We start from the raw sequence: 112,863 nt of genomic DNA on the forward strand, positions 1-112,863 counted from the left end.
CCTTGTGTGGGGGGTGGGGGAGTGAATGCAGTGGATCTGCACACACGCTGTGCATGCGCACGCGCCGGGGACTTCGCCAGGACAAGTGCGCTATGGCTTGCGCCACTCTCCGCGAAGCGCAGCGAGCCGTTGGTGGCCGAGCGCAGCGATGGCCCGACCCACTCCCCTCTGTGAGCGCCGAGGAGCGGAGCGGAACCGGCCCGCACGCCTGCCGAAGGACAGGCGTGCTTCGTGAACTGACTCGCCGCAGCTGTTTGAGCGCAGCGCCCGAAGGGCGCGTAGCGAGTTCTGCGGCGGGGCCGGTTGCGCGAGCACCGCAGGTTGCCCGTAGCGAAGCGGAGGGACGCGCACAGTGGGGTCGCCTTTCTTTGGTTACTTTCTTTGGCGAGACAAAGAAAGTAACTCGCCCGCCGGGGCGAATTCCCGGCTCCTGCATAAAACAACGAGCAAGGCAAAAACAAAGGCCCAGTGCCCTCCCCCAGAGGAAGAGGAAGAGGGAGAGAAAACAAGACAGCGCTCACGCCTTGACCTCCTCCAACGCCCCCGCATTCTTCCCCCCACGCCGCCGCTCGAACACCTGCTTGCAGAACCCGGCGATCCCCTGCGGGAACAACAGCACCAGCAGCAGGATGATCCCCCCCAGCATCGCCCGCCAATAGTCGGTATTGCGCGCCACCGTGTCGTGCAGCCAGGTGAAGGTGACCGCGCCGACCACCGGCCCCGCCAGCGTCTGGATGCCGCCCAGCAGCACCATCACCAGCCCGTCCACCGACTTGCCCACGCTCAGCGACTCGGGCGAGATGCTGCCCTTGGAAAACGCAAACAGCGCGCCCGCCAGTCCGGCAGCAAGGCCGGCAATGACGAAGGCCGCCCATTGCATGCGCTTGACGTCGATGCCGATCGCATCGGCCCGCAGCCCCGAGTCGCGCCCTGCCCGCAACGCGTAGCCGAAGGGCGAGAACAGCACGCGCCGCAGCCACAGGATCGCCAGTGCCACCAGCACCAGCGTGAGCCAGTAGTACACCCGCTTGTCCGACAGCCATGCCGCCGGCCAGACGCCGGTCAGCCCGTTGCTGCCCCCGGTGAAGCTGTCCCACTGGTAGGTGATCGCCCAGGTGATCTGCGCGAAGGCGAGCGTCAGCATGGCGAGGTACACCCCCGACAGCCGCACCGCGAACCAGCCGTACACAAAGGCGCCGAGCGCCGCCACCAAAGGCGCGAGCACGAGTGCCAGCTCCATCGGCACGCCGCTGGCGCGCACCAGCAGCGCCGCGCCGTAAGCCCCGAGGCCGAAGTACGCCGCATGCCCGAAGGAGTGCATGCCGGCCGGGCCCATGATGAAGTGCAGGCTGGTCGCGAACAGCGCAGCGATCATCAGGTCGATCATCAGCACCGTGGTGTACGGCGAATCCGCGGTGAAGATCGGCACGGCGGCCAGCACCAGGCCGAAGACAGCCGCCGCCACCAGATAAGCGCGGCTCGGGCGGCGCAGCGGCTCCTCCTGCATGCCCACGTAGCGGCTCGGCGCCTGCGGCCGGCCGAACAGGCCCCACGGGCGCCACACCAGCACCACCGCCATCACCAGGAAATCCACCACCAATGTCAGCTTGGAGAAGGAGATGCTGAGGCCGAAGACATCGACCACCCCGAGCCAGATGCAGATGGCCTTGATCTCGGCGATCAGCAGCGCGGCGGCGTAGGCACCGGGGATGGAGCCCATGCCGCCCACCACCACCACCACGAAGGCGGCGCCGATGGTGTTGAGGTCCATCTCCAGCGTGGCCGGCTCGCGCGGAAGCTGCAGCGCGCCGCCCAGGCCGGCGAGCATGGCGCCCAGCGCGAACACGGCGGTGAAGAGCCAGGCCTGGTTCACGCCCAGGGCGCTGACCATCTCGCGGTCCTGCGTGGCGGCGCGCACCAGGGTGCCGAAGCGGGTGCGCGTGAGCAGCACCCACACCAGGCCCAGCACCACCGGGCCGACCACGATCAGGAACAGGTCATAGGAAGGAAACTGCCGCCCGAGGATGGTGACCGAGCCCGACAGCCCCGGCGCGCGCGGTCCGAGCAGTTCGTCCGGGCCCCACAGCCACAGCACGGCGTCCTTGATCACCAGCACCAGCGCGAAGGTGGCCAGGAGCTGGAACAGCTCCGGCGCCTTGTAGATGCGGCGCAGCAGCACCACCTCGATCAAGGCGCCCAGCACGCCCACCGCGAGCGCCGACATCACCAGCGCCGGCCAGAAGCCCAGGCCGGTGCCCAGCTTCTCGACCAGCGTGTAGGCCACGTAGATGCCCACCATGAAAAAGGAGCCATGCGCGAAATTCACGATCCGCGTGACGCCGAAGATCAGCGACAGTCCCGCCGCCACCAGGAACAGCGAGGATGCACTCGCCAGTCCATTGAGCAGCTGGACGATGAAACCTGAAAAACTCATGACTCGTCCGCCTCTGGCTCAGTCGTTGGCGCGCGACTTCTTCAGCTCTTCAATCGGCGGCTGGTACTTGGCATCGGCCCCGTCGAGGTAGACGTAGTTCACCATCACGCCCTTGCCGCCCTCGTTCTTGGTGCGGCCGACGAAGGCGCCCATGGTGGACTGGTGGTCCTCCGGACGGTAGGTGATCTTGCCGAAGGGCGTGTCCACCTGCAGGCCCTTGAAGGCCGCGACCAGCTTGTCGGTCTCGGTGCTCTTGGCCTTGGCGATGCCGGCGGCGGCCGACTTGATCATGCTGTAGCCCACCACCGAGCCCAGGCGCGGGTAGTCCTTGAACTTGGCCTGGTAGGCCTGTTCGAACTTCTTGTGCTCGGGCGTGGTGATGCCGTACCAGGGATAGCCGGTGACGATCCAGCCGTTGGGCGCCTCGTCCTTGAGCGGGTCCATGTACTCGGGCTCGCCGGTCAGCACGCTGACCACCTCGCGGTCCTTGAACAGGCCGCGCGTGTTGCCCTCGCGCACGAACTTCGACAGGTCGGCGCCGAACAGCACGTTGAAGATGGCGTCGGGCTTGGCATCGGCCAGCGCCTGCACCACGCTGCCGGCATCGACCTTGCCCAGCGGCGTCGCCTGCTCGGCCACGAACTCGACGTCGGGCTGCGCCGCCTTCAGCAGGTTCTTGAAGGCTGCCACCGCGGACTGCCCGTACTCGTAGTTGGGGTAGACCAGCGCCCAGCGCTTCTTCTTGAGCTTGGCCGCCTCCGGCACCAGCATCGCGGCCTGCATGTAGGTGCCGGGACGCAGGCGGAAGGTGTACTGGTTGCCGCCCTGCCAGGTGATCTTGTCGGTCAGCGGTTCGCCGGCCAGGAAGAAGAATTTCTTTTGCTTGGCGAAGTCGGTGACGGCCAGGCCCGTGTTCGACAGGAAGGTGCCGGCGAGGAGGTCCACCTTTTCGCGCGAGACCAGTTCCTCGGCCACGCGCACCGCGTCGCCGGGGTTGGCGTTGTCGTCACGCGTGATCAGCTCGATCTTCCTGCCGTTGACGCCGCCGGCGGCGTTGATCTCGTCGACGGCCAGTTCCATGCCCTTCTTGTAGGGCTCGAGGAAGGCCGGCTGCGCCTTGTAGCTGTTGATCTCGCCGATCTTGATGACGCCCTGGGCGTTCGCCGCCGGGATCAGTGCAAGGGTAAGGGCGGCGATCGAGACCGCGCTGAACGCAAAACGCATGCTCATGAAGAACTCCTCGTTGGAATGTGAATGGGGGGGGCTGCAACAACGTCTGTGTCGGGAGGCGCCTTCAGCGCAAGCCGTCTTCGCCCTTGATCTCGGAGACCTGCAGGCCGCCGATGCGCGCCAGGGGGCGGCCGCTGTCGGTCACGGCCACGGCGACCACGATCTCGTTGGCCCGCGGCGCATCGGACACGCGTGCCTCGACCGCGTCGAAATGGCTGCGCACGAAGGCGGCGTCCTTGTGGCCCAGCGGCACGTCGATGGCGGTGCCGAGCGTGCCGCGCTTCTTGGCGGAGGGCACCAGCGCGGCGCCCTTTTCCACCGCCACGCGCAGCGGCGCGCCGAGCTTCGGGTGCAGGATCGCGGCGGCATGCTCCAGCTCGCCGGCCTCGCCCACGATCGCGGCCTTGCCGTAGCTCTGGGCCTGGCCGGGCTCGATGCCCAGGGCCTTCACGGCCTTCTGGCCCAGCAGCGCGCCCAGCTCTTCGCCGATGGCGATCAGCTCGTCGAGCGACTCGCTGTACTTGCCTGCATAAGGGTTGTCGATCACCGCGATGGCGACGGCGCGGCGGGTGGGCGGATCGATGGTCTTGCCCATTTCCTTGCGGGTTTCGTCGATCTGCACGACGAGCTTTCTGATATTGGCTGGCATCTCTATCTCCTGTTTCTGTTCATGCCGCGGCAAGCGCAGCGAAGCCTGTTCGGGAACACCGCGGAACCGCCCTTGCCGGGCCGCCGGTGTTGCCCCCTCGAGGGGGGAGGCGGCTACACGAAGTGAGCACGCAACGGGGGTGGGTCATCTCAAGCCGTCCCACTTGGCGATGTTTTCCGCGCGCAGGCCGCCAACCCGATCGTGCACGCGATAGCCCGTGCTCATCGCGAGGATGAAGACGATCTCGTCGGCCGCGGGCGAGCCCGGCACGCGCACCTCGATGGCGTCGAACTGGCCGCGCACGTAGCTGGCGTTGATGTTGGTCAGCGGCACGTCGAGCGTCGCGCCGGGAGGCCCGACCTTCTTGGTGGAGGGCACGATCGACAGCGCGTTGCCCGGCTGCCCCGTCTTCTTCTCGTCGATGGTGCCGGCGGTGTAGGCGGCGCGGTCGCCCTTCCAGCCGAGCAGCTCGCGCATCGCGTAGCCGCCGGGCACGTGCCACAGCGCGCCGTGCTCCAGCTCGCCGGCGGCACCGACGATGGCGCCCTTGCCGTAGGTGGCGATGCGCTCCAGCGGCACGTCCATCGCGGCATGGAGGCGGTGCGCCAGGTCCACGCCCACGGGGTCGAGCAGGCTCATCATCGGGAGGATGTCGGGCTCGTAGCGGCCCGCGAAGGGATTGGTCAGCACCGCGGCGATGGCGCCACGCACCAGCGGCGTCGCGGCACGCGGCCCGAACTCGTGGTGGATGGTCTCGACCTGGGTGAAGACACGGCGTATATCGATCATTGAACGGTCCTGCTTTTCGTTAAGCAAATACTGAACCAACTGCAGCAGCCTGCGGCTGCATCGGGAGGGCAGAAACGCCGGAAGAGGCCGAGCTTAATGGCTCCACGAGCCGCCATTGCCCCTGGCAAACCAGCATGGCGCCGGCGATAGCCCCCGCGCGCCGCAGGGTCTCGGCGCGGGCCACGCCCGCCGCCAGTGCGCGCTGCACCTGCGCGGGCGCCAGCGCCTCCACGTCGACCGTGACCGGAATGTCGCCGAGGTCGCTGTCGTCCTTGCATTCGTTCGCCGGGCGGCGATGGATGCCGGGGTCCTGAACGTCCACCGCATTGGCGATCACCGTGGCGGCAGCGTCCGCCTCGGCCGCGGTGGCGGCGAGCACGGTGACGCTGTCGGCGATGCCCAGCGAGAAGCTGCGCCCGCGCCAGCCGCTGGTGGCGACGCCGCGCACCGGCATCTCCGCGCGCAGCTCGAACTGGCCATCGGTGGTGAGCGGGCCGCGCTCGCGCAGGTCGAAGCGCGCGAGATCGGCGAACAGGCCCACGCGCGCCGATTGGCCGGGGGCGAGGTGCAGCGCGATGTCTCCGCCGTTGTTGATCCAGGCACGCTCGATGCCGCTGCGCTGGTAGCAGGCGATCAGCTCCTGCGCGACCGCGCCGGCCACCGCCGCCATCGGCGTGATGAAAGAGGCGCGAAAGGGCGCGCAGGCCTGCCACATGCGGCGCGCGATGGGGCTGCGCAGCGGGCACGCGTCGCGCACCGGCTGGCGCAGCAGCGGCAGCTCGGCCACCAGTTCGTCGAGCACGGTAGCGAAGCGCCGCCAGGCATGCTCGTGCGCCACGGCGACTTCGACCGCGTCGCCGTGCGCCTCGGCCACGATGTCGATCGGGCCGTGGTTGAAATGCCAGCGGCCTCCTTCGAGGGCGCTGCGTTGGGCGGTCATCGCGCAATCTCCACCAGTGCCGGATGCGGCCGCCGCCGGGCCGCCCCAAGGCGAGCCGCGCCACCCCCCTGGGGGGGTGGAGTTACACGAGCGAAGCTCGTGAAAAGCCGGGGGGCTGTCATTTCACCCGAGCATCGGCGGCTGGCCCAGGGGCCAGGGATTGGCCGCGTCCATGCGCAGCCACTGGCGCGCCAGCGGCGCACCGTCGTTCTGCCACGCGCCGCGCGCCAGCGCCTGCTCGAGCGAGAACACATGCTCCATGTGGCCACCCAGCGCCTGGTAGTCGTCGCGCCGCATGCTGAACTCGATGGGCGCGACGATGGCGGGCGTGGGCACGGTGCCGAAGCTGTTGTCGGGCATGCGCAGCACGTCGGCCATCACCGTGATGCCGCCGCCGGGCCACACATAGGCCGGCGCACCGCCGCAGGTCACGTTGACCAGCGCGCGCTTGATGGCGCGGGTCAGCAGCACCGGGTTTTCCGTCACGCCGGCGCGCAGGGAGCCGCCGGCGCCGCCGAGAAAGAGCACGCTGCACAGCGAGGGCTCGCAGTTCTCGCCGATGCGGTCGACGATGCGGCGCACCGCGGCGGGCATCTCCTGCTCCACGGGGCGCAACTGTTCGTCGAGCACGTACCACTGCGCATGCTCGCCGGTGGTGGAGGTCATCAGCAGGCGCAGGCCGGGACGCGCCACGCCCTCCTCCCAGCCCTCGATGATGGACAGCGGATCGTCGATGTCCGTGCCGCCCCAGCCATTGCCGGGGTTGGCCACCTGGAAGTAGCGGCCCGGCGTGGACTTGCGCCCGCGCATCTGGATGCCCGAGGGCGGCATGTCGAGGCAGCGGCCGGCCTGGTGCTCGGTGAGCACGCCGGTGATGTGGTCGTCCACCACCACCACCTCGTCGGCCTGGCCGAAGAGCTGGCGCGCGAAGATGCCGACGGCGGCGGAACCGCAGCCCACGCGCATGCGCTGCTCTTCCACGCCGTTGACGATGGGCGCGCGGCCGGCCTGGATGACCATGCTGGCGCCGCCGTCGATCACGCACTCCACCGCCTTCTTGTTGCCCAGCAGCTGCATCAGCTCGGCGGTGAGCCGGCCTTCCTTCTTGCTGCCGCCGGTCAGATGGTGCACGCCACCCAGCGAGAGCATCTGCGATCCGTACTCGGCCGTGGTCACATGGCCGACCACCTCGCCCTTGTAGCGCACGTTGGCCTGCTCGGCCCCCAGGTAGCGGTCGGTGTCGATCTTCACCTTGAAGCTGCAGTAGCTGAAGATGCCCTCGGTGACGACGGTGACCATGTCCACGCCCTGCGCCTTCGACGCCACGATGAAGGGCGCCGGCTTGTAGTCGGGATAGGTGGTGGACGAGCCCACGCCGGTCACGAACACCTCGTTGGCATGCAGGAGATCGCCGTTCCAGTCGGGCTCGGCGCCTTCGGGTGCCGGCTCGGCCGCGGGGCGGGCGAAGGGCACCAGGGCCGGCGCCTCGCTGGCGAGTTCGCGGCGCAGCAGCAGCACCGGGTCCACACGCACCAGCACGCCCTCGCGGTTGGCGTAGCGGTCGCAGGCGCCGGTGCGCCCCTCGGAGATCTGGCACAGCACCGGACAGGCATTGCACTCGACCTTGGCGGTGCTCATGCGCTCGTTGCGCAGCGGCGAGCGGCCCGACAGGTCGGGTGGCAGCGGTACGTCCAGGCTGGGCATGCCGTCGGTCTTGGTGTGTTCTGTCATCGCGGGCTTCTCTCGAATTCGTGGGGGCTGGGTCCCTGGGCCTGTGCATCCAATGTGCCGGAACCCGCTTGTGCCGGATTCGGCGATTGTGTAGCATTCCCTACAATTTCATGTGGCAAACACTACATGAAATGCAATGTAGCAAACAGACCGGAGGCTGGCAATGGTGTTTCTCAGTAGCTGTCCGACAGCGTTCCAGGTCTCGCCGACAATCGGGGGGTTGCGGCAGACTGATGACCGTTGGGCTCCGCGCACCGGCGCAGCCCGTGCGCCCTTTCGTCTCTAACCATCCCTGATTCCCATGAGTGCATTCAACGAAGAACGCGTGCTGAGCGTCCACCACTGGACGGACCGGCTGTTCACCTTCACCACCACCCGCGACCCGGCGCTGCGCTTCTCGAACGGCCACTTCACGATGATCGGCCTGAAGGTGAACAACAAGCCGCTGCTGCGCGCCTACAGCATCGTCAGCCCCAACTACGAGGAGCACCTGGAGTTCCTCAGCATCAAGGTGGAGGAAGGCCCCCTCACCTCGCGGCTGCAGCACATCCAGGTGGGCGACTCGATCATCGTGGGCCGCAAGCCGACCGGCACCCTGCTGATCGACTACACGCTGCCGGGCAAGCGCCTGTACCTCTTCGGCACCGGCACGGGGCTCGCACCGTTCATGAGCATCATCCGCGACCCCGAGACCTACGAGAAGTACGAGAAGGTCATCCTGGTGCATGGCGTGCGCCAGGTCGATGAGCTGGCCTACCACGACCTCGTGACGGACCACCTGCCCAAGCACGAGATCCTGGGCGAGATGATCGAGAAGCAGTTGCTCTACTACCCGACGGTGACGCGTGAGGAGTTCCGCAACATGGGCCGCATCACGGACCTGATCGAGACCAACAAGCTCACCGACGACCTGGGCCTGCCGCCCCTCAATCCGGCGGAAGACCGCGTCATGCTGTGCGGCAGCCCGGGCCTGCTGGTCGACCTGAAGCACATCCTCGAAGGGCGCGGTTTCAAGGAAGGCAACACCACGACCCCCGGCGACTACGTCGTCGAACGCGCCTTCGCCGAGAAATGACAGCCCCCCGGCTTTTCACGAGCTTCGCTCGGCCCGGCGGCGGCCGCATCTGACCATGGCCGGACGCAGGGTGCTACCGAAGCCGGCCACCCGCCGCACCGGCGTGCGCGAGGCCGCCGCGCAGGCCACGCGCGACAGCATCCTGCGCGCGGCCACCAAGGTGTTCGCCAAGTACGGCTACGACGGCGGCAGCGTCGAGAAGATCTCGCGCGCGGCCCGTTCGTACGACCGGATGATCTACTACTACTTCGGCAGCAAGGAAGGCCTGTTCATCGCGGTGCTGGAAGGCATCTACCGCCGCATGGACGATGCCGAGGCGGCGCTGCACCTCGATGCGAGCCGGCCGGTCGAGGCGCTGGCGGCGGTGATCCGCTTCGTGCTGGGCTACTACCGCAAGAACCCCGAGTTCGTCACCCTGCTCAACACCGAGAACCTGCACAAGGGCCGGCACATCGCGAAGTCGCTGCGGGCACGCGAATACTCGTCGAAGGCCATCGCCATCATCCAGGAGTTGCTGGAAAGCGGCGTGCGGCAGGGCCTGTTCCGTGCGGAGGTGTCGGCGCGCGACCTCTACCTGCTGATCGCCTCCACCGGCTACTTCTACACCTCCAACCGCCACACGCTGACCGCCTTCCTCGGCGAGCCGCTGGAGACGCCCGAGGCGGTCACGCACTGGGAGGACTTCGTGATCGAGACCGTGCTGCGCACGGTCGAGGCGCGCGGCCCGGACGAAGACACAAGCACAGCAACCACCCACGAGGAACAGCAACCATGGCAGAAGCAGCCACCACCGCCAAGTCGGGCAAAGTCGTCATCCGGAACATAGGCCTGCTGCTTTCGGGCGACATCGACCAACCCATGCTCGACGCCGACACCATCGTCGTGAACGACGGCCTGATCGTCGCCGTCGGCAAGGAAAAGGACTGCGACACCGAGGGCGCGAAGACGGTCATCGACGCGAAGAAGACCTGCGTCGCCCCCGGCCTGATCGACAGCCACGTGCACCCGGTGGCCGGCGACTGGACGCCACGCCAGAGCCAGCTCAACTGGATCGAATCGAGCCTCAACGGCGGCGTCACCACGATGATCTCCGCGGGCGAGGTGCACTACCCCGGCCGTCCGAAGGACATCGTCGGCCTGAAGGCGCTGGCGATCACGGCCCAGCGTGCCTTCGACAACTTCCGCCCCGGCGGCGTGAAGGTGCTGGCCGGCGCACCCGTGATCGAGAAGGGCATGGTCGAGAGCGACTTCCAGGAACTGGCCGAGGCCGGCGTGGGCCTGCTGGGCGAAGTGGGCCTGGGCACGGTGAAAGCGGGCTACGAGGCCAAGGAGATGGTGGCCTGGGCGCGCAAGTACGGCATCCAGAGCACCATCCACACCGGCGGCCCCTCGGTGCCGGGCTCGGGCTACATCGACAAGGACACGGTGCTCGAAGCCGATGCCGACGTCATCGGCCACATCAACGGCGGCCACACCTCGCTGTCGGAGGCGCACGTGTGCGAGCTGTGCGAGAAGTCCGCCCGCGCCATCGAGATCGTGCACAACGGCAACGAGCGCACCGCGATCGCGGCGGCCAAGGCGGCGCTGGACCTCAAGTGCCCCCACCGCGTGATCCTCGGCACCGACGGGCCGGCCGGCTCGGGCGTGCAGCCGCTGGGCATCCTGCGGATGGTCTCGCTGCTGTCGGCGCTGGCGAACATTCCGGCTGAACTGGTGTTCTGCTTCGCCACCGGCAACACGGCGCGCATCCGCAAGCTCAACTGCGGCCTGATCGAGCCGGGCCGCGCGGCCGACTTCGTGTTCATGGACCGGGCGCAGCACACCGCCGGCAAGACGCTGCTCGAAAGCGTTCAGATGGGCGACATCCCGGGTGTGGGCATGGTGATGATCGACGGCATCGTGCGCTGCGGCCGCAGCCGGAACACGCCGCCGGCGACCGAGATCCCGGTGGTGGTGTCGGGCACGCACTGAAGTGCCCAGAGGGCAGCGCGGGGGCAACGCGCTGCTCGATCCCATGAAACGGGCGCGTTGGGTCCTGGGCCGCTGACTCATCTGCGCTCGGGCAATCATCTGATCCCCGCTGCGCTCCTCCCTGCAACTTGATCGCTGCAAAACGGCTTCTTGCACTTCGTCCCAGCGAGTGCGTATTTCCGTCAGCGTGCCTGAGGGCAAAGATCTGGTACCGCCGCGATCAGCGGGCCCGCGCAGAAGGCGTTGCCCGTTGCCCGAGAGCAGGTCGGTGTCGCGGGACATAACGGCGCAGACGCCGTCGGCGCTGCCCGCATCGGCACGCGCGCAGTCTGGATCTCGATGATGGGGAACCCCGGCTTCAGAGCAGCAGGTGCTTCGGCAGCGACGCGATGAGCGCCGCCGGGCCGGGCATCCCCTGCCCCGGGCTGAGGTGCGCCACCATGAGCTCCCACGCTCGCGCAGCATCGCGCGCTCGCAGGGCCTGCAGTATCTGGTCGTGCTGCTCCCAAGACTTGCGGATGAGGCCGATGGCCGCGAACGCGTGGCGTCGGTAGGCGCCGGTGCGCGCGCGCGTCAGCAGGATCTCGTCGCGCAGGTAGCAGTTAGCGCAGGCGCGGTACAGCACCTCGTGGAAGGCGCGGTTGTGCGCCTGCCAGGCCTCCACGTCCTCGGCGTCCACCGCGGGCTCGGCGGCGCGGTGCGCCTCCTCCAGCGCCTGCAGGTCACGTGTCGTCATGCGTTCGCAGGCGAGGCGCGCGCAGATGCCTTCGAGTTCTGCCAGCACCTCCCACATGGCGAGCAGCTGCGGAACGTCCATCCGCGCCACCACCATGCCGCCGCGCGACAGGCTTTGCAGCAGCTGCTGCGCCTGCAGTTGCAGCAGTGCCTCGCGCACCGGCGTGCGTGACACGCCATAGCGTTCCATCAGCGCGCCTTCGTCGATCCCATCACCGGGCAGCAGCTCTCCCTTGCGGATTGCTTCCTCGATGGACAAACGAATCTGATCTGCAATCTTCATGGAGATAAGGGTAAACGCTCATGCAATGTATTCGCACGTCACCTATAAATATATTTATGAGAGTCGTGCAAATGCAGAAAGACACCATGATTGTATATACAGATGCTGCGGCACCACAACCGCAAGCCGTAGCCGACTGGCCAGTGCTGGCAGTCCTGCTGGCGACCGCGCAAGGCGTTCGGCTGGGCGAGCAGGAAGGGCAGGGCATGGGGCGTACCCTTGCCGGGCTGGCCAGGCGAGGGGGCTGGGCGCCGCTGCACGCCGCGGGAGCGGTCCGTGGCTGACCACATCGCCACCGCGATCCGCACCGTGCGGGCGGAACGGGATTCCGGCCGTGTGCAGCACTGGATCGCCCAGCAGCAGGCCCGGCTCGCGGCCGAGGGTCCCGTGCGGCGTTGCCTGGTGCGCCGCTTCGCGGCCGAGTCGGCTCACCGCCCCGGGCTGCTGCAGGGCGTCGCGCTGGCGCACAAGGATGTTTTCGACCTGCCCGGCCACGCGCCCGGCGCCGGGCGCACGCCTCGCGAAAGCAAGGCCCCGCGCGCCTTCGCCGCGCCCCTCGCGCGCCTGTACGCCGCCGGCGCCCTGAACCTGGGCAGCCTGACACTGGCCGAACTCTGCTGCGGCGCCACCGGCGAAAACCGCGCCTTCGGCCGCGCGCTGAACCCGGTCGATCCGCAGGCAGTCGTCGGAGGATCGTCCAGCGGGTCGGCGGTGGCGGTCGCGGCTGGGCTCTGTACCGCCTCGCTCGGGACGGACACGGCCGGCTCCGTGCGGATCCCGGCGGCGACCTGCGGGGTGGTCGGGCTGAAGCCGACACATGGCGCGGTCGACAGCCGCGGCGTGTTCGGCCTGGCGCCCTCCCTCGACACCGTCGGCGTGCTGGCGCGCAGCGCCTCCGATGCCGCGCACGTGTGGACCGTCCTGGCCGCGCCCGGCGACGAGCCCGTGCCCGCGCACCGCTCCGACGCGATTGAGTTCGCCCTGGAGGCACCGCAACCCTGGCGCCTGGCCCTCGCCCTCGACGGCGAAGACGTGGACGAGAACGTCGGCAGCGTGCTGCAGGTCGCCGCTCGGGAGCTGTCGGTCCATTGGCGCATTTCGACGCGCACCGTCGCCGATCGCGCGCGGCTGAATGCCTTCGCCCAAGTCGTGCTGCACGTGGAGGCCGCGACCGGGCACCTGCACGAGATGCAGGAGGGCGTCGACGGGCTCCCCGACGCGGCTCGCGCCGTGCTGCTGCCGGGGCTCGCGGTGCCCGCCACCTGGTATGCCGGCGCGCTCGGCGCCCGGGGCGCGGCGCACGAGGCCTTCCTGCGCGGGCCGCTGCGGGAAGCGGACGTTCTTGTCACGCCGGCGTCGGACCGGCCCGTCCCTGACTGGGACGAGGTCACTCCCGGCTCTGCGCGCCACGACCCGCGGCAGTTGCTCGCGCTGAACGCGCACTTCGCGTACGTCAACTACCTCGGCCTGCCCGCCGTCGTGTTCCCCGTCGGCAGCGACCGGCGTGGCCGCCCGGTGTCGATCCAGGCCATCGCCCGGGCTGGCTCCGAACCCGCGCTGCTCGCCTTCGCCCACCAGGCGATGCGCGCACTGGGCACGCGGGCGCCCGCCGTCACCGAAGAGGATTTCCCATGAGCAAGATCTCCGCCTCCCAAGCCCTTTCGCACCTGCGCGTCATTGACCTGTCGCGTGTGCGCGCCGGTCCCACCTGCGTCCGCATCCTGGCCGACTTCGGCGCCGACGTGATCCGGGTCGAGCCGCCCCAGGGCGTGGACCCCAACGAGGCGATGTTCGCCGCCGACCGCGACAGCGGCGACTTCCAGAACCTGAACCGCAACAAGCGCTCGATGACTCTCAACCTGAAGCGCGAAGGTGCGCTGGAGGTGTTCCAGAAGCTCCTGCGCACCGCCGACATCGTGGTCGAGAACTGGCGCCCGGAGGTGAAGGCCCGCCTGGGGGTGGACTACGACAGCCTGCGCAAGGTCAACCCGCGCGTCATCCTCGCCAGCATCTCGGGGTTCGGCCAGGACGGCCCCTACGCCGGCCGACCCGGCTTCGACCAGATCATCCAGGGCATGGGCGGGCTGATGTCCGTCACGGGCCTGCCGGGCCACGGACCGGTGCGCGCCGGCCTCGCCATCGCCGACAGCAGCACAGGCATCTACGCGGCGGCCGGCATCCTCATCGCGCTGCTCGAGCGCGAGCGCTCGGGCCAGGGCCAGTGGGTGCAGGCCTCGCTGCTGCACACGCAGATTGCCATGATGGACTTCCAGGCCGCGCGTTTCCTCAATGACGGAGACGTCCCGGTGCAGGTCGGCAATGACCACCCGACCAGCAGCCCCATGGGCCTCTTCGAGGCAAGCGACGGCGCGTTCAACCTCGGCGCCTCCGGCGAAGGCAACTGGCGACGCCTGTGCCTGGCCCTAGGCGCTCCCGAGCTGCTGGACAACCCCGGGTTCCGCACCGAGAAGCTGCGCGTGCAGCACCGCGCACGCCTCAATCGCGAACTCGCCGCGATCTTCGCCGGCGCCACCGTTGCGCACTGGGTCGAGCGCCTGAACCGGGCCGGCGTGCCGGCCGGGCCCGTGTATTCGGTTCCGGAGGTCTTCGAGGATCCGCAAGTGCGGCACCTGGGCGTCGCCCAGGCCGTGCGCACCGCGGCAGGGCGCACGATGCGGTTGATCTCGCAGCCGATCACCCTGACGCGCACCCCCGCCGCGATCGCCAGCGCGGCCCCGGTCTGGGGCGAGCACACGCGCGAACTCCTGCGCGAGCTGGAATTCGACGATGGCGCCATCGAGCGCCTGCGCGCCGCGGGGGCCATATGAGCGGACGCATCGTCGCGGAGGTCCGCGGCCCCGTCGGCAGGCTGACCGTCGCCAATCCCGACCGCTACAACGCCATGAGCTTGCCGATGTGGCGGATGTTGCGGGAGGCGGTCCTGCATCTCGAACACGACCCGGAGGTCCGCGTCCTGGTGCTCACCGGCGAAGGCGATCGCGCCTTCGTGTCCGGCGCCGACATCAGCGGCTTTGCCACCGACCGTGACGGCGCAGCCGCGTCGGAAGCCTACGACGAGGCCGTGCGGGCGGCACAGTCCGCCCTCGTCGCCTGCGTCAAGCCCACCGTGGCCCGTATCGCCGGGGTCTGCATGGGCGGCGGGATCGGCCTGGCGCTGTCGTGTGACCTGCGCTACGCGCGCAGCACGGCCCGGTTCCGGATGCCCGCCGCCCGGCTGGGCCTGGGCTACTCCTACACCGGCATGGAGCAGCTGGTGCAGGCAGTGGGTGCGGCCTGCGCGCTGGACCTGTTCCTCACGGCGCGGGCCTTCGACGGCGCGGAGGCCCAGCGTGTCGGCGTGGTGCACGAGTGCTTCGCCGACGACGCCTTCGACCGCGGGGTCGCCGAACGCATCGGCGCTCTGGCGGCCAACGCGCCGCTGACGCTGCGCGCCGCCAAGGCGGCAATCCGCGACATCGTTCAGCCTGCGGGCCCGGCTCGGCGGGCCGAGGTCGAGGCCTGGGTGCGGGCCTGCTTCGACAGCGCCGACTACCGGGAAGGCCAGCTTGCGTTCCGGGAGAAACGCAATCCAAAGTTCGCAGGTTGCTGATCGAGAACGACACCATGAGCCATCCCCGTGTCCCCTACCGCTTTTCCGACGAACGCCCGCCGCTGCAGAGCGTCGGCGGTGCGCGGATCCTCGTGCACGTCGTGGTGAACGTCGAGCACTGGCCTTTCGACCAGGCCATGCCCCGCACCCTGCTCACGCCGCCGCACGGGCGCGCGAGCGTGCCGGACGTGCCGAATTTCAGCTGGGTCGACTACGGCATGCGCTGCGGCCTGCCGCGCATGCTGCGGGCCCTGCAAGAGCGCGCCCTGCCCGCATCCGCGAGCTGCAACGCCAGCGTGATCGACGCATATCCGCGCGCCGCCGAGGCGATGCTCGCCGCCGGCTGGGAGTTCATCGGCCACGGCGTGCACCAGAAAAGCCTGCAGGACGCCGCACCCGAGGCCGAAGTGATCGGTGCCGCGCTGGACAGGCTGCGCGCATTCACAGGCCAACCGCCCAGGGGGTGGCTGTCGCCCGGCCTGCGCGAGACGGAAAGGACGCCGGAGGTGCTGCGCGAAGCCGGCGTGGAATATGTCTGCGACTGGTGCATGGACGATCTCCCCGACTGGCTGCGCACCTCGTCCGGCCCGCTGCTGGCCGTACCCTACAACCTGGAGCTGAACGACTCGGTCATCTACGCCGTCGAGAAACACTCGTCGCCGGAGATGCTGATGCGGCTCAGCCGCACGCTGGCGCTGTTCGAGCGCGAAGTGCGGGGAACGGGGCTGCCCAGGGTGCTGGCGCTCGGCCTGCATCCGCACATCATGGGCGTGCCGCACCGGTTCGCTGATTTCGAAGCGATGCTGGACCGGCTGATGGCCTCGCCGGAGGTGGCGTTCCTGCAGGGTAGCGGCATCGCGCAGTGGTACGGCGCGCAGGTGCCTGCCCCGACCGACGAGGCCGCGCCATGAACGCCGCCGACCGCCTCGTCGCCCACGTGCAGGACCATGGGTACGACGACCTGCCGGACGACGTCCGCGAGGCCGCGAAGACCTTCATCCTCGACGCGGTGGGCGTCGGCATCGCCGGCTCGCGCCATCCCCGGATGGCGCAAGTGCACGCGGCCCTCGTCGCGCTGGGCGCGGGCGCGGGCAGGGCCGGCCCGGGCACGGCCACGGTTTGGGGGTCCGGCGAGACGGCGCCCTGGGAATCGGCGGTCCTGCTGAACGCCTACCAGGTGTTCAACCAGGAATTCGACTGCATCCACGATCGCGCGGTGATCCACGCGATGGCCTGCCTGCTGCCCGCGTGCATGGGCTATGCGCAGGCGCATGGCGGCGTCTCCGGGCGGCAGTTGATCGCCGCCGTCACCCTGGGGCTCGACGTGGCGATCCACGTCGGGCTGGCGCAGCGCGCGCCGATGGCTTTTTTCCGGCCCGCCATGTGCGGCGCCCTGGGCGCCACGGCGGCAGTCGCCAAGCTGTCTGGGCTGGACGGCACGCGGATGCTGGATGCCCTGGGACTCGCCTACAGCCATCTCTCCGGAACCATGCAGGCGCACGTGGAGGGCTCGGCAGCGGTGGGCATGCAGGTGGGCTTCAACGCGCGCGCCGCCGTCACCGCCTGCGCCCTGGCGGCTTGCGACTTTCCCGGGCCGCACGACTTCCTGCAGGGCCGCTTCGGCTATTTCGCCCTGTTCGACTTCGGCCAGGCCGATTGGGCCGCCGCGGAGGCGGACGTCGGGCGCGTGTTCCAGATCGCCCGCATGAGCCACAAGCCGTATCCGACCGGGCGCGCGACGCACGGCGGGATCGAGGGCGCCTTGCGGCTGGCGCGCGAGCACGGATTCGTCGCTGCGGACGTGGAGCGCGTCACGGTGCATGCTTCGGCGCTCGTCAAGCGCCTGGTGGGGCGGCCGGCGAGGCCGGACATGGACGCCGGCTACGCGCGGCTCTGCATGGCCTATGCGGTGGCGACCGCCCTGCAGACGGGCTCCGTGAGCCTGCAGGACTTCCAACCGGCGGCGCTGCGCGACCCGGCCCGACTCGCCCTCGCAGCGCGCGTCGCCGTCGTGGACAACGGCAACCCCGATCCGAACGCCATCGGCGGGCCGCAGGCGGTGGAGGTCCTGCTCAGGAGCGGGCTGCGCCACACGCTGCGGCTCGAGGAATTGCTCGGGCACCCATCGCGCCCCCTGCCCCCCTCCGAGCAGGACCGGAAGTTCGACCGCTGCTGCGCGTTCGCCGCGCGGCCGCTCTCCGCCGCGCAGGCCCATGGCCTGCGCACACGGCTGCGCCGCTTGGAGGACTGCGAGGACGTCGCCTCGCTGCCGCTCCAGTTCCACGGCGAGACCCCTTGAACCACTTTGCAGGCCCGGCCTGCGCACGAAGGAGACATCCATGAAGACCCGCATCCTCGCCGCCCTGCTGGGCGCCGCGTTCTGCCTGCATGCCGCGGCGCAGGAGCTGCCTCGCACCACCCTGAAGGTGGTGGGCAGCGTCAGCACGCTGCCGCCCTACAAGGACCACGAGCTTCCGTTCTGGACGCGCAAGGTGCCGGAACTCTCGGGCGGCCGCGTGACCGCGGAGATCCGCGGCTTCAACGAGATGGGCATGAAGGGCCCGGAGCTGCTGCGACTCATGTCCAGCGGCGTGGTCGAATTCGGCACGGCGCCGCTGGCGTACTTCGCCGGTGACAACCCGATCAACGAAGCCATCGACCTGGCGGGCCTGGCGCCCGACGTGAAGAAGGCGCGCGAGGTCACCGACCTGTTCTCGCCCGTCTACGAAAAGTTGTACGGCGAGGGCTCGCGGGTGAAGCTCCTCGGCATCTCCACTTATCCCGCGCAAGTATTCTTCTGCAATGCGCCGGTACGCGGCCTCGCCGACATCCGCGGCAAGAAGGTGCGCACCAGCAGCCGCACCCAGGCCGAGTTCGTCGAGGCCCTGGGCGGCTCCAGCGTGACCCTCGCGTTCGCGGAGGTCGTGCCGGCGCTGCAGAACAAGGTGGTGGATTGCGCCATCTCGGGCTCGATGTCCGGCTACTCGGCCAAGTGGTACGAGGTCAGCACGCACCTGTTCACCCTGCCGGTGAACTGGAACCAGCAGATGCATGCGGTGGGCCAGAAGAGCTGGGAGAAGCTGGACCCACAGGTCCGCGCCTTCCTGCAGAAGAACATCACAGTGATGGTCAACGAGATCTGGGCGGCGGCGGAACAGCAGACCCGCGAGGGGATCGACTGCAACACGGGCGCGGCCAGCTGCCCGCATCCGGTGAAGGGGCGGATGGTGCTGGTCACGCCCAGCGAGGCGGACCGCGCCCTGCTGCGCAAGGTGATGACCGAAGCCGTGCTGCCCAAGTGGGCCGCGCGCTGCTCGGCCGACTGCGTGCAGAGCTTCAATGCGACTATCGGGCGCAACCTCGGGCTGGTCGCCGCGAAGTAAGGCACGGCCGTGAACATCCCTACTCCCCTCCTGGAGCCCCTGCCGGCCGAGGCGCGGCACGGCACCTCCTTGCTGGATGCCGCGCTGGCGTGGGCCGGCAGGCTCTCGCGCATCGCTGTGTGGGCGGCGGGCGCGCTGACGCTCGCGAGCGTTCTGCTCATCACCGTCGACGTGCTGCTGCGCAAGATCGCCGGCCGCGGCATCGGCGGCAGCGACGAGCTGGCGGGCTACGTGTTCGCCATCAGCACATCGTGGGCGTTCGCGTTCGCAACGCTGCAACGCGCGCACGTGCGCGTGGACGTCCTGTACCACCGGCTGCCCACCCGGGTGGCCGCCGCCGTCGACTGGCTGTGCCTGGTGGCATTCGCCATCTTCTTCGCCTACCTGGCCCGCTTCGGCTTCGATGTGGTGCGGCAGTCCTTCGCGCAGGACTCTCGCTCCAACAGCGCGCTGGGCATGCACCTGTGGATTCCGCAGCTCCTGTGGTTCCTCGGCATCGCCTGGATGTGCATCGTCACGGGGCTACTGCTTCTGCGCGCGGGCAGTGCCCTCGTGCACGGCGACGTGGCGAGCGTGCAGCGGTGGGCCGGCGTGCGGTCCGCGAAGGAAGAAGCAGTCGAGGAAGCCTCGGCCGGAGAACGGATCGTGCAAGGAGAACGGAAATGATCCCAGTCGCACTCGCATTGCTGCTGGTCCTGGTCGGCCTCAGCATCCCCGTGGGGGTCGCCCTCGGGCTTCTTGGGCTCGGGCTCGACGGCATGTACTCCATGCTGCCCCTGTATGGCGCCATCGGCGAGCTCACGTGGAGTTCCAGCACCGAGTTCCTCCTCGTCGCGGTCCCCCTGTTCGTGCTGCTCGGGGAGGTGCTGCTGCGCGCCGGCTTCGCCGAAGGCATGTACCGCGCCATGGCGCTCTGGCTGTCCTGGCTGCCGGGCGGGCTCATGCACGCGAACATCGGCGCGTGCACGCTGTTCGCCGCCACGTCCGGGTCCAGCGTCGCGACGTCGGCGACGGTCGGCACCGTCTCGATCCCGCAGATCGCCAAGTACCGCTACAACGAGCCTCTCTTCCTGGGGAGCATCGCAGCGGGCGGCACGCTGGGCATCCTGATCCCCCCCTCCATCAACCTCGTGATCTACGGGGTGCTCACCAACACGTCGGTGCCCAAGCTGTACCTGGCCGGCATCCTGCCCGGACTGGTGCTGGCGGCGCTGTTCATGCTGACCATCGCGCTGGCGTGCACGCTGCGCCCCGCTTGGGGCGGGGAGCCGGTGCGCGCGAGCTGGGGCGAGCGCTGGGCGAGCCTGCTCGACCTGGTGCCGCCCATGGGCGTCTTCCTGCTGGTGGTCGGTTCGATCTACGCCGGCGTGGCCACGCCCACCGAGGCCGCCGCGCTGGGGGTCGCTGGCGCCGTAGGCCTGGCATGGCAGCGCGGTCGGCTGCGGCTGGAGATGCTGCGCGAGGCAGTGGAAGGGACGATGAAGGCGACGGCAATGATCATGCTGATCGTGGCGGGATCGACCTTCCTGAACTTCGTGCTGGCCTCCACGGGACTGACGCAGGCGATCACCGACTTCATCCGGGGGCTGGGCCTGCCGCCCGCATGGATGCTGCTGGCCGTGGTCCTGTTCTACCTCGTGCTCGGCTGCTTCATGGAGACGCTGTCGATGATGATCACCACGATCCCGATCGTGGCGCCCGTGATGGTGGCGCTGGGATTTGACCCGATCTGGTTCGGCATCATCGTGATCCTGCTGGTCGAACTCGCGCTGATCACCCCGCCGGTCGGTCTGAACCTGTTCGTGGTGCAGAGCGTGCGCAAGGGCGGGACCATGGGCGCGGTGATCGTCGGCGTCCTGCCCTTTGTGCTCACGATGCTGGCGATGATCGGCGTTCTGGCTGCCTTCCCGCAACTCGCGCTCTGGCTGCCCGCCGTGTTCGCCACGAGCGGCGGCTGACCTTTCCCGAGCCTCCCCGCGGCAGCGAAGCCGCCCCCTGCTGACGCGGCCACCCTCGCTGCGGCCATACTCGCCGGATGGACAGACACCAGGCCATCCAGTGCTTCTGCCGCGTCGTGGAGACCGGCAGCTTCGCCGCCGCATCACGCGACCTGGATTGTTCGCGCGCGCTCGTCACCAAGGCAGTGCAGTCGCTGGAGGCATGGACTTCGAGCCAACTCCTGCAGCGCACGACGCGTTCCATGCAACTGACCGCTGCCGGCGAGCAGTTCTATGCGTACTGCAAGCGGGTCCTGGTCGACACCGAGGACACGCTCAACACCATCCGCGATGCGGGGCGCGCGCCGGCCGGGCGCATGGTGGTTGCGACGCCCGTTTCGCTCACGCTCGGCTGGCTCGGCTCGCACCTGCTGGACTTCGCCGCGGCGCATCCGCAGGTGCAGCTCGAGGTGCGTTTGGACGACCGGCCGGTCGACCTCGTGCGGGACGGTGTCGACGTGGCCCTGCGCGGCAAGGGCAAGCTGGAGGACTCCAGCCTGGTGGCCACGCCCATCGGGGACATCGAGCGTTCCGTGGTCGCCGCCGCGGAGTACTGGCGCCGCCGCGGCAAGGCCCGCCATCCACGGGAGCTCCGCCCGGCCGAATGCCTGCCGTATCTCCTGGGCAGCGACGGGTCGCAGTGGCAGTTCTTCGGGCCAGACGGCGAGCACTTCGTGCACGCCGCGAGCCGGCTGCGCACCGACAACAGCCTGTTCCTGCTGGAGGCGCTGCGACGCGGCGAGGGAGTGGGCCTGGTGCCGCGCGTCCTGCTGGCGCGAGCTCCGGAACTCGAACCAGCGCTCGAGGAATACCGCACCGAGCCGCGCACGCTCTACGCGCTGTACTCAAGCCGTCGTTACCAGCCGGCGCGCGTCACTGCGCTCGTGCGGTTCCTGAAGGCGCGCCTAACCGAATCCGCGACCCTGCCCGTCCGCGCCGCCTGACGCCAGCGGCTGCATCTGTTCCGCGCGCGCATCGCGATGCATCGGCGCCACACTGTTCACGCCGCGTGAATGGTCCTGGCGTGCGCGGCGCTTAGGCAAGGCCGCGGCGCGGACCTACCTTCGAAGGACTGACTCCTTCGAGCCCTCCAATGAAACCTGATCCCATCGACGGCCACCCACCTGGTCGCTCGCCGCACGGCACGCAAAGGTCCTCCGTGCCGCACCCGCTGCCCGGCGCTGGCGTTCGCTGGATGCTGCTGTTGGCCGCCGGGCTCGCCTTGGGCGCCGCGCTGCCCCTGGGCAAGCTTGCCGCCGCCGACGGCGTAGGGCCGGTGGCGTTCGTGCTCTTGTCCGTCGTGGCCTCGGGACTCTTGCTGGCGCTACTCGGATGGTGCCGCCACGGGCTGCCTGCGCGTCCGTGGCGCCTGGCCCTTTTCGGGACGGTGAGCGGGCTGCTGGGCCTGGCCGCGCCCAACACGCTGGCCGCCTGGCTTTCCTCCGAGGCCGGGGCAAGCTTCGCGGCACTCGCCTACACGCTGCCGCCGCTGCTCACGCTAGCCGGCGGCATGGCCGCCGGCCTCGAGCCTCCGCGCTGGTCGCGCGTGGCGTCCGTCGGCCTGGGCTTGGCAGGCGCCCTGTGGCTCGCGTGGGCCCACATGGAGGCAGGCGCCGTGTCGCTCGGGGCGATCCTGGCCCTCATGGGCATCCCCGCCGCGATCGCGGCCGGCAACCTGTATCGGGCGTGCTTCCTGCCTTCCGGCGTACCTGCGGAGTGGCTGGGCGCCGCGATGGCACTTGGTGCGTCCGTACTGCTGCTGCCCGTGTGGTCCTGGAGCCCGCCGTCCATGGCCGGCCTGGATGCGGGCGGCCTGCCCTGGGTCGGCCTGCAGGTGCTTGCTGCCGCAGCCGGCGCCATCGCCTTCTTCGAGCTGCAGCGTCGCGCGAGCGCGGTGGTCATGAGCTTCCTCGGCTACGTCGTCGCACTCGCAGGGGTGGTGTTCGGGGCCCTGCTGCTGGACGAGTCCCTGCCCTGGCAGCTCGCGCCGGCGACCGCTCTGATCGTCGCGGGTTTCTGGCTGGTGCAGCGCAAGCCATGAGCAGGCGCATCGTGCGCAATACCAACTTCGCCAGGTTCTGGTGGCGCTGGATCTCGGTGGAGTACGACATCGGCATGCCGGGCTGGCACGCCTTGATGCGCTCGATGGCACGTGGTGGCAACGGGGGCGGCGCAACGGGCGCGCGGCTCACTGGCGCGGGGCACCCTCAGTCCCCGCCAACGACGTGCCGCTGCCTGAGTGAAGCGATGTCCGCCTCGCTGTAACCGACGTCTTGCAGCAGCTCGCTGCCGTGCTCGCCCAGCAGCGGCGGCTGCTGGCGGATGCCCAGCCGCTCGCCACCCAGGGTGAAGGGCATCAGCGGCACCTTCGATTCGCTTCCATCGTTCATGCGCACCGGCGCCAGGCCGCCCGTGGCGTTGAGGTGCGGATCGTCGAACAGCTCGTGCGGCTTGGCGATGGGCGCGAAGGGCAGCTCGTTCTTCTCGAACACCGCGGCCAGCTCGGCCGCGCTGAAGCCAGCCAGGTGCGAGCGCAGCATCGGCATCATCCAGTCACGCGCCCGCACGCGGTCGTTGTTGGTCGCCAGGCGCGGATCGGCCAGCATCTCCGCCAGGCCGAAGGCCTTGCAGAAGATGGCCCACTGCTTGTCGCTGACCGCGGCCAGGAAGATCTGCTCGCCGTCCTTGACGGTGAAGACGTCGTACACGCCCCAGGCCGAAATGCGGCTGGGCATGGGGTCGGCGGGTTTGCCGGTGGCCGCGAACTGCATCATGTGCTGCGCGACCAGGAAGATGTTGTTCTCGAACAGCGCCGACTGCACCTCGCAGCCCTCGCCGGTCTGCTCGCGCTGGCGCAGCGCGGCCATCGCGCCGATGGCGCCGAACATGCCGCCCATGATGTCGTTGACGCTGGTGCCGGCGCGCAGCGGGTCGCCGACGCGGCCGGTCATGTAGGCCAGCCCGCCCATCATCTGCACCACCTCGTCGAGCGCGGTGCGGTGGTCGTAGGGGCCGGGCAGGAAGCCCTTGTGGCTCACGTAGATGAGGCGCGGGTCGAGCTTCTTCAGGCTCTCGTAGTCCAGGCCCAGCTTCTTCATGGTGCCGGGCTTGAAGTTCTCGCTGACGATGTCGGCGGTGGCGATCAGGCGCAGCGCGGCCTGCACGCCCTCGGGCTTCTTGAGGTCGAGCGCGATGCTCTTCTTGTTGCGGTTGAAGGTGGGGAAGAAACCCGCGCCCGAGCCCAGCAGGCGGCGCGTGGCATCGCCCTCGATGGGCTCGACCTTGATGACCTCGGCGCCGAGGTCGCCCAGGAGCAGCCCGCAGGTGGGGCCCATCACCATGTGGGTGAATTCGACGACGCGGATGCCGGCATACGGCAACGGGGCGGGATGGCGCTCAGGCATGTGTGTTTCCTCGGATGAAGCCCTTGGGCAGGCCGGCCTCGGGCGTCATGCCGTAGACCGGTTCGCCCGGCAGTCCCGCCATCAGCGGGGCGCGGGCGGCAATGAGTTTGTCGATGTCGATGCCGGTGGCCACGCCCATGGCCTCGAACATGAAGACCAGGTCTTCGGTTACCACGTTGCCGGAGGCGCCCGGCGCGTAGGGGCAGCCGCCCAGCCCGCCGAGCGAGGCGTCGAAGGTGCGAACGCCTTCTTCGTACGCCGCCAGGCAGTTGGCCAGGCCGAGGCCGCGCGTGTTGTGCATGTGGGCGGCGCCGGCGCGCTCACCCAGCTCGGCGCGCAGGCGGCGGAACAGGCGGCGGACCTGGGCCGGGTTGGCGTAGCCGACCGTGTCGGACAGGCCCGATTCGTCGGCGCCCGCTTCGACGCACTGCACGGCCAGGCGGATCACTTCGTCCTCCGGAACCTCGCCTTGCAGCGTGCAGCCGAAGGCGGTGGAGATGCCGGCCTCCAGCATCACATGCGGCGCGCGTTCGCGGCGCAGTGCGGCGATGGACCGCACCTCCTCGACCATCTGCTCGCGGGTCTTGCGCACGTTGGCCAGCGAATGGGCGACGCTGGCCGACACGGGCATGGTGAGCTTGTGCACCCCGGCGGCCAGCGCGGCCTCGGCACCCTTGCGGTTGGGCACCAGCGCCATCACCGTGAGCCCGGGCAGCGTGGCGGCGTGGCGCACCACCTCGGCGGCATCGGCCATCTGCGGCAGCAGGCGGGCCGGCACGAAGGAGGCCACCTCGATCTCGCGCAAGCCGGCGGCGTGCAGCGCGTCGATCCAGCGCAGTTTGTCCGCGGTGGGCATGGTGGCATGGACGGATTGCAGGCCGTCGCGGGGGCCGACTTCGCTGATCAGGACATCGGGAGGAGGAGACATGGATTTCGCCGTGCGAACGATCATCTTGACCGTTCTAACTTACAGAACTATATTCTTTTGAACAGAATTACACGCCAGCCCGTACCCCGCTGTCAAGCCGCGACGCCATGCCCCGCAAAGCCCAGACCGAATCGGTCGCCGACCTCCACGCCGCGCCCGGCGGCGCTGCCGCGGTCGACCGTGCCCTCAGCCTGCTGTCGTGCTTCCAGCCCGGCGACGAGGCCTTGAGCCTGGCGCAGTTCGCCGAGCGCACCCAGCTCTACAAGAGCACGGCCCTGCGCCTGCTCGCCTCGCTGGCGCATGCGCAGTTGCTGCGCCGGCTGGAAGACGGCCGCTATGCCCTGGGCCCGGAGATCGCGCGCCTGCATGGCCTCTACGCCGCCGCCTTCTCGCTGGACGCAGTCGTGCCGCCGGTGCTGCGCGAACTGGTCGCGGCCACGGGCGAGAGCGCGGCCTACCACGTGCGCCAGGAACAGGGCGGCACCTGGGCGCGCCTGTGCCTCTACCGTGTGGATTCACCCCACGTGGTGCGCGACCACGTGCGCCCCGGCGACCTGCTGCCCAGGGACCGCGGCGCCGGCGCGCGCATCCTGATCGCCTTCGGGCCGGAGGCCGAACGCCCGCGCGGCGCGAAGGAGCGCCGGCTCTACGACGCCATCCGCGCGCAGGGCTATTGCGCCATGGTCGGCGACCGCTCGGCCGAGCTGGGCGGGATCTCGGCGCCGGTGTTCCATGCCGATGGCCGGCTGGCCGCGGCGCTCACGCTGACCATGCCGGCGCACCGCTATGACGAGCGGCACGTCGAGCCGGTGCTGGCGTGTGCGAAGCAGCTCACGGGACTCGTATAGGCGCGCGCACCGGGATCATTCGGCGGCATCCGTCGTAGGTCAGCCCCAGCGTCTCGAGCAGCGGCTTGTAGGCCCGATAGGGAGGCACCCGAGAAATCCACGTTGATTCGTCGCTCGGCGAAAGTGCGGCGTTCACGCGACGTGCGCGCGCCTTCGCCTCGCGCAGCCCTGCCCGCTCAGCGTGCCGGCGCGTGGTCGCGCAGCGCCGCCAGCACGGCCGCGTTCTGCTCCGGCAGCCCGACGGTGATGCGCAGCCACTGCGGCAGGCCGTAGTTGTCGAGCAGCGCGACCTCGATGCCGGCCGCCAGCAGGCGCGCATGCACGGTGCGGCCCTCGCCGACCTGGACCATCAGGAAGTTGCCCGCCGAGGGGATGGACGCCAGCCGCAGTTCGTGCAGACCGTTCTCGAGCTGCGCGCGGCCGACGTGATTGAGCTGGTAGCTGCGCGCGAGAAAGGCATCGTCGCCCAGCGCCGCGACCGCGGCCGCCTGGGCTGGCGTGCTGACGTTGAAGCGCGGCCGCCTGGCGTTGAGCCGCGCCGCCAGCGCCGGCTGCGCGACGCCGTAGCCGATGCGCATCCCGGCGAGCCCGTAGGCCTTGGAGAAAGTGCGCGCCACGATCAGGTGGGGGAAGCGCCGCACCCACGCGATGCTGTCGTAGCGCTGGGCCGGCGCGAGGTATTCGGTGTAGGCCTCGTCCAGCAGCACGGTCACCCCGGCCGGCAGCGATTCGAGAAAGTCGAGCAGCGCCGCGGCCTCGAGGAAGGTGCCGGTGGGGTTGTTCGGATTGGCGATGAAGACCAGGCGCGTGTCCTCGCCGACCGCCGCCCGCATGGCCGCGAGGTCATGGCCGAAATCGCGCGCGGGCACCACGGTGCTGCGCGCATGCGCATGCGCCGCCGCCTGGCCGTAGACCACGAAGCCGTACCGCGAATACACGACCCCTTCCCCCGGCTGCACGCAGACCTGCGCCGCGAGTTCCAGAATCTCGCTGGAGCCGCAGCCCAGGGTGAGCCAGTCCATCGGCACGTCGAGACGGGCCGAGAGCGCATGTTTGAGCGCGGTACCGTTGCTGTCGGGGTAGTGGCCGGCGCCCTGCAAGGCGGCCGCCGCGGCGCGGCGGGCGGATTCGGGCATGCCGAGCGGGTTCTCGTTGGAAGCCAGAAGGATCATCGGGGCGCCCCTATTGATTCAAGGGATCGAATCTAGGGCGCAGGGGCGGGCCGCTCATCAGGGCCTACCCTTTGCCGGCTTTCCAGCATTTCTAAGACGACCGGGGGTCCCATCTGCGCCGATTACCTTCATTCTGGTCATTGATAAAACGCTCTTTTGGGATCTTACAGACCAAGGGAGTATCGAATACAGTCCTCGGCTGTATTCGTCCGTCTTGAGTTCAAGGAGCAGAAAACATGACCGCCCGCACGACCGTCCACGGCCTCCAGGTCGCCACCGACCTTCATCGCTTCATCGAAGAACAGGTGCTGCCGGCCACCGGCGTCGCCAGCGACACTTTCTGGAAGGGCTTCGACGCGATCGTCGCCGACCTGGCACCGAAGAACGTCGCGCTGCTCGCCGAGCGCGACCGCCTGCAGGCCGAGCTGGACCGCTGGCACCAGGCCCATCCGGGCCCGATCACCGACATGCCGGCTTATCGCGCCTTCCTCGAAAAGATCGGCTACCTGCTGCCCCAGCCCAAGGGCGTGAAAGCCACCACCGCGAACGTCGATGCCGAGCTGGCGCTGCAGGCCGGCCCGCAACTGGTGGTGCCGATCCTCAATGCCCGCTACGCGCTGAACGCAGCCAACGCGCGCTGGGGCTCGCTCTACGACGCGCTCTACGGCACCGACGCCATCCCCGAGACCGGCGGTGCCGAGAAGGGCCCCGGCTACAACCCGGTGCGCGGCGCCAAGGTCATCGCGTTCGCGCGCGAGGTGCTGGACCAGTCCGCGCCGCTGGCCAACGGGTCGCACAAGAACGCGACCGGCTACGCGGTGAAGGACGGCCAGTTGATGGTCGCCCTGCAGAGCAGCAGCACACCGCTGGCCGATCCTTCGCAGTTCATCGGCTACCAGGGGGATGCCTCGGCGCCGAGCGCGGTGCTGCTCAAGCACAACGGCATCCACCTCGACATCCGCATCGACCGCAGCACGCCCATCGGCAAGGGCGACCCGGCCGGCATCAGCGACGTGGTGCTGGAAGCGGCCCTGTCCACCATCCTCGACCTCGAGGACTCGGTGGCGGTGGTCGATGCACAGGACAAGGTGCTCGCGTATTCGAACTGGCTGGGCATCCTGCAGGGCACGCTGACCGAGGAAGTGGCCAAGGGCGGCAAGACCTTCACCCGCGGCCTGAACCCCGACCGCGAATACACCGGCGCCGACGGCCAGCCCGTCAAGCTGCATGGCCGCTCCCTGATGTTCGTGCGCAACGTGGGCCACCTGATGACCAACCCGGCCATCCTCTACGGCGACGGCAAGGAAATCCCCGAGGGGATCATGGACGCGGTGATCACCACCACCATCGCGACCATCGACCTGAAGCGCAAGGGCAACTCGCGCACCGGCAGCGTCTACATCGTCAAGCCCAAGATGCACGGCCCGGCCGAAGTGGCCTTCGCCAGCGAGCTGTTCGGCCGCGTCGAGCAGATGCTGGGCCTGCCCGCCGACACGGTGAAGCTGGGCATCATGGACGAGGAGCGCCGCACCAGCGTCAACCTGCAGGCCTGCATCGCCGAGGCGGCAGGGCGCGTGGCCTTCATCAACACCGGCTTCCTGGACCGCACCGGCGACGAGATGCACACCGCCATGCGCGCCGGCCCGATGCTGCGCAAGGGCGACATGAAGACCACGCCCTGGATCACGGCCTACGAGAAGAACAACGTGATGGTGGGCCTGTCCTGCGGCCTGCGCGGCAAGGCGCAGATCGGCAAGGGCATGTGGGCCATGCCCGACCTGATGGCCGCGATGCTGGAGCAGAAGATCGGCCACCCCAAGGCCGGCGCCAACACGGCCTGGGTGCCCTCGCCCACCGCGGCCACGCTGCATGCGCTGCACTACCACCGCGTGAACGTGGCCGAGGTGCAGAAGGAGCTGGAGAAGATCGATGCGGATGCCGAGCGCGACAACATCCTGAACGACCTGCTGAAGGTGCCGGTGGCGCCTGAAGCGAAGTGGAGCGCCGCCGAGCGGCAGCAGGAGCTGGACAACAACGTGCAGGGCATCCTCGGCTACGTGGTGCGCTGGATCGACCAGGGCGTGGGCTGCTCCAAGGTGCCCGACATCCACAACGTCGGCCTCATGGAAGACCGCGCGACGCTGCGCATCTCCAGCCAGCACATCGCCAACTGGCTGCTGCACGGCGTGGTGACGAAGGAAGAGGTGGACGCCACCTTCCAGCGCATGGCGGCCGTGGTGGACCAGCAGAACGCGGGCGATCCGCTGTACAGGAACATGGCCGGCAACTTCGCGAGCTCCGCTGCGTACAAGGCTGCGCAGGACCTCGTGTTCAAGGGCGTGGAGCAGCCCAGCGGCTACACCGAGCCCCTGCTGCACGCGTGGCGCCTGAAGGTGAAGGCCGGCCAGGCCTGATCCGAGGTTGCGCATGCCCGCCACCAAGGAAGAGATCGCGGCGTTCATCGCCAGGGAGTTTCCGCAGACGAAGGTGGCCGTGCTCGAAGCCGGCGACCGCGGCGCGACCGTGGCGCACGAGATCGGCGCTGCCGAACTGCGGCCGGGCAACACGGTCTCGGGCCCGGTGCTCATGGCCACGGCCGACGTGGCGCTCTATGTCGCCATCCTCGGCGAGATCGGCATCGTCCCGCTGACGGTGACCACGAGTTTGAACATCAACTTCCTGCGCAAGCCGGCGGCCAGCGCGCGCATCCTCGGCGTGTGCAAGCTCATCAAGCTGGGCCGCACGCTGGCAGTTGGCGAAGTCAGCCTCTATTCGGAGGGGAGCAGCGACATCGTGGCCCATGCCGTGGGGACCTACGCCATTCCTGCGCGCGGCGCATAGGCCGCGCGTGCCTGCTCATTCGCCCGTGCTGGCGGCCGCCTGACGCCGCGGCCCTTTCAGCGCGCGGCGGACCTCGGCGGGATCCATCCCGTACATCTCGGCGAACTCATCGACGCCGCGGCCGCTGGCCTCGAAGGCACGCCGCAGCGCTTCACGCCTGGCGTTGCGCTCCCCGAGCTCGGCGAAGGCTTCGTCAAGCGCCGCGTTCGCGGCCTCGTCTCGTCCGCCGACGGCCATCACGTAGTCCTCGCGCGACAGGCCGGAGGCCTCGATGGCGCGGATGAGTTGCGCGCGCAGCTGCGGGCGCAGATCTTCGCTGCTGCGGCCCTGGCGCCGGCGGAAGACTTCGAGGATGGCGTGATGCACATGTCCCGGCGCGACCGGCTCGACTGGGTTGCCGTCCAGGTCATGGCGCGGCTTGCCGGAGGCGACCGCTTCGAGGTAGCGGGTGGAGCGCGCATGCAGGCCCATCGCGATCTTCAGGTCCTCGGGCTTGAACACGTCGGGATGCCGGGCCAGCAGGTCCTCGTAGACGCCGAGCTTCAGCGGCAGGAAGCGCGCGCCGAACAGTTGCGGATAAAGCTCGAACAGGCGTTCCAGCACGGGATGGGGTTTGCGGGGCCGCGGCTGTTGCTGCTTCTGCGGCGCGTCGGCAAGCGGCTGCGTCCCCTGCGGGTTTGCCTGCGGCTGGCCTGCATTCCGGGGCTTGCGGCGTCGACGCGAGGCCTTGCCGGGGGCGGCAGCAGGCTGCGGGATGGAAGACGGGGTGTCGGTGTCTGCAGGGTTCGGAGTCATGAGAATTCAGGTGCGCCAAGCCGGCGCCTCGCGCCAGGACCAAGCCCCGAACTGTAATGCGGCGCGGTGCGGCCGCGCCGCCATGCCCTTCCGAAGTCACGCTGCTCGTCCTACACCCATGCGCGCGGACCACCGACCACGACCCCGGGCCATGGGTCTACGTTGGGAAACGCTGAGGCCACAGCCAACGTCACATCCACCCCTCAAGGAGAACACCATGACATCCATCTCGATCTCGAACGTACTGAAGACATCCGCGGCCGCCCTGGCCCTCGCCGGCGCAGCCGGCTTCGCGATCGCGCAGGGCAACCCGCCGACCACCAGCTCACCCAACCCCGCGACCGGCGCGGGCCAGCAAAGCCAGAACAACACGCCGATGGGCACGACCGGCACCACGCCGCAGAACCAGAGTGCCGGCACGATGAGCTCGAGCCCGGCGCCCCGCGACAACATGTCGGGCAGCGGCACGATGTCGTCGTCGACCGACACCACGAGACCGGCGACCTCTTCCGCGGACACGACCCGCATGGCCCGCGCGGACCGCAACTGAGTCCGTCTGCCATGAGCCTGAGCCGCACGGCCGTGCCATCGGCGATCGCCGCGCGCTGCGCGGTGGATCGCGCCCGGCGACTGTCTGCGTCCGCGTCGGGCGTGGCGCTGCTCGCCCTGGGGGCAGCGCTCGCCCTGCCCGCGCCCGCGCGCGCGCAGGGCGATGTGGGCACCCTGGTGCAATGGGTGCGCGCGACCGGCGACAACGGCGGCGCGGCCTTCGCGGTGGTCGACAAGAAAGGCGCACGCGTCCACGTGTTCGACGCTTCGGGCAAAGAGCGCGGCTCCTCGCCGATCCTGCTGGGGCTGGCGCGCGGCGACGACTCGGTGCCGGGCATCGGCGAACGGCCGATGGCGCAGATCCGCCCCGAAGAGCGCACCACGCCCGCCGGCCGCTTCGCGAGCGAGCCGGGCCGCAACCTGCAGGGCGAGGACATCGTCTGGGTCGACTACGACGCCGCGGTGTCGATGCACCGCGTGCGCGCCACCAATCCTGCGGAGCGACGGCTGGAGCGGCTGGCAACCCCCACCATCGCCGACAACCGCATTTCCTACGGCTGCATCAACGTGCCGGCCGCTTTCTACGACATGCATGTGAAGCCGCTGCTCGGCACGCGGCGCGGGGTCGTCTACGTGCTGCCCGAGACACGCTCGCTGGCGGCAATGTTCGGCACCCGGGTCGCGGGGGCCGCGACGGCCGCCACGCCGGCGCGCTGAGGCCGTCTCAACCGCGCCGCGCCACCTCGGTCTCCGCGCGCAGCCAGCGGACGAAGTCCTGCGCATCGGCGTTGTAAGCCGCACGACGCGAGGTCTCGATGAAGTAGGCGCGCCGCGAGGACGCCCCCATCCCGAACGGCGCCACCAAGCTGCCGCCTTGCACCAGGTCGCGCAGCAGCGGCATCCGCCCGATCACCACGCCCTGTCCGGCCACCGCGGCGGCCACGGCCTCGGTGTAGTGGGTGAAGCGCACGGTGTTCTTCGTGCGCACGTCCGCCAGCCCCATGAGCTCCAGCCACGGCTCCCATTCGACGGTAGGCGGGTCTCCGGGGTGCATCATCTCGATGGTCAGCAGCGTCTGCTGCGCCAGGTCGTCCGGCGTGCGCAGCAGCTTCGCGACCTGCGGGGCGCACAGCGGCATCACCGACTCCTCGAACAGCGCCGGACCGGTGCCGCGCTCGATCGGCACGAAACGCACCGCCACGTCGAGCCGGTCCTGCTCCAGGTCCAGCACCTCCAGCTTGGCCGACACCCGCACGTCGACCTGCGGATGGTCGGCGGTGAAGCGCGCCAGTCGCGGAATCAGCCAGAACGACGCAAAGCCGGGGGTGCAGGTGATGGCGACCTGGCGCAGCGTCGGCATGGCACGCAGGCGCGCGGTGGCGTCGCGCAGACGCTCCAGGCTCTCGACCACGGCGCGCTGCAGCACGCCGCCGGCCTCGGTGAGCGCCAGGGCACGGTGGCGGCGCTCGAAGAGCAGCAAACCGAGGCTGGCCTCGAGCTGCTGGATCTGGCGGCTGACGGCCGACTGGGTCAGGAACAGCTCCTGCGCCGCCTGCGTGAAGCTGAGCGTGCGCGCCGCGGCTTCGAAGCTGCGCATCAGCTCCAGCGGCGGAAGCCCGGTCACGGGCGGCCGCGAAGAGGGTTTCGCATTCTCTGCACGCATGCAACGAGTTCCTATTGAACGTGTGACGCGGGGGGACCGGCTCACTATATTCATTCCAACACCGAATGCAACGGAGCCTTCTATGCCTGCCACTTCCACGACTTCCGACACCTTGCACCTGACGCTGGCCAAGCGCGGCATCTTCGCTGTCCCCGACGGCGAGGGTGTGGGCGTCGAATGCCGCAGCGGCAGCGTGTGGATCACGCTGGACCATGACCGCCGCGACATCGTGCTGTCGCCCGGGGAGCGCTTCGTGGGCGACCGGCACCGGCGCATGCTGGTGTCGGCGCTGGAGCCGGCTTTCATCACCGTGTCGGGCTCACGCCCGGCCACGCCGCCGGCACGCCGGCGCGCGGCGTCGCCTTGGCGACTGGCGGTCCGCGGGATGTCCCCGGCTTGACCTTCCGGGGCCGGCGTCGAACCATCGACGCGTGGCCCGGACCCTGCAGCGCAGCGCGCCGTCACGCCCGTGACGGCGTTTTCGCGTCGCGACGCCATCGGCCACGATCTTCCCCAGCAGACAAGGACGACACATGGCAGAGGCATACATCGTGGCCGCGACGCGCACGGCCGGTGGCCGCCGCGGCGGGCGGCTTTCGGGCTGGCACCCGGCGGACCTGGCGGCGCAAGTCATCGACGCGCTGGTCGCGAGAAGCGGCATCGACCCGGCCGCGGTGGAGGACGTGATCCTCGGCTGCGTGAGCCAGGTCGGCGAGCAGGCCAGCAATATCGCGCGCAACGCGGTGCTGGCCTCCACGCTGCCCGAATCGGTGCCGGGCACCTCGGTCGACCGCCAGTGCGGCTCCTCTCAGCAGGCGCTGCATTTCGCGGCCCAGGCCGTCATGTCGGGCAGCATGGACACGGTGATCGCCGGCGGCGTCGAGAGCATGACGCGCGTGCCCATGTTCACGCCCAACGCGCTGCCGGCCAAGGCCGGCCTGGGCACCTACATGAGCCCGGCGATGCAGCGCCGCTATCCGGGCGTGGAATTCAGCCAGTTCACCGGCGCGGAGATGATCGCCAAGAACCACGGCATCGAGAAGGAGGCGCTGGACCGATACGCCTTCGAGACCCACCGGCGCGCGATCGCCGCCACCCGCGAGGGCGCCTTTGCGGCCGAGGTCCTGCCGGTCGAGGTGCGCCTGGCCGACGGCAGCGGCGCGGGCGGGATGCACGGCGTGGACGAGGGCATCCGCTTCGACGTCACGCTCGAAGGCATCCAGGGCGTGAAGCTGATCGCCGAAGGCGGCCGCTGCACCGCCGCCACCGCCAGCCAGATCTGCGACGGCGCCAGTGGCGTGCTGGTGGTCAACGAGCGCGGGCTGAAGGCGCTGGGTGCGAAGCCGCTGGCTCGCATCCACCACATGAGCGTGATGGGGCACGACCCGGTGGTGATGCTGGAGGCGCCGATCCCCGCCACCGAGCGGGCCTTGCGCAAGGCCGGCATGGCCATCGGGGACATCGACCTCTACGAGGTCAACGAGGCCTTCGCGCCGGTGCCGCTGGCCTGGCTGCAGCGCCTGGGCGCCGACCCGGCGCGGCTGAACGTGAACGGCGGCGCGATCGCGCTGGGCCATCCGCTGGGTGCCTCGGGCACCAGGCTGATGACCACGCTGATCCACGCGCTGCACCAGCGCGGCAAGCGCTACGGCCTGCAGACCATGTGCGAAGGTGGCGGCATGGCCAACGTGACCATCGTGGAGCGCCTCTGATGTCCGCCGTGGTGTGGGAACTGGAGGAAGGCGTGGCGACGCTGACGCTCAACCTGCCGGCCAAGCTCAACCCGATCGCGCTCGACCTGCAACTGGCCCTGCGCGAATGCTTCGCCCGCGTGCGCGAGGACCGCGCCGTGCGCGCCCTGGTGCTGACCGGCGCCGGCCGTGCCTTCTGCGTGGGCGCGGACCTGAGCGCGATGCGCCCGCCTGCCGAGGGACAAACGCTGGGCGACCAGACCGCGCAGTGGATGCAGTCGACCAGCAATCCGCTGATCGAGGAAATGCGCACGCTGCCGGTGCCGGTGGTGTGCGCCATCAATGGCCCCGCCGCCGGTGCCGGCGTGGGGCTCGCGCTGGCGGGCGACGTGACGGTCGCCGCGAAGAGCGCCTACTTCTACCTGTCCTTCCTGCCCCGGCTGGGCATCGTGCCGGACCTGGGCTGCACCTGGATCATCCCGCGCCTGGTCGGCCCGGCGCGCGCCATGGGCATGAGCCTGCTCGACGAGCGCATTTCCGCCGAGCGCGCGGCTCAATGGGGGCTGATCTGGGCCTGCATGGCGGACGACATGCTGCTGCCCGAAGCCCGGCAGATCGCGCAGCGGCTGGCCCGGCTGCCTGCGCATGCGGTGGTCGAAGCGCGCCGCGCCTTCGAAGCCTCGGCGCGCCACACGCTGCCGGAGCAGTTGCACTACGAGAGCGAGCGCCAGCGCGAGTTGATCGACCGGCCCGAATTCGCCGAGGGCGTGGCCGCCTTCCTCCAAAAGCGCGCACCGAACTTCCCCGAAAGACCGGCATGATCGACCGCACCCTCTTCGGCCCCGACCACGAGGCCTTCCGCGACAGCTTCCGCCGCTTCATGGACAAGGAGATCGCGCCCTTCCACGAGAATTGGGAAGCGCAGGGCTACGTCGACCGCGCGCTGTGGAACAAGGCCGGCGAGAACGGCTTCCTGTGCATGTCGCTGCCCGAGGAATACGGCGGAGCCGGCGCCGACCTGCTCTATTCCGTGATCCAGTTCGAAGAGCTGTGGGCCCGCGGCTTCACCGGCGTGGGCTTCGGCCTGCACAGCGAGATCGTGGCGCCCTACATCCTGCGCTACGGCACCGATGCCCAGAAGCGCAAGTACCTTCCCAGGCTCGCGAGCGGCGACATGGTGGGCGCCATCGCGATGAGCGAGCCCGGTGCCGGCAGCGACCTGCAGGCGGTGCGCACCGCGGCGCTGCCGCAGCCGGGCGGCGGCTGGCACCTGTCCGGCAGCAAGACCTTCATCACCAACGGCTGGCACGCGGACCTGGTGATCGTGGTGGCCAAGACCGACCCCGAGGGCGGTGCCAAGGGCACCAGCCTGTTCCTGGTGGAGCGCGGCATGCCCGGCTTCGAAAAAGGCCAGCGGCTGAAGAAGCTGGGGCTGAAGGCGCAGGACACCTCGGAGCTTTTCTTCAACGACGTGCACCTGCCGCCCGACGCGCTGCTGGGCGAGCAGAACCGGGGCTTCGTCTGCCTCATGGAGCAGTTGCCCTGGGAGCGGCTGCAGATCGCCATCAGCGCGGTGGCCGCCTCGCAGGCGGCCATCGACCACACGATCGCCTACGTCAAGGACCGCAAGGTCTTCGGCCAGGCCGTGGGCGCCTTTCAGAACACGCGCTACACCCTGGCCGAGCTGCAGACCGAGGTGCAGATCGCGCAGGTCTTCGTCGACAAGTGCATCGAGCTCCTGCAGCAGGACAAGCTGGACACCGCCACCGCCAGCATGGCCAAGTACTGGACCACCGACCTGCAGTGCAAGGTGATGGACGAGTGCGTGCAGTTGCACGGCGGCTACGGCTTCATGTGGGAGTACCCGGTGACGCGAGCCTACGCCGATGCGCGGGTGCAGCGCATCTATGGCGGTACGAACGAGATCATGAAGGAGGTGATCACGCGGGCGATGGGCTTGCCGGGGCGGTGAGCCGGGACTGAGCCTGCGTCACGTCCAGTTCGCAGCCAGCAGCGGCGCCAGGCTGTCCCGGTAGCTGGGAGGCAGCGTGCTCTGGCCCGGGGGCGGGACATCGAAGACGGCCATGGCTTCCACGAGCTGCTGGACCCCCCGCTCTACCAGGATCCTGCCGTCGCTGAGTTGGACCTGTTCGATGCGGGAGCCACTGTTCGAGTACCAGTTGTTGACGGTGACCCGGTCGGTGGTCCCGATGATGCTGATCTCCAGATGGTTGCCGGTTTGGCGGAACCAGAGCTGATCCATCGAGATCTCCGGGGCGAACTGCAGGACATCGGTGTTGCCGCTGGTCGTGTCGTCTTCGATCACCGTGTCCTGTCCCGAGCCGCGCCCGAAGCGATAGATGTCGTTGCCGGCGCCTCCGGCCAGCAGGTCCGCACCCTCGCCACCGATCAAGACGTCGTTGCCGAGCCCGCCGCTGAGCACATTGGCCGCGCTGTTGCCCGTCAGGGTGTCGTTGCAGTTGCTGCCGAAGAGGTACTCGATGTTGCGCAGCGTGTCCGTGCCTGAGCCGCCGGTGGCTTGTGCGCCGGCGGAAGCCAGGCTGACCGTTACCGCCGAGCCGGCATACACGTAGGAAACCCAGTCGTTGCCACCCAGGCCATCGAGCACGTTGTCGCCGGCGCCGGCGTAGAGGACGTTGCTCAGTGCATTGCCGGTGCCGTCGATGGCCCCGGCCGAATTGAGGAGAAGATTCTCGACATTGGCAGCCAGCGTGTGGGTGACGCTGGCACGCACGATATCCGAGCCTTCGCCAGCCAGCTCCAGCACGAGCACATCGTCGCCCGCGCCACCATTCAGCGCATCCTGGCCCGAGCCGCCCAGCAGCTTGTCGTTTCCGTCGTTCCCCGACAGGGTGTCGTTGCCGCCGAGGCCGGCGATCACATCGTCCCCTGTCGTGCCTTGCAGCAAGTCATCGCCTTCCGTGGCCGCACCGGCGACACCGCCTTGACCTGCGAGTTGCCAGGACTGCAAGGCCCCCTGCGAATCGAAGAACCGGCATTGCGCGGCAGACAGCAGGCTCGCCTGCTGGTTGCGCAACAGCACGGCCTGGCCTTCGCCGAGGTCCAGCCGCGTGTCGGTTCCCACCTGTGTGCGGGCGAGGCCGGCAAAGTCCAAGCCGCCGAAACCGATCAGGGCGATGGTCTCCGCCGCAGACCCGGCCGTGCCCGCCCCCAGGTCGACGATCGTGTCCTGCGCGCCAGCATCCTTGGCGATCACGAACAGATCGCTGCCCGCACCGCCCGTCAGCACATCGTTGCCCCTGCCGCCATCCAGCGTGTCGTTGCCTTCGCCGCCCAGCAGGGTGTCCGCGCCGCGTCCGCCGAGCAGCACGTTATTCAGTGCGTTGCCTGTCAGGGTATCGCTGCCATCGCCGCCGAAGGCGTTCTCGAACTCGCCGCTCAAGGTGAGCGCCTTGCCTGCGAGCGTGCTCGTGCTGCCGCTGTTCAGGTTGAGGATGCTGTTGCCGGTCACTGCGCTGGCATTCAGCGTGTCTCTTCCGCCGTTGCTGTCCGCCAGGGTGCCGCGCGTGCTGCCGGCGAAGGCCGCGAACTCGTTGGTATAGACGTAGACATCGTTCGAATCGGTGGCGCTGCCGTACAGGTCCAGCCGCACGTTCTTCAGTGTCCCCGTATGGCCTGTCACCGCGTCGATCACCTGCAGCGTCCAGTTGCCAGCGCTTTGCTCGCCCCGCAAGCGGGTGCTGTTGAAGCTGAAGCTCAAGGTCCCCGACGATGCATCGCCGAGGTCGCTCGCGCCGCTGCCAGGTGCCTTGCCAGGGCGGTTGACCAGCACGCTCTCGGTGCCGCCCGGCGAGACGAGTTTGACGATGAGGTCGCCCCATCGCTGGTGGTCCAGTTCCAGCGTGACCTGCGCGCTCTCCACTTCCACCCCGGCGGCCATTGCGAACGTGCGCGTCACCATCCCTGAGCCATCGGGAATGGAGACGTTGAGGACCCCACTCGAGGCTCTGGCAACGTACTCGTTGCCGGCGGTGTTCTGCTCCGTCCAGCTTTCGGCAAGGCGCGCGGCCGCGCGGGCATCCACCTTCCCGAAGCCATAGTCGTGGCTGACATGCATGCCGCCACCGTTCCAGTGGCTGCCGGCATTCGTGGCCCAATCCGCCCCGTTGAGCTTCTCGACGTTCGTGAGCGTGTCGGCACCGTCGGCGCCGCTGCGGGTGTCGACGACGCGGAACCGGGCGCTGCCGTCGGCATCGGCGATCCGGGTGATGCGGTAGTCGGCGTAGGAGCCGGCGTATTCGGCAACGTCGATGCCGTCGCCGCCGTCGAGGCTGTCGTCGCCGCGCCCGCCGGTGAGCACGTCCTTGCCGCTGCCGCCTTGGAGCGTGTCGTCTTCGAGGCCGCCGTCGAGCACGTCGTCTCCCAGGCCACCGATCAGTCGGTCCTTGCCGCGGTGGCCGCGGATCAGGTCGTTGCCGGCGCCGCCGTCGATCACGTCGTTGCCGTCCTCGCCGCTCAGGGCATCGTTGGCCGCGCCGCCGATGATCAGGTCGTCGCCTGCGCCGCCGCGCACGAAGACGCTGGAGCGTCCGCCGCCCACGAAGGTGTCGGCCCCGTCGCCGCCGACGGCGATCTCGACTTGGCTTTCGGCCATGTCCAGCATGACGCCTGCGCTGCCGACGACTTGCACCACGTCCAGGCCCTCGCCGCCGTCGATGAAGGTGTCGGCGGCATCGACCAGCAGCACGTCGTCGCCGGCACCGCCCGAGAGGCGGTCGGCGCCCGTGCTGCCGGCCAGCCAGTTGGCCTGCGCATCGCCGATGATCGTGTCGTGGCCGGCGCCGCCGGTGACGTGGCGCACCGACAGGGCCGCGGCGCTGAGCGTTTCGTGGACGGTCGCGACCGTGTTCTGCGAGACGAAGGACGTGAGGCCTGCCGTGCCTTCGGTGGACACGGTAAGGCCCGAGCCCGTCTGCGCAAGGCTCGCGCCTGCCGGGTTGGCGAGGAAGTTGGCGGCGATGGCTTCCTTGGTGATGCCCGCCTGCACGAAGCTGCCGCGCGCCAGCACCTCGTTGCCGTCGCGCACTTCGCCGCTCTGTGCGGTGGTTGCCAGGCTGATGCCGGTGATGCTCAGGTCCGCGAAGGTCTTGAGTTCGCCTGCGTCGGTCTTGCCGTCGTGGTTGGCATCGACCCACACGCGCAGGCTGCTCCAGGCCGCGTCGGCGCTGTTGAAGACGTTGTCCGCATGGGGCCTGGTGCCTGCGACGCCGTTGCTGCCGGCCATGCCCTTGTAGTACTCGGAGAGGGTCTCGGCGACGTTGTCGATGCGGCCGTTGCCGTTCAGGTCGTGCACCACGATGCCGTCCTGGGCCGACACCCAGCCAGTCTGCTCCAGGCTGCCGCCGTCGTTGTCGGCGTCGAAGAGGACGGGGGCGCTGCCGTAGCTGGTGAGTTGGACGCCATCGCCGTCGAGGTCCAGCACCAAGGGATCGGCCGGGAAGAGGCTGTAGTTGGCCGACCTGCAGTCGCGTGTCCTGCGCCATCGTGAAGCCGTTAAAGGCGCGAAGGTCGTCGTCGGTGATGGTGTTGCCTCGGGCGTTCTGGTCGGCGCGGATGCTGGAGAGGGTGCCGCCGGAGCCGAGGATGGCGGTGTGGTCGTTGCTGTAGGCGAAGGGCAATGCGCCGCTCAGGATCGCGGGCTGGCTCAAGATGGCGCCCACGCTGGAAGCCTGCTTGGCGCGGGCATCGTTGGCGTCGAGGATGCCGTTGCCGCCGAGCTGGATGCGGAACAGGCGCTCGGCGTCGAGTTGCTGCGCAACGGACGCAGGGGCTTCGGCCCAGTTCGCACCTCCGACATAACTGGCATCGCCGAGGGGCCTGACCCATTTGTCCGTGGCGCCATCGTAGAAGTAGCCTCGGACGAAGTTGGGATCGGTGACCGTGTCAGAGCCGATGCGGCTGTATTCGAGATAGATGTTTGTGACGCGAAGGCCCCAGGCGAGACTGCTGCCAACACCAGTCAGCGCGCTGCTCGCGTGGCCCGCGAAGCTGCCTTTGGTCATGTCATCCCACGTCGCCTGCGCCGCGGCGATGTTGCCGGCTTGCAGGTCGGCGCGAAGGGGCTCCCAGGCGGTCCAGTAGTCGATGCCGAGGGCGGCGTTGAAATTGCCATCGGCGTCCCTGGTGTTGGATGATGCGCTCAGGTGCGTCTGATAGATCTTGTCAACTGGAATTTGCAGTGCTTTTGCGGGATCTGGGGGTAGGCCATTCTTTCCATCGAGGTACTCGCGCCTGGCGTCCAAATCCGCTCTGACCAACTCCACCCCCAAGGTGTTCCAGTCCGCGGGGGTCATCGTGATTCCCTTTTCTGCCGCCACCGCTGCGGCATACCGATTGGCAATAGTTCCGTCGAAGGTGTTGTTCTGAACGACTTGCGCCGCCAACACGGCGTAGGCGTTGTGATGCCCAGTTTCCCGCAAAGTTACTGCGTCGAGGTAGTTCCGGTAGGCCAGTCGTTGCTCACGATCGATGTAGCTTTGAAGAATGGCGATATCTGCTTGATTCAGTCCTGACATGATTGAAAGATCTCTCCCTGATCTGTTGAGTGGGTGAATGAATGACTATGGCTCAGCGCGGAGGCTTAACCATTTGCGCAGCGGATGCCGCGCTAAGAGCAGCGTCCAACAGGGCCCGCGTGCGTTCTTCCATCTGCTGCCAGTGCGGCAACAGGCTGAGGTGGTAGGACAAGCGAACCCTGGCATTGAGATGCTCGTGGTAGAAGTAGTGATTGCAGTGCGGATTGATGTTCATATGCCATCCACCCCTCTTCTTGTATTCGTCGGACTGGTAGTAGACCTCCCGCTCTTCCAGGGACATGGCCAGCTCTTTGTCGACGCTGTTCGTCTTGAGGTATAGCCAGGAAGCGCACTTCATGTAGCGTGCACCACCGTGCACATCGATCGGAACATATAGGTCGTCTTGACGCTCCATCCCGCACTGCTGCATCTCGCCCTCGAACTCACATGGCTTCGCAAAGCGCGCGCGCGCGTAGTCAACTCCCCAGTGCTGCAAGCCGTACTTGTCGGGATATCTCTTGCGCGCGGTCAACCGCTCGATGTGGTCCTTGACGGCCTCATCGACGGTGCCCTCCCACCATGGCAGTGACCCAACAGACTTGACCGACATCACATTGAATCGGACCAATGCGGGTCGTTGACCGTTCCGAATGAACTCACGGATGTTCTCAGTCGATCGCGGCTGCATCTCCGGCCCGAGGGCGTTCAGAAAGAGCTCCTGATCTCGAAGCTCACCACTGGACATCACCTGGATCTCACCGATGTATCCCATCGGGATATGAAACGCCTTCCCCCCCAACGTGGTCTCATAGATCGCATCAGGCGGAGCAAGATACAAGCTCTGCAGCGCCTTCCTGTGGCATTCGGCCGGAGTGATCGTGCAGAGATAGTCCTTGAGACTGAACTGCTCCGCGCTACCCGGCCGCTTGTCCTCGTCGGCCTTGCCGCACCCACACAGCCAGGCCGCAGTGACAGCGAGCGCGAAGGGCCCCAGAAGGCGTCGGGAACGTCCAAGAAGCCCTGTCATGGGCGTGACCTCCAGACTCCCTCTTCGGTCAAACGATCCCAGTCGACGTCCTCCAAGTCGATCGGCTCGCCGTCGGGCATGAAGAAGAACCGGCCACTCTGCATCAGGCTGACGATGCCGCTCATCGACGCTTCCGCGGCACACCGCCACAATTTGAATTCCTCACGCTTGAGCAGCAGATCATTCCTGATCATTTCCAACTCCAGCAGGGACGTACCGTCCGGGGTGGGGTCGGCCGGCACATCCGCCGCCAATGCCGATTCAGGCGGTCGGCCCTCAACCTGGCGGCAGAGAAGCCGCAATACCAAGACAGCCCACGAGTTATGCCGTCCTGTCTCGCGCACGCTTGCTGCATCGAGCTGACGCCAGTAGCCCAAAGCATCGCCACGGTCGACATGGCCTTGCAGAACGGCGATATCGATTGGATTCAGTCCTGAAACGATCGAAGACTCCCCTGGTTCGTCGTGTTTGCTTTTTCTTGAACAGCGTCGGCCGGCGAACCATCGACCGCATCCAGCGCAACCCGCAACGCTAGCGACCGACCGTCCGCAGATCAATGGGAAGAACTTCCCGATCTGCGCACCCTCGCCGTCAATCCCCACCCATGCGCAGATAGATCGCGACCGCTTCCGCACGGTTGCGCGCGCCCAGCTTGGCGTACAGGCAGGTCAGCTGGTTGGCGACGGTCTTCTCGCTGCGGTACGAAGCCGAGGCGATCTGCAGGTTCGTGAGGCCCGCCGCGAGCCAGCGCATCAGCGCAACGTCCTTCGGGCTGAGCAGCGCCAAGGCTGCCGAGCGGGGGGGCGCGGCGGTCCCGCACGGCTCGTCGACGGTGTCGAGCGCGGCCGCGTCCTTGCGCGTCATCTCATGCATCACCGCTCCCTCAGGCTTTCCTGCCCAGCGCGCTGGATGGGGCTCAGCAGGTACTCGATGATCCGCCGCCTGCCCGTCTTGATCTCCGCGGTCACGTTCATCCCCGGGCTCAGCTTCACCGGCCTGCCGTCGACATCGATGTGGCTGCGCGCCAGCACCAGCGTCACCGGAAAGATCGCGCCGCGCTTCTCGTCGCTGACCGCATCGGCCGTGACGGTGCGCACGACAGCATCCACGGTGCCATAGCGCGTGAACGGGAAGGTCTCGAACTTGATCTCGGCTTGCTGCCCGGCCTCGACAAACCCGATGTCCTTGTTTTCCAGCGTCACCTCGGCCGTGACGCTCGCACCCTCGGGCACGATCACCATGAGGGGCTGCGCCTCGGTGACCACGCCGCCTTCGGTATGCACGGCGAGTTGCTGCACGGTGCCGGCCACCGGCGCCCTGAGGGTGGCCTGGCGCTCGCGCTGGCTGGCCTTGGCCAGCTCCTGCGTGACCTGCTGACGCTTGAGTTCGGCCGCGGCCTCGCGCGCGCTCAGGTTGTGCCGGGTCTCGGCCACGTAGGCGCTGCGGGCGTTCTCGCTTTCCCTCAGGGTGGCCCGGGCCTCCACCAGGCGGGCGCGCTGCGTGGCAAGGTCACGCTCCAGTTCGATGCGCTCGCGCATGCGGTCCTGGTTGGCATGGCCGGACATGAAGCCCTGTTCGGCGAGCTTCTTGAAGTCGGCTTCTCGCTGGCTGGCGATGGGCAGCGTGGCCTCCAGCTTGGCGACCATCTCACGCACGGTGGCGATCTCCGCCTGCCGGCGCTCGATCTCGGCGGTGGACTTGGCCAGCCTGGCGCTGAAGTCGTTCCATTCGTCCACGAGCTGTGCATTTGCGGCGCTCGCGTCGCGCTCGCTCCAGTTCGCGGGAATGCTCCGGCCCAGGTGAGGTATCCGCGCCGAATCCTGGAGTGCCTGCAGCAGCACGCGGGCGCGCAGCACTTCGGACTGTGCCGCCTTGAGCTGCTCGTCGGCGCTGGTCCTGTCTGCATGCGCACGGGTCGGGTCCAGTTCGACGAGGGCTTGGCCGGCCTGCACGCGGTCACCGTCCTTGACCAGCACGCGCTCGACCACGCTCGCTTCGAGCGGCTGGATGAGCTTGGTGCGCTCACTCACGATGATGCGGCCCGGGGCCACGGCAACGATGTCGATCTCGCCCGCGATGGACCAGGCCAGCGCAATCAGGAAGAGCACCATGAGCGCCAAGGCGAAGCGCCTCGGGGCCGGATGCACAGGCGTGTCCTGCAGGCTCAGTGCGGCAGGAAGGAAGGCCGTTTCATCGGCCAGGCGCCGCGGGCCGGCGAGTTCGTGGCGATGCGCCCAGGCGGCCCCGAAGATGGCGCGGTAGCGGGCAAGCAATTCGAAGGCGGGATGTCTCATGCCTCTGCGCCCTCGGTCGGATGTCCTCCTGCCTGCATCGCCCACAGCCGCGCGTAGATGCCCTGGGGCGTGCCGAGCAACGCTTCGTGCGTGCCGCTTTCCACGATGCAGCCCCGGTCCATCACGACGATGCGATGCGCCTGGCGCACCGCGGAGAGCCGGTGGGCAATGATGAAGACGGTGCGCCCCTTGCAGATCTGCGCCATGTTGCGCTGAACGATGGCCTCGCTCTCGTAGTCGAGCGCGCTGGTGGCCTCGTCGAAGATCAGGATGCGCGGCTGCGTGAACAGGGCCCGGGCGATGGCGATGCGCTGCCGCTGCCCGCCCGACAGGCTCGCCCCCTGTTCGCCCACCACCGTGTCGTAGCCCTCGGGCAGTTCGCTGATGAATTCGTGCGCGCCGGCCAATCGTGCCACCTGCAGGACGGCGTCGATCGGCGCAGCCGGATCGGCGATGGCGATGTTCTCGCGCACGCTCCGGTTGAACAGCACGTTCTCCTGCAGCACCACGCCGACCTGCCGCCGGAGTTGGGCTGCATCGATGAGCCCGATATCGACGCCGTCGATCAGCAGGCGCCCCTGCTCGGGCGTATAGAGACGCTGGATGAGCTTCGTCAACGTGCTCTTGCCGGAGCCGGAGCGCCCGACGATGCCCACGACCTCGCCGGGGCGCACTTCGAGGCTGACACCCTGGAGCGCGAGCGGCGCCTCGCGGCGATAGCGGAAGCTCAGTTGTTCCAGAGTCACCCGGCCCTGGAGGGCAGGCAGCGGAGCGGCCGTGCTGGACGGCACTTCGGTGCGGGTGTGGAGGATGTCGCCCAGCCGCGCCATGGAGGTGCCGGTCTGCTGGAAGTCGCTCCAGAGCTGTGCCATGCGCATGATGGGCTGCGCCACGCGCTGGGCAAACATGTTGAAGGCGACGAACTGACCCACGGTCAGTTCGTTGTTCATGACCAGGCGGGCGCCCCACCAGAGGGTGGCTGCGCCGACGAGCTTGCTGATCAGGTGGACGCCTTCATGCGCCCAGATCGCGAGGTTCTGGACACGGAAGCTGGCGCAGACGTAGGCGGCGGACTGGTGGTCCCAGCGGCGTCCGAAGGCGGGTTCGAGCGCGCCGGCCTTCACGGTCTGGATGGCGCCCACGGTCTCTACCAGCATCGCCTGGTTCTCCGCGCCGCGGGCGAACTTCTCGTCCAGGCGCCGGCGCAGGAGGGGCACGACGGCGAGGCTCAAGCCGAAGTACAGCGGCAAGCCGACCAGCACGATGAGGGTCAGCGTCACGCTGTAGAACAGCATCACCGCAATGAAGACGAGGGAGAACAGCACGTCGAGCAGCACGGTGAGCGCGTTGCCGGTGAGAAAGCTGCGGATGTTTTCGAGTTCGCGCACGCGTGCAATCGAGTCGCCGACGCGCCGGGCCTGAAAGTAGGCCAGGGGCAGATGCAGCAGGTGGCGGAACAATCGTGCGCCGAGTTCGACGTCGATCCGGCTGGTGGTGTGGCCGAAGATGTAGCTTCTGAGGCCGGTGAGCACGCTCTCGAAGACGACGACGACCAGCAAGCCGCAGACGAGCACATCGAGCGTCGTGAGGCCGCGGTGCACGAGCACCTTGTCCATCACGACCTGGAAGAACAGCGGGCTCACGAGCGCGAAGAGCTGGAGCGCGAAGGAGATGGCCAGCACTTCACCCAGGAGGCGCCGGTACTTGACGAGGCTGGGGATGAACCATGAGAAGTCGAACCTCGCCAGCTCGCCGGCGAGGCTCGAAGGACTGGTGACGAGGATCAGTTCGCCGGTCCACTGCGATGCGAAGACGTCGAGCGGCTCGATGACGGTGCACGATGGCGCAGCGGACGGGTCATGCAGCAGCACACGCTGCGCGTCGCAGCGCGCGAGGACCACACAGCGCGCCTCGCCGCCGTCTTCGCTGCGCAGCAGCGCAAGTGCGGGCAGCGGGGTCAAGCTCAGGCGATCGAGGCTGGTGCGTGAGTGCTTGGCCTTCAGGCCGATCTGCCTGGCCGCCTGCAGGATGACGGTGGCATCGACCACGTCGCCCGAGTTCAGGCCCAGTTGATGCGCCAGCCTCACGGGATCAGCCGCCGTCTGATGCACTTGTGCCAGCATGCAGAGGGCCGCCAATGATGGATGGGCTGCGGATACGGGTGCGGCGGCCGGCGTTGCCCGCTCAGTCGCGCCGCCGATCGACGCAGCGGCGATGCGTTCTTCTGTCATTGATTTCTCCCTGTCTTTTGGCGGCCGGAGAATATCCGAAAAAAAATGGCCGGAACGCGCAGAATGACCCGTTCTCAAAGTCGGTAGCACTTGTGCTTTACACAACCGCTGAGGGCGCATTTCAGGAGTTGATGCAATGTCAGTGAATGCCTTCTATGCCCAGTCCGGCGGCGTCACCTCGGTGATCAACGCCTCGGCCGCCGGCGTCATCGAGACGGCGCGCCGCCACGCCGATCGCATCGGCACCGTCTTTGCCGGGCGCAACGGCATCCTCGGCGCGTTGGCCGAGGACCTGATCGATACCGGCCTCGAATCGGCCGAGGCCATCGCCGCACTGCGCACCACGCCCGCGGGCGCCTTCGGCTCCTGCCGCTACAAGCTCAAGTCGCTGGAGAAGAACCGCCGCGAATACGAGCGGCTGATCGCGGTCTTCCAGGCGCACGGCATCGGCTACTTCTTCTACAACGGCGGCGGCGACTCCGCCGACACCTGCTTCAAGGTGAGCCAGCTCTCGCAGTCGATGGGCTATGCGCTGCAGGCCATTCACGTGCCCAAGACCATCGACAACGACCTGCCGCTGACGGATTGCTGCCCGGGCTTCGGCTCGGTGGCGAAGTACGTCGCGGTCTCGACGCTCGAAGCCTCGCTCGACGTTCGCTCGATGGCGGCGACGTCGACCAAGGTCTTCGTGCTGGAGGTGATGGGCCGCCACGCCGGCTGGATCGCCGCGGCCGGCGGGCTGGCGGCAGACCATGGCATTCCGGTGGTGATCCTCTTCCCCGAGATTCCCTTCGACCCGCCGGCCTTCCTCGCGCGCGTGGATGCGCTGGTCAAGCACCACGGCTATTGCACGGTGGTGGTGTCCGAGGGCGCGCACCATCCCGACGGCACCTTCCTGGCCGAACAGGGCACGAAGGATGCCTTCGGGCACGCGCAGCTGGGCGGCGCGGCGCCGGTGGTGGCGCAGATGGTGAAGGAGGCGCTGGGCTACAAGTTCCACTGGGCAGTGGCCGACTACCTGCAGCGCTCGGCGCGCCACATCGCGTCGGCGACCGATGCACGGCAGGCCTACGAACTCGGCCAGCGCGCGGTGGAACTTGCGCTGGAAGGCAGGAACGCGGTGATGCCGACCATCGAGCGCACCTCGGATTCGCCTTATGCCTACCGCATCGGCAGCGCGCCGCTGGACCAGGTGGCGAACGCCGAGAAGTTCATGCCGCGCGACCACATCTCGGCCGACGGCTACGGCATCAGCGACAAGGGGCGGGCCTACCTGTTGCCACTGATCCAGGGTGAAGACTACCCTGCTTATCGCGACGGGCTGCCGGTCTATGTGACCTTGCAGAACCATCCGGTGGCGAAAAAGCTTCCGCCTTTCGAGATCTCGAAGTGAGCGCCGCGGGGCCACGGCCTGACGCCACCCGTTGCCCGCTGTGCGGCGAAGCCAACCGCTGCGCCATCGAACTCGAACGGGAGAGCGGGCAGGCGCAGGGGCCGTGCTGGTGCATGCAGACACCGATTCCGCCCGACGTCCTGGCCCGCGTGCCGGCATACGCGCGCGGCCTCGCATGCATCTGCGCACGCTGCGCTTCCGGCCTTGCTCCCTCTCCCTCTGGGAGCGCGCCGGGGTGAGGGCACGGGGCCCCTTGCCTCGACGAAGCGCTTGAATCAATCGCCCGGTGCCCTCACCCCAACCCTCTCCCAGAGGGCAAGGGCTCAAATCAGCCTGCGCCCGGCTTCTCTTCCGCCGCGCCCACATCTGTCGGGTTCTCTGCCGCAGGGCTCCCTGCCGGAACGCTCTCTGCTGAAGGGCTCTCTGCTGTCAGGCTCTCGCCGCCTTTGCGCTGCTGCGCGATCACCTCGTGAATGAACTGGAGCTTGCGCACCGCCTCGCGCGGCAGCACGAAGGGATAGAAGTCGGGCTGGCCCATGCTGCGCGAGAGCTCGTTGAGCACGTTCGTCAGGCGCACCCAGCCATTGAGGAAATCGAGGAACTCGGCGGCCTCGGGATGCTCCGGCTGCCAGAGGTCCGTCAGCTCGAACAGGTCGCTCGTCAGTTCGACGTTCTGCGCGTCCACGCCGAAGCTCTTGGCCGTGTCGGCCGTGTCCGCCATGTGCAGGTAGTGGGCCCAGGTTTCCGCCCAGTCCTCCCAAGGGTGCGCGCTGGCGTAGCTGGTCACGTGGTGAAGGGCCCAGTCCGGCGGGGGACCGTTGTTGTAATGGCTCTGCAGCGCGGCCGCGTAGTCTGCGCGCTCGTCGCCGAACAGCTCGCGAAAACCCTCGAGCCATGGCGTGGGGTGCACCAGCAAGTCCCAGTAGTAGTGGCCGATCTCGTGGCGGAAGTGACCGAGCAAGGTCCGGTAGGGCTCCCGCATCTCGGCACGGATGCGCTCGCGCACCGCATCCTCTGCTTCCTCGGCGTTGAGTGTGATCACGCCGGTGTCGTGGCCGGTCATGACGTGCGGCCCGCCGGGCACATTGCCGAGGAAGTCGAAGGCCAGGCCGTGCCCCGGATCGGTCAGGCGCGTCACCACCGGCAGCTTCAGCGCCAGCAACTGCGAGATCAGGCGGCGCTTGGCCAGTTCCAGCTTGAGCCAGAGTTCACCGTTGCCCTCGATGGACAGGTCGGGAATGGTGCGCGTGACGCTGCAGGCCAGGCACATGCCGGGCACCAGGCCGTCGGTGTTGAAGGAGGCATCGTCACCTTCGCGCGGCGCGGGCACCATCCAGTTGCAGGCGGCCGGCGTCATCAGGTTCGCGCAGCAGCGATAGGCCCGCCCGCCGGCGTCACCGAAGACGGTGTAGGTGTCGGGCTCGGCACCTTCATGCGTGGCCGGCGCCAGCGGCACCACGCCGAGCTGCTCGACCACGTAGCCCAGCGGCGTCTGGCAGGCCAGGCAGCGGTTGTTGCGCAGGAACACGGGGCGGCCGCACTGACACTGGTACGCGCGCGTGACAGTGGGCGCCTTCATCTCGGCGGCGAGCGAGGGCGCGGCAACAGACTCGCCGGCAGGCGCACGATTTTCGACGGGTGCAGTTTCCATGATGTTCTTCTCGCGGTCTCGGAAGCAGCGGGCCATTGTGCGCGTGCCCTCCCGCGCGGGCCGGCGCTCAAACCCCGATATCCTTGTAGGACAGCCGACCCGGCTGCCACCGATGACCGATCCCTCCTCCCCGCTCCCCACCCTGGCCCAACGCTACGGAAGCCGCTACCGATGGCTGCTGCTCTTCTCCGTCATGGTGGGGGTGATGGCGTCCATCATGTCCTCCACCATCGTCAACGTGGCGATCCCGGACATGAGCCACCACTTCACGCTGGGACAGGAACGGGCTCAATGGGTCAGCTCGGGCTTCATGGTGGCGATGACGGTCTCGATGCTCGCCACGCCCTGGCTGCTGGCGCGCTACGGCTACCGCAGCACCTATGTCGGCACCATGGTGCTGCTGCTGGCCGGGGGCGTCACGGGCGGGCTCGCGAACGACTTCTCGCTGGTGCTGGCCGCGCGCGTGGCGGAAGGGCTGGCGGCCGGGGTGGTGCAGCCGATCCCGGCCATCATCATCCTGCGTGCCTTCCAGCCCCATGAGCAGGGCCGCGCCAGCGGCATCTTCGGCATGGGCGTGGTGCTGGCGCCGGCGATCGGGCCCAGCATCGGCGGCGTGCTGGTGGACCTGTTCGGGTGGCGCTCGATCTTCTTCATGGTGGTGCCCTTCTGCCTGGCCTCGATCTGGCTGGCCTGCCGTTTCGTGCCGACCACCGCGCCGGGCGGCGCGACCGCGACGCGCGGCGCGGCGCTGGACTGGGGCGGCCTGGCGCTGGGCACCGTCGGCACGCTGTGCCTGCTGAACGGACTGGTGGAACTGCGCGGCGATGCCCCCCTGCGGGCCGCCGCGCTGCTGGCCGGTGCGGGCCTGGCCTTCGGCGCCTTCGTGGCCTGGCAGCGCCGGATGGCGGCGGCGGGCGGCGTGCCGCTGATGAACCTGGCGTTGTTCCGCCACCGCCAGTTCGCCATGGGCAGCGTGGTCGCCTTCATCTACGGCACGGCGCTGTTCGGCTCGACCTACCTGCTGCCGGTCTACATGCAGGTGGGGCTGCACATGTCGGCCTCGAACGTGGGCACCATCCTGCTGCCGGCCGGCATCGTTCTGGCCGTGGCCATCGCGATCGTCGGTCGGCTGGCGGACCGGCAGCCGACCTGGCTGCTGGTGAGCACCGGGCTGGCGCTGCTGGCCCTCTCGTTCGCGCTGATGCTGGTGCTGCGGCTGGACAGCACGATCTGGCTCCTGGTCGCCTTCGCCGTGATCGGCCGCATCGGGCTGGGCTTCATCCTTCCCTCGCTCAACCTGGGCGCGATGCGGCCGCTGGAAAAGCCGCTGATCCCGCAAGGCGCGAGCACGATCAACTTCCTGCGCATGCTGGGCGGCGCGGCCGGCGTGAGCCTGTGTGCCGTCGTGCTCGAATGGCGCCTCGCTGCCCACGGCGACTCCCTGGCGAATCCGCTCACCAGCCCGGCGCGGCTGGCGGCTTTCGACGAGGTGTTCGCGTGGCTGGCGGCACTGTGCGCGCTGGCCTTGTGTGCGGCCTGGCAACTTCGAGAAAAGTAGCTCTCCCCCAGGCTCCCCCACTTCGTGTGGTCCGCCAACCCCCTCTCCGGGGGCAACACCAGCGGCCCGGCGAAGCCGGTTCCGCGGTGTTCCTGGCATGAGCCCGAAGCGGCGTGGAACGGGTGGCGCATTGCAGTTTAATAAGCGCATGTGCCAGCTCCTCGGGATGAACTGCAACACGCCGACGGACGTGACGTTCAGCTTCACGGGCTTCGCGCAGCGCGGCGGCCGCACCGACCACCATGCGGACGGCTGGGGCATCGCCTTCTTCGAGGACCGCGGATTGCGGCATTTCGTGGACCACCAGCCGGCCTGCGAGTCGCCGGTGGCCGAGCTGATCCGGCGCTACCCGATCAAGAGCCGCAACGTCATCGCGCACATCCGCAAGGCCACGCAAGGCGCGGTGAACCTGCAGAACTGCCATCCCTTCGTGCGCGAGCTGTGGGGCCGCTACTGGGTGTTCGCCCACAACGGCGACCTGAAGGACTTCCGCCCGCGGCTGCACGGCAACTTCCACCCGGTGGGCCACACCGACAGCGAACATGCCTTCTGCTGGATCATGCAGGAGATGGCGAAGTCGCACGCCGGCGTGCCCACGGTCGAGGAGCTGACGCTCACGCTTCGTGAACTGGCGCCGCGCATCTCGCGCAACGGCACCTTCAACTTCATGCTCTCGAACGGGCAGGCGCTGTGGTCCCACGCCTCCACGAACCTCTGGTACATCGAGCGCCGCCACCCCTTCCTGACGGCCGAGCTCGCGGACGAGGACCTGACGATCGACTTCGCGCAGCACACCACGCCCGACGACCGCGTGGCGGTGGTCGTCACCGCGCCTCTGACCACCAACGAGACCTGGACGCCTTTCGCGTCCGGCGAGCTGGCGGTGTTCGTCGACGGCCGGCGGCACGGCTGAAGCGCTGCGCACTCGACCTGCGGCAGCGCCATCGGATCGGCCGCAAGCTCAGCGCAGTTCCGCCTCCAGCGCATCGATGAACATGGCCGGCACGTCGAAGCCGGTCTGCTCGGTGATCTCCTGGAAGCAGGTGGGACTGGTCACGTTGATCTCGGTCAGCGCGTTGCCGATCACGTCGAGCCCGATCAGCAGCAGGCCGCGCGCACTGAGCACCGGGCCGATCGCCTCGGCGATGCGGCGGTCCTGGTCGGTCAGCGGCTGGGCCACGCCCTTGCCGCCAGCGGCCAGGTTGCCGCGCACCTCGCTGCCCTGCGGAATGCGCGCCAGGCTGAAGGGCACGGGCTGGCCGGCGATCACCAGGATGCGCTTGTCGCCCTTGGTGATCTCGGGCACGAAGCGCTGCACCATGATGGTCTCTTCGCCGTGCCGGTTGAGCGTCTCGACGATGGAGCCGAGGTTCAATCCGTCGGACCGCACGCGGAAGATGCCCATGCCGCCCATGCCGTCCAGCGGCTTGAGGATGATGTCCTGGTGCTCCGCATGGAAGGCGCGCACCGCTGCAGGATCGCGGGTGACCAGCGTCGGCGTGGTGTATTCGGCGAACTCCATGATCGCCAGCTTCTCGGGATGGTCGCGCAGGGCGCGCGGGCGGTTGATCACGCGCGCGCCCTCGCGCTCGGCCTGCTCGAGCAGGTGGGTGGCGTAGATGTACTCGGCGTCGAAGGGCGGGTCCTTGCGCATGAGCACCGCGTCGAAAGCGTGCAGGGGCCGTTCGATCACGGCTTCTTCGCGAAACCAGTCCGGCTCGCCGGTCAGCGTGATCTCGCGCACCTTCGCGACGACCGGGCGGCCGCGCTGCCAAGTGAGGTCCTGCGGCACGCAGGCCGAGAGCTTGTGCCCGCGGCGCTGGGCCTCGCGCATCATCGAGAAGGTGGTGTCCTTGTAGATCTTGAACTGCTCGAGGGGGTCGGCAACGAAAAGGAAGTGCATCAGGGTGTCTCTCCGGTGGTCGGTGAGGAGCGGGCCGCCGCGTCCGCCGCGGCCCGGGCGTCTTGCCGAATCTTGCAGGCAGGTGCGATGACCTTGCCGGCGAAGGGTTTGCGCCGCCCCGCCTGCTGGATCGCGAGTGCGACCGCCCCGGCCACCACGCCCCAGAAGGCGGAGCCGATGCCGGCGATGCTGAGGCCCGAGAGCGTGACGAGAAAGGTGATCAGCGACGCCTCTCGATGCGCTTCGTCCCGCACCGCCGCGGCCAGGCCGCTGCCGATGGTGCCCAGCAGCGCCAGCCCGGCGATGGCGGCGACCAGCTCCTTCGGAAAGGCGGTGAGCAGCCCCGTGACCGCGGCGCCGAAGATGCCGACCACCACGTAGATCGCGCCGCAGCTCACTGCCGCGGTGTAGCGCCGCGCCGGGTCCTCGTGCGCCTCGCGGCCCATGCAGATGGCGGCGGTGATCGCGCTCAGGTTGAGGGCAAAGGCGCCGAAGGGGGCCAGCACCAGGGTGGACAGCCCGCTGAGGGTGATCAGCTTCGAGACCGGCAGGTCGTAGCCGGCCGCGCGGATCGCCGCCACGCCGGGCAGGTTCTGCGAGGCCATGGTGACGACGAAGAGCGGCAGCGCCAGGCTGACCACCGCCTGCCAGCTGAAGACCGGCATGGTGAAGACGGGCGTGGCCACGCTGAGCTGCACGCCGCCCCACGCCAGCTCGCCGCGCACGGCCGCGAAGACGATGGCCGCCAGCAGCGTCAGCGGCACCGCGTAGCGCGGCAACAGGCGGCGCGTGACGAGGTAGCACAGCAGCATCAGCAGCACCAGGGGCAGCGCGGTGCGCGCCGCGAGGAAGGCCTCCAGCCCAAAGCGCGCCAGCACGCCCGCCAGCAGGGCCGAGGCCAGCGCCATCGGGATGCGGTTCATCACGCGCTCGAACCAGCCGGTGGCCCCGGCCAGCGTGATGAGCACGGCGCAGACCACGAAGGCGCCCACCGCCTCCCCCATGCCATATCCAGCCCCGGCCACCGCCAGCACCGCCGCGCCGGGCGTGCTCCAGGCGATCATCACCGGCTGGCGCCACCACAGCGAAGGCAGCGCCGAGGCCAGCCCCATGCCGATGCCCAGCGCCCACATCCAGGAACTGATGAGCTCCGGCGTGGCCCCGAAGGACTGCGCCGCCTGGAACACGATGGCCACGGAACTGGTGAATCCCACCAGCACGGCCACGAAGCCGGCGGTGAAGGACGAGAGACTCAGGTCCTTGAAAAACGTCATCCCGGAATTGTGCCGCCGAGCGCCGAGTCAGGGCCCGCGAAGCCAGGACCGTTCGGGAGCACCCGTGGAACCGGCTTTGCTGGGCCACCGGGTGCGCCCCCGGTGAGGGGGTTGGCGGACCACACGAAGTGGGGAAGCCTGGGGGAGAGCAACATGCTCCGTGGAACCGGCTTTGCCGGGCCACCGGGTGCGCCCCCGGTGAGGGGGTTGGCGGACCACACGAAGTGGGGAAGCCTGGGGGAGAGCTAAATCTCTATCTTGGAGCCCAACTCCACCACCGCGTTGTTCGGCAGGCCCAGAAAGCCCGCCGCCCCGCTCGCGCTGTGGTGCATCTGCGCGAAGAGCTTCTCGCGCCACGGCGCCATGCCGCTGCCGAGGGTGGGAATCACCACGTCGCGCGACAGGAAGTAGCTGGTGGTCATGGGTTCGAGCTGGCAGCCGCGCAGGCGCGCATGCTCGAGGGCGCGCGGCAGGTCCACGTCGTTCTTGAAGCCGTAGTGCACGATGACCTGCCAGCAGTGGCGGCCCAGCGGCTCCATCTCGATGCGCTTGTCCATGGGGATCCAGGGCACCTCGTGGTTGCGCACGGTGACGAACAGGTTCTGCTCATGCATCACCTTGTTGTGCTTCAGGTTGTGCAAGAGCGCATTGGGCACCACGCCCGGCTCGGCCGTCATGAAGACCGCCGTGCCTTCCACCCGCGCGGGCGGGTTGACGAAGACGGAGTCGAGAAAAGCGCGCAGGTCGATGGCCTCGGCCAGCTGCATCTGGCCCATCAGCCGCCGGCCTTCCTTCCAGGTCAGCATCAGCATGAAGATGGATCCGCCGATGAGCAGCGGGAACCAGCCGCCTTCGAAGAGCTTGAGCAGGTTGGAGGCGAAGAACAGGAAGTCCACCACGAAGAACCAGCCGGTGGCGGCGAGGCAGAGCCACAGCGGGTACTTCCAGGCGTAGCGGATCACGAAGAAGGTCAGCACCGTGGTGATCATCATGTCGGTGGTGACGGCGATGCCGTAGGCCGCCGCCAGGTTGCTGGACGAGCGGAACATGACCACGGCCAGCACGATCGCGGCGAACAGACCCCAGTTGACGAAGGGTATGTAGATCTGGCCGGCTGTTCGCACGCTGGTGTGCTCGATGTTCAGGCGCGGCAGGTAACCCAGTTGGATCACCTGGCGCGTGACGCTGAAGGCGCCGGTGATCAGCGCCTGCGACGCGATGACCGTGGCCGCGGTGGCCAGCAGCACCAGCGGGATCAGGGCCCACTCGGGCGCCATCATGAAGAAGGGGTTCTTCACGGCCGCCGGGTTCTCCAGCAGCAGCGCGCCCTGGCCGAAGTAGTTGAGCACCAGCGCGGGCATCACGATCGAGAACCAGGCGATGCGGATCGGGCGCTTGCCGAAATGGCCGAGGTCGGCATAGAGGGCCTCGGCACCGGTCACGCACAGCACGGTGGCGCCCAGGATGATGAAGCTGGTGCCCGGGTTGTCCCACATGAAGCGCAGCGCGTAGTACGGGCTGATGGCCTTGAGGATCTCGGGGTGGGTGAGGATCTGGGTGACGCCGAGCAGCGCGATGGCGATGAACCAGGCCAGCGTGATCGGCCCGAAGAAGCGGCCGATACCCGCGGTGCCGTGCTTCTGCAGCGCGAACAGGCAGAACAGCACCACCAGGGTGATCGGAATCACGTAGTGCCGGAAGTGCGGCGACACCACCTCCAGGCCCTCGACCGCCGACAGCACCGAGATGGCCGGCGTGATGACGCCGTCGCCGTAGAAGAGCGAGGTGCCGAAGATGCCGACCACCAGCAGCACGTGGCGCAGCCGCGGACGGTCGACCACCGCCTGCGAGGCCAGCGCCAGCATCGCGACCAGGCCGCCCTCGCCCTCGTTGTCGGCGCGCAGCACCAGCACCACGTACTTCAGCGAGACGATGACCGTCAGCGTCCAGAAGAACATCGACAGAATGCCGTAGACGTTCTCGACGGTGAACTGCACGTGGCCTTGGCCGAAGACCTCCTTCACCGCATACAGCACGCTCGTGCCGATGTCGCCGTAGACGACGCCGATGGCTGCGAGGATCAGCGCGGCGGAGGAGGATTTGGTCGGGGACACGAAGAGGGTGCACAAGGGCGTCCGGCGTGGGATGCACGCGCGGGCGCCGTGGGGCCTCGTCCGGCCGCCGCGCCGCCCTCCGCCCTCGGGATTTGCGTTGGTGTGGGGCCGCTATTTTGCCGTCAGCCGGTCGGTCCGCAAGGCAGGATGGCCAAAAAACTACTCGTAGGTCTCGGCGTCCGGGTTGGTCGCCTCCATCTCGTAGCTGGCGGCGACCATGGCCAGGCGGCCGATCACGCCGTACATGTAGAAACGGTTGGGCGCGCTCGCGCCGGGTTTGGCGCCGGGCTGCGGTAAGTGCGCACTCTCCGAGAAGGCCAGCGGCACGAAGCTGGCCCCGGCCATGTTGAGGTTCTCGTCCGGGCTGCGCTCGGCATGGACGCGGTAGAAGCCGCCGACGACGTAGCGGTCCATCATGTAGACGACCGGCTCGGCCACGCCGTTGTTGACCCGCTCGTTGGTCAGCACGCCTTCCTGCACGATCAGGTCGGTCGGGCCCTGGGGCGTTTCCTGTCCGGGCGAGGCAGGGGCCTTGCCGCGGCTGCGGCGGCTGAAGATCTCCAGGTCCTTGACGTCGCGCACGGTCATCACGCCCATGGGGTCGGCGCCGTTGTCGGCCTTGACCACCACGAAGGGCTTCTCGTTGATGCCGTATTCCTTGTACTTGCGCCGGACCTTGGTGAGCAGCGCATCGACATGGCTGGTCAGCACGTCCAGGCCCTTGCCCTCGGCCAGGTCGACGCCGCCGGCGCGCGCATGCATCGGATTGATGAGCCAGGGGTCGATGCCCAGCAGCTTGCCGAAGCGCTTGGACACCTCCTCGTAGCTGTGCAGGTGGTTGCTCTTGCGGCGCACCGACCAGCCGGCATGCAGCGGCGGCAGCAGGTACTGCTCGTGCAGGTCCTCCAGGATGCCCGGGGTGCCGGCCGAGAGGTCGTTGTTGAGCAGGATGGTGCAGGGGTCGAAATGCTTGAGCCCCAGGCGCCGGCGGCTGCGCACGACCGGCTCCAGGCACACGCTCTCGCCATGCGGCAGCTCGATCTTCTTGGGCGACTTGATGGCCGGGTCGATGGAGCCCACCCGGACGTTCAGCCCCGCCATGTGGAAGATGCGCACCAGCCGGGCGACGTTGGCCAGGTAGAAGGTGTTCTTCGAATGGTTCTCGGGGATGACGAGCAGGTTGCGCGCCTCGGGACAGATCTTCTCGATGGCGGCCTGCGCGGCCTGCACCGCCAGCGGCAGCATGTCGTCCGTCAGGTTGTTCCAGCCGCGCGGGAAGAGGTTGGTGTCGACCGGGGCCAGCTTGAAGCCGGCGTTGCGGATGTCGGACGAGCTGTAGAAGGGCGGAGTGTGCTCCATCCACTCCAGGCGGAACCAGCGCTCGATGGCCGGCATGGAATCGAGGATGCGCTGCTCGAGCTCGTTGATCGGGCCGGTCAGGGCGGTGACGAGATGGGGGACCATGCGGGGCCTTGTCGTTTGCGGTCTAAGCCGAAATTTGGAGTGAAATTGTAGGATTCGACCCGCGGCGCATGAAACACGAGGGCCGCGAAGCAGGCCCGTTCGGGAGCACCCTCGGAATCGGCTTTGCCGGGCCGCCGGGTGCGCCTCCGGCGAGGGGGTTGGCGGACCACACGACGTGGGTGAGCCTGGCGGAGAGCGTCATGTCCTCACTTCGCCTTGGCCCAGCACCACGTACTTGAGCGATGTCAGGCCTTCGATGCCCACCGGCCCGCGGGCATGGAACTTGTCCGTGCTGATGCCGATCTCGGCGCCCAGCCCGAACTCGAAGCCGTCGGCAAAGCGGGTGCTGGCATTCACCATCACGCTGGCCGAGTCGACCTCGCGCAGGAAACGCTGCGCATGCAGGTGGTCCCGGGTGACGATGGCGTCGGTGTGATGGCTGGAGTAGCGGTTGATGTGGGCGATGGCCTCGTCCACGTCAGCCACCACCTTGATGCTGATGACGGCGGCGAGGTACTCCTCGGACCAGTCCGACTCCTCGGCATCGACCACCTTGGCGCCCGCCGGCAGCAGGCCTTCGGCCCGCAGGATGCGGGCGGCGGCCGGGTCGCAGCGCATTTCCACGCCCTTGGCGGCGAAGATGGCGCCGATCTCGGGCAGGAAGCTCTCGGCCATGGAGGCGGCCACCAGCAGGCCCTCGGCAGCATTGCAGGGGCTGTACTTCTGGGTCTTGGCGTTGTCCACGATGCGCACCGCCATGTCGAGCTCGGCGGTGTCATCGACGTAGACATGGCAGTTGCCGTCCAGGTGCTTGATGACAGGCACCTTGGCCTCGCGGCTGATGCGCTCGATCAGGCCCTTGCCGCCGCGCGGGATCACCACGTCGACGAAATCGGGCATGGCGATCAGCCGGCCGACCGCCTCGCGGTCGGTGGTCTGCACCAGCTGCACCGCCTCGACTGGCAGGCCGGCTTCGGCCAGCGCCTCGCCGACCAGGGCGGCGAGGGCCTTGTTGGATTCGATGGCCTCCGAGCCGCCGCGCAGGATGGCTGCGTTGCCGCTCTTGATCGCCAGGCTGGCGGCCTCGATGGTCACGTTGGGGCGGCTCTCGTAGATCATGCCGAAGACGCCGATCGGCACCCGCATCTGGCCGACGCGGATGCCGCTGGGCTGCTGGCGCATGCCGATGACCTCGCCGATCACGTCCGGCATGGCGGCGAGCTGTTCGCAGCCGAGCGCGACGGTTTCGAGGGCCTTGGGGCTGAGCTTGAGGCGGTCGACCAGGGGGGCGGACAGGCCGGCAGCCTGCGCCCGCTCCACGTCGCGGGCGTTGGCCGGGGCCAGGGCCTCGGCGCTTTCGCGCAGGCGGCGGGCCAGGGCGCGCAGGGCCTGGCTCTTGGTGGCGGCGGAGGCCTTCGCCATCCGGGCGGCAGCCGCTTTGGCCTGCATGCCCAGGGTCTGCATGTATTCGTTGACGTTGAAGGCGTTCATGGGGCGAATTGTCCCACGCGAGGTCCGCGCGGCCGCCCTTCGCGGGGAAACGGCGCGTTCCTGAAAATGCAACGAATCGCCCGGGGGCGCCCGCTCGGAATTCAGCCGCGCGCCGGCGCCGCGCAGGCCCGGCAAAGCATCAGCGCCAGCCGCTGCAGCGCCTGCCAGCCGCCGGCCGGCCAGTCAGGCTGCTTCAGGCCTTTGACGATGCCATCCACGACGTGGGCGGCGCGCAGCAGGCGGGCCAGGGCGCGATCGTCCAGCTTCGGCAGTACGCGCTCGAAGGCGCGCTCGCGCGGGCCCCAGATACGGTTCTCGCGCAGCGCCATGGGCAGGGGACGGCCGGCGGCCATGGCGTCCTTCACCCGCTTGAGGGCGCGGATGTCCTCGGCCAGCGTGTAGTGCACCAGCACCTCGGCCTCGCCCTCGGCTTCGAGGCCATCGAGCATGCGGGCCACGCGCTGGGGGTTGCCACCCAGCACGGCCTCGGACAGCTTGAACACGTCGTAGCGCGCGACGTTGTTGACCGCGGCCTCGACCTGCTCCCACCCCAGTTCGCCTGCAGGGTAGAGCAGCGCCAGCTTCTGGATCTCCTGGTGGGCAGCCAGCAGGTTGCCTTCCACCCGGTCGGCAAAGAACTGCAGCGTGCGCTGGCCTTCCTCGCCAGCCTTCACGCGCTGGTCCTGCCGCGCCAGGCGGTGGGCGATCCACTGCGGCAGCGCGCTGCGCTCGACGGTCTCGACCGCCAGGCTGACGCCATGGGCCTCCAGCGCCGCGAACCAGGCAGCGGTGCGGGTGGCCTTGTCCAGCCGCGGCAGCATCACCAGGGTCAGGGTGCTGTCGTTGCCGGCGGCGTTCTCGGCGATCTCCTGCAGCGCGGCGCTGCCGTCCTTGCCCGGCTTGCCGGAGGGGATCCGGACCTCGACGATCTGCCGCTCGGCGAACAGGCTCAGCGATCCGCCGGCCGCCAGCACCGCGCTCCAGTCGAAACGGGCGCCCGCCACGGTGTAAGAACTGCGCTCGGTGTAGCCCTGCGCCCGCGCAGCGGCGCGGATGGCATCGGCCGCTTCCTGTGCAAGCAGGGCCTCGTCGCCATGGATGACGTACAGCGGCCTGAGCCCCTTCTGCAGGTGCGCATCGAGCTGGGCCGGCGCGAGCTGCATCGGGTCAGAGCGTCTTGACGGCTGCCAGGCGGCGCAAGGTCTGCTGGGCGATGTCGCTCTGCATGTCGCGGTACAGCAGCTCGGTCTCGCCTTCCTTGGCCAGGGCGGCGGTTTCGTTGTAGGTGATGTCGCGGAACTGCTCGATCACCGTCGGGGGCAGCAGCTCCTTGCCGGCCGGCGTGCGAAGGCGGATGCGCATGGTCAGCCGAAGCTGCAGTTCGCGCACCTGGCCGGCCGAATTGGTGGAGAGCACGGCCGTGCCACGGTTCTCCGACAGGACCTCCAGGATGGCCTCGGCGCGGCCCATCTCTTCTTCCGGCACCAGTTCGACGTTGCCGGCGGCGCGGAATTGACGGCGCAGCGAGTTGACGAACGCCGACTTGCCCGGCACGGCCAGCGACTTGAAAGCGAAGTCCGGCGCGCGGCGCAGCTGGAAGCCGCAGCCCGCGAGCGCCAGCGTGGCAGCGGCGCCGGCCAGCAGGGCACGACGCGACGTCGAAGCGTTGTCCATGATCCTCACACCACCACGTTGACCAGCCGGCCCGGCACGACGACCACGCGCTTGGCGGGAGCCCCGTTGGCGAACTTGACGAAGTCCTCGCTCGCCAGGGCGATCTTCTCGATCTCGGGCTTGGTCGCGTTGGCCGGCACGCGCAGCGAGCCGCGCAGCTTGCCGTTGACCTGCAGCATGAGTTCGATCTCGTCCTGCTCCAGGGCCACGGCATCGACCACCGGCCAGGGCGCGTCGAGCAGCGGGCCCTGCAGCTTGTCGTAACCCAGCTCGTGCCACAGCGCATGGGTGATGTGCGGCGTCGCCGGGTAGAGGCATCGCAGCAGGATGCCGAAGCCCTCGCGCACGGCTGCGCGGTCGCCCGGGCTGCCATCGGACTTGAAGCCTTCCAGCGCGTTCAGCAGCTTCATCGCGCCCGAGACCACGGTGTTGTATTGCATGCGCTGGTAGTCGTAGTCGATCTGGCGCAGCACGGTGTGAACCTCGCGGCGCAGGGCCTTGGCCTCCTTGCCGAAAGCCGAGCGCGGGTCGACCGTGTCGAGGTCCACCTTGTCAGCCTCGGGCACCGCGGCCTCGGCGGTCCCGAGCGCGGCGCCGTAATTCCAGACCCGGCGCAGGAAGCGGAAGCTGCCCTCCACGGCGGCGTCGTTCCACTCCAGCGTGGCCTCGGGCGGCGCGGTGAACATGGTGTAGAGGCGCGCGGTGTCCGCGCCGTACTTCTCGATCAGGTCCTGCGGGTCGACGCCGTTGCGCTCGCTCTTGCCCATCTTGCCGACGCCGCCGTACTCGACCGCCGTGCCGTCGGCCAGCGTGCCGCCGGTGATGCGGCCTTGCGCGTCGAGCACCTGCGTCACTTCCGAGGGCGGGAAGTATTCCTTGCCGCCCTTCTCGGTGCGCCGGTAGTAGATGTGGTTGAGCACCATGCCCTGGGTCAGCAGCCGGCTGAAAGGCTCGTCCGCCGCGACCAGGTCCATGTCGCGCATCACCTTGGTCCAGAAGCGCGCGTACAGCAGGTGCAGGATGGCATGCTCGATGCCGCCGATGTACTGGTCCATCGGCATCCAGTAACGGGCGCCGTCCGCCACCATCGCCTCGTCGTTCTTCGGGTCGCAGTAGCGCATGAAGTACCAGGCGCTGTCGACGAAGGTGTCCATGGTGTCGGTCTCGCGCCGCGCCGGCTTGCCGCAGACGGGGCAGACCACGCCGGCATGGAAGCCTTCGTGCCTGTGCAGCGGATTGCCCGAGCCGTCGGGCACGCAGTCGGTGGGGAGCACCACCGGGAGGTCCTGCTCGGGCACGGGCACCGCGCCATGTTCCTCGCAGTGGATGATGGGGATCGGCGTGCCCCAGTAGCGCTGCCGGCTGATGCCCCAGTCGCGCAGGCGCCAGGTGGTCTGCATCTCGCCCAGGCCTTTCTGGCCGAGCGCGTGGGCCACCGCCTTGACCGCTTCCGCATGCGACATGCCGCTGAAGTTGTCGGAATTGATGGTCACGCCGCGGGTCTTGTCGGCGTACCAGTCCTGCCAGCGGTGGTAGTCGAAGTGAGGCTCGTCGTCGACCAGCACCACCTGGATGATCTCGATGCCGTACTTGTTGGCGAAGGCGAAGTCGCGCTCGTCATGTGCGGGCACGCCCATCACCGCGCCGTCGCCGTAGCCCATCAGCACGTAGTTGCCGACCCATACCGGAACCGGCTCGTCGGTGATGGGGTGATGGACGAACAGGCCGGTCGGCACGCCCTTTTTCTCCTGCGTCGCCAGCTCGGCCTCGGTGGTGCCGCCGGCCTTGCAGGCCTCGATAAAGGCGGCGACCTTCGGGTCGGACTTCGCGGCATGCGCAGCCAGCGGGTGCTCCGGGGCCACCGCGCAGAAGGTCACGCCCATGATGGTGTCGGCACGCGTCGTGAAGACGTACATGCGGCCGCCCTGGATCAGCTCGCCCTTGTCGTCCCGGATGTCGTGGGTGAAGGCGAAGCGCACGCCTTCGCTCTTGCCGATCCAGTTCTCCTGCATCAGCTTGACGCGTTCGGGCCAGCCCGGCAGCTTGTGCTGCGTGTATTCGAGCAGTTCCTCGGCGTAGTCGCTGATCTTCAGGTAGTAGCCGGGGATCTCGCGGCGCTCGACGGTCGCACCGGTGCGCCAGCCTTTGCCGTCGATCACCTGCTCGTTGGCCAGCACGGTCTGGTCGACCGGATCCCAGTTGACCACCTGCGTCTTGCGATAGGCGAGGCCCTTCTCGAGCATCTTGAGGAATAGCCACTGGTTCCACTTGTAGTAGGCCGGATCGCAGGTCGTGACCTCCCGGCTCCAGTCGATCGCCAGGCCCATGGCCTGGAGCTGGCCCTTCATGTAGCGGATGTTCTCGTACGTCCACCGGGCCGGCGGCACGCCGTTCTTGAGCGCCGCGTTCTCGGCCGGCAGGCCGAAGGCGTCCCAGCCCATCGGCATCAGCACGTTGTAGCCGCTCATGCGCAGGTAGCGCGTGAGCATGTCGTTGATGGTGTAGTTGCGCACGTGGCCCATGTGCAGCTTGCCGCTGGGATAGGGCAGCATCGAGCAGGCGTAGTACTTCTTCTTGTTCGCGTCCTCGGTCACGCGGTAGGCGTCGGCCGCGGTCCAGGCCGCCTGGGCGGCCGACTCGACTTCGCTGGGTTTGTAGCTGGGATTCATGGGGGCAGATGCAACAACGGCCCGGCATCGGGCGGCCGGGGAAGGAGGATTATCGCGGCTGGCAACGTCCGCTCCGCCCCCGCCTTGACGAAACCGCGCAGCCCATTCGGGAGACACCGTGGAACCGGCTTTGCCGGGCCACTGGTGTTGCCCCCGCAAAGGGGTTGGCGGACCACACGAATGGGGGAGCCCGGGGGAGAGCTATTTTTTCTCCGTCACGAAACCGATGCGGCTCAGGCCGGCCTGGTTGGCGATGCCCATCAGCTCGACCACCCGGCCGTAGGGCACGGCTTGGTCGGCGCGCAGCTGGATCTCCGTGTCCGGGCCGGCGGCGGCCGCCTTTCGCAGCCGCTCGGCCAGCGCCTCGGTGCTGACGGGCTGGTCGTTGAGGAAAATCTCGCCGGCCGCGTTGACCGAGAGGCTCACGAATTTCGGGGTGTCGGCGGGCTGTCCGGCCGCGGTGCGCGGCAGGTCCAGCTTGATCGAGCTGGCCATCAGCGGGGCCGTGATGATGAAGATCACCAGCAGCACCAGCATCACGTCCACCAGCGGGGTGACGTTGATGTCCGACAGCGGACGCTGCCCCCCGGCACCGATGGCCCGGCCGCCGGTGGCGGTGCTGCCGAGGGAGGTGCGCCCGAAGGCCATGTCAGGCGGGCATGGGCCGCGCGGGCGGCAGGGGCGCCTCGCGCGCCGGCGTGTCGCCCAGGGCGCCGAGCAGATCGTGCGCAAAGCCCTCGAGCTCGGCCTCGATGCGGCCGACCACCCGGCCGAACACGTTGTAGGCCAGCACGGCAGGAATGGCCACCGCCAGGCCCAATGCAGTCATGATCAGCGCCTCGCCCACCGGGCCGGCCACCTTGTCGATGGTGAAGCCGCCGGCTTCGCCGGCGATGCCGGTCAGAGCCCCATAGATGCCCCAGACCGTGCCCAGCAGGCCGACGAAGGGCGCCGTCGCTCCCACGGTCGCCAGCAGGATCTGGCCGGACTGCAGGCGCCGCAGCGCGGCGTGGAGAGCGTCGCGCAGCACCCGCGTGAGGCGCTGCGCCCGGCCGACGGCGCCGCCAAGGGTGGAAGGGTCGGGCTCGACAGCCAGTTGGCGCACTGCGTGCACCGCCGGCCAGACCAGGGCCGCGCGGTCGAAGCTGCGCAGCTTCTGCTCGGCGTCGCCGAGCGAGGCCGACTGCCAGAAGGCGGCAATGCTGCGCGCCACGTCGCGCGTGCCGCCGCGCAGCAGCCATGCCTTCCAGAGAATGATCACCCAGCTCGATACCGACATCAGCAGGAGCAGCGCCGCCACCGAACGGCTGAGGCCGTCGCCGTGGGTGAGCAGCTCCAGGACCGTCATCGCAGGCCGAGCACGTCGAACATGTCGAACAGGCCGGCCTGGCGCCCGGCCAGGAAGCGCACGGCGCGCAGGCTGCCCTGGGCGTAGGTGGCGCGGCTGGCGGACTTGTGCGTGATCTCGATGCGCTCGCCGGTGCCGGCGAAGAGCACCGTGTGGTCGCCGACGATGTCGCCGCCGCGGATGGTCGCGAAGCCGATGGTGGATGGGTCACGCTCGCCGGTGACGCCCTCGCGCGCGTAAACGGCGCAATCCTTCAGGTCACGGCCCAGCGCCTCGGCGATCACCTCGCCCATCTTGAGCGCCGTGCCCGAAGGCGCATCGACCTTGTGCCGGTGATGCGCTTCGATGACCTCGATGTCATAGCCGGTGGACAGCGCCTTGGCCGCCATCTCCAGCAGCTTAAAGGTGACGTTCACGCCCACGCTCATGTTGGGCGCCATGACGATGGCGATGTCTTTCGCCGCGGCGGCGATCTCGGCCTTCTGCGCTTCGCTGAAGCCGGTGGTGCCGATCACGGCCTGCACGCCGAGCTCCCGGCACACGGCCAGGTGGGCCAGCGTGCCTTCCGGGCGGGTGAAGTCGATCAGCACCTGGGCGTTCTTGAGGCCTTCACGCGGGTCGGCCACGATGGGCACGCCGCTGTTGACGCCGAGGAAGGCGGCGGCATCGCTGCCGACGGCCGGACTGCCCGCGATGTCGAGGGCGCCTGCCAGGCGGCAGTCCTCGGCCGCGCGCACGGCCTCGATCAGCATGTGGCCCATGCGGCCGGAGGCGCCGGCCACCGCCACGCGGCGCGGGGAAGAAGTGGAGGAGGAAGAGTCGGTCACGCGGTGGAGCCTTCGGGAATTGCCGGCCGGTGCGACCGGCCCGGTCAGCACGCTCAGGGCTAACGGCCGGATTCGAGCGGCGGATAACTGGGAGGAAGCGGCGCCGAGGCCGCGGTGGATGCCGACTCGGCCTCGGCGGACTTGTCCTTGTCCTTCGAGGGCTCGAACTTCTTGAGCTGGCCCTCGGTGGCCTCCAGCACGGGCACTTTGCCTGCACGCCCGCGGGCGTCGACGGCGGCGACGAATTCCTGCTCGCTGGGCATCGGATCGCCCTCGAAGCGATCGAGGATCTCGCCGTTGAAGAACAAGGTCAGGCGGCGTTGCTGCGGCTCGATGCCCTGGCGCCGGATGGTGAACACGTAATCCCAGCGGTTCGCGTGGAAGACGTCGTTGAGCAGCGGGGTGCCGAGGAGCTCGCGCACCTGCTGGCGCGACATGCCGGCCTTGAGCAGCTCGACCTGCTCCTTCGAAACGAAGTTGCCCTGCACCACTTCGACCTTGTAAGGAGTGATGGCGTACAGCGCATTGCGCGAACGCTCGGTGAAGCTGCTGCAGCCCCCCAGGCTCAGCATCGCGGCGACGGCGCCGGCGAGCAGCCAGAGGCGGCGTTGAGAAATCTCAGGCATGAAAAAGGGCCAGGAGGGCAAGCGATATGATCGAGTCATTGTAGCGGCTGGCCCCCTGCCGGCCCTTTCAGGGGCGGAAGCGAAAACCACCATGGGCAACATCGACGAACTCAAGAATACCGGCCTCAAGGCCACGCTGCCGCGCCTCAAGATCCTCGAGATCTTCCAGAACGGTGGCCAACGCCACATGACGGCGGAAGACGTGTTCCGCGTGCTGCTCAACGAGCATTCCGACATCGGCCTGGCGACCGTCTACCGCGTGCTGACGCAGTTCGAGCAGGCCGGCATCCTCGAGCGCAGCCACTTCGAGAGCGGCAAGGCAGTCTACGAACTGAACGAGGGCAAGCACCACGATCATCTGGTGTGCACCGGCTGCGGCCGGGTCGAGGAGTTCTACGACCCCGAGATCGAGCAGCGCCAGCAGATCGTGTCGAAGGACAAGGGCTGGATCCTGCAGGACCACGCCATGTCGCTCTACGGCCTTTGCGCCGACTGCGCCAGCAAGAGATAAGACGCCGGGCTCTTCAACGCTTCGAGCGTGTCATTCCCTCGGGGAAGGCGCGGCCGGCGGCGCCCTCGCGCCTAGTCGTCGTCCCGGGCGCCTTCCATGGCCTTGTGGTGGCGCGCCACGAAGTCGGCGTAGGTGTCGATGCCGCGCAACTGCAAGATCGAGTTGCGCACCGCTGCCTCCACCAGCACGGCGATGTTGCGGCCCGCCACCACCTGGATGATCACCTTGCGCACCGGGATGCCCAGCACGTCCTGCGTCAGCGGCGCCGAAGGCATGCGCTCGTAGTCGCGCTCGAAGCTGTCGCGCCGCACCAGGTGCACGATGAGCTTGAGCCGCATCTTTCGGCGCACGGCCGTCTCGCCGAAGATCGCGCGGATGTCCAGCAGGCCGATGCCACGCACCTCGAGGAGGTTCTGCAGCAGGTCGGGGCAGCGGCCCTCCAGCGTGGTTTGGTTGATGCGATAGAGGTCGACCGCGTCGTCCGCCACCAGGCCATTGCCGCGTGAGATCAGTTCCAGGCCCAGCTCGCTCTTTCCGAGGCCCGATTCGCCGGTGATCATCACGCCCATGCCCAGGATGTCCATGAACACGCCGTGCATCGAAGTGCGCTCGGCAAAGTGCTTGGACAGGTAGGCGCGCAGCAGGTCGATGACGAAGGCGGAGGATTCCCGCGTCGCAAACAGGGGCAACTGGGCCCGCTCGCAGATCGACAGCAACTGGTCGGGCGCGGTCTGGCCGTCGGCCAGGACCAGCATGGGGGGCTCCAGCGTGACGATGCGGGCGATGCGGCGGACGCAGTCCTCGGGCGAGCCGCGCGTCAGATAGGCCACTTCGCGCGCGCCGAGAATCTGCACGCGGTAGGGGTGGATGTAGTTGAGGTAGCCGACCAGGTCCGCCGCCGACTGGGCCCGGCTGATGACGCCGGGATCGAACTGCCGCTCCGAGGCGCCCAGGCCCGCGAGCCACTCCCACCGGAGCGAGCCTCGGAACTCCTCGAACATCGCATCGGCGCTGATGACGGTCGGCTTCATGCGCCTGACGGTCCCGGGCGACGGAGGTGCGTCAAACGACCTGGGCCGATTGCCATCCTGCGATCAGGGCGTGCAGCTGCGCGGCGTCCTTGCTGGACTTGATCTGCTCGCGCAGACTCGCATCGCTGAGCAGTTCGGCAATCTCGGAAAGTATTTCCAGATGTTTCTGGGTTGCCGCCTCGGGGACCAGGAGGAAGATCAGGAGAACCACCGGCTGCTCGTCCGGCGCATCGAAGCCGATCGGGTTTTCCAGTTGGAACACGGCAGCCATGGGGGACTTGAGGCCCTTGATCCGCCCATGCGGGATGGCGACACCATGGCCCAGCCCGGTGGAGCCGAGGCGCTCGCGGGCGAAGAGGCTGTCGGTAATCAGGGCGCGGCCCAAACCGTGCAGGTTTTCGAACAGCAAGCCGGCTTCTTCGAAAGCTCGTTTCTTGCTTGTGGCATCGACGCTCACGAGGACTTGAGCGGGCGGCAGGATGGACGCGAGTCGATTCATGGTGGAGCGGGGCGGGGGCGATTATGCACCTGCTCCGCAAAAAGCAAAGGGCCGCTCGAAGGCGGCCCGCAAGAGTGTTTGCCCGAAGTGGCACTACATCACGCGCTTGGGTGTTGCGTGCACGTGATCCTTGACCAGTTCCTTGTGCCGCTTGACCTGGCGGTCCAGCTTGTCGACGAGGGCGTCGACGGCGGCATAGAGATCAGCGTGGCTCGACTCGGCGAACATGTCACTGCCCTTGACGTGAATATTGCATTCGGCCCGTTGGCCTTCCTTTTCCTTCTGCTTTTCCACCGTGAGGATCACCTTGACGTCGACCACCTGGTCGAAATGGCGGGTGATTCGGTCCAGCTTGCTCGTGACGTAGCTGCGAAGCGCGGGGGTGACGTCGAGGTGATGACCGCTGATCGTCAAATTCATGAATAGCCTCCTGGAATTGACGGTTGGGGAAAAGACCTTGCTCCATAGCTGGAGCCGGGCCGGCGAAAAAAAAGGGGCGAGGGGAAGAGAAGAGAAGGATGAGAGGAACTGTCGGTTCACTATGCCCATGCTGTCATCGAATTGCAATCCCTTCGAGCGCAAACCCGAGCGCAGTTCCGGGGATCCAAACTTGGCCGCGATCGCGCATGAGTTCGAAAGACCGCACAACCCGCTCTGGGACCGCGACGGCACTGGATACCCATCCATGCCTGCGCAGCGCCATGAACGGCCCCGGTGACATAATCGCGCCTCGCTGCAACCGGAGACTCCGCATGGAAACCGTTCCGCCTCGGCAGCTTTCAACTCCCCGGTGACGCTTTGCTGGCCAGGGATTTGAAAGCGCCCCCCGAACCCCTCGCCAATCGCCCCCAGAGCCCCCCGGAGTGAGCCATGCTCAACATCTTCACGCTTGCCAATGGCCGCCTCGTCCAGGAAGAGATCGAGGCGCTTGAAGAATTGTCGAAGTTCCAGCCGATCTGGGTCGACCTCGAAGCACCCACGCTGGAAGAAAAGCGCTGGATCAAGCAGTACTACGGCCTGTCCATCCCCGAGGATGCGATGGACGAGGACATCGAGGAGTCGGCCCGCTTCTACGAGGAAGACAACGGCGAGCTGCACGTGCGCAGCGACTTCCTGATCGATGACGACGAGAACCCGCGCTCGGTGCGCGTGGCCTTCATCCTCAACCAGCACAACACCGAGTTGCGCAGCCGCGGCGTGCTGTTCTCGATCCACGACGAGGACGTGCCGGTCTTCCGCCTGGTGCGCATGCGCGCCCGGCGCGCGCCTGGACTCATCGAGGATGCCAAGGAAGTGCTGCTCAAGCTCTTCGATGCCGACGCCGAGTACTCGGCGGACTCGCTCGAGAACATCTACGACGAACTCGAGATCGCGGGCAAGAAGGTGCTGGAAGGCAACGTGAGCGACGAGCTGGCCGGCGAGGTGCTGGCTGCGATCGCGCGGCAGGAAGACTTGAACGGCCGTATCCGTCGCAACGTGATGGACACGCGCCGCGCCGTCAGCTTCATGATGCGCAGCCGCATGCTCAACGCCGAGCAGTTCGAGGAGGCGCGGCAGATCCTGCGCGACATCGAGTCGCTGGACAACCACACGGCCTTCCTGTTCGACAAGATCAACTTCCTGATGGACGCCACCGTCGGCTTCATCAACATCAACCAGAACAAGACCATCAAGATTTTCTCGGTGGCGAGCGTGGCGCTGCTGCCGCCGACGCTGATCGCGAGCGTGTACGGCATGAACTTCAAGCTCATGCCGGAGCTGGAATGGGGTTACGGCTACGCGTACGCGATCGCGCTCATGGTCGCCAGCGCGCTGGTGCCGATGTGGTACTTCCGCCGGCGCGGCTGGCTCAAGTAGCGACGCCGCCCCTGCGGTGACTCCTCACCCTACTTCTTGTCCCGCAGCTCGCGGCGCAGGATCTTGCCCACCGGCGTTTTCGGCAGCTCCGTGCGGAACTCGATCACCTTGGGTTGCTTGTAGCCCGTGAGATTGGCGCGGCAGAACTCGCGCACCTGGGCCTCGGTCAACTCGGGGTTCTTCTTGACAATCACCAGCTTGACGGCCTCGCCGGTCTTCTCGTCGGCGATGCCCACGGCGGCGCATTCGAGCACGCCGGGGACCTGCGCCACCACGTCCTCGACCTCGTTGGGGTACACGTTGAAGCCCGACACCAGGATCATGTCCTTCTTGCGGTCGACGATCTTGAAGTAGCCGCGCTCGTCCATGATGCCGACGTCACCTGTCTTGAAGTAGCCATCGGCAGTCATGACCTTGGCCGTTTCATCGGGGCGCTGCCAGTACCCGGCCATCACCTGCGGGCCCTTGATTGCGATCTCGCCGGGCTGCCCCAGCGGCACCTCGTTGCCTTCATCGTCCAGCAGCTTGAGCCAGGTGCTCGGCAATGGAACGCCGATGGTGCCGGTGTAGGCCGTGCTGGTGGTGGGATTGCAGGTGGCCGAGGGCGAGGTCTCCGACAGGCCATAGCCTTCGCAGATCGGACAGCCGGTCTTTTCGAGCCAGAGCTTCGCCACCGCGCCCTGCACCGCCATGCCGCCGCCGACGGCGACCTTGAGGTTCTTCCAGTTGACGGTATTGAAGTCCGGGTGGTTTGCCAGGCCGTTGAAGAGCGTGTTGACGGCCGGGAAACTGTGGAAAGTGTGCTTCGACAGCTCCTTGAGCACGGCCGCGATGTCGCGCGGATTCGGAATGAGGATCAACTTGCCGCCGGTGCGCATGGTCAGCATCATGTTCACCGTGAAGGCGAAGATGTGATAGAGCGGCAGCGCACACACACTGGTGGACTGCTCGCCGGCGGGGACCTTCTTCATCACCGGCTCGTTCCAGGCTTCGGACTGGAGCACGTTGGCGATCACGTTGCGGTGCAGAAGCACCGCGCCCTTGGAGACGCCGGTGGTGCCGCCGGTGTACTGCAGCGCCGCGACGTCGTCCGGCCCGACGGCCGTCGGCTGCAGGGTGCGGGAAGCGCCCTTGTCCAGCGCATCGTTGAAGCGCACCGCACCCGGCAGGCTGTACTCGGGCACCATCTTCTTGACGTTGCGCACCACGTAGTTCACCAGCGCACCCTTGAGCAAGCCCAGGCGGTCGCCCATGCCGCTGAGCACCACGTGCTTGACCGGCGTCGCGCCGATGCACTGCTGCAGCGTGTTGGCGAAGTTCTCCATGATGACGATCGCCTTCGCGCCGGAGTCCTTGAGCTGGTGCTCGAGCTCGCGCGGCGTGTACAGCGGATTCACGTTCACCAGGATCAGCCCGGCGCGCAGGATGCCGCACACCGCGATCGGGTACTGCAGGCAGTTGGGCATCATGACTGCCACGCGCTCGCCCTTGCCCAGGCCCAGCCCCTGCAGGTAACCGGCAAAGGCGCGGCTTGCCTTGTCGACGTCGGCGTAGCTCAGGTCCTTGCCCATGAAGCTGTAGGCCGTGCGATCGGCGAAGCGCCTGAAGCTCTCCTCCATGATGCCCACCAGCGAGGTGTAACCCGAGGGGTCGATGTCGGCTGGCACGCCCTCCGGGTAGCTGCTGAGCCAGGGACGGTCTGTCATGGATGTGTCTCCTCAAACGAATTCTTGGGTTCTGCTCGCAAAAGCGCCGCCCCGGCCAAGGCGGCGCGGGGCGGCGAGGCACCTTGGCGCCGCGCGTCTTCTACTCGATCGCCTTCCCCATGTCCTCGACCACCTTCTTGGCGTCGCCGAAGACCATCATCGTCTTGTCCATGTAGAACAGCTCGTTGTCCAGCCCGGCATAACCCGCGGCCATGCTTCGCTTGTTCACGATCACCGTCTTGGCCTTGTACGCCTCCAGGATCGGCATGCCGTAGATCGGCGTGCCCTTTTGCAGCGCCGCCGGGTTCACCACGTCGTTGGCCCCCAGGATGATCGCCACGTCCGCCTGCGCGAACTCGCCGTTGATGTCCTCCATCTCGAACACCTGGTCGTAGGGCACCTCGGCCTCGGCCAGCAGCACGTTCATGTGCCCCGGCATCCGCCCGGCCACCGGGTGGATCGCGTACTTCACCGTCACGCCCTTGTGCGTGAGCTTCTCGGCCAGCTCGTTGACCGCGTGCTGTGCCCGTGCCACCGCCAGGCCGTAGCCCGGCACGATGATCACCGTCTCGGCGTTGGAGAGCATGTAGGCCGCGTCGTCCGCGCTGCCGCTCTTGACGGGGCGCTGCTCCTTGGCGCCGCCCGTGGCGGTGGCCGCCTCGCCGCCGAAGCCGCCCAGGATCACGTTGAAGAACGAGCGGTTCATCGCCTTGCACATGATGTAGGAGAGGATCGCACCCGAGCTGCCCACCAGCGAGCCGGCCACGATCAGCATGGCGTTGTTCAGGCTGAAGCCGATGCCCGCGGCCGCCCAGCCCGAGTAGCTGTTGAGCATGGACACCACCACCGGCATGTCGGCCCCGCCGATCGGGATGATGATCAGCACGCCCATCACGAAGGACAGCACCAGCATCGCGAAGAAGGCCGTCCAGCTCTCGGTGAAGACGAAGACCAGCCCCAGCGCGATGGTCAGCAGCCCCAGCACCAGGTTGAGCAGGTGCTGGCCCTTGAACTGCACGGGCGCGCCCTGGAACAGGCGGAACTTGTACTTGCCCGAGAGCTTGCCGAAGGCGATGACCGAGCCGCTGAAGGTGATGGCGCCGATGGCCGCGCCCAGGAACAGCTCCAGCCGGTTGCCCGCCGGGATGGCATAGCGCGCGATGCCGTCGATCAGCACCGTGCCCTCGGGCGTGGCCGCGCCGATGACGCCGGCCACCGGAGGCGGCGTGATGCCGAAGGCCCAGGGCTCCACCACCGCGGCGATGGCGATGAAGACCGCCGCCAGGCCGATCATGCTGTGGAAGAAGGCCACCAGCTCGGGCATCTGGGTCATCTCCACCGTCTTGGCGCGCCAGGCGCCGTAGCCGCCGCCGACCACCAGGCCCAGCAGCACCCAGGCCATGCCCTGGGCCTTGCCGCCCGAGAGCTGCACGATCAGCGCGGCGGTGGTCAGGATGGCGATGGCCATGCCGACCATGCCGAAGATGTTGCCCCGGATGGAGGTGGTGGGGTGGCTCAGGCCCTTGAGGGACTGGATGAAGCAGACGCTGGCGATCAGGTACAGCAGGGTGACGACATTCATCGACATCGCGTCACTCCCCCGCCTTCGCAGGCTTCCTGTCCTTCTTCTTGAACATCTCCAGCATGCGCCGGGTGACCAGGAAGCCGCCGAAGACGTTGACCGCGGCCAGGGCCACGGCCAGCACGCCCATGCTCTTGCCCAGCCAGCCGCTGGTGAGGGCCGCAGCGAGCATCGCCCCGACGATGACGATGGCGGAGATGGCGTTGGTCACGGCCATCAGGGGCGTGTGCAGCGCGGGGGTGACGGTCCACACCACGTGGTAGCCCACGTAGATGGCCAGCACGAAGATGATCAGGTTGATGACGGTGTGCGAGACGGGATCCATGGCGTTCTTCTCCTCTGGGCTCGTTTGTGTTTCTACTTGCGGGTGACCTGGCCGTCGCGGGTCATCAGGCAGGCCGCGACGATGTCGTCTTCCAGGTCGATCTTGAAGCCGCCTTCCTTGGGCAGGACGAGCTTGAGAAAGTCCAGGACGTTGCGCGCGTACAGCGAGGAGGCGTCGGCGGCCACCAGGGCCGGCAGGTTGGTCTCGCCCACGAGGGTGACGCCGTGCTTGATGACGGTCCGGCCAGGCTCGGTCAGCGGGCAGTTGCCGCCCTGGGGGGCCGCCAGGTCGACGATGACGCTGCCGGGCTTCATGGCCTTGACCATGTCCTCGGTGACGAGCACGGGGGCCGGGCGGCCGGGGATGAGGGCGGTGGTGATGACCACGTCGGCCAGGGCGACGCGCTTGGCCACTTCGACCTTCTGGCGCTCCAGCCAGCTCGGGGGCATGGGCCGGGCATAGCCGCCGACGCCTTCGGCGGCCTCCTTCTCTTCCTGGGTTTCGTAGGGCACGTCGATGAACTTGGCGCCCAGCGACTCGACCTGCTCCTTGACGGAGGGGCGCACGTCGGAGGCCTCGATGACGGCGCCCAGGCGCTTGGCGGTGGCGATGGCCTGCAGGCCGGCCACGCCCACGCCGAGGATGACGACGCGGGCGGCCTTGACGGTGCCGGCCGCGGTCATGAGCATGGGGAAGAAGCGCTGGTACTTGTCGGCGGCGATCATGACGGCCTTGTAGCCGGCGATGTTGGCCTGCGAGGACAGCACGTCCATGCTCTGGGCACGGGTGGTGCGGGGGGCGGCTTCGAGGGCGAAGCCGGTGACGCCGGCGGCGGCCAGGCGCTGCAGGCCTTCGGCGTCGAAGGGGTTGAGCATGCCCACGACGATGGTGCCGGGCTTCACCAGAGGCAGCTCGGCCTCGGAGGGCGCGCGCACCTTCAGGACGAGTTCGCAGGCGAAGGCCCCGGCCGCATCGGTGATCTCGGCACCCGCGGCCTGGTAGGCGGCATCGGTGATGGCGGCCGTCACGCCGGCACCGGATTGCACGCGCACGGTATGTCCCTGTGCCGTGAGTTTCTTGGCCGTCTCGGATGTGACGGCCACTCTGGTTTCGCCGGGCACAGTCTCGGCCGGCACGCCTATCAGCATGGGATTCTCCTCGGGGGCTAGCGTTGGAATTCGGGCCGAGCTTACATGAAGATGACAGCCGCAGGGGTGGACAGACCCCTGCGCGTCCGGCCGCGCAGAATGTCGCACGGCGTCGCAACACAAGGTTTCAGGGCCCCATGCTTCCTGTACAGTTGCCCCCCGGGAGCGCGACCGGTACGCGGAAGGCCGGCGCGTAGATCAAGAATGACCAGGGAGATGCGATGCGGATAGCGACGCTCGACAATGAGCCGCACGAGATGAGATGGATCAGGCGCATGTTGACCACGATCGGTCACGAGTGCCATGCATTCGCCACCGGCCAGTCCCTGCTGAATGGACTGCGCGCCAGGAGCTACGACCTGCTGCTGATCGACTGGCGGCCGCCGGATCTCCACGGGTCCCAGCTGGTGGAATGGCTACGCGAACGATTCGGCAACCGGATGCCTTTGCTCCTGCTTGCGCGCCAGCGCGACAAATCCGACCTGATCGCATCCCTGCTGGCGGGCGCAGACGACTTCATGCTCAGGCCCCTGGGCCGCGCCGAGCTACAGGCCCGCGTGCACGCCCTGCTGCGCCGCGCCTACCCGACCCGCTTCGACAACGAACTGGTCTGCGGTCCCTACCACTTCAATCCCGTCGCGCGCACGCTGCAGCTGCACGAGAAGCCGGTGCAGCTCAAACATCGCGAGTACGAACTTGCGCTGTATCTGTTCCGCAATGTCGGCCGCCTTCTCCCGCGCGAACACCTGATCCGCACCGTCTGGGGCCAGGATCTCGCGTGCAAATCGCGTTCGCTCGACACGCACGTGTCCCGGCTGCGCGCCCGCCTGGACCTGCGTCCCGACAACGGCCTCGTGCTCACGTCCGTCTACGGCATGGGCTACCGCCTCGAATTCCTCGGCAACGAATTGAACGATTCGCCCTATCCCACGGCCACCGCAGCAGAATGAACATCGCCTTCAACCAAGGAGTCCCTTCACCATGAAACGCATCTTCCGCTTCTTGTCCGCGGCCCTCCTGCTGATCGGTTGGCTGCCCTTCTCCTTTGCACAGGATGCAGACCCGAGCGAGCTGATGCGCGGCGGCCTTCAGGCCATCCAGATGATCGACCAGAACAAGACCGGCGAACTGTGGGACGGCGCCACCGCTGCGGCCCGCAAGCGCGTCGCCCGCGCGGATTTCGTGAACCAGGTCGCCAAGGCCCGCGCGCCGCTGGGGGCCTCGCAGCAGCGCACCTGGGTCGCGATCAACCGCCAGGTGGTCGGCGAAGGCGATCCGGACCTGGCCGGCCAGTACGTCAGCATCGAGTACGAGACGCGCTTCGCCAACAAGGCCAATGCCACCGTACGCGAACTGGTGACCTTCCAGCTCGGCGACGACCGGGTCTGGCGCTTCTCGGGCTACGTCCTGCGCTGAGAAGGCGTGGACACCCCCGACGCGCCGCATACATTCACAGCGTCCGAGGCCATGGTGCATCGCTGGAAGCCCAACGTCACCGTCGCCGCGGTGATCGAGCAAGATGGCCGATTCCTGGTGGTCGAGGAAGAGACACGCGACGGCCTGCGGCTGAACTCGCCCGCGGGCCATCTCGATCCGGGCGAGTCGCCGATCGCGGGCTGCGCGCGCGAGACGCTGGAAGAAACCGCCCACCACTTCACACCGACGGCGCTGGTGGGCATCTACATGGCGCGCCAGCGCGGCACCCGGGGCGAGGACGTCACCTACATGCGCTTCGCCTTCACGGGCCACCTGGGCGCTGCGGAGCCGGGCCGTGCGCTGGACCATGGCATCGTTCGCACCCTCTGGATGACGGCCGACGAACTGCGCGCCAGCCGGTCACGCCACCGCAGCCCCTTGCTGATGCAGTGCGTGGACGACTACCTCGCCGGGCATCGCCATCCGCTGGACCTCATCCACGTCGATGCCTCGGTGACCGGCGAGAACGACGGGCGGGACGAACCCGAGGACGGGGACGCGGCCCGATAAAGCTCAGTTCAGCGCCCGGGCGATCACGCCGCCGCCCAGGCACACCTCCGCGTCGTACAGCACCGCCGACTGCCCCGGCGTAACCGCCCATTGCGGCTCGGCGAAGGCCAGACGGAAGGTGCCATCGGCACCGTCGGCCAGGGTGCAACCCGCGTCGGCCTGGCGGTAGCGCGACTTCGCCCCGTAGGCGCCCGCGGCCGGCGCCTCGCCAGCCACCCAGCTGGCGTCGTCCGCCTCCAGGGCCAGGGACAGCAGCCAGGGATGGTCATGGCCCTGAACCACCCACAGCGTGTTGCTGTCGAGGTCCTTGCGCGCCACGAACCAGGGTGCATGATCGCCGCCCCCACGCTGCGCGCCCTTGGGCTTGAGCCCGCCGATGCCCAGGCCCTGGCGCTGGCCCAGGGTGTAGAAACTCAGGCCCTGGTGCTCGCCGATGCGGCGCCCCCGGTCGTCGCGGATCGGCCCGGGCTCCTTCGAGATGTAGCGGTTGAGAAATTCGCGGAAGGGCCGCTCGCCGATGAAGCAGATGCCGGTGGAGTCCTTCTTCTTCGCGTTGGGCAGGCCGATCTCGTCGGCGATGCGGCGCACCTCGGTCTTGTGCAGCTCGCCGACCGGGAACATCGTCTTCGACAACTGCTGCTGGTTCAGGCGGTGCAGGAAATAGCTCTGGTCCTTGGCCGGGTCCAGGCCCTTGAGCAGCTCGTGGCGGCCGGTCGACGGGTTGAAGCGCGTCCGCGCATAGTGGCCGGTGGCGATCTTCTCGGCGCCCAGGCGCATGGCATGGTCGAGAAAGGCCTTGAACTTGATCTCGGCATTGCACAGCACGTCCGGATTGGGCGTGCGGCCGGCCTGGTATTCGCGCAGGAACTCTGCGAACACGCGATCCTTGTAGTCGGCCGCGAAGTTGACGTGCTCGATCTCGATGCCCAGCACGTCGGCCACGCTGGCGGCATCGACGAAGTCGATGTTCGACGAGCAGTATTCGCTGTCGTCGTCGTCCTCCCAGTTCTTCATGAAGATGCCGACCACCTCGTGGCCCTGCTGCTTGAGCAGGTGCGCCGTGACCGCGGAATCCACCCCGCCGCTCAGGCCCACCACGATGCGCTGCTTGTTCATGGGCGGCGATTGTCCCAGCCCGGCCAAGCCGGTGCCGGCACCCGGGTAATCACCGAAGGAAGGCCGGCAAAGAAGTTTGAAAGAAGTGTCGCCGAGGTTCACACTCCATCGCCCGACCCGGAAGGAGCACCTATGGATCACCTGAGCGGCATGGACGCCTCGTTCCTGCACCTGGAGACGCCCGAGCAGCCGATGCACGTGGGCAGCCTCCAGTTGATCGACCTGCCGCCCGGCTACGCGGGCGACTTCGCCGAGGATGCCAAGAAGTACCTCAGCGGCCGCCTGCACCTGGCCTCGGTCTTCGTGCGCAAGCTGGCGATGATGCCCTTCGACCTGGCGAATCCGGTCTGGGTGGACGACGACGACCTGGACCTGGACCACCACATCCACCACGTGATCATGCCCCGGCCCGGCACCATGGTGCAGCTGGAGCGCCTGGTCGGCCGGCTGCATTCCTCGCTGCTGGACCGCAGCCGCCCGCTGTGGGAGATCCACATCATCGAGGGCCTGCAGACCGGCCAGGTGGCGCTCTACTGCAAGATGCACCACGCCGCCATCGACGGCCAGGCCGGCGTGGCGGTCGCCAAGGCGCTGTTCGACATCTCGCAGACGCCGGCGCCGGTGAAGCCGCCGCGCGCCACGCGCCGGGCCGAGTCCTCCCAGCTGGGCATGGCCGAGCTGGCCACGGCCGCCCTCAGCAACACGGTGCAGCAGTACGTCAAGCTGATCCAGTCGATACCCGCCACGGCCAAGGCCATCGGCAACGTGCTGGGCTCGTGGTCGCAGGCCGCGGGCCAGCGCGGGGGCTTCGAGCTGCCCAAGAGCCTGCGGACCGCGCCGAGGACGCCCCTGAACGTCTCGATCACCAACCAGCGCGCCTTTGCCGCGCGCTCGGTCCCGCTGGGCGAGGTGAAGCAGATGTCCAGGGCCACCGACACCAGCCTCAACGACATCGTGCTGGCCATCTGTGCCGGCGCGCTCAAGCGCTACCTCGCCGACTACGGCTGCAAGCCCGACAAGCCGCTGGTCGCGGGCGTGCCGGTCTCCTTGCGCGAACAGGGCAACACCGACTTCAACAACCAGGTATCGGTCATGCTGGTAAGCCTGGCGACCGACATCGCCGATCCACTGGAGCGGTTGGCGGCCATCCACGAATCCTCGAGCGAGGGCAAGAAGCTCAGCGGCAACCTGAAGGCTGCGATCCCGACGGACTTCCCTTCCCTCGGAGTGCCTTCGCTGGTGTCCGGGCTGGCCTCGCTCTATGGGCGCTCCGGCCTGGCGGACAAGCTGCCGCCGGCCGCCAATGTCGCCATCTCCAACGTGCCGGGGCCCTCTTTCGCGCTCTATTTCGCGGGCGCCAAGGTGGCGGCCTACTTCCCGGTCTCGATCCCGGGCCACGGCATGGCCCTCAACATGACGGTGCAGAGCTACAACGGCGCACTCGAGTTCGGCCTGACGGCCTGCCGGCGCGCCGTGCCGGACGTCGCCGACCTGGGCGACTACGTGCTGGCCGAGCACCGCAAGCTGTACGGGCTGATCGTGGGCGACAAGGCCCGAGACCCGGTGCCCGAGGCAGCGGCTGCGGCGCCCGCGGCCGCACCGGCCAAGAGGCCCGCTGCCGAACCTGCTGCGGCAGCGCCCAAGCGCGCGCCGAGGAAGCGCGCCGCGTCCCCCAAGGCAGCCGGCCAGAAGGTCACGGCCGAGGCCGTGCGTCCGGCGGCGGCGCGCCGCAAGTCCGCCGCATCGAAGCGGGCATCGCCCTTGAATTGAGGACGCCGAGCCGTCAGTCGCGCAGCCCGGCCAGGATTTCGTAGGACTTCAGCCGGGCCTGGTGGTCGAAGACCTGCGAAGTAATCATCAACTCGTCGGCCCCGGTGCGCTCGACGAAGGCCTGCACGCCGGCTCGCACGGTGTCGGGCGAGCCCACCGCGGCACAGGAGAGCACCGAATCCAGCAGCGCGTTCTCCGCCGGCCCGATGCGGCCGCGATAGTTCTCCACGGGGGGCGGCAGGCGCCCCGGCCTGCCGCTGCGCAGGTTCACGAAGGCCTGCTGCCACGAGCTCGAACGGAACACGGCCTCCTCGTCGGTCTCGGCCGCGAACACGTTGAAGCCCAGCATCACGTAAGGCTTGGCCAACTGCTTCGACGGCTTGAAGGTTTCGCGGTAGATGTGGATCGCCTGCATCATCTGTTGCGGCGCGAAGTGGGACGCGAAGGCATAGGGCAGGCCCAGGTGCGCCGCGAGCTGGGCGCCGAAGGTGCTGGAGCCGAGTATCCAGATCGGTACCTCCAGCCCCATGCCAGGCACCGCGCGCACCGCCTGCTGCGGCTCTTTGGAGAGGAAGTCCATCAGTTCGACCACGTCCTGCGGGAACTGGTCGGCATCGGACTGCAGGTCGCGCCGCAAGGCCCGTGCGGTGCGCTGGTCGGAGCCCGGGGCGCGACCCAGGCCCAGGTCGACGCGGCCCGGGTACAGCGACTCCAGCGTGCCGAACTGCTCGGCGATCACCAGGGGCGAGTGGTTGGGCAGCATCACCCCGCCGGCGCCGATGCGGATGGTCGAGGTTCCCGCCCCCACGTACGCCAGCAGCACCGCCGTGGCCGCGCTCGCGATGCCCGGCATGCCGTGGTGCTCGGCCAGCCAGTAGCGCCGGTAGCCCAGGCGCTCGCCGTGCTGGGCGAGGCTGAGGGAGTTACGGAAGGACTGCGCGGCATCGCTGCCTTCGGTGATGGGGGAAAGGTCGAGGATGGAGAAGGGCGGCATGATCGGCGGATCATGGCGCGATTGCGTCATTCCCGCTCGTGCAGGCGTATTGCGGGTTCTGATAAAACGCCGCCCTGCTTCACCACTTGACCCCCGATCGAGACAGCGAGGTCCTCATGTCCCAGTTCTGGTTGATGAAATCCGAGCCCGACGAGTGCTCGATCGACGACGCGCTGGCCGCACCGGATGCGACGGTGCCCTGGACCGGCGTGCGCGGCTTCCAGGCGCGCAATTTCATGGCCAGGCAGATGCAGATCGGCGACGGCGTGCTGTTCTATCACTCGAGCTGTCCTCAGCCGGGAATCGTCGGCATCGCACGGGTGGCCTCGTCGGCGAAGCCCGACCCCACCCAGTTCGACCCGCAATCGCCCTACCACGACCCCGCCTCGAAACCGGAGCACCCGCGATGGGTGCTGGTGGACGTGCAGGCGCTGCGCAAGACGCGCCTGCTGGGCCTGCCCGAGATGCGGGCCACCCCGGCGCTGGCCGACATGATCGTGCTGCGCCGGGCCAACCGGCTGTCGATCACGCCGGTGGACCCTGTGCACTGGCACCTGATCGTGGACAGAATGCTGGCCTGAAGATCGCCCCGGGCGACGCCCGGCTCTCCGCCCGCCGCCGGGGACCCCGTCAGAGGGCCGACAGCACCAGCCGGCCGCGCTGCTCGAGGTGGACCCAGTCCACCACCTCGCCCCCCGGCCGGTAACCGCGCACCAATTGCTGCAGTTGCTGCCGGATCAGAGGCGCATCGTTGACGTCCAGCGCGGCCTGCAGCCGCTCCAGCTGCGGCGTCAGTTCGGACCACGAGAGAAACTCGTCGCGTGCCTTCATGATGCGCGGGTGCGCGGTGGGCAAGGGGTCATCGCCGATCAGGGGCTCCTCGTACAGCTTCTCGCCCGGCCGCAGTCCCACCACCCGGATCTCGATGTCGCCGTCGGGGTTGTCGGCATCCCGCACCGTCAGGCCCGAGAGTTCGACCATGCGCCGGGCCAGGTCGGCGATGCGCAGTGGTTCGCCCATGTCGAGCACGAACACCTCGCCGCCGGTTGCCATCGCCCCGGCCTGGATCACCAGCTGCGCGGCCTCCGGGATGGTCATGAAGTAGCGGGTGATGTCGCTGTGCGTGAGCGTGATCGGCCCTCCGTTTCTGATCTGCTGGCGGAACAAGGGGACCACGGAACCCGAGGAGTCCAGCACGTTGCCGAAGCGCACCATCGAGAAACACGTACTGCCCGGCCTGTGGGCGCCCTGCTCGGCCAGCGCCTGCAGGCCCATTTCTGCCAGGCGCTTGCTGCTGCCCATGATGTTGGTGGGCCGCACCGCCTTGTCGGTGCTGATCAGCACGAAGTCGTGCACGCCATGGGCGGCCGCGGCACCGGCGGTGATGAGGGTGCCGAACACGTTGTTGCGCACGCCCTCGGCCGGGTTGTGCTCCACCAGCGGCACATGCTTGTAGGCCGCGGCATGGTAAACGGTCTGTGGATGCCAGGCGGCCATGATTTCGCGCATGCGGCGCGCATCGACGACGGAGGCCAGCAAGGGCACGATCCGCGGCGCAGCCGGACCCCGGGCTTCCAGGGCCTGCAACTCGCGATGGATGGTGTAAAGCGCGTATTCGCAGCGGTCCACCAGAAGCAGCACGGAGGGGCCGGCGTGGACGATCTGCCGGCACAGCTCGCTGCCGATGGAGCCGCCTGCGCCCGTCACCAGCACCACCTTGCGATGGATCTTGCTCGCCAGCAGGGCGGCATCCGGCGGCACGGCCTCGCGGCCCAGCAGGTCCTCGATATCCAGCTCGCGCAGGTCGCTGACCTGGACCTTGCCCTGGGCCAGCGCCATCAGGCCGGGCAGGGTGCGCACCGAGACGCGGGCTTGCCGGATCTGCTCCAGGATCTCCTGGCGACGGCGGAGCGATGCGGAGGGGATGGCCAGGAAGATGTCGCTGATCTGCAGTGAGGCCACCTGCGCCTTCAGCGTCGCGGGATCGTGAACCGGGAGGCCATGGATCAGGCCGCCGTGCAGGCGCCGGTCGTCGTCCAGGAAACCCATCAAGCGCAACGCCGGGCTGGTGGACATCGCCTGCGCGAGCTTGCGGCCGGCGTCGCCGGCGCCGTAGATCAGGACGCGCGGCTGTGCCTTGCGCGCGATGGCGGACTGGTAGAGCCCGCCCAGCCACCAGCACGCGACGAGCCGCGATGCGCCCACGGACACCAGCAGCAGCAGGGGCTGGATCAGGCCCACGGACCGCGGCACACCAGGCACGCCGATCAGCGTGATCACCCCAGCGAACAGCGCCCCGTAGGTCGCCACCGCCTTCAGGACCGCGCCGAGGGCCGGCCAGCCGCTGTAACGGAAGATGGCGCGGTACAGGCCGAACTTGACGAACAGCGGAAGGGCGAGCGCGAGCGACACGCCGACCGCCCAGGCGTCGCGGCCCGTTGGCGACGCCCAGCCTTCCAGCCGCAGCGACAGGGCCATCCACATCGTGAGCGCACACAGCCAAGCGTCGATCCCGAGCGCCAGTGCGCGCTTGGCAGCACGAGGCAGGGCCAGCAGCGGCGCGGCGGCCCGGTTCAGCAAGATGGAATGCGGACGCATCGGTCGGGCTTTCTGCTCGTGCAATGCCGAGCCTCACGCGCTCGCTTCGTGCAGCACCCGCCCGATCGCCGCGCAGGTCCTGGCGATCTCCGCCGACGTGAGCGTCGGGTGCACCAGGAACATCAGGCTGGTATCGCCCAGTTCGCGCGCAACGGGCAATCGCTGGGCGGGCCGCCACCCCGTGCCGTCGAAGGCCTTCTCGAGATAGACCTCGGAACACGATCCGTGGTAGCAGGGAACGCCCAGCGCCTGGATGGCTTCGAGGATGCGGTCGCGGCTCCAGCCGGGTGCCAGCCGCTCGGGTTGCACGTACACGTAGCACTTGTAGTACGCATGAATGCAGGAGCCCGGCAGGCTCGGCACGCGAACGGCCGCGTGCGGCCTGCAGGCCGCACGGATGGCTTCGGCATGGCGCGTGCGCTTCGCGGTCCATGCCGCCATGCTGCGCAACTGCATGCGGCCGAGGACCGCCTGCATCTCCAGCATGCGCCAGTTGGTGCCGAAGCTCTCGTGCAACCAGCGGAACCCCGGCGGATGCCGGCGCTCGTACACCGCTTCGTGGCTCTTGCCGTGGTCCTTGTATTGCCAGACGGCGCGCCACAGCTCCCGGTCGTTCGTCGTGACCATGCCGCCTTCGCCGCCCGTGGACATGATCTTGTCCTGGCAGAAGGACCAGGCGCCGGCGTGGCCGAGGGTCCCGACCGAGCGGCCCTTGTAGCGCGCGCCGTGGGCCTGCGCGCAGTCTTCGATGACCTTGATGCCGAGCCGCGCGGCCAGCGCCAGGATGGGGTCCATGTCGCAAGGCCAGCCCGCCAGGTGCACGCAGATGACGGCCCGGGTGCGGGGCGTGACGACCCGCGCGATGGTCTGCGCCGAGAGATTGCCGCTGTCGCGCTCGACGTCGGCGAACACGGGCGTCGCACCGGCGTTGACGACGCAGGACACGCTCGCAATGAAGGTGCGGGGCGTGACAATGACTTCGTCGCCCGGGCCGATGCCCATCGCCTTGAGAACGGCGTCCAGTGCCAGCGTGCCGTTGCACAGCGACACGGCATGCGCAGCGCCGGTCCAGGCAGCGAATTCGCGCTCGAACGCGCGGCATTCCTCGCCGGTCCAGTAGTTGACCTTGTTGGAGAGCAGCGCCCGCACCACGGCTTCGGCCTCCTCGGTGGTGAAGCTGGGCCAGGGGGAGAAAGAGGTGTTCAGCACGATCGGCCCTTGACGAGTGGTCTGGCAGGATTTCCGGCGACGGTCACGCCTGCGGGCACATCGCGCGTGACAACGGCGCCCATGCCGACGACGGCACCGCGGCCGATGGTCATTGGCTGCCCAGGCCGGCCGTGCTTGATGACGGCCCCTGCACCCACGTAGGCGTGGTCCTCGACGACGACGTTGCCGTTGCACTTGACGCCCGGCGCGAAGGTGACGAAATCCCCGATGACGCTGTCGTGCTCGACGTAGCAGTAAAGGTTGGCGTGGAAGTGCCGCCCGATGCGGACGTTCGAGCCGAGGGTGACGAAGGGGCTGAGGATCGCGCCTTCACCGAGCGTGACGTCGTCCATCACCACCGCGTTGGCGGCGATGAGCGTCCAGGCTTGAACGCCGCCGACGCGGCAGCGGTCGGCGAGCCGCTCGCGGATTCCGCTTTGGGCAATGGCCAGCACGGCGTGGCGCGTGGTGGCCGGGGCATCCAGGAATTCCTCATAGCGCAGCAGGCGCTGGCCGTTCACCACCGCAGACTCGGGCCGGTCGTCCACGAACACCAGCCGCGCAGGCGCGATGCCCTGGGCTTGCAGCTGCGCGCGCGCAAGGGGCATCACGCTTCGTCCGCAGCCACTGGCGCCGTAAACAGCGAACAGTGCGCCGTTCATCGCTCGCGCTCCAGCTGAACGCCGGTAAAGCGCGGCATGGTGGCCTCGCCCGGCGCGCTGATGCCATCGCGGAACAGAACCTTGCACACGGTCAGCCACAAGATGCGGATATCCAGCCACAGCGAGTGATGCTCCACGTACCAGACGTCGAGCCTGAACTTCTCTTCCCAGCTCAATGCGTTGCGCCCGTTGACCTGGGCCCACCCCGTGATGCCGGGCCGCACCTCGTGACGCCGCGCCTGCTCGGGCGTGTAAAGGGGGAGGTACTCCATCAGCAGCGGGCGCGGGCCGACCAGACTCATGTCGCCCTTGAGCACATTCCACAGGCCGGGGAGCTCGTCCAGGCTGCTGGAGCGCAGGAAGCGGCCGAATGTGGTGAGTCGATCCGCGTCTGGGAGCAAGCGGCCATCGCATCCACGTGCGTCCGTCATGGTGCGGAACTTGACCATCCGGAATGGACGGCCGTGAAGGCCCGGTCGGGTCTGGACAAAGAAGACCGGGCCTCCCAACCTGCGGCGCACCAGCCAGGTCAGCCACAAGAGCGGCAACGCAAGCAGCGCCATTGCCACCGCCGACACGAGGATGTCGCACAGGCGCTTCATGCGGCCTCACACCACCGCGCATGCTGCGCGCATGCCTCATCCAATACCCTCGCCAGTCTTTCCGAGAGTTGCGCAAACCCATGGTTCTGCTCGACATACTCGCGTCCTGCCGCTCCCATTTGCCTACGCTTCTCCGGCGACGCTGCGGCCATCTCCAGAATCGATTGCGCCAGTCCTGCAGCGTCGCCAACTTCGACGGTGAAGCCCGCGCCTGCATCTCGGACAGGGTTGTTCGCGGCATCGCAACTGAAGACAACAGGGCGCTCGCTTGCCATGAAGTCAAACAACTTGTTGGAGCTGATCCCGTAACGGAATACCGGTGCGTCCGTCAGGCTGAAAACGAATGCGTCTGCCTGCGCAGCCAACATCGGGATCCTGGACTTGGGGACCGGCGGCTCGAACCGAATGTTGTTCAGTCCAAGTTCCCGCGCCCGCAGCATCAGCGCCGGCTTCAGCGGCCCATCGCCAATCATGCGCAACACCAGCCGTCGACAACCCTGCTGGTCCTGCACCACCTTCATCGCTTGCAGCACGTTGTCCAATCCATTGGCTTGCCCGTGCGCACCGAAATACATCAACGTGAATGGCTCGGACGGCGCTCGAAGGGGATGAGGCGAGCGCGGGAACAGGGCCAGATCCACGCCATTGGGTATCCAGACAATCCGATCTTTCGGAATGCCGAGGGGAACGATGTACTCCCATGCACGAGGCAATAGCACAACAATGCGTGCGGCTCTCCGATAGAGCCAGGCTTCCAGTTGCCGAAAGACCCAAGTCAGGAAAGCGCCTTCCTTCAGCCGGCCGAGGTCGATGAGCGTCTGAGGCCACAGGTCGCGCACCTCGAAGACAAAAGGCACATCGAAGCGGCGCGCCAGACATGCGCCCGCCACAGCCGCAAAAGGATGCACGCTCGACCCGATCACTGCGTTCGGCCGCGGCAGACCCCGTGTGGTCCGTGGAAAGATCGCGCGCCACGCGAAAGCCAGCATGTTGAGCATGCGCCCTCCGCCATTGCCCCGGTAGGCGGGTGTGCGGACCCAGAGAAACGGAACGTTGCCTATTCGTTCATGACGCGTCGCCTCATGCGCCGCGAGTCTCTGGCGACCCGTGTTCAGCTCCACGCTGGCGGCAATCACGCTGGCCTGCCAGCCACATGGCTCCAAATGCTCGGACAAATGGTAGTGGCGCGTGCCGCCCGGTCCACCCGGCTCCTGCGCGTAGTGATTCAGAATCCAGACTTGCTTCATGCGTTCAAGTCCCTCGCCAATCGCTCAACGATCCTCGAGGCCGCATTCCCATCACCATAGGGTTGAACGTTCTGGCCAGAACAACCCAAGGCAGCCAGTATCTCGACGGCCACATGTGCGCTATCCAGGGGCGGGACGAGCCTGTTCCAGCCGGCATTGACAAGTTCGATCCACTCGGTCTCGTCGCGCAGCGTGACGCAGGGAACCCCATGGAAAAACGCTTCCTTCTGCACCCCCCCGGAATCGGTGACGATCAAGGCAGCGTTCCTCTCGAGTTGCACCATGGCGAGGTAGCCGACCGGCGCGATGAGGTGCAACTGCCTGCCGAGCGCCTCAAGCCTTCCGGATCTCATCAACGCCGAGCGCGTCCGAGGATGCAGGGGCCATACCACGGGAATCGTCCCATGTGTCCGCACCAGTGCATCGGAGATGGCTTCCAAACGTCGAGGGTGATCGGTGTTCTCGGCCCGATGGATCGTCGCCAAGACATAGCCCTTAGGCTCGAGACCCAGGCCCGCCGGCAGCGCCTGCGCAGCTGACATCTGCGCACCGTGGTACATGGCCGCGTCGTACATCACATCACCTACGGAAATGATCGACGCCTCGGCAAACCCCTCCCGTTGGAGATTGCACGCGGCATCTTCCGTTGGCGTAAACAGCCAACGCGAGATCCGATCCGTCAAGATGCGATTGATCTCTTCCGGCATGGCCATGTTGAAGCTTCGCAAGCCCGCTTCGACGTGAGCGACGGGTATCTGCAACTTGGCCGCGGCCAATGCACCCGCCAAGGTTGAATTGGTGTCTCCATAGACCAGAAGGCAGTCGGGGCACTCCGATCGCAACAGGCGCTCCGTCGAAACCAACATTCGTCCGGTCATTTCGCCATGCGTGCCACCATGAATCTCGAGATGATGAGCAGGGGGCGCCATCCCCAGCTCCTCGAAGAAGACGTCCGACATGTTGGCGTCGAAATGCTGCCCGGTGTGAATGACAACCTCGCTCAAGCGACCGGTCCTCGCCATCGCACGAGAGACGACGCTGGCCTTGATGAACTGAGGCCGTGCGCCGAGCACGGTCACAACCTTTCTCTTCTTTCGAATGCTCCCGGGAGAGAGCGCCTGATCCAGGCTGGCGCGTGCGACCTGCGTCATGCCGATTCGCCCGTGGCTGTTGCGCGACGATGAATCCGAATCGTCTCGCGGTACGCCTCGCACATCAGCGCCAGTGACCTCGACCACGTGTAGTGGGTGAGCACATGCTGCCGGTCCGCTGCCCCCATCCTCTCGCGCAGGTCTGGGGATCGAGCCAGTCGGACGATCGCATCGGCTGCTGCCACCGGATCGTTTCTTGGAACGACATAACCCGTGGAGCCGTTCAACGTGACTTCTGCGGGACCGTCGGCGTCCGAGACCACCACCGCCTTGCCGGCGGCGCTGGCCTCGAGGATGGCCACGCCGAAGCTTTCCGAGTCCAGCCGGCTCAGGGCGACGAAGATGTTCAGCCGGTCAAGGAGCGCAGGCACGCGCTCATGCTCGACAGGGCCGTGAAACAAGACCATTTCCGCCACTCCCAATCGCACAGCAAGTGCCTTCAACGACTTCTCTTCGGGACCACTGCCGGCTATTTCGAGGCGCAAGGCGCGCGGCTTCAGTTGCTGGAGCGCTAGCGCAAAGGCCTCGATCAGCGTATCGATGCCGTACTTGTGCTTGAGCGCCTTGACGGTGCCAATCACCAGGCAACCGGACTCGGCGCTTCGACTCGAAGGGAGGAAAACCCGTTCGTCTACACCGAAGGGCGTGACGAAGATGTGCGGATGCGGCCAGGTCTCGGCAGCCCGACGCGCCATGCATCTGCTGGTCGAGCCCAGGGCGCTGGCCTGCCGCAGATTCGACGCCAGCAGCCTTCGATGAAATGTCGACTTCTCCGGAAAGTCGTACACGTCGCTGCCCCACATCGAAAGCAGCAGCGGTTGAAAGCGGCTCAGTCGCGCAAGAAGGCCGTAGCCGGTCGCGTAATGTGCATTCAAGATATCGGGTTGAATGCACCGCAACAGGTTTCTCAGGGAACCCGCCGCAGCCAGATACCCCCAAGGCGCGCCGATGGGCAACGAATGGAACGCAACGCCGCCGTCCAACGCGCCAGTCAGCCGGTGAGCGCTGATCAGATGGACCTCGTGGCCATCGGATGCCAGTCCATTGGCCCAGCGCACAGTGTGTACGCTATGGGCACCCGCCAAAAGTGCGATCCTCATACGCGACTTTCCCCCCCTCGCTTGGCAACCACAATTCTTCGAACCGCCGCCTGTAGAAAGTCGATCACCAGGACCAGGACGCACAGGTAGAAGAAGTAGCCGAATCCGATTGCCGAGTTCCCGCGAGCCACCATCAGCATGCCGACGGCGGTCGGCGCGATCAGGTACAGCGACGCACGATGGTTCATCGAGATCAAAGAGATCTCGATGAGCAGGCAGATCATCGATACGAACATCAGCCCGACCAACAGGCCGAGCCAACGCCCCGATAGAAAAAGCTCGCCATACAGCATCGGGTGGAGTGAGCCGTAAGCTCCCTTGACAAACGCCTCATTGATCGCCGCGTAGTAGGCCGATGCATCGAATCGCCCGCGGGCAAGTGCCTCGACCCACAGGCTGTAGGTCACGTCTTCGGGTTTCGGAAAAGGCGCCAGGCTGCCAGGCACGAACAGCAGCAGCACCCTGGCCGCCGATGTGAGAAAGCCGTACGCCTCGCCGCCGGCAACCTCGACCGAAAAGACAAAATAGCTGGGGATCGAGCTCTCACCGCCTGTGGGGTCCACTTCATCGAAGGGGACGAACAATTTGTCGGAGAAGATGGAAAAGTCGCCGGCCAAGAGCGCCTGCAAAACAACGGCTGGACTGATGCCTCGAAGGAGTCGCAGCAAGAAATGGATCACCAGCGCCAGACTCAAGAGCAGAACGACGGGTCCAACTTTCCACCGCCGGCGTTCGCCAGTGACATTGCGGCGCCATAACCAGAACGCGATCGTGGTCAGGACTGCGGCACGCGACCCTGAAAGTGAAAAGACGAAGAGCACACACGCTGCATACGCAAGAAAAGCCAACTTGCTCTTACTGAACGCAGTGACCAAGCCGGGAAAGGCCAGAAAGCACAGGAAGGTGGCCAAGGTGATGAAGAGACCGTCCTCTCCTCGACTTTGCATGCCAGTCAGGCTCAGATCATTTCTATAGAGAAGAAAGAGCGCAAGGCTCGCGACCAGCGCCATTGCGGCAGGCCGAAGGTGGTCATCCAGGCAATGCTCGAAGCGCCATGACCAGACTTGCCGTGCGTAACGCAACCTGGGCGCGGCCAGTCTGAAGAGCAGCAAGATCGACAAGTTCAGCGTGAGCGATCCAAAGAAGTAGACGTAGGTGGAGACGTCGAGGATCGTCGACTCATAGTGCTGCGTCAGCTGCGGATAGGAGAGGAGATACAAAGCCCCATACACCGCGAGCAAGCCGAACAGAAATGAGGTGACGAGCGCCTTCCTGTACAGGTCGTAGGCATGCCACAAGGACAGCGCCGTGGCGAGAACGATGAGCACGACGTGCATGGCTCCGTTCTCAGCAACCGGCAGCAGCGTCCGCTGTGACGGATCTGATGCGCTTCGCGGGGACGCCTCCCCACAACTCGCCTGCGGGAACATCCCGAACGACCACTGCACCCGCCGCAATGACCGCACGATCACCGACGCGGACGCCTTGAAGCAGCACGACACGCGCGCCTATCCAGACGCCGTCACCGATGACTGTCGGAACAGCTTGCTCGCGTGTGGTCTGCGCGGATTCACCGGCGTCTTCGGCTTCGCGGGGGGACGTGGTCCAGTGGCTCAATCTGTGCTCGCTGGGTCCGATGACGACGCCCGGGCCGACGGAACAGTAGCGTCCGATCTGCGCGCATTGGACCAGCCCGGAACTCAGATAGCTACCGCGACCGATGGTCACGTTGCGACCAATCTCGATGCATCCCAACGCATGCGCGCCGCTGATGCGTGCACGTGGACTGACTCGTGCGCGCCAGTCGGTTCGTACGCCCAGCCAGCCCGCCCGCAGCCAGCCAATCCTGTAGTAGCTCCATGAAGCAAGAGCCTTGAACAAGTTTTCGACAATCCGCATCATGCGTATGACCTGGAGGCTACGGCTCGTCGCCAGGCCTCGATCTTCATGACCACCGCCAAGGCCGCCATCGATTCGACCAATAGCCAACAGAGAGCCGCCGCCGCCGCACCTTGCGCGTCGAATAGCCAGCGTGCGACTGCGAGCACGACGACGAGCGAGAAGCAGCGAAGCAGTACGACGATGGAGAGGAATCGGAAGTTGCCGGCGGCCGACAGCCGCAGACCTCCGATGCGGAGCAGAAAGGTGGGGACCAGGGCAGCGATCATGATCTGCACGGTGGTCACACCAGCGTCGAAGGCGGGGCCAAGAACCCAGGGGACCAACGGCGGCATGATCATCACCAGCAGGACACACGTCGCCACCGCCCCCAACGTGGCGTTCTTCAGCTTGTCACGGCCTGCATTCAATGCATCCCTGTCACCACCGCGGCTCCAGCGATTCAGTATCAGAGGCGCGATCGCCTGCACCGGGAACGCAACTGCGTTCAATGCAACCAACGCCATGCTGAAGTGCCCCGCCTCCGCGGGCCCGTTGTAAGAGCCTATCCACCTGACACACAGGAAAACCTGCAAAGTTCCGCTGAGTGCCTGGATGAACGCGTCCGCGCCATGAGACACCAGTTGCCTTGGAGACGGCGAGCATCCGTTCAACAGACGCACGGTCGGCCACGGCAGCAGGAAATATCCCAAACTCAAAGTGAGGATGCCGCACAAGAAATAGGCGAGAGGCATTCCTGTGTTCAGCGCGTGCTGTGTCGCCAGGATCATCGTTGTCGCGACCGCGAGGAGAAAAGACTGTGCGGCCGTGATCAGGTGGAAGCGAATTCCATCATCGATCGTCAACAGAATGCCGCGCCAGATCCCCACCACGATGCATCCCGCCGAGCCAAGCGACAGAAGAAGCGCTGATCCGACATTCATCGCTTCTGGGGGGGCGAGCAGGTAGGTCGCGCAGACCAGCAGGGGGGTTGCCAGCAGGACGTAGGTGGGCGTCCACACGTAAAGGCGCTTCGGGGATGCCTTGTAGCGATTGATCGATAGAACGACGCTCTGCGGAAATCCGAAGCAGCCGACGGCGATCAACACATCTGCCAACGATTTGGCGGCGATGAACGCCCCTTGCTGCTCGGCGCCGAACCAACGTGACACAGCCACCGACAGCGCCAACAGCGAGAGCGGCCCGAGGGATTGGACCGTGATGGCGCGGAGATAGTTGCCTGCGCTCATGGGCAAAGCGCCAGCGCGCTTCGAAGGGCCGCCGCGACGGATCGTTGGTCGGCGTCGCCGATGTATGCATGAAAGGGCAGGCTGACGACTTCACGCGCCGCCTTGTCACCGATCGGGAGATAGGCGGCCGGGTCGGCGACCGCCGGCTGCCGGTGGAGCGGCACCGGATAATGCACCGCCGTCGGGATCTGCCGCTCCGTGAGCGCGGCGCACACGGTCGATCGATGCCGCACCCGGATCGTGTATTGCGCCCAGGCGCTGGTGGCCTGGGGTGCGACGTAGGGCAAGGCTTCGATCGCGGTCGACTTGAGCAGCTCGGCGTAACGTTCCGCCACGCCCTCACGAAGGCGGATTTCCTCGTCGAGGATTTCGAGCTTCACCAGCAGGATCGCGGCCTGAACGGTATCGAGCCGGCTGTTCATTCCGATCCGGACGTGGTGATAGCGGCGCACCTGCCCTTGGCGTGCAATCTGCCGCATGGTCCGGCCGAGTTCGTCGTCACTGGTGAAGATGGCGCCGCCGTCGCCGTAGCAACCCAGCGGCTTGCTGGGGAAGAAGCTCGTGCACGCGATCGTCGAAAGATTGCAGCTTTTGCGGCCCTTGTAGCTCGCACCGAAGCTTTGAGCGGCATCCTCGATGACCGGAATCCCATGCCGAGCCGCAAAAGCATTGATGGCGTCGAAGTCTGCACACTGGCCGTACAGGCTGACGGGAATGATGGCCTTGGTCCGTGCCGTGACAGCCGCCTCGATCAAGCTCGGGTCCAGGTTGCAGGTGCGAGGCTCGATGTCCACGTAGACCGGCTTCGCGCCCAGAAGCGCAGCGCTCGCGGCCGTGGCGACGTAGCTGAAGCAGGGCGTGATCACCTCGTCTCCCGCGCCGACACCAAGCGCCATCAAGGCGATCTGCAACGCGTCGGTCCCGTTGGCGACGGTGATGCAATGCTTCGCGCCGGTATACGCCGCGAGCTTTTCTTCCAGCTCCCCCACCTCGGGACCCAGGATGTACTGGCCGTGCGCCAGCACGCGCCGGATCGCCGATTCGATCCTGCTTCTGATGCGCGCCTGCTGCGCTTTCAAGTCGATGAAATCGATCATGCGTTTGCCGAGCTCTCAGGTGCTCCGGCTTCTTCGCGGCGGAGTCGATCCCCGCACAAGGCGTAGCGCACGCCGGAGTGCGGACAAAGCGCCTCGGCTTCGCCCTCGAGCGGAAGATCCAGTTGCTCGCCGAACTCGCTCATCCAGCCGACCTGCCGCCCCGGAACGCCGACGACCAGCGCGAAGTCCGGCACATCCCTGGTGACCACGGCGCCCGCACCCACGAAGGCGAATTCACCCACGGTCACGCCGCAGACAATGGTGCAGTTGGCTCCGAGGCTGGCACCCCTTTTGACCAGCGTGTCGCGGTACTCGCTTTTCCGCTCGATCAACGCACGCGGGTTGTAGACGTTGGTGAAGACCATGCTGGGGCCGCAGAACACGCCCTCTTCCAGCGTCACGTTGTCGTACAAGCTGACGTTGTTCTGGATCTTGCAACGGTCACCGATGACGACCGTGTTGCCCACGAAGACGTTCTGCCCGAGCGACACCTCGCGACCGATGCGCGCGCCGCCGCAGACATGGACGAAATGCCACACGCGGGAGCCCTCGCCGATCTGCGCGCCTTCGTCGATGATCGCGCTGGAGTGCACGGTGTAGCTCATGCACGCGCAAGCCGGATGAGGGGATGGGCATCGGCGCCCGGCGCAAGCACCGGCCCGGTCCGGATCCTGTCGACCGTCTCGATGCAGTGACGGGCGTCCTCGAGGCCGAAGCCGCGGCCGGCCAGGATTTCCCTGTAGCTGACGGTATGGAGATCGGTGAAGCCTTCCGAGAACTCGACTTGCTCGCCGCTCACGTCGATGCTTCGGTAGGTCGACTTCCTTCCCCTGACCTCCGCGGGCAGATCGTCCGCATCGATCGACAGGAACCAGCGAACCCGCGCGCGCTCGTACTCGAGGTAGCCGGCCGCCCTGGACTCCTCGGACAGGTGCACCACGCTGTGCTGCAGCCTTCCGAAGATGAAGTGCAGCATGTCGTAGAAATGCACCCCGATATTGGTGGCCACGCCGAAGGATTTGCGGGGATCGCCCTTCCAGCTTTCCATGTACCACTTGCCACGCGAGGTGATGTACGTCAGCTCGACGTCGTACTTGGTGCACGGCGGCGCTGCGGCCACCTTCTCGCGCAACCGGACGACGGCGTCATGGTGGCGCAGCTGGAGGATGTTGAGCACCCTTCGGCCCGTCTCGTCCTCGAGGCGCCGCAGTTCGTCCACCAACCGGGGTGTCGGCACCAGGGGCTTCTCGCAGATGACATCGCAGCCGAGCCGCAGCCCTGCGGCGACGTGCGCGAAATGCAGGTAGTTGGGGCTGCAGACTGCGACATAGTCCAGAGCGGTAGCGGCATCGCGCCGGCGTTGATGCGCATGCTCGTGGAAGCGCTCGAACTCTGTGAAGAACTCGCTCCCCGGCGAGATGCTGTCGATGACGCCGACGGAATCCTTGGTGTCGTACGCCACCGCCAGGCAATGGCCAGTCTCCAGGATGGCGCGCATGTGCCGCGGCGCGATGTAGCCGGCAGCGCCGATCAGCGCAAAGTTCTTCATGCCCATCGAGATTCGAGCCGCGCGGTCACAGCCGGAAGACCGTGAAGCCGAGCTCGGCCAGCCGGCCTCGCTCATAGAGTCCCTTGACGTCCGCCATCACCGGTCGGCTTCCGCGGCACATGGCATGCAGCTCGGCGGAACTCATGCCGCGAAACGCACGATGACCGACGGCCACCACCAGCGCGTCGACCGGGTTGTCCGCGTCGATCTGGCCCAGCTGCAGTCCGTACTCTTCGGTCAGGTCTTCCGCTCTCACCCAGGGATCCGTCACCACCACCTCGGCGCCCCACGATTCGAACTCGCGGATCATGTCGACCACCTTGCTGTTGCGGATGTCGGGGCAGTCCTCCTTGAAGGTGATACCCATCACCCCGATGCGGGAGCGCGCCACATCGATGCCATTCCTCAGCATGAGCCGGAGCGTGTTGCGAGCCACATAGCGCGCCATGTTGTCGTTGATGCGCCGGCCGGCCAGGATCACCTGGGAGTGGTAGCCCACCTCCTCGGCCTTGTGGGTCAGGTAGTACGGATCCACACCGATGCAATGGCCGCCGACGAGGCCGGGCCGGAAGGGCAGGAAGTTCCACTTGCTGCCGGCGGCCTCCAGCACGTCCAGCGTGTCGATGCCCAGACGCTCGAAGATCACGGACAGCTCGTTGACCAAGGCGATGTTGAGGTCGCGCTGCGTGTTCTCGATCACCTTCGCAGCTTCCGCCACCTTCAAGCTCGCGGCCTTGTGGGTCCCGGCGGCGATGATGCCGCGATAGAGCCCGTCGACGGCCTCTGCAACCTCCGGCGTGCTCCCGCTGGTGATCTTCTTGATCCGGGTCAGCGTATTGACCTTGTCGCCGGGATTGATCCGCTCCGGGCTGTAGCCGCAGAAGAAGTCGACGTTGTACTTCTTGCCGGACACCCTCTCGAGCACCGGCACGCACACCTCCTCGGTCGCGCCGGGGTACACCGTCGATTCATAGATGACGATCGCCCCTTCGGGCATGACGCGGCCCACGGTCTCCGTGGCGGCCGTCAGGGCGCTGAGGTCGGGCCGGTTCGCCATGTCCACGGGCGTGGGGACCGTGACGATGAAGACCCTGCACCCGGCGATGTCCTTGATGCAGCTGCTGAAGCGAAGCTTGCTCGCGGCGCGCAGCTCCTGGGGGCCGACTTCGAGCGTGGAGTCCTTTCCAGACTGCAGTTCGGCAATGCGCGAGGTGTCGATGTCGAATCCGATGACCGTGCGCAACTTGCCGAATTCCACGGCCAGCGGCAGGCCCACGTAGCCGAGCCCGACGATGGCGATCGCTTCGCTGTCGGCGATCAGCGAAGGCGCCGTCTTGACGACCGTGGTCTCGTCGGCAATGGGGCGTTCGCCCCAGGCCACGTCGCAGTTTTCATCCCTTCGAAGTCTCATGGTTTCCTCGATTCCCTTGCAGGTCAGGGCGCATTCGGGCGCAGTGAACGGGTCGACAGATTTCAATAGCGGTAGTCGACATAGCGGTAGGACCCGTCGATGGCCCCGCCATACCGGCGGCGTGTCGTGTCGAGGTCGTTGAAAATCACACCGTTGACCGTGGCGCCGGCGCCCAGCAGTCGCTTGGCCGCTTCAGACAGCTCGCCTTGTGTGCTCTGTTCCGCACGCGCGACCAGGAAGACGGCGCCAGCCATCGGCGCAAGGATGGCCGTGTCGGACGCCGCCAGGACCGGCGGCGTATCGACGACGACCCAGTCGTAGTGCCTGGAGGCCTGCTGCAGCAGCACCTGGACCGAAGGCTTGGTCAGCAGTTCGGCCGAATTGGGCGGCAGCACCCCGGTCGACAGGAAGTCCACGTTGGGGGCGATCTCCCGATGCAGCGCCTTGTCCAGTTGCAGGTTGCCGCAGATGACGTCGCTCAGGCCATCCTTGCGGTTCACGCCGATGGCGTGGTTCAGGCGCCCCTTGCGCAGATCGGCGTCGATCAGCAGCACCTTTTTGTTGGCAGCACCAAGAACGGCGGCCACATTGGCACTGACGAAGGACTTGCCGATGCCCGGCGTCGGGCCGCTGATCAGGATGATGTTGCTGACGGAGTCGAGCATGGTGAACTGCAGCGCGGTCCGGAAGCTTCGGAGGCTCTCCACCGCCGCGTCCTGGGGTTTGGCCGTGGCAAGCAAGGGACGCCTGGCGGCGGACTTGCCGGCATCGCGCGTGAGCTTCGTCTGCGCGTCGGAATGCGGCACCGTCGCGAACACATGAAGCCCGGTGCGTTGCTCGACCTCGCCCGGCTCCTTGAGACCCGGATGGAGGCTGTTGCGCGCGAAGGCCCATGCCAGACCGGTCAGCAATCCGAGCGTAGTGGCCAGCAGGACCGACAACGCGCGCAAGGGCTTCGCAGGCTTCCTTGGCGTGGCGGCCGGATCCACAATGCGCACGTTGGCGACCTTGCCCTCCTTGACCAGGCGCAACTGCTGGGCGTTGTCGAGCAGCTTGACGTACAGCTCGCCATTGACCTTCACGTCGCGTGTCAGGGCCAGGAGTTCCTGCTCGACGTCGGGGAGCTTCCTGATGCGCTTGTTCAGCCCATCCAGCTCGCCCTGGAGATCGACGATCCGCGCATCGATCGCGCGGACACTGTGGTGCTCGGCGGTGTACAGCGCCCGCAGTTCCCTGCGCTTTTGCTGCAGCTCGATCACGCCGGCCTGCAGCTTGACCGCCTGATCCAGGATCAGCTTGCCCTCGGCATCCAGGTCGAAACTGCTGTTGCGATTGCGGAACTGGCTGAACCTGGTCTCGGCCGCCTCCAGCTGCTTCCGCAACTCGGGCAGGAAGCTGCTCAGGAAGCCCAGCGACTTGTCCGCCTCTGCGACCTTGCGCTCGATGTTCTGCCGCACGTACAGGGTGCCGATCTCGTTGAGCACGCGCGTGAGTTCGCGAGGATCCCGGCCTTCGAGACTGGCCCGGATCACACCGGACTGCTTGCCTTCTTCGGCGATCACGAGGTTCTTTTGAAGCTGCTCGATGATCTCCAGGCGGACATGGCGAGTGAGCTCGAATTCGGCGCCCGGCTTGCCTTCTGCCGCGCTCACCAGCAGCAGGCCTTGCCCGCCTCTCGCCGAGAACGCGAGCGGTTGCCCGACCTGCTGCGCACCGAGCACGTCGTCATCGGGCGACAGCAGCTCATAGCCACCTTCGGTCAGTCGCACGCGGAAGGACTCGCCTTCCAGCGCTTCAGGCACCTCGAAGCGGTCGACGCGCAGCGATTCACTGCCGCTCACGTAGCCCGGGAACATCAGGAAGCCGGGTTTGGACGGCGCACTGGCGTGACGCGCCAGCCAGGGCCCGAAGACAGGCAGGTACCTCGGCCTCACCTCGATGTCGAGGTTGAGGTTCTGCACGGTCTGCCCGATCACCAGGCGCGAGCGCAGGATCTGCATCTCGGCCGATGCTGGCGAACGGATGTCGAACAGGCTGGCAGCTTCCCCCAACAACGTGCCGGCGCCACCCTTGCTTTCTTCCACCTGCACCATGGTGCTGGCCAGGTAGACGGGCGCGGCGAGCAACGCATAGGCCACGCCCACCAGGAGACCCAGCAGCGTGACGGCTGCGATGAGCCAGCGGTGGTCGAGAACGACGTCCAACAGCTCGAGCAGCCCGATCCCCTCCTGGGCTCGCACAGGAAGCGGCGCGTTGGCGGTGATGGGCGCAGGAACGATCATGCGCAATGGGCCACGGCCAACTCGTTCAGTTCGCGACGGCCCTCCAGCTGGCGGATGCGATCAGACCAGGCCGCGGCGCCAGCGACGACCTCGACGCAGGCGGCTTCGAAAGCCTTGCGGGGCTTGCGGTAGGGGTCGGCGATGTCGAAACCGTCCACCCCGCCGAGCCGGAACACCTTTCCCCACACCTGCGGATATCGGCGCCTGAGCTCGGCCTGTTGCCGCAACTCCATCACCAGGATGAGATCGGCGGTCTGGCACATCGCAAGGGTCACATGGCGCGCGCGGTGAGCGGAAAGGTCCAGTCCGCGCGCCGCTGCGAACTCCAGCGCCATCGGGTCGGCGGGCGCGCCCACCGGCGCAGCCAAACCCGCGGAGGCGATCGTCCTGCCGGACAGATCGCGCGACAGCATCGCTGCCGCGAGCGGGCTGCGGCAGATGTTGCCTGTGCACACGACCAGTACGCGCTGTTTCATTTGATGTTGTTGGCGACGTTGACCACCTGGGCGCTCGGCAGGATCAGGCTGACGACGCGGTTCCAGCGCACCAGCGGCGCCGGATCGACATAGACGACGTCGCGCGCCTTCAGCTCGAAGCCCTCCGCCAATGCGTAGGTCATGGGAGAAGCAGCGTCGAGATGAAAGATCTCCGGCGACTCGGCGGCGTTGGCGCGTATCACGTAGATCTGCTGTGGGTTGCCACTGGCGCCGCTGATGCCCCCCGCCTCGCCCAGCGCCTGATTGAGCGTCAGGCGGCCGTTGCGCAGGGGCGGAGAAACGGGACGCGTGACCTCTCCCAACACGTAGACCTTCGCATCCTCACTGCTGAGCACACGCACCAGATCGCCCGGCGCAAGAAGCAGCTGCGCGGGATTGACGCCCTTTTCCGCCAGCTGCTGGAGGTTGACGAGGACGGTCACACCCTGGCGCGACACGGAGATGGCGGAGCGGTCGGCTTGTGCCGTGAACCCACCTGCCCGGCTGATTGCCTCCGGCAGCGTCATCGGAATGTCATTGACGACCTGCAGCCCCGGTGCGCGAACCTCGCCGTCCACATAGACGCGCCCCGCCCGGTAGGACTGGATGCGCACTGTGACCTTGGGTTCGCTGAAGTACCTGGAGAGAAGACCGACAAGGCGATCGCGCACCTCGGCCTCGGTAAGGCCGGCCACCTTGAAGGGCCCCACATAGGGAAACTGGATCAGGCCGTCAGCGCTGACGTTGTAGCCATTGCTCACGGGTGACCCCGTCATCGGATCGGTCGCGAGTGCGCCGGCGGGTGCGAGAGCCAGGTCAGGATGATCCCAGACCACGACATTGAGAATGTCCCCGCTGCCGATTCGATAGGGCTGCGGCACGCCGAAGAGACGCTTGACCTCCGGGCCCGGTTCGCCGGCGTTGGCCGCACGCTGACGGCGAATGAGTTCGGGTGTGATGCTCTGCAGCGCACCCGGCGGCGGTGGATCCGCGGACTCGCGGGCGGGTTCGATCCCGGTGCTGAAATGAACGCCCGGCGCCAGCGCGCAACCACCCAGGACCGCCACCATGCATGCCAGTTCGGCAAGTCGGAGAAGCGATCGGGGCAGGTTCATCGTCAGGCATGCAGGTGGCGGCGGCTGCGTATGGTGCGAGAAGCCCTTTCACTGCGACGATTCGCGCGACAATTCATCAGAAACCGAGCCCACCTCGGACACCCCGTGCGCCATGCATCACGATCGCGCACACACCCTCCTCTGCCGGCGACCTCATCTTGGCCGTGCATCACGCAAAAAAAAAGAAAGGCGCAGGGTCCTCGGACCTTGCGCCTTTCAGGCGGACGGAAGTATTGCGTCAGAAAGGAATGTCGTCGTCCATGTCGTCGAAGCCGGACGAGGACTTGGCCGGCGCCTGCCTCGGTGCCGCTGCCGGTGCGCGCGGCGCCGCAGCGGGCGCACGCGAGTAGCCGCCGCCACCACCGCCATAGCCGCCCTCGTCGTCGCCCGACGAGCCACCACCCTGGCCCTGGCGGCTGCCCAGCATCTGCATCTGGTCGACGCGGATGTCGGTGGCGTACTTCTCGACCCCGTCCTTGTCCGTGTACTTGCGCGTGCGGATCTGGCCCTCGACGTAGATCTGCGAGCCCTTGCGCAAGTACTGCGCGGCAATTTCCGCCAGGCGGCCGTTGAAGACCAGGCGGTGCCACTCGGTGGCCTCGCGCATCTCGCCGCTTTGCTTGTCCTTCCAGCGGTCCGTGGTGGCCAGGGTCACGTTGCAGACCTGGTCCCCACTCGGGAAAGTGCGCGTCTCGGGATCGCGCCCGAGGTTGCCGACGAGGATGACTTTGTTGACCGATGCCATGGATGCCCCTGAGGATGAATGGAGAAGACGGGAAAAACGGGACATTGTGCCGCATGCCGGCCGGCGCCACGCAGCCCGCCGCAATCCGCTTCGACGCCGCCCCGGCGTCCCGCCGAAGCCGCCCGTGCGCCCGGAAATCCCCGCCGACTTATCATGTCCGGTTGTCCAGAAACGACCGTCCCGTGAATTCCCCCTCCATGGATCGCGCCGGCAGCGCCCGCCTCGCCGCCGAGCCGAGCGGCGCCTATCTCGGCGCCGCGCTCGCCCAGCAGCGCATCAGCATCCGCGGCGCGCGCACGCACAACCTCAAGAATGTCGACCTCGACATCCCGCGCAACAAGCTGGTGGTCATCACCGGCCTGTCGGGCTCGGGCAAGTCGAGCCTGGCTTTCGACACGCTGTACGCCGAAGGCCAGCGCCGCTACGTCGAGAGCCTGTCGGCCTACGCGCGCCAGTTCCTGCAACTCATGGACAAGCCCGACGTCGACATGATCGAGGGCCTGTCGCCGGCGATCAGCATCGAGCAGAAGGCGACCAGCCACAATCCCCGCTCCACCGTGGGCACGGTGACCGAGATCCACGACTACCTGCGCCTGCTCTACGCACGCGCCGGCACGCCCTACTGCCCGGACCACGACCTGCCGCTGTCGGCGCAGACGGTGTCCCAGATGGTGGACGCCGTCCTCGCCTTGCCGGGCGAGCCGCGCCTCATGATCCTCGCGCCGGTCGCACGCGAAAAGAAGGGGGAGTTCCTCGAGCTCTTCGCCGAGATGCAGGCGCAGGGCTACGTGCGCTTCCGGGTCGACGGGCAGACCTGCGAATACAACGACCTGCCCAAGCTCAAGAAGACCGAGAAGCACGACATCGACGTGGTGATCGACCGCCTGCGCGCCCGTCCCGACATGCAGCAGCGCCTGGCCGAAAGCTTCGAGAACGCGCTGCGTCTGGCCGAGGGCCGGGCCATCGCGCTGGAGATGCACGAGGGCGGGGCGACGAAGGAGCACCTGTTCAATGCCAAGTTCGCCTGCCCGGTCTGCCACTACTCGCTGACGGAGCTGGAACCGCGCCTGTTTTCCTTCAATTCGCCGGTCGGCGCCTGCCCCAGCTGCGACGGCCTGGGCCATCGCGAGTTCTTCGACCCGCAACGCGTGGTCGCCTTCCCCTCGCTGAGCCTGGCCAGCGGCGCCATCAAGGGGTGGGACCGGCGCAACGGCTATTACTTCAGCATGCTGGAGAGCGTGGCCAAGCACTACAAGTTCAACGTCGACACGCCTTTCGAGGAACTGCCCGCCTCGGCGCAGCAGGCCGTGCTCTTCGGCTCGGCCGAAGAAGAGATCAAGTTCAGCTACACCATGGAGAGCGGCCAGCAGGCCGGCAGGAAACTGGTGCGCAAGCACCCCTTCGAGGGCGTGATCCCGAACATGGCGCGCCGCTACCGCGAGACCGATTCGGCCATGGTCCGCGAAGACCTCTCGCGCTTTCGCAACCTGCAACCCTGCCCCGACTGCGGGGGCACGCGCCTGCGGCGCGAGGCGCGCCACGTGTTCCTCACCGACGACGCCAACGGCACGCCCCGCCGCATGGCGATCTACGAGATCAGCCGCACGACATTGCGCGAGAGCCTGGACTACTTCCACGGCCTGCACCTGCAGGGTGCCAAGGCCGAGATCGCCGACAAGGTGGTGCGCGAGGTCGGCCTGCGGCTGAAGTTCCTCAACGACGTGGGCCTCAACTACCTGAGCCTGGACCGCAGCGCCGAGACCCTGTCGGGCGGCGAGGCCCAGCGCATCCGGCTGGCCTCGCAGATCGGCTCCGGCCTCACCGGGGTCATGTACGTGCTGGACGAGCCCAGCATCGGCCTGCACCAGCGCGACAACGACCGCCTGATCGGCACCCTCAAGCACCTGCGCGACATCGGCAACAGCGTGATCGTGGTCGAGCACGACGAGGACATGATCCACGCCGCAGATCATGTGATCGACATGGGTCCGGGCGCCGGCGTGCACGGCGGGCGGGTGATGGCGCAGGGCAGCTACGAGCAGGTCGCCGGCCATCCCGATTCGCTGACCGGCCAGTACCTCTGCGGCGCCAGGAAGATCGCCGTGCCGGCGCGCCGCACACCGTGGCTGCCCGTCCTGGAGAAATCCAGGCCGGCCGAACCGAAGAAGGCCTCGCGCTTTCCCATAAGCCCCGCCGCCGAGCGCCGCGCCGCGCGCGAGGCCGCGCACCTGGCCACGCAGACCGACCTGCAGGAGATCCGCGTCGTCGGCGCCACCGGCAACAACCTGCGCAACGTGAGCGTGGCCTTTCCCGTGGGCCTCTTCACCTGCGTGACCGGGGTCTCGGGTTCCGGCAAGTCCACCCTGGTGAACGACACGCTCTACGCCGCCGTGGCGCGCACGCTCTACCGCGCCCACGAAGAGCCGGCGCCGCACGAGGCGGTCGAAGGCATCGAGTACTTCGACAAGGTCATCAACGTCGACCAATCGCCCATCGGCCGCACGCCGCGCAGCAACCCGGCCACCTACACCGGCCTCTTCACGCCCATCCGCGAGCTGATGGCCGAGACCCATACCGCCCGCGAACGCGGCTACGGCCCGGGGCGCTTCAGCTTCAACGTGGCCGGCGGACGCTGCGAGGCCTGCCAGGGCGACGGCGTGGTCAAGGTCGAGATGCACTTCCTGCCCGACGTGTACGTGCCCTGCGAGGTCTGCCAGGGCCAGCGCTACAACCGCGAGACGCTGGAGGTGCAGTACAAGGGCCGCAACATCGCGCAGATCCTCGACATGACGGTGGAGGCCGCCCACGAGTTCCTGAAGGCGGTGCCGCCCATCGAGCGCAAGCTGCGCACCCTGCTGGACGTCGGGCTGTCCTACATCAAGCTGGGCCAGTCCGCGACCACGCTGTCGGGCGGCGAGGCCCAGCGCGTCAAGCTCGCGCTGGAGCTCAGCAAGCGCGATACCGGGCGCACGCTCTACATCCTCGACGAGCCGACCACCGGCCTGCACTTCGCCGACATCGAGCTGCTGCTCAAGGTGCTGCACCAGCTGCGCGACGCCGGCAACACCATCGTCGTGATCGAACACAACCTCGACGTGATCAAGACCGCCGACTGGCTGATCGACATGGGCCCCGAGGGCGGTGCCGGCGGCGGCACGGTGGTGGGCACGGGCACGCCGGAGACGCTGGCGGCGAACGAGGCGAGCCATACGGGGCACTACCTGAAGCGGCTGCTCTGAGCACGCGACCGACCCTTGTTTGTCGATCGCAGCCATGACCTCCCAGGTCATCGACGCTGCATGCCCGCTCTGGAACAGTGGACCCAAGCCGGCACCGGGGTGGTTCCGGCAGCCACCAGGCCGAACCATCCAAGGCCACGAAAGAGCACCATGACCTCCAGCTTCGACATCCTTCCCCTCGCCGTCGCGCTCCTCATCGGCATCGCCGCGGTGGGCTCCTGCATCGGCATCGGCATCGTCGGGTCGAAGTTGCTGGAAGGCACCGCGCGCCAGCCCGAACTCAAGGATGCCTTGCAGACGCAGTTCTTCCTGATCGCCGGCGTGACCGACGGCGCCTTCATCATCGCCACCGGCATCGGCCTCTGGTTCGCGACGGCGAATCCCTTCCGCTGACGTTGCCGGCGCGCGGCCTCAGGCGGCCTCGAGCACCTGGCTCCGGTGCTCGGCCAGCTGCCCGGCGAGTGCGGGCTTGCGGGCCGAAGCCTCGCTCTCCAACGCCTCGTGAAGCGCCGTGTCGCCTGCGCGGCGGGCCGCCTCCATCGCGGTGAGGAAGATCAGGCTGCGCTGCGCCTGGCTGCCGCCGAAGCCATGCGTCACCGGCAGCAGCGGGAGCAGCAGCGCGGCACAACGGGCATAGGCGCCCGCGCCGAAGGCCATCACCGCCTCGCAGAGCTCGCCGGCCTCGTTCCACCAGGGCAAGGGCGCCGTGGCCGGCACCGCCCCCATGGCCTCCCGCCCGCGTGCCATCCGCGCCGCATCGCCCGCGCCGGCGAAGGCCAGCATCGCGTGGGTGTCGTTGAACACCGACCAGCCCCAGGCGGCTTGCTCGTCCCAGCGTGCGGCCAGCGCTTCCCAGCGGCTTGCCACGTCCACGCCGCGCAGGCCCAGGCGCCACAGCAGCCCGCTGGCGTCGACCAGGTCCATCGCCATGGAGGCCGGCCCGGGCGCGATGGCCCGGTCGTAAAGCGCCAGCGCCGCCGCCTCGTCATGGTTCGACAGGTGCATCAGCGCCAGGTGCCAGTGGTTGTGCACGGCCAGCGCGTTGTTCTGCTGCCAGTGCGCGGTTTCTTCGGTCAGCCAGTGGATGCCTTCCGCCACGCGTCCCTGCATTTCGCAGACATGCGCCACCGCGTGCACGGCCCAGGCGTCATGCGGATCGAGCGCCACCGCGCGGCGGCCCAGCGCCTCGGCGCGCGCGTACTCGTTGCACTCCTCCAGGCCGAAGGCATGCATGCCCAGCAGGTAGCCGTAGCCGGCATCGCCCGGCTGCCAATGGCACAGCGCCCGGGCGATGCGGTCGCGCAGCATGGCCGAACGTCCCAGGACCAGGTCCGCCATGTGGGTGAGCTGCAGCGCGAAGAGGTCGCGCGGGTGGTCCACCAGGTGGCGGTCGAGCAGGCGGTTGGAGCGCCCCATGTCCCCCTCGGCCCAGGGGCGCAAGGCCGCCAGCAGCGATTGCTCGCGCGGCAGCGGCCGGTGCCGGCTCGCGGCCGCGCTGTCCAGGCTCGCGCGCGCCGCCGGCAGCACCTGGCCATCGATGCAGCTGAGGAAGAGGCCGGCCATCATCAGGTGGCCGGCGATGAAATCCGGGTCCCGCGCGAGTGCGGGCTCCAGCACGGCGACCGGATCGAGTTGCAGGGTGTTGAACAGGACCATCGCCTGCTCGTAGGCGGCCACGGAGGCCGGCTGGTCGGTGCTGAGCGCCTCGCCGCGCGCGTCGTGCTGGATCATGGTGACTCTCCTTGAATGAACGGCCCGACAAGCGTAAGTTCGCGCTGCCAAAGTCCTGCAGCCATTCCCGCAACAACCCTGACGAATCTGCCACTCCCCCAGGCTTCCCCACTTCGTGTGGTGCGCCAACCCCCTCTCCGGGGGCAACGCCAGCGGCCCGGCAAAACCGGTTCCGCGGTGTTCCCCGACTGGGTTGCGTGCTTTCACGCGTCGCGGGTCACACGAAGGGAGGGGAAGCCGCCGAGATGGACACCCGCCCGCTGATCGCCATCCTCGTGAGCCCCGAGACCTCGGCCTCGGTGGTGTACGGCATGTTCGACCTCTTCAAGTGCGCCGGCCGGGATTGGCCGATGGTGGTCGAAGGCCGTGCGGGGCCGGAGCTCTTGCAGCCGGTGCTGGTGGCGCGGCAGGCCGGCCGGGTGGGCGCCGCCAACGGCGTGGCGATCGAAGCGCAATGCAGCTTCGACGACCTGCCCGCGCCCACCGCCGTGTGCGTGCCCGAGCTCATGATCGCGCCCTACGCCCCGCTGGACGGCCTGTTCGTCGACGAAGCGGTGTGGCTCCGGCGCTGCCATGCGGCCGGCGCCCTGGTCGCCACGGCCTGCTCCGGCGCAATGCTGCTGGGCGAGGCTGGCCTGCTCGACGGCGAAGACGCCACCACGCACTGGGCCTTCTGCGAGGTGATGCAGCGCCGCTACCCGCTCGCGCGCGTGCGCCCGCAGCGTGCCCTGGTCACCAGCGGCGAGGGCCAGCGGCTGGTGATGGCCGGCGGCGGCAGCTCCTGGATGGACCTGGCGCTGTACCTCATCGCCCGCTGCGTGAACATCGAGGCGGCCATGCAGGTGGCGAAGCTCAACCTGATCGACTGGCACCACGCAGGGCAGCAGCCCTTCGCGCGGGTGTCGTGCACGCGCCAGGTGGAAGACGCAGCCATCGGCCGCTGCCAGACCTGGATCGCCGACCACTACGCCCACGCGGCCCCGGTCGCGGCCATGGCGCAGCACAGCGGGCTGGCGGAGCGATCCTTCCAGCGCCGCTTCAAGCTCGCCACCGGCATGACGCCCCTCGCATACGTGCAGACGCTGCGCATCGAGGAAGCCAAGCACCTGCTCGAAACCACGGAGGCGCCGATCGAGGCGGTCGCGGAGCAAGTGGGTTACGACGATGCGGCTTTTTTCAGCCGCCTGTTCCGCCGCGCCGTCAGCCTGAGCCCGGCACAGTACCGGCGGCGCTTCGGGGGCATGCGCGCCTCGCTGGCCGCGCCGCGCTGAATTCCTACTTGTCCAGCCCTGCCAGGCACACGTACTTGATCTCGAGGAATTCGTCGAGTCCGTACTTCGAGCCCTCGCGTCCCAGGCCCGACTGCTTGACGCCGCCGAAGGGCGCCTCGGCCGTGGAGATCAGGCCGGTGTTGACGCCGACCATGCCCGATTCGAGCTGCTCGGCCACGCGCATGATGCGGCCGATGTCGCGGCTGTAGAAGTACGAGGCCAGTCCGAACTCGGTGTCGTTGGCCAGCGCGATGGCATCGGCCTCGGTGTCGAAGGCGAAGATGGGCGCCAGCGGGCCGAAGGTTTCTTCGTGCGCGACCAGCATGTCCGGGGTGGCTCCGGCCACCACGGTGGGTTCGTAGAAGAGCCCGCCCAGCGCATGGCGCTTGCCGCCGGTGAGCACCTTGCCGCCCTTGGCCACGGCGTCGGCCACGTGCTCCTCGATCTTGGCCACGGCCTTGTCGTCGATCAGCGGGCCCTGCGTGACGCCGGGCTCCACGCCATTGCCCACCTTGAGGGCCTGCACCCGGGCCACCAGCTTGTCGGTGAAGGCGGCCAGCACGCCCTTCTGCACATAGATCCGGTTGGCGCACACGCAGGTCTGCCCGGTGTTGCGGTACTTGGAAATCATCGCCCCCTCGACTGCGGCGTCGAGGTCGGCGTCGTCGAACACGATGAAGGGCGCGTTGCCGCCCAGCTCGAGCGAGAGCTTCTTGATGGTGTCGGCCGATTGCTTCATCAGCATGCGACCGACCTCGGTCGATCCGGTGAAGGTGAGCTTGCGCACGATCGGGCTGGCCGTCATCTCGCCGCCGATCTTCGAGGCCGAGCCCGTGAGGACGGACAGCAGGCCCTTCGGCAGCCCGGCGCGGTCGGCCAGCAGGGCGAAGGCCAGCGCCGAATAGGGCGTCTGCGTGGCCGGCTTCACCACCATCGAGCACCCTGCGGCCAGTGCCGGCCCGGCCTTGCGGGTGAGCATGGCGGTGGGGAAGTTCCAGGGCGTGATCGCTGCCGTGACGCCGATCGGCTGCTTGAGCGCGAGGATGCGCCGGTCGGCCAAGGGCGCCGGAATGGTGTCGCCATAGACGCGCCGCGCCTCGTCGGCGAACCAGTCGATGAAGGAAGCCGCGTAAACGATCTCCCCCTTGGCCTCGGCCAGGGGCTTGCCCTGCTCGGTGGTCATGATGAGCGCGAGGTCGTCCTGGTTGGCCAGCATCAGGTCGTTGAGCTTGCGCAGGATGGCGGTGCGCTCCTTGGCGGGGCGCCTGGCCCAATCGCGCTGCGCGGTCTCGGCCGCGGCGATGGCGCGTTTCGTTTCTGCGGCGCCGCACAGGGGCACCGTGCCGATCTGTTCGCCGGTGGCGGGGTTGTGCACCGCCACGGTGGCGCCTTCGTCGGCGTGGATCCATTCGCCGGCCACGAAGGCCTGCTGGCAGAGGAGAGAGGGGTCGTTGAGTTTCATGGTCATCTGGATGGGCTCCTGTCGTCGATCAAGCTTGCATCGCCCGGGCCAGGATGTCGAGGCCGTCCTCGAGCACGGCGTCCTCGATGGTCAGCGGGAACAGGAAGCGGATCACGTTGGCATGCACGCCGCAAGTCAGCAGCAGCAGGCCCGCGTCGCAGGCACGCTGCTGCACCTGGCGGGTGAATTCGGGGTCGGGTCGGCCGTCCTGGCCGATGAATTCGACCGCCACCATGGCACCCAGTCCGCGCACGTCGGCGATCTGCGGCACCGTGGCACGCAAGGCCTCGAGCCGTGCCTTCAGGCGCTGGCCCAGGCGCTCGGCGCGCGGCGCGAGCTGCTCGTCCTCGATCACGTCGAGCACCGCATGGGCCGCGGCGATCGCCAGCGGGTTGCCGGCATAGGTGCCGCCCAGGCCGCCGGGCGCGGGCGCGTCCATGATCTCGGCGCGCCCGACCACGCCGGACAGCGGCAGGCCGCCTGCCAGGCTCTTGGCCACGGTCATCAGGTCGGGCACCACGCCGTAGTGGTCCATGGCGAACAGGCTGCCGGTGCGGCCGAAGCCGGTCTGGATCTCGTCGGCGATCATCAGGATGCCGTGGCGGTCGCAGATCTCGCGCACCGCGCGCATGAATTCCGGCGGCTGCACGTAGAAGCCGCCCTCGCCCTGCACCGGCTCGAGGATGATGGCCGCGACCTGCTCGGCCTCGATGTCGGCCTTGAAGAGCCGGTCGATCGCGGCCAACGCGTCGTCGACCGATACGCCGTGCAGGGCCACCGGCGCCGGCACATGGTAGATGGCGCCCGGGAAGGGGCCGAAGCCGGTCTTGTACGGCGCCACCTTGCCGGTGAGCGCCATGCCCATGAAGGTGCGGCCATGGAAGGCGCCACTGAGCGCGATCACGCCGGGACGGCGGGTGGCACAGCGCGCGATCTTGATCGCGTTTTCAACGGCCTCCGCACCCGTGGTGAAGAAGGCGGTCTTCTTGGGATGGTGGCCCGGCGTGATGCGGTTCAGGCGCTCCGCCAGCGCCACCGCGCTCTCGTAGGGCGCGACCTGATAGGCGGTGTGAGTGAAGCGGTCGAGCTGGTCGCGCACCGCCGCCACCACGCGCGGGTGGCCATGGCCGGTGTTGAGCACCGCGATGCCCGATCCGAAATCGATGTAGCGCCGGCCTTCCACGTCCCAGAGCTCCGCATTGCGCGCGCGCTCGACAAAGAAGGGAAAGCCGATGGCGACCCCCCGCGGGGTGGCGGCAGCGCGGCGCACATCGATGCCGGCGTTGCCCTGGCCGGCGGCGGCGAAAGGAGCTTCTGTGACGTGGCTCATGGCGCGTTCCTGCTGGCCTGCGAGGGCCGTCATGGCGATGGAAGCAGCGAGTCTAAGCAGGTATTGATCCCAAAAACAGAACCAATTAGCCTCGGATCGCATGGAACCAATCACCAGCCGGACCCAGCAGGAGACGCAAGCCCTGCCGGACTTCGTGCTTCGCCAGTTCGATCGCCAGTCCGCCGAATACGACCATCTGCAGCTCTACCGCATCCTGCAGACCGGCATCCGGCATGGCCGGCTTCCGGCCGGGCTGAAGCTGCCGCCGACGCGGGTGCTGGCGCAGGCGCTGGGCATCGCGCGCAACACGGTCGTGCACGTCTACGAACAGCTCGCCCTCGAAGGCTATGTGGAAGCGGGTGTGGGCCGCGGCACCTATGTCACCGACCTGGCGCGGCGCCCGGTCAAGGCAGCCAAGGCAGCCGTCGCCGACCGCGACGAGCCGCTCTCGCGGCGCGGCCAGGCATTGATCGAGCACGCCGGCGCGGCACGCCTGCAGTGGGGCGCCTTCACGCCAGGCGTGCCGGAGGTGCGCATGTTCCCGGTCCGCATCTGGAACAGCCTGCAGAGCCGCGTGTGGCGGCATGCCGCGCCCGCGCAACTGAGCTACGCCACCGGCGCCGGCGATGCCGACCTGCGCCAGGCGGTGGCCGAGTACGTGCAGGGCACGCGCGGGGTGGCCTGCACGGCGGAGCAGGTCGTCATCACCAGCGGAACGCAGCAATCGCTGCTCCTGGTCGCCCAGTTGCTGGCCGACCCTGGCGACACGGCATGGCTGGAGGAGCCGGGCTATTGGGGCGCGCGCAGCGTCTTCCGGGCCATGGGCCTGAAGCTGCTGCCGATCGGCTTGGACGGGGAGGGCCTCGCACCGACGCCGCAGCAACGGCGAAGCGCCCCGCGCCTGATGTTCGTGTCGCCCGCGCACCAGTATCCCGTCGGCGCGCTGATGAGCCAGCGTCGGCGGCGCCAGTTGCTCGACTACGCGGCGGCGCACGGCAGTTGGGTGGTGGAAGACGACTACGACAGCGAATTCCGCTACGGGAGCCGGCCCCTTCCGGCCCTGCAAGGGCTCGACGAGCACCACCGCGTGATCTACCTGGGCACCTTCTCCAAGACGCTCTTCCCTTCGCTGCGCGTGGCTTACGCCGTGCTGCCGCCGGACCTGGCGGAGGGCTTCGCGCGTTCGCTCAACGAGCTGTTCCGCGAAGGGAACTCCATGCAGCAGGCCGTGCTGGCACGCTTCCTGGCGGAGGGCCACTATGCGACCCACATCCGCCGCATGCGCGCGGTCTACAGCGCTCGCCACGATGCTCTGATCCACGCCATCCGGAGGCAGTTCGGCACCCAGCTCCAGGTCCTCGGCGGCGCAGCGGGCCTGCATGTGGTACTCGAACTGCCGCGGCGCGTGAACGACGCGGACGTCGCCCGCGATGCACAGCGCGCCGGGGTGACGACGCGGCCGCTGTCGATGTACTACATGAAGAAGCCGGCCGCCGCCAGCGGCTTGCTGCTCGGCTACGGCACGGTCCGCGAGGAGGAGATCGAGCCGAGCTTCGACACGATGGCCACCGCGCTGCGGCGCCATCTTTGAGCCATTGCCATGGGATGGGGCGTGGGGCGGTTCAGATCGGCGCCGCGCCGCCCGCGCTGGGCATCGGCATGCCCTCGCGCCACACGCGAAGCATGCCTTCCTGCGCGGTCGAGGCCACCAGCCGCCCGTCGGGCGTGTAAAGGCTGCCGCGGCACAGCGCGCGCGCGCCGCCGGCGCTGGGCGAGTCCGTCACGTAGAGCAGCCAATCGTCCATGCGGAAATCGCGGTGGAACCACATCGCGTGGTCGAGGCTGGCGGGCCGCACCTTGCCGCTCATGAAGCTCAAGCCATGCGGGCGCAGGGCGGCGCGCAGCAGGCCATGGTCGGAGGCGTAGGCCAGCAGCGCGCGGTGCACGACCGGGTCGTCGGGCAGGGGCGCGATGGCGCGCAGCCAGAGCGCACCTTCCGAGGGTCGGGGCGCAGGCGACAGGATGTCGCCGTCGGGGTCGGCGCGCCGGTACTCGATGCCGTGCGGCAGCAGCGCCTTCGCGCGCCAGCGCTCGGGAAGCCGGTCCCCCAGGGC

100 protein-coding genes (1 of these 100 running past the window's edge) are annotated in these 112,863 nt (G+C 67.8%); 38 read left to right on the plus strand and 62 right to left on the minus strand.

What is annotated here, in order from left to right; genetic code table 11:
* Window positions 1–517: 517 nt before the first annotated feature.
* The 6 genes from ABEA07_RS26975 to ABEA07_RS27000 form a co-directional block, all read right to left on the minus strand.
* A complete protein-coding gene (locus tag ABEA07_RS26975) occupies window positions 518–2,434 on the minus strand; it encodes an ABC transporter permease (RefSeq protein WP_345541777.1) in 1,917 nt (638 codons plus the stop codon).
* A gap of 18 nt (window positions 2,435–2,452) precedes the next feature.
* Entirely contained in the window at window positions 2,453–3,664 is a 1,212-nt protein-coding gene (locus ABEA07_RS26980) for an ABC transporter substrate-binding protein (RefSeq protein WP_345541778.1), read from the minus strand.
* A 64-nt stretch (window positions 3,665–3,728) separates the two neighbouring features.
* The gene (locus tag ABEA07_RS26985; protein WP_345541779.1) at window positions 3,729–4,313 is read right to left on the minus strand and encodes an amino acid synthesis family protein; all 585 of its coding nucleotides are present in this window, start codon (window positions 4,311–4,313) and stop codon (window positions 3,729–3,731) included.
* Window positions 4,314–4,457: 144 nt separating this feature from the next.
* Window positions 4,458–5,102 carry an amino acid synthesis family protein gene (locus tag ABEA07_RS26990; protein WP_345541780.1) on the minus strand — a complete coding sequence of 215 codons (645 nt, stop codon included), beginning with the start codon at window positions 5,100–5,102 and terminating at the stop codon, window positions 4,458–4,460.
* A gap of 19 nt (window positions 5,103–5,121) precedes the next feature.
* On the minus strand, window positions 5,122–6,042 hold the full coding sequence (locus ABEA07_RS26995; RefSeq protein ID WP_345541781.1) for a UPF0280 family protein: 921 nt from the start codon (window positions 6,040–6,042) through the stop codon (window positions 5,122–5,124).
* Between the two features lie 123 nt (window positions 6,043–6,165).
* Window positions 6,166–7,773, minus strand: coding sequence for a 6-hydroxynicotinate reductase (locus tag ABEA07_RS27000; RefSeq protein WP_345541782.1), 1,608 nt, complete (start codon window positions 7,771–7,773; stop codon window positions 6,166–6,168).
* Window positions 7,774–8,074: 301 nt separating this feature from the next.
* Between ABEA07_RS27000 and ABEA07_RS27005 the strand changes: the two genes are divergently transcribed.
* The 3 genes from ABEA07_RS27005 to ABEA07_RS27015 are packed head-to-tail and all read left to right on the plus strand — an operon-like array spanning window position 8,075 to window position 10,819.
* On the plus strand, window positions 8,075–8,848 hold the full coding sequence (locus tag ABEA07_RS27005; RefSeq protein WP_345541783.1) for a ferredoxin--NADP reductase: 774 nt from the start codon (window positions 8,075–8,077) through the stop codon (window positions 8,846–8,848).
* A gap of 55 nt (window positions 8,849–8,903) precedes the next feature.
* On the plus strand, window positions 8,904–9,674 hold the full coding sequence (locus ABEA07_RS27010) for a TetR/AcrR family transcriptional regulator (RefSeq protein ID WP_345541784.1): 771 nt from the start codon (window positions 8,904–8,906) through the stop codon (window positions 9,672–9,674).
* Window positions 9,620–10,819 carry an amidohydrolase family protein gene (locus ABEA07_RS27015; protein WP_345541786.1) on the plus strand — a complete coding sequence of 400 codons (1,200 nt, stop codon included), beginning with the start codon at window positions 9,620–9,622 and terminating at the stop codon, window positions 10,817–10,819. Before ABEA07_RS27010 ends, ABEA07_RS27015 begins: the two co-directional genes overlap by 55 nt.
* Before the next feature lie 358 nt (window positions 10,820–11,177).
* Here the strand turns inward: ABEA07_RS27015 and ABEA07_RS27020 are convergent, their stop codons facing one another.
* Entirely contained in the window at window positions 11,178–11,837 is a 660-nt protein-coding gene (locus ABEA07_RS27020) for a GntR family transcriptional regulator (RefSeq protein ID WP_345541787.1), read from the minus strand.
* A 276-nt stretch (window positions 11,838–12,113) separates the two neighbouring features.
* Here ABEA07_RS27020 and ABEA07_RS27025 point away from each other — a divergent pair, with 276 nt between their 5' ends.
* The 10 genes from ABEA07_RS27025 to ABEA07_RS27070 all read left to right on the plus strand — a co-directional run bounded on the left by ABEA07_RS27025 (window position 12,114) and on the right by ABEA07_RS27070 (window position 22,868).
* Window positions 12,114–13,472 (plus strand): amidase, encoded by a 1,359-nt coding sequence (locus tag ABEA07_RS27025; protein ID WP_345541788.1) that lies wholly within the window; start codon window positions 12,114–12,116, stop codon window positions 13,470–13,472.
* Window positions 13,469–14,665, plus strand: a complete 1,197-nt coding sequence (locus tag ABEA07_RS27030) for a CaiB/BaiF CoA transferase family protein (protein ID WP_345541789.1) — start codon at window positions 13,469–13,471, stop codon at window positions 14,663–14,665. Before ABEA07_RS27025 ends, ABEA07_RS27030 begins: the two co-directional genes overlap by 4 nt.
* Window positions 14,662–15,447 carry an enoyl-CoA hydratase gene (locus ABEA07_RS27035; RefSeq protein WP_345541791.1) on the plus strand — a complete coding sequence of 262 codons (786 nt, stop codon included), beginning with the start codon at window positions 14,662–14,664 and terminating at the stop codon, window positions 15,445–15,447. The genes ABEA07_RS27030 and ABEA07_RS27035 overlap by 4 nt, the downstream gene beginning before the upstream one ends.
* A 14-nt stretch (window positions 15,448–15,461) precedes the next feature.
* The gene (locus ABEA07_RS27040) at window positions 15,462–16,358 is read left to right on the plus strand and encodes a polysaccharide deacetylase family protein (protein ID WP_345541792.1); all 897 of its coding nucleotides are present in this window, start codon (window positions 15,462–15,464) and stop codon (window positions 16,356–16,358) included.
* Window positions 16,355–17,746 carry an MmgE/PrpD family protein gene (locus ABEA07_RS27045; RefSeq protein WP_345541793.1) on the plus strand — a complete coding sequence of 464 codons (1,392 nt, stop codon included), beginning with the start codon at window positions 16,355–16,357 and terminating at the stop codon, window positions 17,744–17,746. The genes ABEA07_RS27040 and ABEA07_RS27045 overlap by 4 nt, the downstream gene beginning before the upstream one ends.
* Window positions 17,747–17,786: 40 nt before the next feature.
* Window positions 17,787–18,830, plus strand: a complete 1,044-nt coding sequence (locus ABEA07_RS27050; protein WP_345541794.1) for a TRAP transporter substrate-binding protein — start codon at window positions 17,787–17,789, stop codon at window positions 18,828–18,830.
* A gap of 15 nt (window positions 18,831–18,845) precedes the next feature.
* Window positions 18,846–19,496 carry a TRAP transporter small permease subunit gene (locus ABEA07_RS27055; protein ID WP_425584183.1) on the plus strand — a complete coding sequence of 217 codons (651 nt, stop codon included), beginning with the start codon at window positions 18,846–18,848 and terminating at the stop codon, window positions 19,494–19,496.
* The gene (locus tag ABEA07_RS27060) at window positions 19,493–20,788 is read left to right on the plus strand and encodes a TRAP transporter large permease (protein ID WP_345541796.1); all 1,296 of its coding nucleotides are present in this window, start codon (window positions 19,493–19,495) and stop codon (window positions 20,786–20,788) included. The genes ABEA07_RS27055 and ABEA07_RS27060 overlap by 4 nt, the downstream gene beginning before the upstream one ends.
* 77 nt (window positions 20,789–20,865) lie before the next feature.
* Window positions 20,866–21,771, plus strand: a complete 906-nt coding sequence (locus ABEA07_RS27065) for a LysR family transcriptional regulator (protein WP_345541798.1) — start codon at window positions 20,866–20,868, stop codon at window positions 21,769–21,771.
* 149 nt (window positions 21,772–21,920) lie between these two features.
* Window positions 21,921–22,868 carry a DMT family transporter gene (locus ABEA07_RS27070; protein WP_345541799.1) on the plus strand — a complete coding sequence of 316 codons (948 nt, stop codon included), beginning with the start codon at window positions 21,921–21,923 and terminating at the stop codon, window positions 22,866–22,868.
* 166 nt (window positions 22,869–23,034) lie between these two features.
* Here the strand turns inward: ABEA07_RS27070 and ABEA07_RS27075 are convergent, their stop codons facing one another.
* Together ABEA07_RS27075 and ABEA07_RS27080 are read right to left on the minus strand one after the other, a co-directional pair.
* A complete protein-coding gene (locus ABEA07_RS27075) occupies window positions 23,035–24,231 on the minus strand; it encodes a CaiB/BaiF CoA transferase family protein (protein WP_345541800.1) in 1,197 nt (398 codons plus the stop codon).
* Window positions 24,224–25,159, minus strand: coding sequence for a hydroxymethylglutaryl-CoA lyase (locus tag ABEA07_RS27080; protein WP_345541801.1), 936 nt, complete (start codon window positions 25,157–25,159; stop codon window positions 24,224–24,226). The genes ABEA07_RS27075 and ABEA07_RS27080 overlap by 8 nt, the downstream gene beginning before the upstream one ends.
* Window positions 25,160–25,266: 107 nt before the next feature.
* On the opposite strand from ABEA07_RS27080, the gene ABEA07_RS27085 reads away from it, so the two are divergent.
* Complete coding sequence (locus ABEA07_RS27085; RefSeq protein WP_345541802.1) at window positions 25,267–26,007, plus strand: IclR family transcriptional regulator; 741 nt, start codon at window positions 25,267–25,269, stop codon at window positions 26,005–26,007.
* A 176-nt stretch (window positions 26,008–26,183) separates the two neighbouring features.
* On the opposite strand, the gene hisC is transcribed toward ABEA07_RS27085, so the two are convergent.
* The gene (gene hisC / locus ABEA07_RS27090; RefSeq protein WP_345541803.1) at window positions 26,184–27,179 is read right to left on the minus strand and encodes a histidinol-phosphate transaminase; all 996 of its coding nucleotides are present in this window, start codon (window positions 27,177–27,179) and stop codon (window positions 26,184–26,186) included.
* A 236-nt stretch (window positions 27,180–27,415) separates the two neighbouring features.
* Between hisC and ABEA07_RS27095 the strand changes: the two genes are divergently transcribed.
* Together ABEA07_RS27095 and ABEA07_RS27100 are read left to right on the plus strand one after the other, a co-directional pair.
* Window positions 27,416–29,593, plus strand: a complete 2,178-nt coding sequence (locus ABEA07_RS27095; RefSeq protein WP_345541804.1) for a malate synthase G — start codon at window positions 27,416–27,418, stop codon at window positions 29,591–29,593.
* A 13-nt stretch (window positions 29,594–29,606) separates the two neighbouring features.
* Window positions 29,607–30,020 carry a PaaI family thioesterase gene (locus ABEA07_RS27100; protein ID WP_345541806.1) on the plus strand — a complete coding sequence of 138 codons (414 nt, stop codon included), beginning with the start codon at window positions 29,607–29,609 and terminating at the stop codon, window positions 30,018–30,020.
* Window positions 30,021–30,035: 15 nt separating this feature from the next.
* Here ABEA07_RS27100 and ABEA07_RS27105 read toward each other — a convergent pair whose 3' ends face one another.
* The gene (locus tag ABEA07_RS27105) at window positions 30,036–30,815 is read right to left on the minus strand and encodes a ProQ/FINO family protein (RefSeq protein ID WP_345541807.1); all 780 of its coding nucleotides are present in this window, start codon (window positions 30,813–30,815) and stop codon (window positions 30,036–30,038) included.
* Window positions 30,816–31,032: 217 nt separating this feature from the next.
* Between ABEA07_RS27105 and ABEA07_RS27110 the strand changes: the two genes are divergently transcribed.
* Window positions 31,033–31,365 carry a proteophosphoglycan ppg4 gene (locus ABEA07_RS27110; RefSeq protein ID WP_345541808.1) on the plus strand — a complete coding sequence of 111 codons (333 nt, stop codon included), beginning with the start codon at window positions 31,033–31,035 and terminating at the stop codon, window positions 31,363–31,365.
* Between the two features lie 11 nt (window positions 31,366–31,376).
* The gene (locus ABEA07_RS27115) at window positions 31,377–32,081 is read left to right on the plus strand and encodes a L,D-transpeptidase (protein ID WP_345541809.1); all 705 of its coding nucleotides are present in this window, start codon (window positions 31,377–31,379) and stop codon (window positions 32,079–32,081) included.
* Between the two features lie 7 nt (window positions 32,082–32,088).
* Here the strand turns inward: ABEA07_RS27115 and ABEA07_RS27120 are convergent, their stop codons facing one another.
* Window positions 32,089–33,027: a LysR substrate-binding domain-containing protein gene (locus ABEA07_RS27120; RefSeq protein ID WP_345541811.1), complete on the minus strand. Its 939-nt coding sequence runs from the start codon at window positions 33,025–33,027 to the stop codon at window positions 32,089–32,091.
* Between the two features lie 82 nt (window positions 33,028–33,109).
* Here ABEA07_RS27120 and ABEA07_RS27125 point away from each other — a divergent pair, with 82 nt between their 5' ends.
* The 4 genes from ABEA07_RS27125 (at window position 33,110) to ABEA07_RS27140 (ending at window position 36,690) form a co-directional block, all read left to right on the plus strand.
* Entirely contained in the window at window positions 33,110–33,427 is a 318-nt protein-coding gene (locus tag ABEA07_RS27125) for a DUF2917 domain-containing protein (protein WP_345541812.1), read from the plus strand.
* Between the two features lie 133 nt (window positions 33,428–33,560).
* The gene (locus ABEA07_RS27130; protein WP_345541814.1) at window positions 33,561–34,739 is read left to right on the plus strand and encodes an acetyl-CoA C-acetyltransferase; all 1,179 of its coding nucleotides are present in this window, start codon (window positions 33,561–33,563) and stop codon (window positions 34,737–34,739) included.
* Window positions 34,739–35,539, plus strand: coding sequence for an enoyl-CoA hydratase-related protein (locus ABEA07_RS27135; protein ID WP_345541815.1), 801 nt, complete (start codon window positions 34,739–34,741; stop codon window positions 35,537–35,539). The genes ABEA07_RS27130 and ABEA07_RS27135 overlap by 1 nt, the downstream gene beginning before the upstream one ends.
* Window positions 35,536–36,690, plus strand: a complete 1,155-nt coding sequence (locus ABEA07_RS27140; RefSeq protein WP_345541816.1) for an acyl-CoA dehydrogenase family protein — start codon at window positions 35,536–35,538, stop codon at window positions 36,688–36,690. Before ABEA07_RS27135 ends, ABEA07_RS27140 begins: the two co-directional genes overlap by 4 nt.
* An 18-nt stretch (window positions 36,691–36,708) precedes the next feature.
* Here the strand turns inward: ABEA07_RS27140 and ABEA07_RS27145 are convergent, their stop codons facing one another.
* A complete protein-coding gene (locus ABEA07_RS27145; protein ID WP_345541818.1) occupies window positions 36,709–40,182 on the minus strand; it encodes a proprotein convertase P-domain-containing protein in 3,474 nt (1,157 codons plus the stop codon).
* 28 nt (window positions 40,183–40,210) lie between these two features.
* On the opposite strand from ABEA07_RS27145, the gene ABEA07_RS27150 reads away from it, so the two are divergent.
* Window positions 40,211–40,894: a hypothetical protein gene (locus tag ABEA07_RS27150; protein WP_345541819.1), complete on the plus strand. Its 684-nt coding sequence runs from the start codon at window positions 40,211–40,213 to the stop codon at window positions 40,892–40,894.
* A 433-nt stretch (window positions 40,895–41,327) separates the two neighbouring features.
* Here the strand turns inward: ABEA07_RS27150 and ABEA07_RS27155 are convergent, their stop codons facing one another.
* The 5 genes from ABEA07_RS27155 to ABEA07_RS27175 are packed head-to-tail and all read right to left on the minus strand — an operon-like array spanning window position 41,328 to window position 46,827.
* Window positions 41,328–42,302, minus strand: a complete 975-nt coding sequence (locus ABEA07_RS27155; RefSeq protein ID WP_345541820.1) for a hypothetical protein — start codon at window positions 42,300–42,302, stop codon at window positions 41,328–41,330.
* Window positions 42,299–42,904 (minus strand): hypothetical protein, encoded by a 606-nt coding sequence (locus ABEA07_RS27160; protein ID WP_345541822.1) that lies wholly within the window; start codon window positions 42,902–42,904, stop codon window positions 42,299–42,301. Before ABEA07_RS27160 ends, ABEA07_RS27155 begins: the two co-directional genes overlap by 4 nt.
* Window positions 42,894–43,175, minus strand: coding sequence for a response regulator transcription factor (locus ABEA07_RS27165; RefSeq protein ID WP_345541823.1), 282 nt, complete (start codon window positions 43,173–43,175; stop codon window positions 42,894–42,896). Before ABEA07_RS27165 ends, ABEA07_RS27160 begins: the two co-directional genes overlap by 11 nt.
* Window positions 43,175–44,596, minus strand: coding sequence for an HlyD family type I secretion periplasmic adaptor subunit (locus tag ABEA07_RS27170; RefSeq protein WP_345541824.1), 1,422 nt, complete (start codon window positions 44,594–44,596; stop codon window positions 43,175–43,177). The genes ABEA07_RS27165 and ABEA07_RS27170 overlap by 1 nt, the downstream gene beginning before the upstream one ends.
* Window positions 44,593–46,827: a type I secretion system permease/ATPase gene (locus ABEA07_RS27175; protein WP_345541825.1), complete on the minus strand. Its 2,235-nt coding sequence runs from the start codon at window positions 46,825–46,827 to the stop codon at window positions 44,593–44,595. The genes ABEA07_RS27170 and ABEA07_RS27175 overlap by 4 nt, the downstream gene beginning before the upstream one ends.
* Before the next feature lie 136 nt (window positions 46,828–46,963).
* On the opposite strand from ABEA07_RS27175, the gene ABEA07_RS27180 reads away from it, so the two are divergent.
* Both ABEA07_RS27180 and ABEA07_RS27185 read left to right on the plus strand, forming a co-directional pair.
* Entirely contained in the window at window positions 46,964–48,220 is a 1,257-nt protein-coding gene (locus tag ABEA07_RS27180) for a 6-phosphofructokinase (RefSeq protein ID WP_345541826.1), read from the plus strand.
* A complete protein-coding gene (locus tag ABEA07_RS27185) occupies window positions 48,217–48,459 on the plus strand; it encodes a cysteine-rich CWC family protein (RefSeq protein ID WP_345541827.1) in 243 nt (80 codons plus the stop codon). Before ABEA07_RS27180 ends, ABEA07_RS27185 begins: the two co-directional genes overlap by 4 nt.
* A gap of 89 nt (window positions 48,460–48,548) precedes the next feature.
* Here the strand turns inward: ABEA07_RS27185 and ABEA07_RS27190 are convergent, their stop codons facing one another.
* Entirely contained in the window at window positions 48,549–49,871 is a 1,323-nt protein-coding gene (locus ABEA07_RS27190) for a zinc-binding metallopeptidase family protein (RefSeq protein WP_345541828.1), read from the minus strand.
* Window positions 49,872–49,983: 112 nt separating this feature from the next.
* Here ABEA07_RS27190 and ABEA07_RS27195 point away from each other — a divergent pair, with 112 nt between their 5' ends.
* A complete protein-coding gene (locus ABEA07_RS27195) occupies window positions 49,984–51,429 on the plus strand; it encodes an MFS transporter (protein ID WP_345541830.1) in 1,446 nt (481 codons plus the stop codon).
* Between the two features lie 148 nt (window positions 51,430–51,577).
* Window positions 51,578–52,342, plus strand: coding sequence for a class II glutamine amidotransferase (locus tag ABEA07_RS27200; RefSeq protein ID WP_345541831.1), 765 nt, complete (start codon window positions 51,578–51,580; stop codon window positions 52,340–52,342).
* Between the two features lie 48 nt (window positions 52,343–52,390).
* Here ABEA07_RS27200 and gshB read toward each other — a convergent pair whose 3' ends face one another.
* The 12 genes from gshB to ABEA07_RS27260 all read right to left on the minus strand — a co-directional run bounded on the left by gshB (window position 52,391) and on the right by ABEA07_RS27260 (window position 66,819).
* Window positions 52,391–53,332, minus strand: a complete 942-nt coding sequence (gene gshB / locus ABEA07_RS27205; RefSeq protein ID WP_345541832.1) for a glutathione synthase — start codon at window positions 53,330–53,332, stop codon at window positions 52,391–52,393.
* Window positions 53,332–54,606: a benzoate/H(+) symporter BenE family transporter gene (locus tag ABEA07_RS27210; protein WP_345541833.1), complete on the minus strand. Its 1,275-nt coding sequence runs from the start codon at window positions 54,604–54,606 to the stop codon at window positions 53,332–53,334. The genes gshB and ABEA07_RS27210 overlap by 1 nt, the downstream gene beginning before the upstream one ends.
* A 245-nt stretch (window positions 54,607–54,851) precedes the next feature.
* A complete protein-coding gene (locus ABEA07_RS27215) occupies window positions 54,852–56,720 on the minus strand; it encodes a potassium transporter Kup (RefSeq protein WP_345541835.1) in 1,869 nt (622 codons plus the stop codon).
* 159 nt (window positions 56,721–56,879) lie between these two features.
* Window positions 56,880–58,184 carry a glutamate--cysteine ligase gene (gene gshA / locus ABEA07_RS27220; protein WP_345541836.1) on the minus strand — a complete coding sequence of 435 codons (1,305 nt, stop codon included), beginning with the start codon at window positions 58,182–58,184 and terminating at the stop codon, window positions 56,880–56,882.
* A gap of 198 nt (window positions 58,185–58,382) precedes the next feature.
* Window positions 58,383–59,675: a glutamate-5-semialdehyde dehydrogenase gene (locus ABEA07_RS27225; RefSeq protein WP_345541837.1), complete on the minus strand. Its 1,293-nt coding sequence runs from the start codon at window positions 59,673–59,675 to the stop codon at window positions 58,383–58,385.
* Between the two features lie 101 nt (window positions 59,676–59,776).
* Window positions 59,777–60,838, minus strand: a complete 1,062-nt coding sequence (holA, locus tag ABEA07_RS27230; RefSeq protein ID WP_345541838.1) for a DNA polymerase III subunit delta — start codon at window positions 60,836–60,838, stop codon at window positions 59,777–59,779.
* 4 nt (window positions 60,839–60,842) lie between these two features.
* Window positions 60,843–61,349: an LPS-assembly lipoprotein LptE gene (locus ABEA07_RS27235; protein WP_345541839.1), complete on the minus strand. Its 507-nt coding sequence runs from the start codon at window positions 61,347–61,349 to the stop codon at window positions 60,843–60,845.
* A gap of 5 nt (window positions 61,350–61,354) precedes the next feature.
* Window positions 61,355–64,018, minus strand: coding sequence for a leucine--tRNA ligase (gene leuS, locus ABEA07_RS27240; RefSeq protein WP_345541840.1), 2,664 nt, complete (start codon window positions 64,016–64,018; stop codon window positions 61,355–61,357).
* Window positions 64,019–64,219: 201 nt separating this feature from the next.
* Window positions 64,220–64,666: an ExbD/TolR family protein gene (locus tag ABEA07_RS27245; RefSeq protein WP_345541841.1), complete on the minus strand. Its 447-nt coding sequence runs from the start codon at window positions 64,664–64,666 to the stop codon at window positions 64,220–64,222.
* Window position 64,667: 1 nt separating this feature from the next.
* A complete protein-coding gene (locus ABEA07_RS27250) occupies window positions 64,668–65,366 on the minus strand; it encodes a MotA/TolQ/ExbB proton channel family protein (RefSeq protein ID WP_345541843.1) in 699 nt (232 codons plus the stop codon).
* On the minus strand, window positions 65,363–66,193 hold the full coding sequence (dapB, locus tag ABEA07_RS27255) for a 4-hydroxy-tetrahydrodipicolinate reductase (protein ID WP_345541845.1): 831 nt from the start codon (window positions 66,191–66,193) through the stop codon (window positions 65,363–65,365). Before dapB ends, ABEA07_RS27250 begins: the two co-directional genes overlap by 4 nt.
* A 59-nt stretch (window positions 66,194–66,252) precedes the next feature.
* On the minus strand, window positions 66,253–66,819 hold the full coding sequence (locus ABEA07_RS27260; protein WP_345541846.1) for an outer membrane protein assembly factor BamE: 567 nt from the start codon (window positions 66,817–66,819) through the stop codon (window positions 66,253–66,255).
* A gap of 91 nt (window positions 66,820–66,910) precedes the next feature.
* Between ABEA07_RS27260 and fur the strand changes: the two genes are divergently transcribed.
* Window positions 66,911–67,330, plus strand: coding sequence for a ferric iron uptake transcriptional regulator (gene fur, locus ABEA07_RS27265; protein ID WP_345541847.1), 420 nt, complete (start codon window positions 66,911–66,913; stop codon window positions 67,328–67,330).
* Window positions 67,331–67,401: 71 nt separating this feature from the next.
* Here fur and hprK read toward each other — a convergent pair whose 3' ends face one another.
* The 3 genes from hprK to hpf all read right to left on the minus strand — a co-directional run bounded on the left by hprK (window position 67,402) and on the right by hpf (window position 69,280).
* Entirely contained in the window at window positions 67,402–68,361 is a 960-nt protein-coding gene (gene hprK, locus ABEA07_RS27270) for an HPr(Ser) kinase/phosphatase (RefSeq protein ID WP_345541848.1), read from the minus strand.
* Between the two features lie 31 nt (window positions 68,362–68,392).
* Window positions 68,393–68,860, minus strand: coding sequence for a PTS sugar transporter subunit IIA (locus ABEA07_RS27275; RefSeq protein ID WP_345541849.1), 468 nt, complete (start codon window positions 68,858–68,860; stop codon window positions 68,393–68,395).
* 93 nt (window positions 68,861–68,953) lie between these two features.
* The gene (hpf, locus tag ABEA07_RS27280) at window positions 68,954–69,280 is read right to left on the minus strand and encodes a ribosome hibernation-promoting factor, HPF/YfiA family (protein ID WP_345541851.1); all 327 of its coding nucleotides are present in this window, start codon (window positions 69,278–69,280) and stop codon (window positions 68,954–68,956) included.
* A gap of 450 nt (window positions 69,281–69,730) precedes the next feature.
* Between hpf and corA the strand changes: the two genes are divergently transcribed.
* Window positions 69,731–70,717: a magnesium/cobalt transporter CorA gene (corA, locus tag ABEA07_RS27285; protein ID WP_345541853.1), complete on the plus strand. Its 987-nt coding sequence runs from the start codon at window positions 69,731–69,733 to the stop codon at window positions 70,715–70,717.
* 29 nt (window positions 70,718–70,746) lie between these two features.
* Here the strand turns inward: corA and ABEA07_RS27290 are convergent, their stop codons facing one another.
* From ABEA07_RS27290 to ABEA07_RS27305, 4 genes are all read right to left on the minus strand, one after another.
* A complete protein-coding gene (locus tag ABEA07_RS27290) occupies window positions 70,747–72,423 on the minus strand; it encodes a long-chain-fatty-acid--CoA ligase (protein WP_345541854.1) in 1,677 nt (558 codons plus the stop codon).
* Between the two features lie 100 nt (window positions 72,424–72,523).
* Entirely contained in the window at window positions 72,524–74,011 is a 1,488-nt protein-coding gene (locus tag ABEA07_RS27295) for an NAD(P)(+) transhydrogenase (Re/Si-specific) subunit beta (protein ID WP_345541856.1), read from the minus strand.
* A 4-nt stretch (window positions 74,012–74,015) separates the two neighbouring features.
* Complete coding sequence (locus ABEA07_RS27300; RefSeq protein ID WP_345541858.1) at window positions 74,016–74,330, minus strand: NAD(P) transhydrogenase subunit alpha part 2; 315 nt, start codon at window positions 74,328–74,330, stop codon at window positions 74,016–74,018.
* Between the two features lie 32 nt (window positions 74,331–74,362).
* Window positions 74,363–75,478 carry a Re/Si-specific NAD(P)(+) transhydrogenase subunit alpha gene (locus tag ABEA07_RS27305; protein ID WP_345541859.1) on the minus strand — a complete coding sequence of 372 codons (1,116 nt, stop codon included), beginning with the start codon at window positions 75,476–75,478 and terminating at the stop codon, window positions 74,363–74,365.
* A 221-nt stretch (window positions 75,479–75,699) separates the two neighbouring features.
* Here ABEA07_RS27305 and ABEA07_RS27310 point away from each other — a divergent pair, with 221 nt between their 5' ends.
* The 3 genes from ABEA07_RS27310 to ABEA07_RS27320 are packed head-to-tail and all read left to right on the plus strand — an operon-like array spanning window position 75,700 to window position 77,464.
* Window positions 75,700–76,428, plus strand: coding sequence for a response regulator transcription factor (locus ABEA07_RS27310; RefSeq protein ID WP_345541861.1), 729 nt, complete (start codon window positions 75,700–75,702; stop codon window positions 76,426–76,428).
* A gap of 31 nt (window positions 76,429–76,459) precedes the next feature.
* On the plus strand, window positions 76,460–76,894 hold the full coding sequence (locus tag ABEA07_RS27315; protein ID WP_345541862.1) for a DUF4019 domain-containing protein: 435 nt from the start codon (window positions 76,460–76,462) through the stop codon (window positions 76,892–76,894).
* Between the two features lie 51 nt (window positions 76,895–76,945).
* Window positions 76,946–77,464, plus strand: a complete 519-nt coding sequence (locus ABEA07_RS27320) for an NUDIX hydrolase (RefSeq protein ID WP_345542212.1) — start codon at window positions 76,946–76,948, stop codon at window positions 77,462–77,464.
* A 3-nt stretch (window positions 77,465–77,467) separates the two neighbouring features.
* Here ABEA07_RS27320 and mnmA read toward each other — a convergent pair whose 3' ends face one another.
* Window positions 77,468–78,580: a tRNA 2-thiouridine(34) synthase MnmA gene (gene mnmA / locus ABEA07_RS27325; protein WP_345541864.1), complete on the minus strand. Its 1,113-nt coding sequence runs from the start codon at window positions 78,578–78,580 to the stop codon at window positions 77,468–77,470.
* Between the two features lie 132 nt (window positions 78,581–78,712).
* Between mnmA and ABEA07_RS27330 the strand changes: the two genes are divergently transcribed.
* Window positions 78,713–80,350, plus strand: a complete 1,638-nt coding sequence (locus tag ABEA07_RS27330; protein WP_345541865.1) for a WS/DGAT/MGAT family O-acyltransferase — start codon at window positions 78,713–78,715, stop codon at window positions 80,348–80,350.
* 13 nt (window positions 80,351–80,363) lie between these two features.
* Here the strand turns inward: ABEA07_RS27330 and ABEA07_RS27335 are convergent, their stop codons facing one another.
* Window positions 80,364–81,344, minus strand: coding sequence for an LLM class flavin-dependent oxidoreductase (locus ABEA07_RS27335; RefSeq protein ID WP_345542213.1), 981 nt, complete (start codon window positions 81,342–81,344; stop codon window positions 80,364–80,366).
* 116 nt (window positions 81,345–81,460) lie between these two features.
* Here ABEA07_RS27335 and ABEA07_RS27340 point away from each other — a divergent pair, with 116 nt between their 5' ends.
* Window positions 81,461–81,925, plus strand: a complete 465-nt coding sequence (locus ABEA07_RS27340; RefSeq protein ID WP_345541866.1) for an EVE domain-containing protein — start codon at window positions 81,461–81,463, stop codon at window positions 81,923–81,925.
* Between the two features lie 49 nt (window positions 81,926–81,974).
* Here ABEA07_RS27340 and ABEA07_RS27345 read toward each other — a convergent pair whose 3' ends face one another.
* The 18 genes from ABEA07_RS27345 to ssb all read right to left on the minus strand — a co-directional run bounded on the left by ABEA07_RS27345 (window position 81,975) and on the right by ssb (window position 101,716).
* A complete protein-coding gene (locus tag ABEA07_RS27345; protein WP_345541867.1) occupies window positions 81,975–83,942 on the minus strand; it encodes a polysaccharide biosynthesis protein in 1,968 nt (655 codons plus the stop codon).
* A 33-nt stretch (window positions 83,943–83,975) separates the two neighbouring features.
* The gene (locus ABEA07_RS27350) at window positions 83,976–85,151 is read right to left on the minus strand and encodes a DegT/DnrJ/EryC1/StrS family aminotransferase (protein ID WP_345541868.1); all 1,176 of its coding nucleotides are present in this window, start codon (window positions 85,149–85,151) and stop codon (window positions 83,976–83,978) included.
* Complete coding sequence (locus ABEA07_RS27355) at window positions 85,145–85,813, minus strand: acetyltransferase (RefSeq protein ID WP_345541869.1); 669 nt, start codon at window positions 85,811–85,813, stop codon at window positions 85,145–85,147. The genes ABEA07_RS27350 and ABEA07_RS27355 overlap by 7 nt, the downstream gene beginning before the upstream one ends.
* Window positions 85,810–86,415 carry a sugar transferase gene (locus ABEA07_RS27360; RefSeq protein WP_345541870.1) on the minus strand — a complete coding sequence of 202 codons (606 nt, stop codon included), beginning with the start codon at window positions 86,413–86,415 and terminating at the stop codon, window positions 85,810–85,812. The genes ABEA07_RS27355 and ABEA07_RS27360 overlap by 4 nt, the downstream gene beginning before the upstream one ends.
* Complete coding sequence (locus ABEA07_RS27365) at window positions 86,412–87,662, minus strand: glycosyltransferase family 4 protein (protein ID WP_345541871.1); 1,251 nt, start codon at window positions 87,660–87,662, stop codon at window positions 86,412–86,414. Before ABEA07_RS27365 ends, ABEA07_RS27360 begins: the two co-directional genes overlap by 4 nt.
* Entirely contained in the window at window positions 87,659–88,813 is a 1,155-nt protein-coding gene (gene wecB, locus ABEA07_RS27370; protein WP_345541872.1) for a non-hydrolyzing UDP-N-acetylglucosamine 2-epimerase, read from the minus strand. Before wecB ends, ABEA07_RS27365 begins: the two co-directional genes overlap by 4 nt.
* Window positions 88,810–89,913 (minus strand): glycosyltransferase, encoded by a 1,104-nt coding sequence (locus ABEA07_RS27375; protein ID WP_345541874.1) that lies wholly within the window; start codon window positions 89,911–89,913, stop codon window positions 88,810–88,812. Before ABEA07_RS27375 ends, wecB begins: the two co-directional genes overlap by 4 nt.
* Window positions 89,910–91,250, minus strand: coding sequence for a hypothetical protein (locus ABEA07_RS27380; protein WP_345541875.1), 1,341 nt, complete (start codon window positions 91,248–91,250; stop codon window positions 89,910–89,912). The genes ABEA07_RS27375 and ABEA07_RS27380 overlap by 4 nt, the downstream gene beginning before the upstream one ends.
* Window positions 91,251–91,260: 10 nt before the next feature.
* Window positions 91,261–91,815, minus strand: coding sequence for an acyltransferase (locus ABEA07_RS27385; protein WP_345541876.1), 555 nt, complete (start codon window positions 91,813–91,815; stop codon window positions 91,261–91,263).
* Window positions 91,812–93,041, minus strand: coding sequence for a lipopolysaccharide biosynthesis protein (locus ABEA07_RS27390; RefSeq protein ID WP_345541877.1), 1,230 nt, complete (start codon window positions 93,039–93,041; stop codon window positions 91,812–91,814). Before ABEA07_RS27390 ends, ABEA07_RS27385 begins: the two co-directional genes overlap by 4 nt.
* A complete protein-coding gene (locus tag ABEA07_RS27395) occupies window positions 93,038–94,138 on the minus strand; it encodes a DegT/DnrJ/EryC1/StrS family aminotransferase (RefSeq protein ID WP_345541878.1) in 1,101 nt (366 codons plus the stop codon). Before ABEA07_RS27395 ends, ABEA07_RS27390 begins: the two co-directional genes overlap by 4 nt.
* Window positions 94,135–94,743 (minus strand): acyltransferase, encoded by a 609-nt coding sequence (locus ABEA07_RS27400; RefSeq protein WP_345541879.1) that lies wholly within the window; start codon window positions 94,741–94,743, stop codon window positions 94,135–94,137. Before ABEA07_RS27400 ends, ABEA07_RS27395 begins: the two co-directional genes overlap by 4 nt.
* Window positions 94,740–95,687: a Gfo/Idh/MocA family protein gene (locus tag ABEA07_RS27405; protein ID WP_345541880.1), complete on the minus strand. Its 948-nt coding sequence runs from the start codon at window positions 95,685–95,687 to the stop codon at window positions 94,740–94,742. The genes ABEA07_RS27400 and ABEA07_RS27405 overlap by 4 nt, the downstream gene beginning before the upstream one ends.
* Window positions 95,688–95,712: 25 nt before the next feature.
* Window positions 95,713–97,008, minus strand: coding sequence for a nucleotide sugar dehydrogenase (locus ABEA07_RS27410; protein WP_345542214.1), 1,296 nt, complete (start codon window positions 97,006–97,008; stop codon window positions 95,713–95,715).
* A gap of 152 nt (window positions 97,009–97,160) precedes the next feature.
* Entirely contained in the window at window positions 97,161–99,380 is a 2,220-nt protein-coding gene (locus ABEA07_RS27415; protein WP_345541882.1) for a polysaccharide biosynthesis tyrosine autokinase, read from the minus strand.
* Window positions 99,377–99,856: a low molecular weight protein-tyrosine-phosphatase gene (locus ABEA07_RS27420; protein WP_345541884.1), complete on the minus strand. Its 480-nt coding sequence runs from the start codon at window positions 99,854–99,856 to the stop codon at window positions 99,377–99,379. Before ABEA07_RS27420 ends, ABEA07_RS27415 begins: the two co-directional genes overlap by 4 nt.
* Window positions 99,853–100,971 carry a polysaccharide biosynthesis/export family protein gene (locus ABEA07_RS27425; RefSeq protein WP_345541886.1) on the minus strand — a complete coding sequence of 373 codons (1,119 nt, stop codon included), beginning with the start codon at window positions 100,969–100,971 and terminating at the stop codon, window positions 99,853–99,855. The genes ABEA07_RS27420 and ABEA07_RS27425 overlap by 4 nt, the downstream gene beginning before the upstream one ends.
* Window positions 100,972–101,209: 238 nt before the next feature.
* Window positions 101,210–101,716 carry a single-stranded DNA-binding protein gene (gene ssb / locus ABEA07_RS27430; RefSeq protein ID WP_345541888.1) on the minus strand — a complete coding sequence of 169 codons (507 nt, stop codon included), beginning with the start codon at window positions 101,714–101,716 and terminating at the stop codon, window positions 101,210–101,212.
* Between the two features lie 197 nt (window positions 101,717–101,913).
* Between ssb and uvrA the strand changes: the two genes are divergently transcribed.
* Together uvrA and atpE are read left to right on the plus strand one after the other, a co-directional pair.
* Window positions 101,914–104,955 (plus strand): excinuclease ABC subunit UvrA, encoded by a 3,042-nt coding sequence (uvrA, locus tag ABEA07_RS27435; protein ID WP_345542215.1) that lies wholly within the window; start codon window positions 101,914–101,916, stop codon window positions 104,953–104,955.
* 150 nt (window positions 104,956–105,105) lie between these two features.
* Window positions 105,106–105,348, plus strand: coding sequence for a F0F1 ATP synthase subunit C (atpE, locus tag ABEA07_RS27440; protein WP_345541889.1), 243 nt, complete (start codon window positions 105,106–105,108; stop codon window positions 105,346–105,348).
* Window positions 105,349–105,366: 18 nt separating this feature from the next.
* Here the strand turns inward: atpE and ABEA07_RS27445 are convergent, their stop codons facing one another.
* Entirely contained in the window at window positions 105,367–106,686 is a 1,320-nt protein-coding gene (locus ABEA07_RS27445; protein ID WP_345541891.1) for a tetratricopeptide repeat protein, read from the minus strand.
* Window positions 106,687–106,931: 245 nt separating this feature from the next.
* On the opposite strand from ABEA07_RS27445, the gene ABEA07_RS27450 reads away from it, so the two are divergent.
* Entirely contained in the window at window positions 106,932–107,957 is a 1,026-nt protein-coding gene (locus ABEA07_RS27450; protein ID WP_345541892.1) for a GlxA family transcriptional regulator, read from the plus strand.
* Between the two features lie 4 nt (window positions 107,958–107,961).
* On the opposite strand, the gene ABEA07_RS27455 is transcribed toward ABEA07_RS27450, so the two are convergent.
* Window positions 107,962–109,419, minus strand: a complete 1,458-nt coding sequence (locus tag ABEA07_RS27455; protein WP_345542216.1) for an NAD-dependent succinate-semialdehyde dehydrogenase — start codon at window positions 109,417–109,419, stop codon at window positions 107,962–107,964.
* 28 nt (window positions 109,420–109,447) lie between these two features.
* A complete protein-coding gene (gene gabT / locus ABEA07_RS27460; RefSeq protein WP_345541894.1) occupies window positions 109,448–110,749 on the minus strand; it encodes a 4-aminobutyrate--2-oxoglutarate transaminase in 1,302 nt (433 codons plus the stop codon).
* 100 nt (window positions 110,750–110,849) lie between these two features.
* On the opposite strand from gabT, the gene pdxR reads away from it, so the two are divergent.
* Window positions 110,850–112,340 carry a MocR-like pyridoxine biosynthesis transcription factor PdxR gene (gene pdxR / locus ABEA07_RS27465; protein ID WP_345541895.1) on the plus strand — a complete coding sequence of 497 codons (1,491 nt, stop codon included), beginning with the start codon at window positions 110,850–110,852 and terminating at the stop codon, window positions 112,338–112,340.
* A 31-nt stretch (window positions 112,341–112,371) separates the two neighbouring features.
* Here the strand turns inward: pdxR and ABEA07_RS27470 are convergent, their stop codons facing one another.
* On the minus strand, window positions 112,372–112,863 hold the 3' portion of the coding sequence (locus ABEA07_RS27470) for an acyl-CoA thioesterase (RefSeq protein WP_345541896.1). The gene runs 429 nt beyond the window's last position; only the last 492 of its 921 coding nucleotides appear in the window; the start codon falls outside the window, past its right edge; the stop codon is at window positions 112,372–112,374.

The sequence above is a fragment of the Variovorax defluvii genome (assembly GCF_039541515.1).
GTDB classification, from domain to species: domain Bacteria; phylum Pseudomonadota; class Gammaproteobacteria; order Burkholderiales; family Burkholderiaceae_C; genus Variovorax; species Variovorax defluvii.

Excerpts from the sequence above, each read along its gene's own strand:
- ABEA07_RS27290 (WP_345541854.1), bottom strand. The coding sequence starts at position 72,423 with ATGACAGACCGTCCCTGGCTCAGCAGCTACCCGGAGGGCGTGCCAGCC.
- ABEA07_RS27415 (WP_345541882.1), bottom strand. The coding sequence starts at position 99,380 with ATGATCGTTCCTGCGCCCATCACCGCCAACGCGCCGCTTCCTGTGCGA.
- fur (WP_345541847.1), top strand. The coding sequence starts at position 66,911 with ATGGGCAACATCGACGAACTCAAGAATACCGGCCTCAAGGCCACGCTG.
- ABEA07_RS27080 (WP_345541801.1), bottom strand. The coding sequence starts at position 25,159 with ATGTCTCCTCCTCCCGATGTCCTGATCAGCGAAGTCGGCCCCCGCGAC.
- ABEA07_RS27005 (WP_345541783.1), top strand. The coding sequence starts at position 8,075 with ATGAGTGCATTCAACGAAGAACGCGTGCTGAGCGTCCACCACTGGACG.
- ABEA07_RS27030 (WP_345541789.1), top strand. The coding sequence starts at position 13,469 with ATGAGCAAGATCTCCGCCTCCCAAGCCCTTTCGCACCTGCGCGTCATT.
- ABEA07_RS27380 (WP_345541875.1), bottom strand. The coding sequence starts at position 91,250 with ATGCACGTCGTGCTCATCGTTCTCGCCACGGCGCTGTCCTTGTGGCAT.
- ABEA07_RS27375 (WP_345541874.1), bottom strand. The coding sequence starts at position 89,913 with ATGAGGATCGCACTTTTGGCGGGTGCCCATAGCGTACACACTGTGCGC.
- ABEA07_RS27085 (WP_345541802.1), top strand. The coding sequence starts at position 25,267 with ATGCCCCGCAAAGCCCAGACCGAATCGGTCGCCGACCTCCACGCCGCG.
- hprK (WP_345541848.1), bottom strand. The coding sequence starts at position 68,361 with ATGAAGCCGACCGTCATCAGCGCCGATGCGATGTTCGAGGAGTTCCGA.
- wecB (WP_345541872.1), bottom strand. The coding sequence starts at position 88,813 with ATGACGCAGGTCGCACGCGCCAGCCTGGATCAGGCGCTCTCTCCCGGG.
- ABEA07_RS27115 (WP_345541809.1), top strand. The coding sequence starts at position 31,377 with ATGAGCCTGAGCCGCACGGCCGTGCCATCGGCGATCGCCGCGCGCTGC.
- ABEA07_RS27365 (WP_345541871.1), bottom strand. The coding sequence starts at position 87,662 with ATGAAGCAAGTCTGGATTCTGAATCACTACGCGCAGGAGCCGGGTGGA.
- ABEA07_RS27405 (WP_345541880.1), bottom strand. The coding sequence starts at position 95,687 with ATGAAGAACTTTGCGCTGATCGGCGCTGCCGGCTACATCGCGCCGCGG.
- ABEA07_RS27075 (WP_345541800.1), bottom strand. The coding sequence starts at position 24,231 with ATGCCTGAGCGCCATCCCGCCCCGTTGCCGTATGCCGGCATCCGCGTC.
- ABEA07_RS27420 (WP_345541884.1), bottom strand. The coding sequence starts at position 99,856 with ATGAAACAGCGCGTACTGGTCGTGTGCACAGGCAACATCTGCCGCAGC.
- ABEA07_RS27310 (WP_345541861.1), top strand. The coding sequence starts at position 75,700 with ATGCGGATAGCGACGCTCGACAATGAGCCGCACGAGATGAGATGGATC.
- ABEA07_RS27020 (WP_345541787.1), bottom strand. The coding sequence starts at position 11,837 with ATGAAGATTGCAGATCAGATTCGTTTGTCCATCGAGGAAGCAATCCGC.
- ABEA07_RS27250 (WP_345541843.1), bottom strand. The coding sequence starts at position 65,366 with ATGACGGTCCTGGAGCTGCTCACCCACGGCGACGGCCTCAGCCGTTCG.
- ABEA07_RS27455 (WP_345542216.1), bottom strand. The coding sequence starts at position 109,419 with ATGAAACTCAACGACCCCTCTCTCCTCTGCCAGCAGGCCTTCGTGGCC.
- ABEA07_RS27445 (WP_345541891.1), bottom strand. The coding sequence starts at position 106,686 with ATGATCCAGCACGACGCGCGCGGCGAGGCGCTCAGCACCGACCAGCCG.
- ABEA07_RS27300 (WP_345541858.1), bottom strand. The coding sequence starts at position 74,330 with ATGGATCCCGTCTCGCACACCGTCATCAACCTGATCATCTTCGTGCTG.
- ABEA07_RS27330 (WP_345541865.1), top strand. The coding sequence starts at position 78,713 with ATGGATCACCTGAGCGGCATGGACGCCTCGTTCCTGCACCTGGAGACG.
- ABEA07_RS27120 (WP_345541811.1), bottom strand. The coding sequence starts at position 33,027 with ATGCGTGCAGAGAATGCGAAACCCTCTTCGCGGCCGCCCGTGACCGGG.
- ABEA07_RS27385 (WP_345541876.1), bottom strand. The coding sequence starts at position 91,815 with ATGATGCGGATTGTCGAAAACTTGTTCAAGGCTCTTGCTTCATGGAGC.
- gabT (WP_345541894.1), bottom strand. The coding sequence starts at position 110,749 with ATGAGCCACGTCACAGAAGCTCCTTTCGCCGCCGCCGGCCAGGGCAAC.
- ssb (WP_345541888.1), bottom strand. The coding sequence starts at position 101,716 with ATGGCATCGGTCAACAAAGTCATCCTCGTCGGCAACCTCGGGCGCGAT.
- ABEA07_RS27000 (WP_345541782.1), bottom strand. The coding sequence starts at position 7,773 with ATGACAGAACACACCAAGACCGACGGCATGCCCAGCCTGGACGTACCG.
- ABEA07_RS27165 (WP_345541823.1), bottom strand. The coding sequence starts at position 43,175 with ATGCATGAGATGACGCGCAAGGACGCGGCCGCGCTCGACACCGTCGAC.
- ABEA07_RS27400 (WP_345541879.1), bottom strand. The coding sequence starts at position 94,743 with ATGAGCTACACCGTGCACTCCAGCGCGATCATCGACGAAGGCGCGCAG.
- ABEA07_RS27105 (WP_345541807.1), bottom strand. The coding sequence starts at position 30,815 with ATGACTCCGAACCCTGCAGACACCGACACCCCGTCTTCCATCCCGCAG.
- ABEA07_RS27335 (WP_345542213.1), bottom strand. The coding sequence starts at position 81,344 with ATGCCGCCCTTCTCCATCCTCGACCTTTCCCCCATCACCGAAGGCAGC.
- ABEA07_RS27065 (WP_345541798.1), top strand. The coding sequence starts at position 20,866 with ATGGACAGACACCAGGCCATCCAGTGCTTCTGCCGCGTCGTGGAGACC.
- ABEA07_RS27050 (WP_345541794.1), top strand. The coding sequence starts at position 17,787 with ATGAAGACCCGCATCCTCGCCGCCCTGCTGGGCGCCGCGTTCTGCCTG.
- ABEA07_RS27295 (WP_345541856.1), bottom strand. The coding sequence starts at position 74,011 with ATGTCGATGAATGTCGTCACCCTGCTGTACCTGATCGCCAGCGTCTGC.
- ABEA07_RS27140 (WP_345541816.1), top strand. The coding sequence starts at position 35,536 with ATGATCGACCGCACCCTCTTCGGCCCCGACCACGAGGCCTTCCGCGAC.
- gshB (WP_345541832.1), bottom strand. The coding sequence starts at position 53,332 with ATGCACTTCCTTTTCGTTGCCGACCCCCTCGAGCAGTTCAAGATCTAC.
- ABEA07_RS26990 (WP_345541780.1), bottom strand. The coding sequence starts at position 5,102 with ATGATCGATATACGCCGTGTCTTCACCCAGGTCGAGACCATCCACCAC.
- ABEA07_RS27045 (WP_345541793.1), top strand. The coding sequence starts at position 16,355 with ATGAACGCCGCCGACCGCCTCGTCGCCCACGTGCAGGACCATGGGTAC.
- ABEA07_RS27060 (WP_345541796.1), top strand. The coding sequence starts at position 19,493 with ATGATCCCAGTCGCACTCGCATTGCTGCTGGTCCTGGTCGGCCTCAGC.
- ABEA07_RS27315 (WP_345541862.1), top strand. The coding sequence starts at position 76,460 with ATGAAACGCATCTTCCGCTTCTTGTCCGCGGCCCTCCTGCTGATCGGT.
- mnmA (WP_345541864.1), bottom strand. The coding sequence starts at position 78,580 with ATGAACAAGCAGCGCATCGTGGTGGGCCTGAGCGGCGGGGTGGATTCC.
- uvrA (WP_345542215.1), top strand. The coding sequence starts at position 101,914 with ATGGATCGCGCCGGCAGCGCCCGCCTCGCCGCCGAGCCGAGCGGCGCC.
- ABEA07_RS27100 (WP_345541806.1), top strand. The coding sequence starts at position 29,607 with ATGCCCGCCACCAAGGAAGAGATCGCGGCGTTCATCGCCAGGGAGTTT.
- hpf (WP_345541851.1), bottom strand. The coding sequence starts at position 69,280 with ATGAATTTGACGATCAGCGGTCATCACCTCGACGTCACCCCCGCGCTT.
- ABEA07_RS26975 (WP_345541777.1), bottom strand. The coding sequence starts at position 2,434 with ATGAGTTTTTCAGGTTTCATCGTCCAGCTGCTCAATGGACTGGCGAGT.
- pdxR (WP_345541895.1), top strand. The coding sequence starts at position 110,850 with ATGGAACCAATCACCAGCCGGACCCAGCAGGAGACGCAAGCCCTGCCG.
- ABEA07_RS27390 (WP_345541877.1), bottom strand. The coding sequence starts at position 93,041 with ATGAGCGCAGGCAACTATCTCCGCGCCATCACGGTCCAATCCCTCGGG.
- ABEA07_RS27360 (WP_345541870.1), bottom strand. The coding sequence starts at position 86,415 with ATGAAGCGCCTGTGCGACATCCTCGTGTCGGCGGTGGCAATGGCGCTG.
- ABEA07_RS27095 (WP_345541804.1), top strand. The coding sequence starts at position 27,416 with ATGACCGCCCGCACGACCGTCCACGGCCTCCAGGTCGCCACCGACCTT.
- atpE (WP_345541889.1), top strand. The coding sequence starts at position 105,106 with ATGACCTCCAGCTTCGACATCCTTCCCCTCGCCGTCGCGCTCCTCATC.
- ABEA07_RS27180 (WP_345541826.1), top strand. The coding sequence starts at position 46,964 with ATGTCAGTGAATGCCTTCTATGCCCAGTCCGGCGGCGTCACCTCGGTG.
- ABEA07_RS27195 (WP_345541830.1), top strand. The coding sequence starts at position 49,984 with ATGACCGATCCCTCCTCCCCGCTCCCCACCCTGGCCCAACGCTACGGA.
- hisC (WP_345541803.1), bottom strand. The coding sequence starts at position 27,179 with ATGATCCTTCTGGCTTCCAACGAGAACCCGCTCGGCATGCCCGAATCC.
- ABEA07_RS26995 (WP_345541781.1), bottom strand. The coding sequence starts at position 6,042 with ATGACCGCCCAACGCAGCGCCCTCGAAGGAGGCCGCTGGCATTTCAAC.
- corA (WP_345541853.1), top strand. The coding sequence starts at position 69,731 with ATGCTCAACATCTTCACGCTTGCCAATGGCCGCCTCGTCCAGGAAGAG.
- ABEA07_RS27125 (WP_345541812.1), top strand. The coding sequence starts at position 33,110 with ATGCCTGCCACTTCCACGACTTCCGACACCTTGCACCTGACGCTGGCC.
- ABEA07_RS27035 (WP_345541791.1), top strand. The coding sequence starts at position 14,662 with ATGAGCGGACGCATCGTCGCGGAGGTCCGCGGCCCCGTCGGCAGGCTG.
- ABEA07_RS27015 (WP_345541786.1), top strand. The coding sequence starts at position 9,620 with ATGGCAGAAGCAGCCACCACCGCCAAGTCGGGCAAAGTCGTCATCCGG.
- ABEA07_RS26985 (WP_345541779.1), bottom strand. The coding sequence starts at position 4,313 with ATGCCAGCCAATATCAGAAAGCTCGTCGTGCAGATCGACGAAACCCGC.
- gshA (WP_345541836.1), bottom strand. The coding sequence starts at position 58,184 with ATGGTCCCCCATCTCGTCACCGCCCTGACCGGCCCGATCAACGAGCTC.
- ABEA07_RS27010 (WP_345541784.1), top strand. The coding sequence starts at position 8,904 with ATGGCCGGACGCAGGGTGCTACCGAAGCCGGCCACCCGCCGCACCGGC.
- ABEA07_RS27135 (WP_345541815.1), top strand. The coding sequence starts at position 34,739 with ATGTCCGCCGTGGTGTGGGAACTGGAGGAAGGCGTGGCGACGCTGACG.
- ABEA07_RS27170 (WP_345541824.1), bottom strand. The coding sequence starts at position 44,596 with ATGAGACATCCCGCCTTCGAATTGCTTGCCCGCTACCGCGCCATCTTC.
- ABEA07_RS27245 (WP_345541841.1), bottom strand. The coding sequence starts at position 64,666 with ATGGCCTTCGGGCGCACCTCCCTCGGCAGCACCGCCACCGGCGGCCGG.
- ABEA07_RS27235 (WP_345541839.1), bottom strand. The coding sequence starts at position 61,349 with ATGGACAACGCTTCGACGTCGCGTCGTGCCCTGCTGGCCGGCGCCGCT.
- ABEA07_RS27425 (WP_345541886.1), bottom strand. The coding sequence starts at position 100,971 with ATGAACCTGCCCCGATCGCTTCTCCGACTTGCCGAACTGGCATGCATG.
- ABEA07_RS27275 (WP_345541849.1), bottom strand. The coding sequence starts at position 68,860 with ATGAATCGACTCGCGTCCATCCTGCCGCCCGCTCAAGTCCTCGTGAGC.
- ABEA07_RS27320 (WP_345542212.1), top strand. The coding sequence starts at position 76,946 with ATGGTGCATCGCTGGAAGCCCAACGTCACCGTCGCCGCGGTGATCGAG.
- ABEA07_RS27450 (WP_345541892.1), top strand. The coding sequence starts at position 106,932 with ATGGACACCCGCCCGCTGATCGCCATCCTCGTGAGCCCCGAGACCTCG.
- ABEA07_RS27130 (WP_345541814.1), top strand. The coding sequence starts at position 33,561 with ATGGCAGAGGCATACATCGTGGCCGCGACGCGCACGGCCGGTGGCCGC.
- ABEA07_RS27225 (WP_345541837.1), bottom strand. The coding sequence starts at position 59,675 with ATGAACGCCTTCAACGTCAACGAATACATGCAGACCCTGGGCATGCAG.
- ABEA07_RS27175 (WP_345541825.1), bottom strand. The coding sequence starts at position 46,827 with ATGACAGAAGAACGCATCGCCGCTGCGTCGATCGGCGGCGCGACTGAG.
- ABEA07_RS27155 (WP_345541820.1), bottom strand. The coding sequence starts at position 42,302 with ATGACAGGGCTTCTTGGACGTTCCCGACGCCTTCTGGGGCCCTTCGCG.
- holA (WP_345541838.1), bottom strand. The coding sequence starts at position 60,838 with ATGCAGCTCGCGCCGGCCCAGCTCGATGCGCACCTGCAGAAGGGGCTC.
- ABEA07_RS27355 (WP_345541869.1), bottom strand. The coding sequence starts at position 85,813 with ATGAACGGCGCACTGTTCGCTGTTTACGGCGCCAGTGGCTGCGGACGA.
- ABEA07_RS27070 (WP_345541799.1), top strand. The coding sequence starts at position 21,921 with ATGAAACCTGATCCCATCGACGGCCACCCACCTGGTCGCTCGCCGCAC.
- ABEA07_RS27345 (WP_345541867.1), bottom strand. The coding sequence starts at position 83,942 with ATGCGTCCGCATTCCATCTTGCTGAACCGGGCCGCCGCGCCGCTGCTG.
- ABEA07_RS27260 (WP_345541846.1), bottom strand. The coding sequence starts at position 66,819 with ATGCCTGAGATTTCTCAACGCCGCCTCTGGCTGCTCGCCGGCGCCGTC.
- leuS (WP_345541840.1), bottom strand. The coding sequence starts at position 64,018 with ATGAATCCCAGCTACAAACCCAGCGAAGTCGAGTCGGCCGCCCAGGCG.
- ABEA07_RS27190 (WP_345541828.1), bottom strand. The coding sequence starts at position 49,871 with ATGGAAACTGCACCCGTCGAAAATCGTGCGCCTGCCGGCGAGTCTGTT.
- ABEA07_RS27395 (WP_345541878.1), bottom strand. The coding sequence starts at position 94,138 with ATGATCGATTTCATCGACTTGAAAGCGCAGCAGGCGCGCATCAGAAGC.
- ABEA07_RS26980 (WP_345541778.1), bottom strand. The coding sequence starts at position 3,664 with ATGAGCATGCGTTTTGCGTTCAGCGCGGTCTCGATCGCCGCCCTTACC.
- ABEA07_RS27110 (WP_345541808.1), top strand. The coding sequence starts at position 31,033 with ATGACATCCATCTCGATCTCGAACGTACTGAAGACATCCGCGGCCGCC.
- ABEA07_RS27040 (WP_345541792.1), top strand. The coding sequence starts at position 15,462 with ATGAGCCATCCCCGTGTCCCCTACCGCTTTTCCGACGAACGCCCGCCG.
- ABEA07_RS27340 (WP_345541866.1), top strand. The coding sequence starts at position 81,461 with ATGTCCCAGTTCTGGTTGATGAAATCCGAGCCCGACGAGTGCTCGATC.
- ABEA07_RS27305 (WP_345541859.1), bottom strand. The coding sequence starts at position 75,478 with ATGCTGATAGGCGTGCCGGCCGAGACTGTGCCCGGCGAAACCAGAGTG.
- ABEA07_RS27210 (WP_345541833.1), bottom strand. The coding sequence starts at position 54,606 with ATGACGTTTTTCAAGGACCTGAGTCTCTCGTCCTTCACCGCCGGCTTC.
- ABEA07_RS27200 (WP_345541831.1), top strand. The coding sequence starts at position 51,578 with ATGTGCCAGCTCCTCGGGATGAACTGCAACACGCCGACGGACGTGACG.